The sequence below is a fragment of the Luteibacter sp. 22Crub2.1 genome (assembly GCF_900167995.1).
GTDB classification, from domain to species: Bacteria; Pseudomonadota; Gammaproteobacteria; order Xanthomonadales; family Rhodanobacteraceae; genus Luteibacter; species Luteibacter mycovicinus.
The window spans coordinates 1-115,343 of sequence record NZ_FUYT01000015.1 but is presented as its reverse complement, the minus strand read 5'-3'; the positions used below and the strand labels follow the sequence as shown (position 1 = coordinate 115,343).

Genomic DNA, 115,343 nt, shown 5'->3' with positions numbered 1-115,343 from the left:
GGCAACGAGTCGCTGTTCCGCGGCGACATGAAGCCCGAGCAGATCATGGCGTACCTCGACCGGGTCCGTGCCGCGGTGCACCAACCGGTTTCCGTGGCCGAGCCGTTCCACGTCTGGATCCAGAACCCGGAGCTGGCCAACCACGTCGACTTCATCACGGTCCACCTCTTCCCCTACTGGAACGGCATCGAGACCCGTGCCGGCGTCGCCGACTCCATCGGCACCCGCAACGAGGACGGCAGCAACAACACCGACGGCAGCTACCAGGCCCTGCAGAAGACCTTCCCCGGCAAGCACATCGTCATCGGCGAGATCGGCTGGCCGTCCAACGGCGATCGCAACAAGTACGCTTACCCCAGCGTCTCCAACGAGGCGATCTTCCTCCGGGAATTCTTCAACGTGGCCAAGCGCAAGGGCATCGACGACTACTACGTCCTCGAAGCCATCGATCAGCCGTGGAAGGAAAACCTGGGCGAAGGCCGCACCGGCGCCTACTGGGGCATGTTCAACGCCGACCGCCAGCTGAAGTTCCCCTTCACCGGCCCGGTCACCGAGGACGTGGGCTGGCCCTGGAAGGCGCTCGCCGCTTCGGTCATCGCGTTCTTCCCGATGCTGTGGTTCGGCCTGCGCTTCAGCCGCTTCAAGCTGATGGGGCGCCTGTTCTTCATGGCGCTGATCCAGCTGGCCTGCGGCCTGATCGTCTGGTCGGCGACCCTGCCCTTCAATTTCTACCTCAGCCCGTTCGACTGGGCGATGCTGATCCTGCTGTTCCCCGCGCAGATCGCCATCCTCGGCATCCTGCTGATCAACGGCTTCGAGTTCACCGAGGTCCTCTGGGCCCGCAGCTGGATCCGCCATGCGGGCATGCTGCCCAAGGACCCGGTCGAGCGTCAGCCCTTCGTTTCCATCCACCTGGCCTGCCACAACGAGCCGCCGGAGATGGTCCAGATGACGCTGGACTCGCTGGCCGCGCTGGACTACGAGAACTACGAAGTCCTGGTGCTGGACAACAACACCAAGGACCCGGCGGTCTGGGAGCCGGTCAAGGCGTACTGCGAGCAGCTGGGCCCGAAGTTCCGCTTCTTCCACCTCGAACCGTGGCCCGGCTACAAGGCCGGCGCGCTGAACTTCGGCCTGACCGCGACCGACGAGCGCGCCGATGTGGTGGCCGTCATCGACGCCGATTACGTGGTGCGTGAAGACTGGCTTGCCTCCCTCACGGGTTACTTCCACGATTCGAAGGTCGCCGTGGTGCAGTGCCCGCAGGCCCACCGCGACTTCGAGAAGAACCGCTTCCGTCGCATGACCGCCTGGGAATTCGACGGCTTCTTCCGCATCGGCATGCACCACCGCAACGAGCGCAACGCGATCATCCAGCATGGCACCATGACCATGGTCCGTCGCTCGGCGCTGGAAGGCACCGGTGGCTGGTCCGAATGGACCATCTGCGAAGACGCCGAACTCGGCCTGCGCCTGATGCATTCGGGTTACGAGCTGGTCTACGTCGACGAGCTGATGGGCAAGGGCCTCACCCCGGCGGACTTCAAGGCGTACAAGAGCCAGCGCTACCGCTGGGCGTTTGGCGCCATGCAGATCCTCAAGGGCCGCTGGAACTGGATGACCCGCAAGGGTCCGCTCTCCGCCGGTCAGCGTTTCCACTTCCTCACCGGCTGGTTCAGCTGGTTCGCCGACGCGCTGCATTTCATCTTCACGATGATGGGCCTGCTCTGGACCGCGGGCATGATCTACGCGCCGGAGTACTTCAACCTGCCAATGCAGCTGTTCATGATCCCCGTGATCGGCTTCTTCTTCGCCAAGGCCATCTTCGGTGTGGTGCTGTACCGGGCACGTGTCCCGTGCGGCTGGTACGACACCATCATGGCATCGGTGGCCAGCATGGGCTTGTCGCACGCCATCGCGCGCGGCATCCTGCATGGCCTGACGCGCGAGAAGACGGCATTCGTGGTGACGGCCAAGAGCCGGCGCATGGGTGGCAGCAGCTTCGCCGCCTTCGCACCGGTGCGCGAAGAAGGCCTCATGGCCATCGCCCTGCTCTGCGCCGTGATCGGCATGGCCATGCATTACGGCACCGCCTATACGGAGAGCGAGCTGTGGATGTTCATCCTGGCCGCGCAGTCGATTCCGTACGTGTCCGCTCTGGTCGGCGCGTGGATCGCGCATACCTCGGGTGACGAGGCCGGTTGATTCAGCCTCGTTCACGTTTGTGTATCGACCTTACACGCCCGTCGCGGTAAGTTACGCCAAGACCTGACGTCAGGGGACGCTGGATGCGACCCCGCCTGGCTGCCGTCCTCGCGACGGCGTTTGTGAATCACGATCGGAACAGGACGCTCATGCGCCTTACCAGACGCCATGGACTGCTGCTTCTGCCGTGGTTCCTCCTGCCCACGCTCGCGCATGCCGGCATCGTCCTCCGTGTCGACGGTGTCGACGAGAACCTGAAGAACGCCGTGGTCGCCGGCGTCGACCTTTCCCAGTACGCCAAACGCGACGTCACCGCCGCTCAGGTTCGCCGCCTTTACGAGAAGGCGCCCGACCAGGTGCAGACCGCGCTTCGCCCCTACGGCTACTACGAGGCGACGGCGACGGGCGACCTCAACCAGGTCGGCAACGACTGGCAGGTGACGCTGCATGTGGTCCCCGGTACGCCGGTGAAGATCACGAAGGTGAATGTCACGGTCGATGACGACGCGAAGAAGGTGCCGACGATCCGTCGCGCCGTCCGCGGTGTCGAAAACCTCAAAGACCAGCCCATGAACGACGGCGCCTACGACGGCGCGCGCGACGCGGTCAGCGGCGCGCTGACCGCCACGGGTTACCTGGACGCCAGGCTCGTCACGCACAGCGTGGAAGTGAACCGGGCCGAGCACAGCGCCACGGTTAACCTGAAGTGGGAAGCCGGCCAGCGTTACCGGTACGGCCACGTCGTCTTCAAGAACTCGCAGTTCCGCGACGGTTTCCTCGATCGCTACGTGCCCTTCAAGAGCGGCGACTACTTCTCGCAGAGCCAGCTGCTGGAACTGCAGCAGGCGTTGAACGGCGCCGACTATTTCGCCGTCGTCAACGTCATCCCCGATACGGACAACGCGAAGGAAGGCACGATCGACATCGACGTCGAACTGGCGCCGGCCAAGCGGACCATCTACACCGGCGGTCCGTTCTTCGGCACGGATACGGGCCCGGGCCTGCGCGGCGGTATCGAGAAGCGCTGGATCAACGATCGCGGTCACAAGTGGAAGAATGAGCTGGTCGTCGCCACGCGCCTGAAGACGATCTCCACGCTGTACCAGATCCCGATGCCCGGCCCCAACCAGCGCAGCTTCAACTTCGGCGCGAATTACCGCGACGCCAACACCGTGACCTCGCAGTCGCGCACGTTGCAGCTGGTCGCCAATGAAACCCGTTTATGGCACGGCTGGACGCGCACGCTCGGCGTCAGCGCATTGTCCGGCACCTTCACCGTCGGCAAGCGTGGCGATGAAGCCGACAGCGCCGCGGGCCTCGAACACGGTCGCAGCACCCTGCTCTACCCCGAGGTGACGCTGAGCAGGAAGAAGGGCGACAACCCGACCTTCGTGCGCAGCGGCTGGTCGATCACCGTCACCGGACGCAGCACCGTGGGCGGTCTGCTCTCCGACGCCAGCTTCTCGCAGGTGATCGGCGACGTGAAATGGATTCAGTCGTTCTGGGGCCGCAACCGCCTGATCCTGCGCGGCACCGCCGGCAAGATCTGGACCGACAACTTCAGCGACCTGCCGCCGCAGCTGCGCTTCTTCGCCGGTGGCGATCGCTCCGTGCGCGGTTACGACTTCGAGAGCATCGGTCCGCGAAACAGCTACGGTCGCGTGATCGGTGGCGAAGGCCTGCTGGTCGGCAGTACCGAGGTCGAGCACTACTTCACCCGCAACTGGGGCATGGCCGCCTTCGTCGACGCCGGCAACGCGTTCACGGGCACCGATTACAGCCCGCGCATCGGCGCCGGCCTGGGCGTCCGCTGGCTGTCACCGGTCGGCATGATCCGCGCGGATATCGGCGTGCCGGTCGGCGACAAGAACGAACACGGCATCCACCTTCACGTCGTCATCGGGCCCGACCTGTGAGCAGCACCGGCATGAAATGGTTTCTCCGTATCGGTATCGCGCTCGGTGCGCTGTTGCTCGTCGTCGTGCTGGCCGTGTGGTGGCTGGTCGGCACGGCATCCGGCCTGCGCTTTGCGCTGGCCCGTGCACAGGGTTTCACCGACAATGCCCTGACCGTCGACAAAGCCGAAGGTCGTCTCGCCGGCCCGCTCGATCTCGCTGGCGTCCGCTACCGCGACGGCAAGGGCATGGACGTGCGCGTCGCGTCGGCGCACCTCGACTTCTCGTTCGGCGCACTGCTGCGCAAGACGGCGCACGTGTACACGCTCACCGCCGACGGGATCGACGTGGCGCTAGGCCCCAGCGAGCCCGACACGCAGCCGTCCGAGCCGTTCTCGCTCAAGCCGCCGCTGGACATCGTGCTGGACAAGGTCAAGGTCGGGCACGTCCGCGTGACCCGGCAGGGCCAGCCGTTGTTCGAATCCAACTCGCTGGATCTCGCTGGCTCCTGGACCGCGAAAGGCATTGCACTGAAGACGCTCGCGCTGCGCGCGCCCGATGGTCAGGCCGACCTCGGTGGCACGCTGGCGGTGGGCAAGAACTATCAGGGTGACGGCAAGGCCAGCTTCCGCTGGAAAGTCGGCGATATCGATTACGCGGGCAATGTCGAAGCGCATAGCGACGGCGACAAGGCCCACACCATCGTCAAGCTCACGCTCCCGCTCGTCGCGCAGGTCGATGCGAATCTGACGCAGAGCGGCGACTTCCCGTGGACGGCGTCCATCGACGCGCCCCGCTTCGATCCCAAGCCGCTGATCGGCGACAGCAGCCTGACCTCGCTCGGCCTGGCCGTGAAAGGCAGCGGCGACCGCTACGGCGCCAACCTCACCGGCGATCTCGACCTCAACGATTGCCGGGTGCACCTCGCGCCGCTGAAGGCCACGTTCGACCACGAGTACAAGCGCCTGACGCTGGACGAGCTCACGGTCGGCTCGCCGCAGGTCAAGGGGACGCTCACGGCAAAGGGCACCGTGGAGATTGCCGCCACGCCGTTGTCGGCGGATCTCGCGCTCAACTGGAAGGACGTGCTGGTCCCGGCCAGCGTCGCCGGCCAGGATCTCGCCAGCACCGGCCAGCTCGGCTTCAAGGGCAGCGCCGAGGCGTACCACGCCGCGGGCGATATCGACATCGGCCCGCCCGGTCACGTCGGCAAGTTCACGCTCGATGTCGATGGCAAGCCCGACCTCATCACGATGCACACCGTGCAGCTCAGGCAGGCCAACGGCAGCCTCGGCGCCAGCGGCACGCTGACGCTGCAGCCCGCGCTCGCGTGGAAACTCGACGTCAAGGGCGACCGCTTCGATCCCGGCCAGTTGCTTGCCGAATGGCCGGGTGCGCTGAATATCGACATGTCGACCGAAGGTCGTCTGGTCGACAACCAGCCGCTGGGCACGCTCACGCTGCGCAAGCTCGACGGCACCCTGCGCCAGCGTCCGCTGCGCGGCAACGGCGAGCTCACGCTGAAACCCAACGAAGTCGTCAACGGCACGCTCGACGTTGCCTCCGGCGGCAGCACGATTCGTCTGGATGCCAGGGGCGACACGTCGAACGACGCGACGCTGAAGCTCGCCATCGCCTCGCTCGGGGACTGGCTGCCTGACGCGGGTGGACGCGTGCAGGGTGACATTTCGGCGAAGGGCAATGTGCCGAAGCTTGCGGTGAAAGCGAACGTGCGCGGCAGCGCCATCGTCTACGCGGGGCAGAAGATCGACGCGCTAACCGTCGATGCCGATGTGCCCGACGTGAGCGCGCCGGGCGGCAAGCTCGCCGTTGTCGGTACCGGCGTCAATGCGGGTGGATTGCTGTTCGAGCGCCTTGCCGTCAACGCCAACGGCACGCAAGAGAAGCACCAGCTCAGCATCGACGCGAAGGGTCGCCCGCTCACCGCCGACCTGCAGCTGTCGGGCGGCCTGCGCGACGGTGCCTGGAACGGCACGCTGTCCACGCTCAATATCGACTACCAGAATCTGCCGCGCTGGCGCCTGCAGAACGCGAGCCAGCTCGCGTACAAGGACGGCGCGATGAGCATGAGCGACCTGTGCTTCACGGCCGGCGATCCCCTGCTCTGCGTGGCCGCCAGACAGGATAAGGGTGGCAACCTCGACGCCAGCTACCGCCTACGTCAGGTGCCGCTCGCCTTGCTCATGACCGCGGCCGAGGCGTCGGATAGCCCGATGCGTGCCGACGGCATCATCGAAGGTGACGGCAGCATTCGTCGCACCGCCGCCGGCGCCCTGTCAGGTCAGGCGAATGTTCACTCCGCGCACGGCACTGTCGCTTATGCCGACCACGCCGACCAGCCTCTGCTGGTATACGACAACCTGACGGCCAATGCGCAGCTTGCGCCCGATAATCAGCGTTTGACGCTCAGCGCCAACCTCAATGACGGCGGTACGCTGGCCGGCAACGTATCGCTCACCGGCGCGCAGCAGGCGCTCGGCGGCAACGTTGCGCTGCATCTGAAGAACCTTGGCCTCATCGAGCTGTTCACGACGGAACTCGCCGAAGTGAAGGGCGGCCTCGATGCGAACTTCAACCTCGGCGGCACCGTTGCCAATCCTGCCGTCACCGGCCAGGCCGTGGTCGATAGCTTCGCGGCGGAAGTACCGAGCGCCGGCCTCAAGCTGAAGGACGGCCGCTTCAGCGTAAACACCACCGATGCGAAGAACTTCGCTGTCGACGGTACGGTGCGCTCCGGCGACGGCACGCTCGGCATCAAAGGCACCGCGCTGATCGGTACCGGCGCGACAATGCGCATCGGCGTGGAAGGCTCCAAATTCACCGCCGTCGACATCCCCGCGGCGAAGGCGATCATTTCGCCCAACCTGACGATCGTGCAGGATGCGAAGGGCATGAACGTCACCGGCAAGGTCGGTATCGATCTGGCGGACGTCAACGTCGAGCGACTGCCCGGTTCCGGCGCGACCAAGGCGTCGGCCGACGTCGTGGTCGTCGATGACAAACAGCAGGAGGCCGCCGCTGAAGCGACGCCGATCAGCGCGGATATCCGCGTCGATCTGGGGCAGAAGGTTCACCTGGTCGGTTTCGGCATCGATGGTCGTATCACCGGTCAGCTCGATGTACGTGAGCGTCCCGGTCGTGCGACGACGGGTCAGGGCCAGATCGGCGTCGACGGTACCTATAAGGCCTACGGTCAGGACCTGAGGATCGAACAGGGTCAGCTGTTGTTCGCCAGCACGCCCATCGACAATCCCGGCCTCAATATCCGCGCGGCGCGTACGCTCAACCCGAACGCCACGATCGACGACGGGCAGAAGGTCGGCCTGTACGTCTCCGGCACCGCGCAGCGTCCCATCCTTACCGTGTTCTCGAATCCCGTGATGGAACAGTCCGACGCTCTCTCCTACCTCGTCACCGGCAAGCCGCTGTCGCAGGTGAAAGGTGGCGAAGGGAACATGGTGGGTGCCGCCGCACAGGCGCTGGGCTCGGCCGCTGGCGACCTGCTGGCGAAGAGTGTCGGCTCGAAGATCGGCGTCGACGACATCGGCGTATCGAACAACGATGCGCTGGGTGGCACCTCGGCATTCACCGTGGGCAAGTACCTCTCACCCCGGCTCTACCTCAGCTACGGCGTGGGCCTGTTCGACCCGGGTCAGGTCATCACCCTGCGCTACCTCTTCAGCCACAAGTGGAACTTCGAAGCGCAGAACGCGACAGACTTCAGCCGCGCCAGCCTCAACTACCGCCTCGAACGCTGACCGATGGTGCCGCGTCCCCCAGGCCGCGGCACCCAAAGGTAGGAGCCAGCCTGCTGGCGAACCCTCAACGCCGCTAAAGCCGACGAGGCGATGCCTCACACGTGGTTCCCACCCCCATCACGATCCACATGATTCCCTCGTCCCGATAGATACAGATATCGGAGACGAGTCATGACATCCCGCAAAGCCGAAGAGATCCAGCACGAAGGCGCTTCCGGTGGCTGGGGCTCCGTCTCCGGTATGGCCAAGGTGCTCCTGCGAGAAAAGCCAACGCCGGCCTCCCTCGACACCCTGCTTCACCAGAACAAACCCCACGGCTTCATGTGTACATCGTGCGCCTGGGGCAAGCCAAAACATCCGCACAAATTCGAATTCTGCGAGAACGGCGCCAAGTCGACCCTGTGGGAGCTGACATCGGATCGCTGCACGCCCGACTTCTTCGCCGCACATACGGTTACGGAGTTGCTCGACTGGCAGGACTACGACCTCGAGATGCAGGGTCGCCTGACCGAGCCCATGCGCTACGACGCCGCGACGGATAAATACCTCGCCTGCACCTGGGACGAAGCTTTCGCAGGCATCGGAGCGACACTCAGGACGCTGGACCCGAAGTCCGTTATTTTCTACGCCTCCGGCAAGTCCGCACTCGAACAGTCCTACCTCTACGGACTTACCGCGCGCTTCTACGGCAACAACAACCTGCCCGACAGCTCGAACATGTGTCACGAAACGACCTCGGTCGGCCTGAAGCAGGTCATCGGGTCGCCGGTCGGGACCTGCGTACTCGAAGACTTCGAGACGTGCGACGTGATCCTCTACTTCGGCCAGAACCCGGGCACCAACAGTCCGCGCTTTCTCCATCCGCTGCAGGAAGCCGTTAAGCGGGGCTGCAAGATCCTCACGTTCAATCCCGTACGCGAACAAGGCTTGGTTCGCTTCATCAATCCGCAGAACCCGATGCAGATGCTGAGCGGCCACGCCACCGAACTTTCGCACATGTATCTGCAGGTGCGCCCGGGCGGCGACATCGCGGCAATGATGGGCATGTGCAAGCATGCGTTCGCCCTCGATGCGGCCCGTCGCGAAGGTGGCGAAGACGGTGTTTTCGACCGTGACTTCATCGCCCAGCACACCAGCGAGTTCGACGACTTCGCCACGAAGGTACATGCGACCGCGTGGCACGATATCGAACGCGAATCCGGTCTTACGCGTGCGGACCTCGAAGCCGCCGCGGACGTCTACGCCACCGCGAAGAACGTCATTGCCGTCTACGGCATGGGACTGACGCAGCATGTCCACGGAACTCAGTCCATCGGCATGCTGGTGAACATGCTGCTGCTTGGCGGTCATATCGGCCGCGACGGGGCGGGCGCATGCCCGGTGCGTGGTCATTCCAACGTTCAGGGCCAGCGTACGGTCGGCATCTCGGAGAAGCCGGAGCTGGTACCGCTCGATGTACTCGCCAGGCAGTTCGACTTCGAGCCGCCGCGCGACAAGGGCATGGGTACGGTGGAAACCTGCGAAGGCATTCTCGCCGGCACGGTGAAAGGATTCATCAGCCTTGGAGGCAATTTCGTCCGAGCCATCCCCGACCAGGAGATCGTGGAGGCCGCGTGGTCCGCGCAGGCGATCACGGTCTATATCGCGACCAAGCTCAATCGCAGCCATCTCGTGCATGGCAAGGCCTCCTATCTCCTGCCCTGCCTCGCGCGTTCCGAGGACGACGTGCAGGCGTCGGGAAGCCAGTCCGTATCGATGGAGGACAGCTTCAGCCACATCCATGGCTCGATCGGCAAGCGGAAACCGGCCAGTGAGCACCTGCGATCCGAGGTAGCCATCGTCGCCGGCATCGCCAAGGCGACGCTGCCTCCCAACCCGACATGGCGCTGGGATGAGTGGACCGCTGACTACGGCAAGATCCGCGATCTGATCGAAGCGACATACCCGGACCAGTTCAAGGATTACAACGCGCGCATGTTCGACGCCGGCGGCTTCTATCGCGGGAATCCGGCGCGTGAACGTGACTGGAAAACAGAGACCGGCAAGGCAAGGTTCACCACGCCGACCGTTCTCTCGGCCGTCGGCGTCGGTGACGCGCCTGGCCGGTACCACCTGATCACGATGCGGTCCAACGATCAGTTCAACACGACGATCTACGGACATAGTGACCGGTTGCGTGGGCTCGAGGGCTCGCGATCCGTGTTGCTGATGAACCCGCAGGATATCGAGCGCGATGGGCTCCACGTGGGCGACGTGGTGTCGCTGGTTGGCGATGCTGGCGATGGCGCCGAACGGTTGGTGGGAGGCCTCACCGTTACGGCGTTCAATCTGCCTTCGGGCTGCGTCGGCGGATACTACCCGGAAATGAACCCGCTTATGCCCTTGTGGTACCACGACGTGGATTCGAAGACGCCCGCGGCCAAGGGTGTGCCGGTGCGAATCTCCGCCGGAAAAGAACCCACATGATCGGAGGACGTGATCGCATTCAATAGCTGTCATGTCGGGAAAAATGTGACGCCGGTCTCGCCCCGAATTCCGCAGATGCAGCATTGTGCCCATTCACAATCAGCTGCCAGGGAAAGGTATGAAGACCGTCTTCGGGATTCTGTGTCTGTTTGTCATGACGATGGCCTCCGCTCAAGCCGAGGAAATATGGTTTGCGCTGGATCCTGGCTACCCTATGCCACCGGATCTCGTGCACTATTCGAGTGCTGAAGACGCGTGCCGTGCGGGTTACGCGAAAGACGTCGACTACCTGTCGCAGTTCGACAACGATTACATGCTGGCGTATCGGCCGCCCGTTTGGAATCCGCTCACATTGCCGTACGTGACGTACGATTGCGTCGAAAGCTGGACCGGCACCATCGATGGCTCCTCATGGTCGGTCTCTGACTTTCGCCATATCATTAGTGTCCAGGGTGAGATGTGCCGACCCGGGCTAGTGTTCGATCCCTATGCGGGGAAGTGCGGACCGCTCAGCGATTACGCGCAGCGTAGACAGAACGGCGATCCCAATAACGATCCGGGCAACCATCCAGACAACTGTGCCGGTAACCCGATCAATATCGCCATTGGCAACAAGTTCGAGCGGCAGATCGATTTCGCGGATGCCGACGGCGAGCTTCGTTTCGAACGTTTCTACAATGGCGCAGAAGGCCGCTGGCGGCACAGTTACGGCGCGTCTCTCATTGTCACGAACGGCTCGGCCATCCTGACCTTCGAGGACGGTCGCGCGTCGATCTTTACCGTGACGGCGAACGTTGCAACGGCCGAGTCCAATGAGCGTGGCAGTCTGGCGAAATCAGGCGCCAACTGGGTCTATTCGTCACCCACAAATGAAACCATGACCTTCAACAGTGATGGTCAGCTGACGGCCTGGAAGCTTGCGTCTGGGCTTACCCAGAAGCTCACCTACGATTTCGACGAAAACTACAACAACCTCGTCACCGTCACGGATTCGCGCGGCCATGTCCTGTCCTTTACGGAAGACTTCAGCTCGCACCTTGTCAAGCTGACGGCGGGCGCACTGACCGCAACTTACGTTTACAGCGATGGCGGCACGCTGACGTCGGTCACGCGGGCGCTCGGCGGCAAGTCGGTGTCACGGTCCTATGTATATGACGATCCGAACAACCCACTCCTTCTGACCGGCCTTATCGACGAGAAGGGCGTCAGGGCTGCGACCTGGACCTACGATACCCAGGGACGAGCCACGTCCAGCCAGCATAGCGGCGGTGCGGACAAAACGACTGTCTCCTACGCCGACGACGGCACGACGACGGTGACCAATGCACTGGGCCACGTCGTCACGTACAAATATGCGCTCGTGGCTGGCACGAAGCAGATGATGTCGGTATCGGGTGCCCCTGCCCCCGGCTGCCCGATCAGCAACTCGTCCTTCACCTATGACGCCCGCGGACAGATCGCGACGCAGACCGACGCACTCGGCCACATCACCGCCTTTGTCTACGACACGCAAGGCCGCATCATTTCCAAAACCGAAGCCAAGGGCACCGCCCAGCAGCGCGTCACGACCACCACCTGGGACGGCACCAGCTTCCGGCCCAAGACGGTGACCACCGCCGACCGGGTCACGACCTACACCTACGACATCCAGGGCCGCCTGCTCTCCACCCAGACGCATTCGATCAAGGAGTGATGCACATGACCAAGGGACTGCGCTGGACCCCGCTCGCCCTCGCCCTCTGCGCGGCCATGAGCCACGCCGCCACCGCCGATCGCACATCGACCGTGACGTACAACACCAGCGGCCTCGTCGCGACGGTCGACGGTCCGCGAACGGATGTGTCGGACATCACCCGTTACGCCTACGACGCACAGGGTCGCCTGGCCACCGTGACCGATGCCCTAGGGCACGTCACGACGTATGACACCTACGACCCTTATGGAAACCCCGGACGCATCGTCGACGCCAACGGCGTGGTCACGTCACTGACCTACACCCCGGAAGGCTGGCTCGCCACCACCACACGCGATGCGACGGGCACGCCCGCGACGACCACCGTCACCTACGACGCCGTCGGTAACGTGGTCCAGACCAAGGACGCGGATGGCGTGGTCCTCAAGTACACCTTCGACGATGCCAGCCGCCTGACGACCATCACCGATGGTGCGGGCAACCGGATCCAGTACACGCTCGACGCCGCCGGCAACCGGACGAAGGAGCAGACCTTCAACGCCGCCGGCACGCTCAAGCGCTCGATGACGCGCACGTTCAACAGCCTGGGCCAGCTGCTCACCGTGGTCGACGGGCTCAACCGCGCCATCCTGGCCTTCAACACCACCGACGGGTACGACGCCGAGGGCCACCCGGTCCATAGCGCAGACGTCAAGGGTGTGCAGCGCAAGCAGGGTTACGATGCGCTCAACCGCCTGGTCAGTACGATCGACGATTACAACGGCACCAGCGCGGGCACGGCCAACACACAGTCGGTGTCCTCATACGATGCCAGCGACAACCTTGAAGCGGTCAGCGATCCCTCCGGCCTCAACACCATCTACGACCACAACGGGCTGGGCGACCTCACTGGCATCCATAGCCCGGACACGGGCACGACCACGTTTACCGTGGACGCCGCCGGCAACCCGCTGACCAGGACCGATGCGCGCGGCATCGTCACGACGTACGCCTACGATGCCCTCAATCGCCCCTTGTCGGCCTCATATACCGATACCACGCTCAATGCGGCCTATCACTACGACGAGGCCAATACGGTCACCGGCTGCGCCGCGTCCGCGCCGATCGGGCACCTGACACGCGTCGTCGAGCAGGCGGTTACGACGATCTACTGCTACGACAAGCGTGGCAACGTCATCCAGAAGAAGCAGACCCAGGGCACCGTCACCGATACGCTGGGTTACAGCTACACGGCGGCGGACCGCGTGCTGACCGAGACACGGCCCGGCGGTGCGATCGTCCGCTACGGCTACGACACCCTTGGTCAGGTCAGTGGCGTCTGGGTGACGCCGACCGGCGGGCCCGAGCAGGTCGTGGCCAGTGGCGTGACCTGGTTGCCGTTTGGGCCGATCCTGACCTACACGCTGGGTAACGGGCAGACCGTGTCGCGCACCTATGACGCCAATTATCGCGTCACCGCGGTCGTGTCCCCGGCACTCGAGCTGCGCTTCACGCTCGACTACATGGGCAATATCAAAGCAGTCACGGAGACCGGCGGAGCATCGGCGACCTATCTATACGATCCGCTCTACCGGCTGACCTCGGTGAACGACGGGACGGGTAAAGCGATCGAGACTTACACCTATAACCCAACCGGCGACCGGCTGAGCAAGACGGCACCGGGAGCGTACACCGGCGCGTACACGTATCAGGCCGGGACGCACTGGCTGACCGCGACCGGGACCGCATCGCGGACTTACGATGCCAACGGCAATACAACGGGCAACGCGGCCGCCGGCACAGTCTGGGGCTATGGCTACAACGGCCGAAACCGAATGACCGTGGTGCAGCAGGGTGGAAGCACCATCGGCACCTATGTGTACAACGCCAATAACGAGCGCGTTGCGAAGACGGCGAGCAAGGTCACCACGCGATTTGTTTATGACGAGGCGAGCCAGCTCGTATCGGAAGCTTCGGGGACGACGCGGCGTGAGTATGTGGCGATTGGTGGTTTGCCCGTTGCCGTGTTGGATGGCGGGACGGTGCCGACGATTGGGTTTGTTACCGCGGATGGCCTGGGGTCGCCACGGGCGGTGACATCGGCGGGCGGTGCGGTCATCTGGAACTGGCCTTATTCCTTGAATCCGTTCGGGGAGAACAGGGCGGTCTCGGCATCGGGGTATGTCCTTAATCTGCGGTTCCCGGGGCAGTATGCCGACGGGGAAGCTGGACTCAAGTACAACCTGAACCGGAGCTTCGATGCCGCGTCCAGCAGGTACCTCCAAAGTGATCCGATTGGATTATTCGGAGGACCATCTACCTACAGCTATGCAGGCAACAGTCCCTTGTCTGGGTCAGATGCTTCTGGGCTAGCATGCCCACCTCAACTGAAAGCGCAGGGCATGTGCATTGACGCATCGAATTATGACGACGAGAGCAGCGACCACGTGACCGTTCAGGGAACGGTGGAAACAGACGAGGTCGCCGCTACGAACGCATGGAGGCTAGATTCGTCCGGCCCAGAAGAGGCATATGGCGCAATTTCGCCTACGGATGTGTTTTCAGTACGACCAGGCAGCGGCATCAAAACGTCCAAGGGCTACGTAGGAAGCTTTAGCGTCCCTGTGAACACGGTAGCCGTCTGTCACTCACATCCCCACACCGCTGGGTTTAGTCCGACACCGGGCTTCGGAGATGACCGTCAAATCCGTGACTCATCCCGTCCAAACTATATTGTACGTAACGGGACAATTGGCGTAGTCGAGAAGGTCGACGGGCAGTACCAATACCGCGTTATATCCGGCTCGCTTTCTCGGCCTGAGCGCGACGCAACGCGCAAGCAGCTGAACTCGTTTCAAAGGAATTAGCATGAAAGATGGAAATGCGCAAACCATCGGCTTTGTCGGCAACAATCTTGTCTGGATATCCATAGTAAGCGTCTTCGCCATACTCGTTGCCGGCTGTGCGGCAGATCGAAAGAGCACTGCACCAGAAGCGATCTTCTTAAATGCCGACACCTTGGCAGGAAAGCGGGTGACGGTCACGGGCTATCTTCGATATGAGTTCGAGAATCGATCCATCTATCCGAGGGAGGCATCCGTTCGCAAAGCGGAGAGGGATGCATGCCTACCGATCCTAGTCGAGCGTGGCAACGACGCAATGGACAAGGATTTAGCGTCATTCAATGGGTCCGTAGTTACAGTCACAGGGACGGTTGTCTCCTTGGTCGAGCCTGGCATGTCCGTTGTTGGGCCATGCAAAGACGTCGGTCTTGCGATCGAATCGATACACAAAAACTAAGATTACGTCGCCACAGCTTCGCATTCGCATGTAAGCCAACGCGGGACGCAAACAGCACATCGCCAATGCGATTGCTGCGAAAGAAAAAAAGAAGCAGACCCAGGGCACGGCCACCGATGTGCTGGGTTAAAGCTACACGGCGGCGGACCGCGTACTCACCGAGACCCGGCCCGGTGGCGATCGTCCGCTACGACTACGACACCCTAGGTCGGGTCAGTGGCGTCTGGGTGACGCCGACAGGCGGGGCCGAGCAGGTCGTGACCAGAGGCGTGACCTGGTTGCCGTTCGGGCCGATCCTGACCGACACGCTAGCAATGGGCAGACCGTGTCACGCACCTACGACACCACTTATCGCGTCACCGCGGTCGTGTCCCCGGCACTCGAGTTGCGCTTCACGCTCGACTACATGGGCAACATCAAGGCGGTCACGGAGACCGGTGGTGCGTCGGCGACCTATCTGTACGATCCGCTCTACCGGCTGACCTCGGTGAACGATGCCACCGGCAAGGCGATCGAGACCTACACCTATAACCCAACCGGCGACCGGTTGAGCAAGACGGCGCCCGGAGCGTATACCGGCGCATACAAGTATCAGGCGGGGACCCACTGGCTGACAGCGACCGGGACCGCATCGCGGACTTACGATGCCAACGGGAATACGACGGGAAACGCCGCCGGCACAGTCTGGGGCTATGGCTACAACGGCCGAAACCGAATGACCGTGGTGCAGCAGGGTGGAAGCACCGTCGGGACCTATGTGTACAACGCCAATAACGAGCGCATTGCGACGACCGCGAACAAGGTCACCACGCGATTTGTTTATGACGAGGCGAGCCAGCTGGTGTCGGAAGCCTCGGGGACGACGCGGCGCGACTATGTGGCCATCGGTGGGCTGCCGGTTGCTGTGGTGGATGGCGGGACAGCGACGACGATTGGGTTTGTGACCGCGGATGGCCTGGGGTCACCTCGTGCGGTCACGTCGACGGCCGGTGCGGTAATTTGGAACTGGCCGTATTCGCTGAATCCGTTTGGCGAGAACAGGGCTGTCTCGGCGTCGGGGTATGTGCCCAATCTACGGTTACCAGGGCAATATGCCGATGGTGAGGCGGGTTTAAAATACAACATGCACCGGTCATTCGACGCGGCGACGGGCCGTTATCTTCAGAGCGACCCAATGGGCCTGCAGGCAGGCACCAATACCTATCTATATGCCCTGGCAAACCCGCTCCTACATTGGGATGCCTCGGGACTGTGTCCAGGGGAAGCCTGTGATCCTTCCGGTTCCGCGCCCACACCTCAGCAATACGAGCAACTTGGCCGAGCTTCCCATGATGCGATCTACACCTACAACCCGCATAGCCCGGGATCTTTGGGAACACCCGGGGGCGCGGCTTACAACTTCGCGACCTTGTATCACTTCAAGCGCGGCGACAGACTGGACGCACAGGTGCAGTACGGTGGCTCTACCGCCTATGCAAACTACGTGTATGGGGTATACCTAGGTGCCGCCGGCTGGAGTCTGTCGGAAACACTCAGTTCGGCGAACGCGTATGGTCGACCCCGGTCAAAATATGGTCCGGATATTGAGATGAGCACGGACTATCCAGACATACCGACGTCCAATGTGAATAACATCACCCGCGGCTACTGGAATCAACAAGAAGGCAATTTATGCCACGCTCGCTAAACCTTGCAATCCGATATCAGATTTTCCCGACTAGGACAACTTTAGCCTGCACGCTGATGGCAGCTGCCCTGTGCGCTGGTTGCGGGAAAGACTCAGCGGTAGTTTGGACGGCCAAGTCCGTTGCGCCCAGCGGAGATAAAATCGCCGTTGCCGAAACTACCCAATACGGAGGCCCGGGCACGGCCGGGGTATTCACGACGGTGGACATTGTCCGGCCCGACTCGGAGGGCGAGCCGGTTCATATTCTGGTACTCGAAAATCCATCTGCCGCAAACATTTCAGCCATAGAACTGACCTTCACGTGGAAAGATGACAACCACCTGGACATCTCATACCCAGCAGACGCAAAACTCAATTTCAGGGCCGATCTTTACGGAAACGTCGAAATAACCTCGCGTCCACGTTAGCAAATGATAACGAGCTATTTAAAGTGGAGCGCACAGCATCTTATCGACACTCTGCAGCCTGTCTTCGCATAACACTGCTCAAACTGACCTGCCCCCCTAGCGTTAGATAGGCCATGACCCTATGCGGCATGATCGTCCGCTACGGCTACGACACCCTCGGCGAGGTCACTGGCGTCTGGGTGACGCCGACCGGCGGGGCCGAGCAGGTCGTGGCCAGTGGCGTGACCTGGCTGCCGTTCGGGCCGATCCTGACGTACACGCTGGGCAACGGGCAGACCGTGTCACGTACTTACGACGCGAGCTATAACGTCACTGCAGTGTTGTCCCCAGCGTTGGAACTGCGCTTCACGCTCGACTACATGGGCAACATCAAGGCGGTCACGGAGACCAGCGGTGCCTCGGCGACCTATCTGTACGATCCGCTCTACCGGCTGACCTCGGTGAACGATGCGACGGGTAAGGCGATCGAGACCTACACCTATAACCCCACCGGTGACCGGTTGAGCAAGACGGCTCCCGGAGCGTATACCGGCGCATACAAGTATCAGGCGGCGACCCACTGGCTGACAGCGACCGGGACCGCATCGAGGACCTACGATGCGAACGGGAATACGACGGGTAACGCTGCAGCCGGGACCGTCTGGGGTTATGGCTATAACGGCCGTAACCGGATGACCGTGGTGCAGCAGGGTGGAAGCACCGTGGGCACCTATGTGTACAACGCCAATAATGAGCGCGTTGCCAAGACCGCGAGCAAGGTCACCACGCGATTTGTTTATGACGACGCGAGCCAGCTGGTGTCGGAAGCCTCAGGGACGACGCGTCGCGACTATGTGGCCATCGGTGGTTTGCCCGTTGCCGTGTTGGATGGCGGGATGGTGCCGACGATTGGGTTTGTTACCGCGGATGGGCTGGGGTCGCCACGGGCGGTGACATCGGCGGGCGGTGCGATCATCTGGAACTGGCCGTATTCGTTGAATCCATTCGGAGAGAACAGGGCACTTTCAGCGTCGGGCTATGTGCTTAATCTTCGGCTGCCAGGACAATATGCCGATGGCGAGGCAGGATTGAAATACAACATCAACCGCAGCTTCGATGCCGCGTCCGGCCGGTACTTGCAGAGCGATCCGATCGGACTCCAGGGTGGGCCCACGACCTACGCATACGTGGACGGCAGGCCATTAGAAGACATTGACCCAAATGGGCTTTCTACTGCGACATTCAACAAGTCGACGCATACCGTCACCATTCGAGATCGAGACGGCAATATCGTCAGCGAACAGCCTGCAGCCAATAACGCTCAGCGCGGAAGCCGAGGCGCATGGGCAGACGGAACTTATAACTACTCATACAGTACTCGTCACCCGGACGACGCTCCCAACAGCTCATATGGAACAAACGGCAACGCCGTGTTCAACGTTCCGGGATGTACCGGCTGCGGCTTGCATTCGGGAAGAGCACAAAGCACTGATCGGGCAGGCCGCACAGGTGTAAACTTCGCTACAAACGGATGCATCCGCACCACAGATGCCGCTACAGGAGCCATACGCCTTCTGGAGCGCTCCGGCGACCCCCTGACTACACTGACAGTCGAGCATTAACATGCGCATCAGAGGTTATCTATCTTTGGCGGCTGCTTCTGTCGCAGCCGCCGGAAACGTCGCAGCAGGTGAGCCTATTTCCACATGCACGCCTGCTGAATCAGTACATGTCGAGTCTAGCGTCGCGCGCCTTCGTGACTGGCAAGGCGTCTATCACGCGTATCGAATCAACAAGTCGTGTAACGGAGAAAACGTCGTTGAAGTGTGGGGAGCATATAGCCAGGTTATATCGAATCTCCTCGCCAAGGACTGGAAGAATATAGATCAACTGTCGCGGCTAACCAGGAAAGATGCCGCATTCGAAACCTTCGTTCTCACGCATTTGTCTGACGAGACGATCCCAGAAGACGTCTTGGCGAAAATCCGCCTGCACGCCTCCAGGGAATGCAACGCCGGTCAGGAAGCTTTGTGCGCGAAACTGTCAAAGGCGACCGAATAGTCCCCTCTTACCGCCACGGCCGAAGAACCCAAAAATACGCTGATCTCGCAGACCACGATTGCCATGCGTATGCCGGCGCTTAGCGCGCAAAACACCGCCCCAAATGCAACCGATGCAACAACTCGGCCTAAGTCAGCGAAATCCCACATGTCTCCGCAATGTCTTTCGGGGAAGCCCCCTGCCGGGCCAGTCGCTGCGCGAGTGCCAGCGACCGGTCACTCGTGCTACCCGGCTCGGACGATGCGAGCAATATCAGTGGGACGACTGTCGCCGTGACGGGTGGCGCCGGGCTATTCAGCGGCACTGTCAGCGGTGCAATTAGTCGACCAACATACGCAAGCTACAATGTCGGGGCGGGTGTTGGGCTTCTAATCGCCGGATCGCTGACCACGACGAGAACGGCACACTTCGGTGTTCGAGATGCCGTGAATTTCTTCAGGAACATTGGCAGCACCACGAGCAGTGCGACCTGTAGCAAAAGCATCGGTCCCTTGGGGATAGATCCGGGAATGACTTATCCCGGCATGTGGTAAATGTTGGAGGATTGTCTTGATATTCCTGTGTTTGTTCGTGTTGGCCCTTGCTACGCATGCAGGCTGCTGGCTGCTGACCGTAGTGTCGGCGTTCGGAGTCATGCGAAACTTCAAAGTGTCGTCAGACCGGTTCTCAAAACGGACGTTATGGAACCCCCTCAATGCCTTAACCGCGCCGTCTCTTCTAACCGAGACGGGACTGAAGTGGCGTCGCCGGGTGTTCATGGGGTTTGGGGGAATGCTGATTTCCTTGGCTGTGGGAGGGTTATCAGCGTTATGCCTGCAGGCCTTAGCCTCTCACGGTTGACCGACCGCGTTTCTTGTAAGTCGACGGCTACCTCGGTCAAATGCGGTGTGGGCATTCGAAATGCGTCCTATCGTGCGGTCGAAGTTATGAAGCCCGTCTCGAACTCGGGCCAGAAATGGTAACGCGAAACGTGCGAACCAGAATCCTGGGCATGGTTACCGCCTTAATTGTTGCCGGCGTGGTTCTGTTTGGACGCGACCGAATCGCTACGCTTTTCGCCGGAACCACCGAAGCACACCTGCCGATCTCCTCGTTATTGAGCGATCTGCAGGCTATACCGTTGCATCCTGGCGACCGGATGGACGGTGGCATCCGCTCATTTGATAAGACGGTCATTGTTGGCGCGACCATGCACGTCTCGACGGACTCGCCAATGGCCAGTGTCATAGCTTATTACGTCGAAACCCTCCCAAGGTTAGGATGGGTACGATCCGACGATGATCGACGACCGGATGAAGTCAAGTTCTGCAAAAGCGGCACGAGCCTTCTGGTACAGGCCTCGAACGATAAAGACCATCCCATTTATTACATTGGCGTCGTCTGGACAAGCTATCGAGGCAGTCAGTCTTACTGCCCAAGGACAGCGACGTAATGACCTAGCACTACCTGCACAGGTCAGGCCGCTAAATCAGCGCCCCGAGTGCAACCGATGCAGCAACTCAGCCTCAGTCAACGAAATCCCACACGTCTCCGCAATGTCCTTCGGCGAAGCCCCCTGCCGCGCAAGGCGCTGCGCGAGTGCCAGCGACCGGTCACTCGTGCTACCCGGCTCGGAAGCAATCGTCACCGTCGGCGCACGACGCACCTGCTCTTCAATATCGCCAAGGCGGTTCTCGAGGCGACGAAGCATCGTGTTGAGTGCCGTCGGATCGATGGCAGGTTCGGCGAGCGGTGCGGGCGTCTGCTCGGGTTCGGCGACGGGCGCGGGTGCCGGTTTCGCGGGCGCGTTACCGAGGCGGCGGAACACCAGCAGCAGGCCGACCAGGTTCAGGGCGGCGAGTGCGATGAGGATGTATCCGACGATCGGGTTCATGCGGGGTGGCTTCCGGGGTTAGCGGGGACACGGTAACTCAGTGGGGGGGAATTCTGAAGATGCAGGTTGGTGCGGTGGTGCGAGGCCTGTCGCCAGCGGGGCTGGCTCCTACACAGAGCGGGGGCGGTAACCTCTGCCGCCGCTGTCAGGCGCGGCAGAGGCGGGGGACGTCGACGAGGGCGATGAAGCCGTCGTCGCGGGTGATGACGCCGGTGACGGGGTCGTCTCGGCGGTTCGCGCGGCCGGGCGGTGGCGGGTCGACTTCGTCGGCGTCGAACTGAAGCATCTCTCCGATCACGTCGATGAGCATGCCAACCGCCGTTCCGCTGTCTTCGAAGACGATGACGCGGCGCGCGTCTTCCGCGCCCGGTTCGAGTGCGCCGTCGAGGCCGAAGCGGCGACGGCCGTCCAGCACGGGTACGATCTGACCGCGCAGGTTGACGATGCCGAGAACGTCTTCAGGACCACCCGGTACCGGCGTGATGTCACCCGGACGGATGACTTCGCGCACGCTGTTCAGCGCCACGGCGTAACGCTGCCCCTTGAGTGAAAAGCCCAGCCAGGCGCCCTGCGCGTTGTGTTGCGAGTCGGTCACGGACCCAGCTCCTTTTCCAGCCATTCGATCAGCGCCGTGGTGTTGACCACGCCGCACTTGGGTTCTTGCGACATGCCGGCCAGCCAGGGCCGCGTGGTCGCGCCGGTGCGCCACTGGATGGCGTCGGCATCGAGTTCCACCGGCTCGTCGACGACGATGCAGGCGATCGCCCAGCCGCGATGGCCGAGCAGAACGACCGATGACGACAGCGCTCCCGCCATATCCGGCGAGATGATCGCCGCCAGATCCGCGACCCGCGCTTCACCGCTGGGATGACGCCAGCGCCCGAGGCATACCGGGTTCGGTACATTGGGCGGCGACAAAGGCGGTATCGGCAGGACGTGACTCACGTCGGCCATCGGCACGGCCAGCTTGACGCCGGCGGCAACGCAAAGCAGGTAACGGTTGTCGACGGCCGGCGCAGCGGACTCGGACGGCGCGTTGCGCCAGGTCTCGATGGCCACCACTTTGACTTCGTTCGGGGTCACCACGGCCGGCACCGCCGCAGGCGTCAGCAGCTCGGCAAGATAGTCGGCGACGATCTGCTCGGCGTCCTGCATGGCGCGCATCACGCGGCGGCATCCGTCGCGGGCGCGGTGGCCGACGCAACGGTGGAAGCGGCATCAACCGCGGGAGGCGCCAGCAATTCATCGAGCAACTGGCGATACGCCAGACCGCCGCGACGTGCGGCCGGCCACGAGGCGAGCGGCACACCGGCCGCACTGGCTTCGCGGATCTGCGTATCGGTAGGAATGACAGCCTGACTGACGCTGTCGCCGTATTGCTCGCGCAACTGATCCAGGCAGACGCGCGAGGCGTGCGTCCGCGAATCGAACATCGTCGGCACAATCGTGCGTGGCAGCGGACGACCGCGCGAGCGCTCGATCATCGACAGGCTGCGCAGCATGCGCTCAAGACCGGCCAGCGCCAATGCTTCGGTCTGTGTCGGCACCAGCAGACGATCGCTCGCCGCCAGTGCGTTGACCATCAGCACGCCGAGCGTGGGCGGGCAATCGAGCAGCACATGGTCGAAGTCGGGCGCGAGTTCGGCGAGCGCCTGGGTAAGCACCAGCCCCATACCCGGACGCGTACCCAGCTGACGGTCCAGCGTGATCATCGCGGGCGACGCAGGCAGCACGCTCAACCGGTCCCACTGCGTGGCGTGCACCAGCGTGCGCACCGGCAGCGGGGCCGCACTGTTACCGATGCCGAACAGATCGTAGACGCTGCCATGCGCCCCGCCTTCGACGCCGATGTAACCGGACAGCGAGGCATGCGGATCCATGTCGATGAGCAGCGTGCGCTTGCCGGACGCGGCGAGCAGACTGCCCAGCGCGACCGTGGTCGTGGTTTTTCCGACGCCGCCCTTCTGGTTGGAGACCGCCCAGGTGATCATCGGCGATTTCCCCCGGCCGGCGCGGCCGCGGCATCGCTGTAGAAACGCGACGGGGCCGCCTTGTCGCTCATCACGACAATCAGCACGCGGCGGTTCCGGTTGCGTCCGTCGTCGGTATCGTTCGCCACGATCGGACGAAACTCGCCCCAGCCGACGATACCCACGCGATGCGGATCCACACCCGTCGTCGTCAGCAGACGCGCCACGGTAGCGGCGCGTGCCGCGGACAGCTCCCAGTTGGACGGGAACGTCGGCGTGGCGATCGGCGTGTTATCTGTATAGCCCTCGATACGCATCGGGTTCGGAAACGGCGCGAGGATGCCGGCCAGCTTGCGCAGCACGTCATCGGCCGGCGCCTGCAGTCTGGCGACACCGACCGGGAACAGCATGTCGGTCTTGACCTCGATCTCGAGCCAGTCCGGCGTCTGCCGCACGTTGACCAGACTCTTGTCGATCAGCGGCTTCATCGCCCGCTTCACTTCGTCGGAAATCTGGCTGAGGCTGGCGTCCTCGGTCTTGCCGACCGTGGTGTTCGCCGCCGTCGCGGCATTCGTGCTGGCCGCTTCCTGACGCTCGGCGGCGGCGCCTTCGTGACCGGGCAACGGCAGGTTGCGCGGCGGAACGGGCACGTCGATGCGGGCGATGGGCGCGGCGGCCGGCGCACGCGACTGATTCGGCAGCGGCACCTGCGCGGCGGGCGTAGCCTCGCGGATCGGCTCGATCACCTTGCCCGTGCCGTTGAAGGCTTCATTGATGGACTGCGCCATCACCTTGAACTTGGTTTCGTTGACGGCCGATACCGCGTACATCACCACGAACAACGCGAGCAGCAACGTGATCAGGTCGCCATAGGGGATCGCCCAGCGCTCGTGATTGATGTGCTCTTCGTGGTGGCGGCGCTTCACGAGAGGAACCCCTGAAGCTTGCTCTCGATGTGCCGCGGGTTATCGCCCTGGGCGATCGAGACGAGGCCTTCGACGAGGATCTCGCGCATCTGCGACCGCTGACGGGCCAGACCTTTCAGGCGTGACGCCATGGGCAGCGCCAGCAGATTGGCCAGGCCGATACCGTAAATGGTGGCGACGAAGGCGGCCGCGATGCCGTGGCCGAGCTTGCTGGGCTCGGCCAGGTTCTGCATGACCGACATGAGGCCCATGACGGCACCGATGATGCCCATCGTCGGCGAGTACGCACCGGCGTTTTCGTAGACCTTGGCGGCTTCGATGTCGTTGTGCTCGCGTGCGAGCACTTCCACTTCGAGCACGGAGCGCATGGCGTCCGGCTCGGTGCCATCCACCAAAAGCTGAAGCCCCTTACGGATGAAGGGGTCCGATTCGCGCTCGATGGCGGGTTCCAGCCCGAGCAGGCCGGTGCGCCGGGATATCTCGCTCCAGCCGACGATGCGGCTGACGAGGTTTTCCGATTCGATATCCGGCGGGCGATACACCCACGGCAGCATGCTCCACGCACGCTTGAGTACCGGCCCCGGCGTCTGCACCAGCAGCGCGGCCAGGGTGCCGAGAAAGACGATGACGAACGCCGCCGGGTTCCACAGGGCATCGAGACTCGAGCCTTTGAGGATGGTCCCCACGATGATGACCACGAAGGCCAGGATCGTGCCGACGACGCTCACGATATCCATGTCAGACAGCCATCCTCAATGAAGGCAGCACCTGCCCACTGTCATCGGCCAGACCGGCAAGGTCGAGCACGAGGGAGATACGCCCGTCACCGGTGATGGTCGCCCCGGCGACACCGGGAACGTCCTTGAGGAACGGGCCCAGCGGCTTGGCCATGACGTCTTCGCGGCCGAGCACTTCGTCGACCAGGCAACCCAGCGTCTGGTGACCGATCTGCACGACGACGACATGGCCGCCCTTCCCGCTCACCCCGGCCCAGTGACCGAGGTCGGCGAGCGGCAAGGCGCGCTGACGGTGCGACGCGACGATGCGGCCGTCGAGCTCCTGGATCTGACCGGGAACGAGCTCGAACACTTCGGTGACATTGGACAGCGGGAGCGAAAGCAGACGATGACCGACGCGAACCATCAGCACGCGCATGATCGCCAGCGTCAGCGGCACCGACAGGCGTACCGTGCTGCCATGACCGACACGCGAGTCGATGGACAGCGTGCCGCCCAGTTCGACGATCTTGGTCTTGACCACGTCCATGCCGACGCCGCGGCCGGAAATGTCGGACACCGTGCTGGCGGTCGAGAAGCCCGGGCGGAAGACGATTTCGTAGCATTCGCGCTCGTCCAGACGCGCGGCCTGCTCCGCGTCCATCAGGCCCTTTTCGACGGCCTTGCGGCGCAGGACCTCGGGATCCATGCCCTTGCCGTCGTCGGTGACGGTAATGACGATGCGGTCGCCGTACTGGCCAGCGGCGAGGCGCACCGTGCCCAGACGCGACTTACCTTCGGCCGCGCGCACGTCAGGCATCTCGATGCCGTGATCCACCGCGTTACGCAGCAAATGCACGAGCGGATCGGCGAGCGCCTCGACCACGGTGCGATCGATATCGGTTTCTTCGCCTTCCGTGACGAGCTCGATCTCTTTACCGAGCTGGCGGGCGAGGTCACGAATGATGCGTGGGAAACGGGAGAACAGTTTGCCGACGGGCTGCATGCGCATGCGCAGCACGGCGTTCTGCAAGTCTTCCGCGACGCGCTCCAGCTCGCCGATGGCACGTTCCATCGGATCGTTGCCGCCGCGCGGTGCGAGGCTGGTGAGGCGGTTGCGTACGAGCACGAGCTCGCCCGCGGCGTCGACCAGGCTGTCGAGACGATGCGTGTCGACGCGAACCGTCGTGTCGGCGGCGGACGCGGCGCGCTTTTCGCCAGCCGCGGCGGGCGCGGCCTTCGCTGCGGGAGCAGCCACTGCCGGCGGTGCGGGTGCAGCGACCGGAACCACGGCGAGCGCAGGCGTGGATGCGACAACAGGCGCCGCACCACCGACCGCACCCGGCGCTGCCGTGCCGTGAAGGGAATCCAGCAAGGCTTCGAATTCGTCGTCGCTGATCGCGTCGTTGTTCGACGGCAACGGTGCTGCGGCAGCGACCACGGGTGCGGGCGTCGGTGCCGATGCGGAAACAGCTGCGCTGTCCGCGCCTGGCGCACCCGTGCCGTACAACGAATCGAGCAGCGCTTCGAACTCGTCATCGTTGATCGTCGCGGACGAGGCCGGTGCCGGCGCGCGGTCGGTGCGCGCGGCGTCGAGCATCGCCTCGAATTCATCTTCGATCGGGTCGTACGCTTTCGGCGCGGAAGGTGCCGCGACCGGCGAAGAGATCGGTACCGCCAAGGCAACGGGAGCCGCGGATACGGCACGACCGGGAATCAGCAGCCGGTCGAGCAGCGAACGCGGCGCGGGCTCGATCGGCACGCCGCCATCGGCGGCGCGCATCATGTCGTTGAGCAGGTCGAGCGACTCGAGCAGCGCATCCATGAAGGCGGCGTTGAGCACGATAGTGCCGTTACGCGCTTCGTTCAGAAGATCTTCGCCACGGTGGCACAGCTCCACCATGGGATTGAGCCCAAGGAAGCCCGCACCGCCCTTCACGGTGTGGAACGCACGGAAGACCGCGTTCAGCAGCTCCGTGTCGTTCGGCGACGCTTCGAGATCCACGAGCTGCTCGCCCAGGCTCTCGAGCAGTTCGCGCGCTTCGATCAGGAAGACGTTGAGCAGCTCGTTGTCCAGCTCCACGCTCATAGCGGGCTCAGAATCCGAATTCGCTGAGGAGGCGATCCACTTCGTCCTGGCTGACCTTGTCCGCGGCCGGGGCATTGCCGCCCGCGAGCGAGCCGGTCAGACGGACCAGCTCGACCAGCGACGACTCGACCTTGGCCATGAACGCCTCGACCTGCGCCACGCGCTGACCGGAAAGATCCTGCCACGACTGGGCTTCGACCATTTCGCCCAGGCCGATGTCGCAGCTCTGCGCGAAATCGCCCACGCGCACGGCAAGCGCCGTGGCATTGGTGCCGAACGCCGGGTCGGCATGATCGAGCACCAGCACTTCGTCGGCCTGCTTCGCCAGCGCCTGGGCCTGTGGACGCAGCTTTTCGCTGAAGTCCAGAGTGCGGTGCGCCGCGGTCGAGCTCATCTCGAGCACGTCACGCAGATGCTTGCGCGCATCGCTCATGTTGCCCGGCACGCCGTCGGTCGAAATGTCCGAAGCGAGGCGGCGCACGGATTCGTGCAGGTCGCGCGCAAGGTGGCCCAGCGCCAGGAACAGGTGCTGCTCGCGGCTGCGGATCAGGTTGTCGAGTGCCTTTTCGAAGGCGGCGCCGTCGTCGGCCTCGAGCAGCTCGCGCAGTTCGGGGACGACCTCTTGGCCGGGGGAGAGCATCGTATTCATCGTTATTCCCTTAGCCCGCAGCCGCGGCGAGTCGTTCGAAGATCTTGTCGAGCTTTTCCTTCAGCGTGACCGCCGTGAAAGGCTTGACGACGTAGCCGTTAACACCGCTCTGCGCGGCGGCGATGATCTGATCGCGGTTGTTTTCCGCGGTCACCATCAGCACCGGCAACGACTTCAGACCGGCATCGGCGCGGATGGCGCGAAGCAGGTCGATGCCCGTCATGTTGGGCATGTTCCAGTCGGTGACGACAAGGTCGATCGGCTGCGAGCGCAGCAACGCGAGGGCCGCGTTACCGTCTTCGGCTTCCTGAATGAGCGTGTTGGTGAAACCCAACTCGACCAGGAGATTCCTGACGATGCGCCGCATGGTGGAAAAGTCGTCCACCACGAGGATCTTCATGTTCTTGTCCAAAACTGCTCTCCGCCACGTGCTTTTTCTTTACCGGCGACGGCACCGCGATGCCGTCACTGCTTGTCTTTCCAACCCGTCATGCGTGCACGCAGGCGAATCAGGGCCTGGCCATGGATCTGGCACACGCGCGACTCGCTCACACCCAGTACCACACCGATTTCTTTCAGGTTGAGCTCTTCATCGTAGTACAGCGACATCACCAGCTTCTCGCGTTCCGGCAGGCCGTCGATCGATTGCGCCAGCGCGTCGCGCAGGCCGTTCTTCTCGAAGTTGCCCTCCGGGCCCGAGGCGTCGGGGTCCGCGACGTCGATCGCCGCGCCTTCGTCGCCTTCCGGCGCCGTGAGGCTCAGCAACCGCGCGCTCGCCGCGTCGGCCAGAATCTGGTTGTACTCCATGGCGTCGATACCCAGCCGCTTCATCACTTCCGCGTCTTCGGCGTCGCCACCCGTTTCGTTCTCGATCTGCCTCGTTACTTCAGCCACCTCGCGCAACTTCCGGTGGACGGAGCGCGGGGTCCAGTCCGTCTTGCGCAGTTCGTCCAGCATGGCGCCACGAATGCGGATGCCCGCATAGGTCTCGAAGCTGGCCGCGCGAGTCGGCGAGTAATTTCTTGCGGCCTCGAGCAGTCCGATCATTCCGGCCTGCATGAGGTCATTCGCGTCCACGCTTGGCGGCAGGCGGCCCATCAGGTGATAGGCGATCCGGCGCACCAGGGGTGCATGCGTTTTAACCAGTTGATCCGCTGGAACTCTAGTGATTTCAAGGTATTCGCTAGCGACACTCACAGCGGCAGCCCTCCCCCCATGTGGTTCCGTTCGGCGAAAAAGCCGATGCGACCCTGCACCCGGGGTTCGGGTTCACCCCATGTATCGACCGACCGGGCCAGATTCTTGAATCCCACCGCCGAGCGGCTGCTCGGCCAGGCGTCGACCACGGCCGCCTGACGGCGGATGGCCTGACGCAGGTACTCGTCGTGCGGAACCATGCCCATGAAATCCAGGGACACGTCCAGGAAGCGGTTGGTCACGCGGGCCAGCTTCTCGAACAGCTGACGGCCTTCCTGCGCATGGCGGACCATGTTGGCGACGATGCGGAAGCGGTTCACGTCGAACTCGCGGCTCATCACCTTTATCAGCGCGTAGGCGTCGGTCAGCGAGGCCGGCTCGTCGCAGACCACGACCACCACTTCGTCGGAGGCTGCCGCGAACATCGACACGCTGTCGGAGATGCCGGCGGCGGTGTCGACGATCAGATATTCGGGGGCGACCGGGTATTCGTCGAAGGCGCGGATCACGGCGGCGTGCTCGATATTCGGCAGCTGCGCCATGCGGCGCGCGCCCGAGGTCGCCGGGATCACCTTCAGGCCGTGGTTGGCGTGGAGGATCAGGTCCTCGATGCGGCACTCGCCTTCGAGCATGTGGCCCAGATGGCGCGTGGGCTGCAGGCCCAGCAGCACGTCGATGTTCGCCATGGCCAGATCCGCGTCCAGCAGGACCACGTCACGGCCGCCCATCGCGAGCGCCATGCCGAGGTTGACCGCCACCGTGGTCTTGCCCACGCCGCCCTTGCCGCCCGCCACCGCGATGCTGCGCGTGGGACGACGGTCGGCGAGCCAGTTGAGCCCAGCAGCCTGGGTGGAATCGACGTGTGTGTTCATGAAGGAATTCACTGCCGTGAAGGGGTGTGCGGATGCGGATGCCGTGGTCACGTTACTTCAGTTCCCGGTGTCAGGCGATGGCTGGCGCGGTGGAGAAGCCGAAACGGTCGGCGAGAATCGCGTCGTCCGGTTCGTCGGTGCGCTGCTTGACAAGTTGAGCGGCCAGGCAGACGAGTTTGCGCGCATCCGCGGAGGCGATGTCTTCCGGCACGCGCTGACCATCCGTGGTGTAGTCGAGCGGCAGACCGTGACGGATGACGGCCGACAGGGCACCGCCGATCAGTGGGGCCTCGTCGAGCTTGGTCAGGATCGCGGTCTGCGGCGCCAGCGGCGCGTAGGCACGGATCGCGTTGTCGATGGCCTGCGCCTGCGCGTTCGCGGCAAGCACGAGGCAGACACGCACCTCGGTCATCGCGCGCAGGGTGTCGAACTGCTGCTGCAGCTTCGGATCGTTACCGGCCAGGCCGGCGGTATCGATCAGCACGGTGTGCTTGCCACGCAGCTGCAGCAGCACGTTGCGCAGGCTCTGTGCGTCATGGGCGTTGTAAACGCGCACGCCGAGCAGGCGGCCGTAATGTTCCAGCTGAGCGCCCGCGCCGATGCGGTACTGGTCGGCACTGATCAGCGCGACGTTCGAGGCGCCGTGGCGGAGCACCGCACGCGCCGCAAGCTTGGCGATGGTGGTGGTCTTGCCAACGCCCGTCGTCCCGACCAGAGCGGTGACGGCGCTACCGGCGGTATCGGCGTTGCGGCCGCTGGTACGGATGTTGCGCGAGAGGATGCCCAGCGGCAGGTAGCGGGCCTGCTCGGCGGTCATGCCCGGCGGCAGCTCGGCGCAGAGCGCGCGGGCCACGTCGCCGTCGATGCCCAGGCGGGTCATCTCGCGGAGCACGCGGGCGCGCAGCGGCTGGTCGCGGTCCATCTGATTCCAGGCGAGCGTGGACAGCTGCACTTCCAGCATCTCACGCAGGCTGTTGATCTCGGCACGCACGCCATTGACGGCGGCGTCGCTGTTCGCGGTGTGGTTCGGGGCGACCGTCGCGGCGCGCACCACATCGGCGACGCTGGCGGCGAGCGCGGCGCTCGACTGACGCTGCGGCGCATTCGGATTCACGACCTGCGGCGCGGCGGGCGCCGGAGCACCGCGCGTCACACGTTCGACAGCGGCGGCGGTCGCGGCCTTGGCCTGATCGATGCGGGCGGCGAAGTCGTTCTCGCGGCGCACGCGGATCGGGGCTTCCTCGCGCTCGCGCGGCGGAAGATCGACACCGAAGCCGGCTTCACGCACCAGCGCTTCGTCGTAATCCAGCGCCGCGATGATCTCGATGCCGTCGTCCAGCCGACGGGTCGACAGGATCACGGCATCCGGGCCCTGCTCGTCGCGCACCTGGCGCATGGCCTGGCGCATGTCGGGGGCTACGAAGCGTTTGATTTTCATGCGTTCGATCCTGTGTCCATGTTCATTCCCCACTTACCTGCCGAGCGCCGTCACCAGCTTGACGCGTCGGTTATCCGGAACTTCGTTGTAAGCGAGTACATGCAGGTTTTGGGCCACATGACGCGTGAAGCGCGAAAGCCATGGACGAAGCGCGGGAGAGACCAGCAATACCGCCGGTTCGCCGGCCGCTTCCTGACGCCGTGCGGCCTCGGCGACGTTCTGCTGAAGACGATCGGCCAGACCCGGCTCCACGGCCGCGCCAGTCGGACCGCCACCCTGCAGCGACTGCAGCAGGATCTGCTCGAGTTCCGGCGCCAAAGTAATGACGGGCACTTCCGAACCCAGGCCGGCGATCTCCTGCACGATCTGACGACCGAGCGTGACGCGTACGGCGGCGGCGAGCACGCCGGGATCCTGACTCTGACCCGCGTGCTCCGCCAGCGACTCGACGATGCCGCGGAAGTTGCGGATGGGCACGCGCTCGGCGAGCAGGTTCTGCAGCACCTTGACCACCGCACCCAGCGACAGCCGCTTGGGCACGAGATCTTCGACCAGCTTCGGCGTCTGCTGGGCCAGACGGTCGAGCAACTGCTGCACGTCCTGGTGGCCGATGAGTTCGTGGGCGTGGTTCTGCAGAATGTGCGACAGGTGCGTGGCGATGACGGTGGCCGGGTCGACCACGGTGTAGCCCAGCGTCTGCGCGTGCTCGCGCATCCCCGGCTCGATCCACACGGCATCGAGGCCGAAGGCGGGATCGCGCGTGGCGATGCCATTGATCGTCCCGTGCACTCGGCCCGGATCGATCGCCAGCATGCGCTCGGTATGGATTTCGGCCTCGCCCATCGGTACGCCCATCAGCGAAATGCGATAGCCGTGCGGTGCAAGATCGAGGTTGTCGCGAATGTGGACGGACGGGACGAGAAAGCCGAGCTCCTGCGACAGCTTGCGACGCACGGATTTGATCCGCGCCATGAGCTCGCCGCCCTGCGCCTTGTCCACCAGCGGAATCAGGCGATAGCCGACTTCCAGGCCGATGGTGTCGACCTGCGCCACGTCTTCCCACGAGAGTTCGAGACGCTCGGCCGGCGGCGCGGACTCCAGCGCCAGATCGGTACCCGGGGCGCCCGGCGCGCCGGTGGCGCCACCCTCGGCGACGAGGTTCTTGCGCTGCTGCAGCTTCCACGCGGCAAAGCCGGCGCCACCGGCCAGCAGAAGGAACGGAATGTTCGGCATCCCGGGGATCAGACCCATCGTGCCGAGCACGGCGGCGGCCACGCCCAGCGCCTTGGGCTGACCGAACAGCTGGCCCATCACGTGCTTGCCCATCTCCTGCGACTTGGACACGCGGGTGACGATGACCGCCGTGGCGATCGAGAGCATCAGGCCGGGGACCTGGGCGACGAGGCCGTCACCAATGGTCAGCAGCGTGTAGGTACGCGCGGCTTCGCCGGCCGACAGGCCATGCTGGAACATGCCGATGAAGAAGCCACCCAGCATGTTGATGGCGAGGATGAGCATGCCCGCCGTGGCATCGCCGCGGACGAACTTGGACGCACCGTCCATCGAGCCGTAGAAGTCGGCTTCCTCACGCACTTCCTGGCGGCGCTCGCGCGCCTGTTCCTGGGTCAGCAGACCGGCGTTGAGATCGGCGTCGATCGCCATCTGCTTGCCGGGCATGGCGTCGAGGGTGAAGCGGGCGGTCACTTCGGACACGCGAGTGGCGCCCTTGGTGACGACCACGAAGTTGATGATGGTGAGGATGGCGAAGACGACGAAACCGACGGCGAAGTTGCCGCCGATGACGAACTCGGCGAAGGCCTCGATGACCTTGCCCGCGGCGCCCGGGCCGTTATGACCGTGCAGCAGCACCACGCGGGTGGAAGCGATGTTCAGCGCCAGGCGCAGCAACGTGGCGAACAGCACCACCGTCGGGAACGAGGCCAGCTCCAGCGGGCGCATCACGTACATGGTGGCGAGCAGGATCACCAGCGACAACGCGATGTTGAAGGTGAACAGCAGGTCCAGCATGAAGGGCGGCAGCGGCAGCATCATCATGCCGAGCATGATCAGCATGGCGACCGGCGCCGCCACGCCTCGGCGGCCGATCTGCCGGAACGTACCCATCAGGTTGGTGGAAGCGGCCATTCGTCAGTTATCCATGCGGTAGGGGCCGAGCAGGTCCGGGTCGATCTCCTGCTTCGGTAGCTCCGGCGGGAGATCGCCCATGGCGATCGCCTGCTTCAGCCGGAACACGTAGGCCAGAATCTGGGCCACCGCGACATACAGCGCCGACGGGATTTCGCGTCCGATTTCCGTAGTTGCATACAAGGCTCGTGCCAACGGAGGCGCTTCCACCACAGGAATCTTCGCCCCACCCGCCACATCGCGGATCTGCTGGGCCAGGACGTCGACACCCTTGGCCACCACGCGGGGCGCTCCCATGCGGTTTTCGTCGTATTTCAGGGCCACGGCGAAGTGCGTCGGGTTGGTCACGATGACGTCCGCGGTGGGCACATCTTCCATCATCCGGCGGCGTGCCATCTGGTGCTGCATCTGCCGGACTTTTGACTTCAGCTCGGGACTGCCCTCGCTTTCCTTGTGCTCGTCCTTCACCTCCTGCTTGGTCATCTTCATCTTCTTGGTGAAGCTGTACTTCTGCCAGGGCGCGTCGACCAGGGCCACGGCGCCCAGCGCCACCGCGAAGATCAGCGAGGCGTGGCCGAAAATCCCGAAGGCTCGGGCGATGCCTTCGGCCACCGGACCCGTGCCGCCCATGTACATCTCGGTCGTGCTTTTTCGCAGGAACCAGACCAGCGTGCCGCCGATCAGGATGAGCTTGAGCACCGACTTGCCCAGCTCGACCAGGCCGTTGAGGGACACCAGCCGGCCGAAGCCCTTGATCGGGTCCAGACGGTCGAACTTCGGAATGAGCGCCTCGAAGGAAAAATTCAGGCCGCCCATGAGGGTCGGCGCGGCCACCGACGCAATCATCGTCGCGATGAACACGGGCGCCAGCATCCAGAAACCTTCCATCACGGCGGTCATCAGCGCGTGGTAGAGGCCATTGGCGGCGAACAGGTCATCGCGCCCGTAACGCAGGCCGACATGCATGATGTTGGCCGCGTGCATGGACATCTGGTCGCGCGAGGCGATCAGGGTGGCGACGCCCGCCAGCACCACCACGGCGGTCGACAAATCGCGCGAGCGCGGCAGATCGCCCTTCTCGCGGGCTTCGCGAAGGCGTTTGTCACTGGGTGATTCGGTTTTGTCCTCGTTGTCGGCGCCCTCGGCCATGGCCGGTTACCTCCCGATCAACTGGCGCATGGTGTCCCACGCGGCCGTCTGCAACGAGTCGAACGCACCGGGAAGGGCGCGCAGCGAGAGCCATACGGCGAGGACGCCGAGGCAGATCGTGATCGGAAAGCCGACCGCGAAGAGATTCATCGATGGCGCCGAGCGGCTGATGGCGCCGAAACCGAGGTTGACCACCAGCACCGCGGTCAGGGCCGGCAGGGCGACGCGCACGGCGCCGGAGAACAGATGCGACGCGAAGCTCAGGACGCCCCACAGGCCATCGGCGCCGATGCCACCGTCGCCCACGGGCATGCTGCGAAAGCTGTCGGCCAGCAGCGAAATGAGCTGGAGATGGCCGTTCATCACCAGGAACATCAGGGTGACGAGCATCGTGTAGAACTGGCTGATGACCGGCGTGGTGCCGCCGACACCCGGGTTCACCGTCTCGGCGAAACCCAGGCTCATGGCCTGTGAAAGGAACTGGCCGCCAAACGCCACGGCCTCGAAAACCAGCTTGAGGATGAAGCCCAGCGCCGCGCCGATCAGCACCTGCTGCGACATCACGGCCACGCCCGCGGCCGACAGCGGCCGGATATCCAGCGGCGCCAGCGGGGCCAGCACCATGGTCAGCAGCACGGTCAGACCGAGGCGGATACGCATCGGGATCATCGTCGAGCCAAGTACCGGCGCGACCAGCATGAGCCCGGAGATGCGGGCCAGCGCCCACATGGCGCCGCCGACCCACCCCTCGAGCTGGCCCAGGTCGATCGGCATCAGCGCACCGCCTGAGGCAGGCTCTCGATGAGCGTGCGGGTGAACTGCACCAGCGTACGCAGCATCCACGGGCCGGTGATGATCATCACCAGCGCCATGCAGATCAGCTTCGGGATGAAACTCAGGGTCTGCTCGTTGATCTGGGTCGCGGCCTGGATCATGCCCACCAGCAAGCCCACCGCCAGGGCGGTGAGCAACAGCGGGGCACCGATCAGCATGGCGACGTGCAGCGCCTGCTGGCCGAACGCGATGACCGATTCCGGCGTCACTGGAAGAAGCTCCCCGCCAGCGTGCCGAGCAGCAGTGTCCAGCCGTCGACCAGCACGAACAGCATGATCTTGAACGGCAGCGAGATGATCATCGGCGAGACCATCATCATGCCCATCGACATCAGGACGGAGGCCACGACGAGGTCGATGATCAGGAACGGGATGAACAGCAGGAAGCCCATCTGGAAGGCGGTTTTGAGCTCGCTGGTGACGAAGGCGGGCAGCGCCACGCGATACGGCACGGCGTCCTTGTCGGCGTACGGCTGCTCGCCGGCCAGCCTGGTGAACAGCTGCAGGTCGGGCTCACGCGTCTGCTCGAGCATGAAGTGACGGAACGGTGCGGCCGCCAGCGGCAGCGCGTCCTGCACGGTCATCTGACCGTCCATGTACGGCTTGATCCCGGCGTCATACGCCTTGTTGATCACCGGCGTCATCACGAACAGGGTGAGGAACAGCGACAGCCCCAGGATCACCTGGTTGGGTGGCGTGCTGTTGGTACCCAGCGCCTGGCGCAGGAAACCCAGGACGATGATGATCCGCGTAAACGAGGTCATCATCAGCAGGATCGCCGGCAGCGCGGTGAGCGCCGTCATCAGCGCCAGCATCTGGATCGACAGCGACCAGGTCTGGCCGCCATTGGCGCCCGGCTGCACGTTCAGCAGCTGAATGCCCGGCGGATCCGCCGCGAACGAAGCCAGCGGCAACATCAGCAGCACAAAAAACGCCACCCATGTGCAGCACCTCCTGTAGGAGCCCGCCCCGCGGGCGACGCGAGCCCCCCTCACGACCGCTTCCACTGAGCAAGCACGTCCCGAAACCCACGCATCGCAGGGGCCGCGGGCACGGAAGGATCGTCCGACACCGGCGTCTCCAGCACATGCAACGTACGCAGCCCGCCCGCAGGCGACGCACCCACCAGGATCTGCGTGCCGCCAACCTCCAGCAACATCACTTTTTCCTTGATGCCCACCGGCATCGATTCGATGACGCGGATCTTCCGGCCACCCGGACTCACCCGTGCCTGGGCACGACGAGCCATCCAGCCGACGAAGAAAATGAGCGCCACGACGCCGAGCAGGCTGATCAGGACGCGGACCAGTTCCGCGCCCGAATCGACCGCCGGAGCGGCGACCGGAGCCGCCATCAGGGCGCAGGGAAGGGAGCCACCGGCGAAGGCGGCGACAGTACGGCGCATGGGAATCACCGCAGCTTGCGGACGCGCTCGGCCGGGCTGATCACGTCGGTCAGCCGGATACCGAACTTCTCGTTGATGACCACGACTTCGCCGTGGGCGACCAGCGTACCGTTGACGAAGACGTCCAGCGGCTCACCGGCGGCGCGGTCGAGCTCGACGACGGAGCCCTGGTTGAGCTGCAGCAGGTTGCGGATGCTGATCCTGGTCCGGCCCACTTCCATGGCCATGGTGACCGGCACATCGAGAATGACGTCGAGGTTGACCTCGCTGCCGAGCCCCATGGTCCGGGCCAGGGCGGCATCGGTGCCTTCGATATTGTCGAGCGTGGATTCGTTCATGTCCGTTCCAGAGTGTCGTTACCGGGTTACGGGAGCTATGAAGCAATCCGCGTGCCACGCTGTCGAAACGCTGGAGACTGTAAATTTAGCGTGTTTTTTCAGTGCTTTGAACGACGCTTTCCGGTCACGTCTCGCGCCCGGAAAGTGACGCTCGGCGGAAACCTGACGCTCGACGGCAGTTAGTCACCGAGCCGGTCCATTGACGGCACTTCACGCCAGTACGGGCATCGGCTCCGTCGTGGTCACCGGCATCGCCCTGCCCTCGCCGCGCTTGCGCATCAGCGAATCGAACTGCACCGCCTTGTTGCCGCCGGAGTTGGCCATGCGGCCCCGGAAAATAGGCACGTCTTCGGCAAAGACCGTTGCCGTTTCGGGCAGGCTGATCGGGATGATGTCGCCCTTGCGCAGGTGCAGGAAGTCGCCGATGGTCAGGCGCGCTTCGGCCAGCATCGAGGTGATCTCCACTTCCGCATCGAGAATTTCCTCGTGCAGGTTCTGGATCCAGCGCTCATCGCGCTCGGCCCGGTCGCTCTGCACACCGGCATCGAGCAGTTCACGGATCGGCTCAACCATGGAATACGGCAGCGTGAGATGGACTTCACCGCCGCCGCCGTCGAGCTCGATATGGAAGCGCGACACCACCACCGTCTCGGTCGGGCTGACGATGTTGGCGAACTGCGGGTTGATCTCGGAATTGAGGAACTCGAACTGCATCTTGAGGACCGGCGCCCATGCTTCCGCCATGGCCGAAAAGGCCTCCGCCAGCACGATCTGGATCACGCGGTTCTCGGTCGGCGTGAAGTCGCGGCCCTCGATACGCGCGTGGTAGCGGCCGTCACCACCGAAGAAGTTGTCGATCACCGTGAACACCAGGCGCGGCTCGAACACCATCAGCGCGGTACCGCGCAGCGGCTTGATGCGAATGAGGTTGAGATTGCTCGGCACCGCCAGCGAGTGAACGTATTCGTTGAACTTGGTCATCTTCACGCCAAGCACCGACACTTCGCAGGACTTGCGCAGCACGTTGAACAGGTTGGCGCGGAAATACCGGGCGAAACGGTCGTTGACCATCTCCAGCGTAGGCAGACGCCCGCGCACGATACGGTCCTGCTGGGTGAAATCGTATTCGTGAACACCGCCCGGTGGCGGCAGCTCGACCTCGGTTTCGACGGCACCGCCTTCCACACCCGCGAGCAGGGCGTCGATTTCTTCCTGGGTGAGAATGTCGCTCATGGCTGCGGGTGTCCCGTCACTGCATGATGAAGCTGGTGAAATAGACCGCGTCCACCCCGGGGCGACCGATCTTTTCCTTCAGCACGCGCTGAATCTCGGCGAGCGCGGCGGCCTGCAGCTTCTGCTTGCCCTTGACGTCGGACAGGGACTTCACGTCCTGCGCGGAGAACAGCATCAGCAAGGCATTGCGGATCTCGGGATCGGCTTCCTTCGCCGCGGCGATCGCCTCCGGGTCGTGGGACATGACGTTCACACCGACCTGAAGGAAACGCAGCGCCGCCTCGTCCTGGAAATTGACCACGAAGGCCGGATCCAGCTGCAGATAAACCGCGGGTTTGGCCTTGGCCGCCGCGGCGGCATCGGCCGCACTCGTCTTGCCGTGGCCGCCCTTCATCAGAAACCAGCCGCCCGCACCGCCCGCCGCCAGCACGATGACCGCGCCGATGATCAGCAACTTGCCCTTGCCTTTCTTCTTTACGGGAGCGCCTTCGGGCGCGTCCATCTGTGCTGCGGCCATGCGTGAAAAACCTCTGTGATGCGAATGCGATGTCGTCGTTGCCCGATGGGCTCATGGGTATTGTTGCAAGCGACGTGCCATGTGCGTACATGTAGCGCGATGCGCATCCCGCCTCGCGTCGTGCCGTCGTCGCCCCGAATACGCGCTGTCGCCGCGACGATGAATTGACGCGCGCCAATTCGTCGTCACCCAATCGATCGTCAGGCCACTTCGTCGACGAGACCGCGGGATACGCGCGAGGTCGCCAGTGTGACCGTCGCGCCCTGTGCATCGTCCGCGCCACCCTGCCCCGCGCCGCCGTTGCCGGTATGCCCGTCATCCTGCCCGTTCTGGCGCTGACCCACGTCGGTCTGGCCGAGCGACAGGCCGTGATGCGCCAGCATCGTGTCGAGCTGCGAGAGCGTCTGCTGGACGGCATGCACCGCTGCCGGGTGCTGCGCCATGATCGCGACATTGACCTTGCCGCCGTCGACATTCACGCGGACGTCCATGCTGCCCAGCTCTTCGGGGTGCAACTTGATCCGCGCTTCCTTGACGTCACCACCGCCCATCCAGGCGATCTGCTCGCCCAGTTCCTGGGCGAACTGCGGCGAGGTGGCGGCCTGTGTGGCCTGTACCTGCAAGGCCGCGCCGTCCACCGGTGCCAGACCGGGCGTGTGGGTCAGCGGCATCGGGCTGGTCGTCGGATCGGAAGGCGACGCCGCGTCCTCCTTTCCCGTGCCCACGGTCACCGTGCGCGCGGCCAGAAGCGCAGCCAGCGGGGATCCGGCGGCCGTCGACGCGGTCGCATCGGCAAGGGCACCGGCGCCCTCGGTCGACGCCAGCATCGCACCCTTGCCGTCGCCACCGGTCACGGCGGCAGCGGCAGCGTTCGGCAGACCCATGGCCAACGCGCCAGCGCTGAGATCGCCCGTCTTCCCGGCGGCGCCCTTCAGGGCACCCAGCGTCTTCGACGCCAGTTCGGTCACCTTGGGCGGTACGCCGATCAGGGCGAGCATCGTGCTGGCAATGGACGTGTCGTTGTTGTCGGACGTGTCGTCCTTCTTCGCGTCATCCTGATTGGCGGTCTTATCCGCTTTCGTGCTCGTAACCTTGCCGTCATCGGCTTTGGCAGACGTCGTGCTCTTGTCGTCGCGATCGTCGGCGCTGTCGTCCTTCGCCTTGTGCGTGTCGGACGGTGCGTTGCCGCGGCTGCTGGCATGGGCGTCAGCCGCATGCGGCCTGACCGTGCCGCCGGCGCCGGCGTGCGCCTGGGCATGCGCGCTGTCGAGCACCGCGTCGAAGCGCTTCGACGGGGTCGTGTCGTCGTTCGCCCTGGCCGTCGCGTTCGACGCGGACGTGGGTGCCTGGCTGACCGGGCGGGCGAGGTTGAGGGCGACAGTAGCGTTATTCATGCGGTGCTTCCGGTGAGATCATGCCGAACCCCTCGGGTTACGGCGGTACTGCGAGCGCTCGTCGGCCTGTTCCTGCTCCCGACGATCCTGTGACTTACGTTCCTGGTCGCGATACCTGGTGGTCACCGACTCGAGCGCCTTGGCACGGCCGCGGGCCTCCGCCCACGACTGGCGCGCTCGTTCGAGCCCCTGCTCACGACGCTGGACTTCGCTCATCTGCTGCACGATGGCCATGTCGATCTTCTGCAGGAACTGCTGCCGGTTGAGCAACGCGCTGACGCCGATGCCATCGGGCATCGCCGCGTACTCGTTGCGATAGCGACGTAGCTCGGCCAGCTGCTGTTCGCTCTCGGCAAGCGTCCGCTGGTGCGTGGCGAGCGCACGCGTCGCGTCCTCCGCCTTCTCGGCGGCGATATCGACAACGGGTTGCAGGCGGTCGGCACGCGAGGCCATCAGTTAGTCCTCGCGACATCGACGAGGCCGGCTTCCGCATCGGCCAGATCCACCGGCACATCGGTTTCCTGCTGCAGGAAGGCCGAAAGACGCGGATACAAGGCAATCGCTTCGTCCGTACGCGGATCGCTGCCCTTCTGGTACGCCCCCACCGCGATGAGGTCGCGCTGCTGGCGATACGCCGAATACACCTGGCGGAAGCGCTGGGCGGAACGCATGTGATCCTTGCTGACGACCGCCGGCATGACGCGGCTGATCGACGCTTCGATGTCGATCGCCGGGTAATGACCGGCTTCCGCCATGTCGCGCGACAAGACGATATGACCGTCGAGAATGGCGCGCGCGGAGTCGGCGATCGGATCGTGGCGGTAATCGTCGCCTTCGGTGAGCACGGTGTAGAACGCCGTGATCGAGCCGCGACCTTCCGCGTCGTTGCCCGCGCGCTCCACCAGCGCCGGCAACATCGCGAATACGGACGGCGGATAACCTTTGGTGGCCGGCGGTTCGCCGATCGCGAGCGCGATCTCGCGCTGCGCCTGGGCATAACGGGTGAGCGAATCCATCAGCAGCAGCACGCGTTTGCCCTGGTCCCGAAAATGCTCCGCCACGGCGGTCGCGACCTGAGCGCCACGCAGGCGACTGAGCGGCGGCGCGTCCGCGGGGGCGGCGACGACCACCGCGCGACGGCGGCCTTCCTCGCCCAGCGTATGGTCGACAAATTCCTTTACTTCGCGGCCTCGTTCGCCGATCAGGCCGACCACGACGACGTCGGCGTCGGTGAAACGGGTCATCATGCCCATCAGCGTCGACTTGCCGACGCCGGAACCGGCGAACAGGCCGATACGCTGGCCGCGACCGACGGTCAACAACGAATTGATCGCACGCACGCCGACATCGAGCGGCGTATCGATCGGCTGGCGCAGCATCGGGTTGATCGGGTCGCGGCGCAGCGGTACCCGGTCGCGCGCCAGCAACGGACCCTGACCGTCGAGCGGGACGCCGTCGGGGCCGATGACACGGCCGAGCAGCGAATCACCGACGGGAATGCCCGACACGGCAGCCACCGGCGTGACGCGCGCATTGGGCAGCACACCGTGCATTTCACCGGTGGGCATCAGCAGAAGCCGGCCATCGGAAAAACCGACCACTTCCGTTTCGAGCTGTTTGCCGTTCGCCGAGGTCACCATGCAGCGGGCACCGACGGGCGCTTCGCAGCCGACGGCCTCGAGCGTAAGCCCGACGACGCGACGAAGCTTACCTTCGGCCTGCATCGGGGCAACGCCTTCGGCGCTCGCGCGCTGCGCCGCGAGCGATTGGCGCCAGTGCGCGACGCGTCCGGCGGTATGCGATTCGGCGTTCATGCCCGTTCGTCCAGCGCATCGGCTTCCGCCTCTTCGACACGGCCTTCCAGCACGCTGTCGATCACCGCGGCCAGTCGCGTCCGGAGGCGCGCGTCCACGCGCGAGTGCTCGCTCTCCAGGCGCACGTCACCGCGCTCGAGTGCGGCGTCGTCGACGATCGAACCCTCGTGATCGACCGACGACCGGTGCTCACGCACGATCGCCGCATCCGCCGGGTTGAGGTGAATCTTCAGCTGACGGCTGCCAGCCGGCAGCACGTCGACGGCCTGACGAACCACGTCGACGATCTTTTCGGGGCGCGTCGCGATCTCATATCCCAGCACGCGCTCGGCGATGACGGTGGCGAGCACGGCGAGATCACCGGCGACGTCGGCGTCGAGATCCGCGAACGGGCGCTCCACGGCGGCGAACAAGGCGTCGAGACGCGCGACCTGTGCATCCAGTTCGCGCTTCGCCATCGCACGACCTTCGCTCAGGCCGGCATGAAAACCCTCTTCGCGAGCCTGGCGCTCGATCGCTTCGATCTCGGCCACGGTCGGCCGGTGCGGACCATCGTCCTCCTGCTCGACGACCTCGCGCGGATCGGGACCACCCACGACGGGCAGCTCCCAGCGTTCGAACTGGTCGACGCGCTCGCGGGCGAGGATCGAGGTAAGGCTCATCAGACGAACTCTTCCCCGCCACCGGCGAGATTGATCTGGCCCGCGTCAGCCAGGCGGCGCGCGGTAGCCAGCACTTCCTTCTGTGCCGCATCCACCTCGGAGAGACGGACCGGACCCTTGACCTCGAGGTCGTCGCGCAGCATGTCGGCCGCACGCTTGGACATGTTGGCGAAGATCTTCTCGCGAATGGCCACCTCGGCACCCTTGAGGGCCGTGATGAGGCGCGCCGAAGGCACTTCGCGCAGCAGCGTCTGCATGCTGCGATCGTCGAGGTCGGCGAGGTCGTCGAAGACGAACATCAGTTCTTCGATGCGCTCACCCAGGCCCGAATCGATGCCGCGGATCGACGCCATGAGTTCGGCCTCACGCGAGGTTTCCATCGCGTTGAGGATATCCGCGGCCGCCTTGAGGCCACCGACGGTCGCCGACTTCAGTTTGTTGGAATTGCCGGAGAACTGGCGTTCCATGATTTCGTCGAGTTCGTTGAGCGCGTGCGGCTGCACACCGTCGAGTGTGGCGATACGCATCACCACGTCGCTGCGCGTACGGCCTGGCAGGTAGCCGATGACTTCGGCGGCCTGATCGGACTCGAGATGCGCCATCACCAGCGCGATGATCTGCGGATGTTCCTGCCCGATCATCTCGGCGATGGCACGGCTTTCCATCCACTTCAGCGATTCGAGACCCTTGCTGCTGCGACCGAGCAGGATGCGGTCGATGAGACCGCCGGCCTTGTTCTCACCCAGTGCGTTGACGAGGATGCGGCGGATGTATTCCTCGGTGCCCACGCCGATCGACGTATGCTGACCGACGTCTTCCTGAAGCTTGGTGAGCACCAGCTCGACCTGCTCCTTGCTGACGTTCTTCAGCGCGGCCATCGCCGAGCCCACGGCCTGCACGTCGCGTGCGCCGAGGTGTTTGAGGATGGACGCGGCGTCTTCTTCACCCAGGGTGAGAAGCAGGATCGCCGCCTTTTGTGCGCCCGTCAGGGCTTCTTTCGACTCAGCTGCCATCGTCGGATACCCAGCTCTTCACGACCTGCGCGATCTGCTTCGGATTTTCGGCGGCCATACGCTTGGCAAGACCCACCTTCTGTTCGTAAGCCAGCAGCGCGGGCGAGCCCAGCTGCGGCGAGGACGTGCTGACGCGATCCGGCGACATGTCGTCGTCATCCACCATGACCGACACCGAAGGCATCGGACCGGCGAGCGCGACGTTGTTCATGGCGATCGGCGCGGGCTTCAGCAGCCCCTTGAGAATCGGGCGCAGGACGAAGAAGCCGACGATCAGCGCGATCATCACGCCCAGCCCCTGCTTGATCAGGTCGAGCATGCCGGGACGCTCGTAGAACGGCATGCCCTGCGGCTCTTCCTCGGCGACGGCGGCACGGAACGGCTCGTTGATGACGCTGACGCTGTCACCCCGGTCCGCGCTGAAGCCCACCGCGTTCTTGGTCAGTTCGGTCAGGCGGGTCAGCTCTTCCGGCGTGAACGACACGCTCTTCATCTTTCCGTCTTTGTCCGGCACCTGCTTGTTGTCCACGACCACGGCCACCGACAGACGCGCCACCTTGCCGGCGGGGTCCGTGACATGGCTGACGGTGCGGTCGAGTTCGTAATTGCGCGTCGCGTTCTGCGACTGCTGCGTCGGCGTGGCGGCGGTCTGCGTGCTGGCGTTCTGGCCGGCGGCGGGCTTGCCGTTACCGGCGGCCGGGTTGGCCGCCGTCGGGTTACCACCGGTGTTCGGCGGCTGGTTGCTCAGCGCACCGGGCACACCGGCGTTGCCGTTCGGCTCGGTACGCGTGTCGCTGCTGGTCTGTTCGCTGCGCAGCGCCGGGTTCTCGTGGTTGAACACCTCGCTGGCCTTCTCCGTCTGCGAGAAGTCCAGGTCGGCGAAGACCTGGGCACGCACCTTACCCGCACCGACGAGCGGCGTGAGCAGGTCTTCGACGCGCTGCGTGTAGGTGGCTTCGATGCGATTGGACAGGCGAAGGCGGCTGTCGCCGATCGCGGAGGCGCTGTCCGGGTCGCTGACGGTGAGCAGGTTGCCGGTCTGATCGATCACCGACACCTGGCGCGTATCGAGGTCCGGCACGCTGGCAGCCACGAGATGAACGATGGCGGCCACCTGGCCCTGATCCAGCTGGCGACCGGGATAAAGCGACACGACCACCGACGCCGAAGCCGGCTTGTTGTCGCGCACGAAGGCGGAGGGCTTCGGCAGCGCGAGGTGCACGCGCGCGCCACGTACCGACTGCAGGCCCGCGATGGTGTTGGAGAGATCCGTTTCGAGCAGCGACTGGTAGCGCGAGCGCTCAGCCATATCGCTCATGCCGAACGGCGAATCGGCCTGCGGCAGCGCGGCGGCGGCACTGCCCTGCGGAAGACCCTGGCCCGCCAGCTTGAGGCGCACGCCGGCGACGTCGGCGGCCGGGACGAAGATGGAACTGCCGTCCGTGCTGAGCGTGTAAGGGGTATTGCCGGCCTGCAGCGCCTGCGTGACCGCGGCGGCGTCCTTCTGCTCGAGGCCGCCGTAAAGCAGACCGTAGTTCGGTGCGCGCGACCACATGACCGCGGCGATACCGATCGCCACCGCACCCGCGATACCGGCAAGCATGAAGAGCTGACGGGCGGCCGGCGTCTGCGACAGGGACTTCAAAGAGTCCATGCGCGAGGCCGTGCTGCTATCCGTGGTGGCGACGCCGTTATCTGCCATGGGGAAACTCGAATCCTGTGAGGTTGCTCATGCCGGATCGGATCAACGCGATCAGATCGACATGTTCATGATTTCTTTGTACGCATCGACCATCTTGTTGCGCACTTCGGTCATGGCACGGAAGGAGAGATCCGCCTTCTGGCCCTGAATCATCACTTGCGCCAGATCGATACCCGGGTCCCCGCGCTCGAATGCCGACGCCATCTGCGATGCCTTGGCCTGCGACTGCGCGACACCGTCGATCGACTGTTTGAGCACGTCACCGAAGGAACCTTTCGCCGCCTGCCCCGTTTCGCCGACACCCCGGATCGCGGGCATCTCGGTCTGCGCGCTGATGCGGCGCATCTGGAGCAGCAGGCTGTTCACATCGATCGTGGTCATGACGGTTTTCCAACGCGTTATCGGCTTACCGACACCCGATGCACGAGGTGTGCCAAACCGACGCGACTCAACCGGCCTGCACGGTTTCCGACAGGCCGTACTTGCGCAGCTTCTCGACCAGCGTGGTGCGCTGGACGCGCAGCAGCTTGGCCGCATGGGCAACGACACCGTTGGCCGAGTTCAGCGCCTGACGGATCAGACCGATCTCGATACCCGCCAGGTGGTCCTTCAGGTCGAGGCCACCGAGCGGCAGCACCGCCGGATCGCTGTCGCCGGAGAAACCGAAGGTCTCGACCACCGGCTCCGGCTCGGCTTCCATCATCGCGATGAGTGCCGCACCCGATACTTCCTCGATCGGCAGTGCGCCCCGGTACTTTTCCGGCAGGTCGGCCGCGCGGACCTCGCCCTGCGGCATGAGGATGGCCATACGCTCGACCAGGTTGGACAGCTCACGCACGTTGCCCGGCCACGGGTGACGGCACAGGGCGGTCATGGCGCTCGGCGCGAAGCGCACCGAGGTCAGACCACGCTGCAGCAGGCGCTGGTTGAACTCGGCGATCAGGGCCGGCAGGTCTTCGAGGCGCTGGCGCAGGGCCGGCATTTCCAGCGGGAACACGCTCAGGCGATAGAACAGGTCCTCCCGGAAACCGCCGCGCTCGATGGCACCTTCGAGGTCGCGATGGGTCGCGGCGATGATGCGCACGTCGCAGCGCTGCGGGCGGTTACCGCCGACGCGCTCGAAAACGCGCTCCTGCAGGACGCGCAACAGCTTCACCTGCATCGGCAGGCTCATGTCGCCGATTTCATCGAGGAACAGCGTGCCGCCCTCGGCCATTTCGAAACGACCCTTGCGGGTGCTGATCGCGCCGGTGAACGCGCCCTTCTCGTGACCGAACAGTTCGCTTTCGAGCAGTTCCGCCGGAATGGCGCCGCAGTTGATCGCGACGAACGGCTTGTCGCGACGCGGCGAGCAGTCGTGAATGGTGCGGGCGACCAGCTCTTTACCGCTGCCGGACTCACCCAGCACGAGGACGCTCGAATCGAACGGCGCCACCTGGCGGATCAGCGCGTTGACGCGCTGCATCGGACCGGACTGGCCGACGAAGCGCAGGTGGTTCTGGACCGGCTGCATGCGCGACTGCAGGGTGCGCAGGGCTTCAGACAGACGCTCGTAGCGGAGCGGCATGTCGATCAGCTCGACGTTGAGGCTCTGCGCGTCGTCGCCGGCGATCAGCGCGCTGGCGACCGGGGAATCGGCCGAGACCAGGAGCGGCAGGTTGCGGCCGTGGCGACCCAGGGCAGCCAGATAGCCTTCGAGTTCGGCTTCGTCTTCCACCGTACCGACATAAGCGGCGCGCCAGCCTTCGGCGGCGTCCGCAGCCTGCATGCGGTGAGCGAGCACGGGACGGTAACCCAGGAAAGCCAGCGCGGAAGCGACGGTTTCAGCGCGCGATGCGTCGGATTCGACGACGAGAAAGTTGGAAGACTTCATCCTGAGATACCTCACGTTGCGTGTGATCGAAGGCCCGTGAGCGGGTTCGCGATGGAATCCCGTCGCCTTCGTTGCAAGGTATCAATCAAGGAGCGTGCCAACGCCGGAATTCTGGCGCCACAAGGCCGAGATTCACGTAAGTACGGGGCTTTCGAAGGTGTGAGGAAAACCTTTTCGGCAAGTGATGACGACGTGAGGGCGCCCCTTGGTGTCAGCCCTGACAACACGCGTCACGAATGTGACGCAGGACGCCACGCGACGTTCCTACGTCACGTGACGTAAAAGGTCACTTCACTCTCCCCATCCGTCCTGAGGCCGTGCGTGGGCTCGTGCTTCGGCCACCTGGCGGCGGTGCTGGCGGAACACCAGTCGCTCGATACCGTCGCGGACGGACTCCGTCAGGCCCTCGAAGGCGATGAAGCCCTTGCCGTCCGTGGGACCGGCGAGGCGAACGCCCGGCAGCTCCAGCGGGAGGGCCCGGCACACGTCGAAATGCAGCTTCAGCATGACCGGGGTGCCCACGGCGGGCAGGCCGTCCCATGGCAAGGCGGCGCCCGCGGCGTTCACGCGGACCGGAATGCGGGGAGGCAGGACGGACTGGGGCAGGAGGAGCCGGTTGACGATCTCCATCAGGACGTTGAGCTTGGCGTCCAGACGGGCCACTTCCTGGGTCAGGGGGCTGTCGTCCTCGCCAGTGTCGCTGCGCCGGTCCATGAGGGCGGACACGGCGACCAGGACATTGGTGTTGCGGTCGTTGATCAAGGCCAGCGCGGCCGGATCGGGACGCTCGGTGATCTCACAGGTGGCGTGAAACCGGGAATCCCAGGCTACGCGATCGGAGAATGCCTTCCACGCTTCGTCAGTCATCCGTCCGTCCCCGCCAAAGGATGTGTCGATCAGAACGAATTATACGCGGCGACGGCGCGGCGAACCCGACGGGACGTGTCCCACTGCGCCGCGGTCTCGTCGCGAGCCGCCGAGACGAGGTCCTTGATCAGGCCATCCAGCAACATGATGGACTTCAGCGACTCGAGCGTTTCGGGGGCCGGACGCATGCTCCCCTGCCGCAGGACAGGCTCGCGCTGGGCTTCGAGTTCGGTGAGCTCATCCCAGCGACCTTCGCTGGCGGCCGCATGCATGGACTCGGTCAGGTCGAGGACGCGCGGGAGGTCGCACCAGAGGGTGTCGTTCATGCGCCTGCTCCGGCGAGCTGACGAGCCTCGACCGGGATGGCCACCCAGCTGTCGCGGATCTGCCCGAGCAGGCGCGCGACTTCTTCGAGGGCTTCGGCGTCGTTATGCAGATTGGCGTGTACGAGACGGCGGCTCATATAGTCGTACAGGGCGTCCAGCTGGGAAACCAGCGGCGTGGCCACGTCGTGATTGAGGCCCGACTGGAGACCGCCGACGATTTCGATCGTCTTCGAGATGGCCTCGCCCTTGCCCGCGACGTTGCCCGTAGCCATGCACGCCAGCGCCAGGCGAATGCGTTCCAGACCGCCATCCATGAGCATGGTGATGAGACCGTGCGAGTCGGCCTGCTCGAGGCCGCCACCGGTGCGGACCTGCTGGTAGGCGCCAGCGCCGCGGGAGTATCCAAGTGCCATGTGGGTTTCCTGTCCTGCGATCAGGACGATTTGGTCAGCGCGTCGAACTGCTGCGTGAGGTAGCTGCTGGTGCTGCTGAGTTTGGTCATCATGGTGTCGAGCGCCGTGTACTGCGTGGTCAGGCGCTTCGTGTAGTCGGTCATGGTCGAGTCCCAGGCGGTCTGCTGATCGGCCAGGTCCTTGAGCTTGGCATTCAGATTGGTGGTGCGCTGGGTCAGGATGCCGCTGGACGAGGTCCAGCCGGTGACCAGCTTGTCGAGTTTCGGCGCGATACCGTTGGTGCCGCTCAGCAGGTCCTTCACGCCACTCGGGTTCGAGCTCAGCGCGGAGCTCAGCTTCGTGGTGTCGAACTTCAGCGTGCCGTCGACCTGGAAAGACACACCCAGGTCGCTGAGCGAGCGCGGGCTGGCGGTGGCGCCAGTCAGTTGCGAACCCAGCAGCTGGGAGACCTGACTCTTGATCGAATTGACCGTGGCATCGCCGATCAGGGCGCCGACCTGCTGGTTGGTCGCGTCGTACTTGGTCAGCGTGCTGTAGGTCGAAACGAAGGAGTTATAGGCGGTGACCAGCGACTGCATCGCCGTGCTGACCGAGCTGGTGTCGTTGCTGATGGTGATGCTGCTCGAGCCGGTCTTGGCAAGCGACAGTGTCACGCCGTCGATCGCCGTCGAGGTCGTATTGGTGGGGCTGCTGGCCGCCGTGCCGTCGACCGTGAACAAGGCGTCCTGCGCCTTGATGGTCGGGGTATCCGTCGCGGGATCGAAATCCAGCTGCGCCAGGCCGCCGTCGCCGCCACTGGAGGTGACCGTGAACGCGTTGGCCGCACCGGTGGTCTGCGAGGTCAGCACCAGATGCGCGCCGTCGGTACCGGTGACGATGCTGGCGGTGACGCCGGGATTGGACTTGGAGTTGTTGATCGCGTCGCGCACGTCCTGCAGCGTGTTCGCCGGCGAGGCGATATCGACGCTCATGGACTTGTCACCCACCGCGATGCTCAGGGTGCCCGTGCCGACCTCGGTCGTCCTGGCGCTGGCGAACGCGCCCGACGTGGTCTTCTGCGAGGTAGCGAGCTGGGTAACGGCGATGTTGTAGACGTTGGCCTTGGCCGTGGAATCCGTCGTCGCCGAGAGGACGGTGGAGTCGCCGATCGAGGTCTTCAGCGTGGAGAACGCGGTACCGTCGGTCAGGGACTTGATGGCGGCCTGCAAGCTCGTCAGGGACGAGGTGAAATTGCCGATCGCCGAAATCTGGGTGCTGGTGCTGGTCTGAGCCGTCGAGATCTGACTGTCCTTCGCCGCACGCTTGTTGTTCACAAGGTTCGTAACGATGGACGCGACGTCGATGGAGCTGGATCCGAGCGTAACGGTGCTGCTACTGGTGGCCATGAGACTCTCCGTGAAGACGCCTCACTGCCCGGGGCGCCAATTTGTCGACGGCTGACCCCCAGTGGGAGCCAGCCGTGGACAACTAAGCAATTACCCTGCCAACCCGGGGATGCCCCGGGATGGCGGTGTCACCATTACTGGAGGAGCTTGGTAACGATCTGCTGGCTCTGGTTGGCCTGGGCGAGGACCGAGACGCCGGCCTGCTGCAGGATCTGAGCCGAGGACATGTTCGCCGTTTCCTGAGCGAAGTCGGCGTCGGTGATGGCCGACTTCGACGAGGTCAGGTTCTGCGAGATGTTCTGCAGGTTGGAGATGGTCGACTCGAAGCGGTTCTGCACCGCGCCGAGGGTGGAGCGCAGATCGGAAACCGACTGCAGGGCGGCATCGATGCGGTTGATCGTCTTGTTCGCATCGTCGACCGTCTTGACGCTGGAATCGGCCAGGGTCGAGGTCGTGCTGACGGCCTGCGTCGTGATGCCGAGCGTACCGGCCTGCGTACCGCTGACGGTGTAACCCGTGGCCGAGGAGATCGTCAGGCTCTTGCCATCCGAGCTCACGTAGGCGCTGATGCCCGAACCCGACTTCGAGTTGACGGCGTCGGCGAGGCCCTGAGCATCCTTGTACGTGCCGGCGAGCGAGAAGTTGGTGCCGTCGGCGAGCTGGATGCTGGCGCCAGCCGCACCCGCAGCGATGGTCAGGGACTTGGCATCGCCCGCCTTCACGGCGTCCGTACCGGCAACAGCCGTGCCGGTGCCGAAGATGGCGGCGCCAGCGCCCGTCGGGGCCGGAGCCGCACCCGCACCGGCGGTGCCGGCGGTGAAGACGACCTTGCCGCCCGCGGCGGACACGGCGACCGACGTATCGCCGGCGCTCGTGAGCTGGGCCTGGATCGCCGCAGCCGTCGCGCTGCCATCGGTGTCACCCGACAGATCGGTGTTCAGCGTGATGTTGGTGTTGCCGACCTTGAAGGTCTTGGCAGCGGCACCCGTGTAGTTGGCACCGGTGAAAGCGTCGGACGTGAAGGTGCCCTTGGTGGCGGCGGCATCGGCGGCGACGGTGAAGTTGGACGAGACGTCGACCGTCTGCGAAGCCAGCTGACCGACCTGATTGGACTTCATGCCCTTGTCGAGGCCGACGGTGATCACTTCACCGACGTTGGCACCGACCTGGAAGCTGAGGTTCTGGGCGGAACCGTCCAGGACCTTCATGCCGTTGAAGTTGGTCTGCGTGGCGATACGCGTGACTTCCGACAGACGCTGCTGGACTTCGGCGTCGAGTGCCGCGCGGTCCGAAGACGAGTTGGAAGCGTTGGTCGACTGAACGGCCAGTTCGCGGATGCGCTGCAGGTTGTTCGTGACTTCGTCGAGGGCCGATTCGGTGGTCTGCGACAGCGAGATACCGTCATTGGCGTTCTGCACGGCGCGGTTCAGGCCGTTGATCTGCGTCGTGAAGCGGGTCGAGATCGCGAGGCCGGCGGCGTCGTCCTTCGCGCTGTTGATGCGGTTACCCGACGACAGGCGCTCGATCGCGGACGAGAGCTTCGTCTGCGAGGTGCTCAGGTTACGCTGAGCATTCAGCGACATGATGTTGGTGTTGATGGTCAGTGCCATGGGATTGATCCTTTTTAAGCGGAACCGAAATGCCGGAGGTTGTGCGGCGTAGTCCGGCGGGGTTCCGTGAAGGAAGCCTTCCGCCTCAGAGAGGTTTACGGCACGCCGGGAGGAAACTTGAGAACTTTTTCTACCTGTCAACAACTTTCTTGATCGAAACCGTGTAGGCGGTGACGCCCAGGCTCCGTCAGTCAATTTATCGGCAGGGTCGGCTCCGGGTTTAGGGTCAATTTCACAACGCCAGATACGTCGATTCGGCAGCGGAAGTTCGCGCCCCGGCGGACTCGCGGGGGCGCCTGAGCCTGTGCCGCCTGGCCGTGGAATTACTCCAGCAATTTGAGGATGAGCTGTTGAGACGAATTGGCCTGTGCGAGCACCGAGACACCCGATTGCTGAAGGATCATGGCCATCGTCTTCTTTGCGGTCTCCTCCGCGATGTCGGAATCCATGATGGTGCTGCGCGACTCCGTCATGTTCTGCCGGATGCTGTCGAGGTTGCGAATGGTGGACTCCAGGCGATTCTGCACGGCACCCAGCGTGGACCGGGTCGAGCTGACCGATTCCAGTGACGCGTCGACGCGCGCCACCAGGGCGTATGCCGCATCTCGCGTAAGCACCGAGCCATCGGCCAGGGATGTCGTGGTGTCCATGGCGTAATCACTGGAAAATCCGAGCTTGCCTGCCAGAGCCCCCGACACGCTGACGGCCGACCGCGAATCGAAACGTAACGATCCGTTTTCACCGACAAAGGCGGAGAGACCGCTTCGTCCGTTGGCATTGATGGCATCGGCGACGCTTTGCGTGTCCCGGAACGATCCGATGATGTCGACGCGCTCGCCGCTGCCATTGGTAAATGAAAGATCGCCTTTAGCCAGGCTGAGGCGGTCGCCCCCTACCCTCACGATGTCGAGTTTGTCGCCGTTGGCGGCAACCCTGAAGTCACGACCGAGCTTGCCTTCGAGAAAGCCACGCGCAGTGTCGACGGCGTCGCCTTTATAGAGCGACCAGTCGACCCTGACGCCATCGTAGTCCACCGTACCCAGGCTCTTCCCGTTGGCATTGCTCCAGTCCTTCGCAGGATCCTGCGTGAACGCGTAAGGCTTGGAGACGAACGCCGATGCGATATCCACCGAGCCACTCGCTACCTGACCGACCTGATCCGCACGCATACCCAGCCCAAGGCCCACCTGAATCACTTCGCCCACGTTGGCGCCGACCTGGAAGGTGAAGCGCGAGCCGCTTCCGTCCAGTACTTTCATGCCATTGAAATTGGTTTGTGTGGCGATGCGGGTGATTTCTTCGAGGCGTTCGACCACCTCGTTGTTGAGGGCGCGCCGGTCCACACCGGAGTTCGAGCCGTTGGCCGACTGCAACGCCAGTTCGCGGATGCGCTGCAGGTTGGCCGTTACCTCGTCGAGCGCCGCCTCACTGGTCTGCGACAGCGAGATGCCGTCGCTGGCGTTCCGACGGGCTTGTGCGAGACCGTTGATCTGCGTGGTGAAGCGTGTCGCGATAGCGAGACCGGCGGCGTCGTCCTTTGCGCTGTTGATGCGTTTGCCCGAGGTGATGCGCTGCATGGCCTCGGCCAGCCTGCTCTGGGTCATGCCGAGGTGTCGCTGTGCGTTGAGCGACGCCATGTTGGTACTGATAGTGAGAGCCATGAGAATGTCCTTCTCTCGTGGCGGGCACGCCGCTTACGCGACGGCGTCGCGTGCCCGCTAAAAGGGAATTCGCCGTAAGAGGTGATCGGCGATTTGCAGGCGGGCTAGTGACGGCGGTGGATGAGTTTGATGTAGGGCCCGGAGGAAGATGAGTCCGGATTTCGCGCACTAAAAAGGCGGCCTTGCGGCCGCCTTGAAATGTCGCAAATGCGAACGTCGAGGCGCGTTCTATTTCAGGTAATTGAACAGCGACAGATTCTGCATCTTCACGTAGGCCTGCTGTGCGGCATCTAGCGCCGTCTGCTGCTGGGTGTATTTACTGGCTGCACTCGCGTAGTCCAGCTCGGTCAGATCCGACAAGGTGCTGTCATAAGAAAGCTTGACGTCGGAACCGATGTCCGACTGCTGGTCGAGCGTGTTCATGCGTGCGCCGATCTTGGTACGCGTGTTCAGCAGGCTGGTGGCCGCCTGGTCGAGATTCTGCAGCTGGGCGTTGACCTGATTGTTCATCGCCGCGCCGCCGCCGGGCGCTTCGAACGCACTGATGATGCCGGCGATGGTCGAGAACACGTCCTGCGACGACGACGGACCTACACTGAACGAATCGCCCGCCGCAGGGGTACCGGTGACATTGAGCTGCGCGCCCTTGAAGCTGATCGTGCCGCTGGTACCGGTATACGTGCCGGTCGACAGAGGCGTGCCCGTGGGATCGGCCGCGTCATGAATCTCGTAGGTGGTCGCCGAGGTGAAGTTGACGGTGTAATTACCGCCGTCCCACTGCGTGGCATCCGTGACCGAGGTTGCGCCGACAACGGCGCTTCCCGTGTTCGTTGCACCCGCGGTCGTCACGAACGTGCCATTGCCGCCGCGGATCGACATGAAGACGTCATCGCCACTGTCGCCCGTCGCAACCTGGAGGCCGGCGGCCGCTGCGACCATCCGCTGGGTCTGGTCGCCACCGTAGCTCACCGACAGGCCGTCGATCGTGAACGGCTGCGTGGTGGTACGGCTACCGGCGAAGATGTATTCGCCCTGGCCGTCCTTGCTGTTGCCGAGCGCGACAAGCTGATTCAGCGTCTGTCGCAGCTCGGTGGCGATGGACTGGCGGGATTCGTCGGTCTGCGTGCCGTTCACGCCTTCCAGCGTGATGGACCGGATCCGGTCGAGGATATTGCCGGCCGAGGTGAGTGCGGTTTCTTCCGTCGACAGTCGCGTCGTCGCCGAGTTGATGTTGCGCGTGTACTGATCGTTCTGGGCGCTGGCCGAGCTGACGTCGACGGCGCGCGCGGCGGCCGCCGGATTATCGGACGGCGTCTGGATGGCCTTGCCGTTGCCCAGGGCAAGCTGGGTCTGCGACAGCTGATACTGGCGATCCAGCATCTGGTTGACCGCTTGCTGTGCACCCCATGAAGTCGAAATACGCATGAGTTATCCGTGTACCGCGCTCAGGAGGGACTGAAAGATGGTGTTCGCCGTGGTGATGACCTGGGCGGATGCCGAGTAGGCCTGCTGAAAACGCAACAGATTGGCCGCTTCTTCATCCATGTTCACACCGGACAGGCTTTGCTGCGCCGCCGTGGCCTGGTCGAGGATGCTCTGCTGCGCATCGAGTGCCGTGTTGGCCTGCGCGCCCGCCGTACCCACTTGCGCGATCAGCTGGCTGTACGACTTGCCCACCGTGGTCACACCGTTGTCGAGCACGCCCTTGCTGGCCACGTTGGCCAGCGCCAGCGCATTTCCGTTGTCACCGCTGGCGGTGCCGGCGGGTTTCACGGTGAATGTGTCGTTAGCGGCCGGCACGCCGGAAAGCTTTAATGTCCAGCCATTGCCGGTGATCGTGTCGCCATCGGCGTAGGTATTCGGACCCACCCCATTGATCGTGTAGGTCGTCGGGGACGTGAAGACGATGCTGGCCGGCGTATTGAAAGCGGGATCGGCCACGTTGGTGACGGTAAGGCCGCCCAGCGTGGCCTTACCCGTGTTCGCCGAGCCTTTCGTGGCCGCCAGCGGACCCGACGCGGCGATCTTGTTGGTATCGCTGATCGCAACGCTCATGGACGATGCCGCGTTGCGCGTCGCCTGGATCTGGAACGAGTCGCCCGCCACCGCGCCCGCGCTCACCACCATGGACAGACCGCCGACCTTGAATGGGTCCGTGGCGGTGCCCGTACCGGTCATCGGTACGGTGACACCGGCCGTGGTCGTCGCGCTCCAGTTCGTGCCATCGAAGCGCATGACGTAGTCGGATGCATCGAGCCTGGAGACGTCGGACACCGTGGCCGCGATCGAACCCGTGCCTTTGTTGGCCGTGCTGTTGAACACGGCGGGGTTGGCGATAGTGAAGAAGTTGCCGCCCGCGTCGCCGTTGAGGTCGATACCCTGTGCGTGCTGCTGATTGAACGCGTCCGTCATCGCGATCGCGGCGCGACCCAGCTGGTTGCGTGCCGGATCGAGCACGTTGGTGCGGAAATCGAACGTCGCGCCGAGCGAACCCGATCCCAGCTGGCTGCTGATGACCGAGCCACCGGGGCCGGTCACTTCGAGCCGGGACGAATCGTACTGATTGGGGGCCGTCGAAAGCTTCGCCGAATCGGTGCCATTGACCAGCGAAAGGCCATTGCCTACCGTGACGGTGACCATGTGATTGTCGTTCTGGGTGACGTTGACGCCGACCAGCTGCGAGAGCTGCGAGATCGCCTGATCGCGCGAGTCGAGCAGGTCGTTCGGCACTGCCCCGCCCGCGTAACCCTGCTGGATCTGTCCGTTGAGGTCGGAGATCGTCTTGGTCAGCGCATTGATCGAATCGACCGCGGTGCTGATCTGCGTGTTGGTGGACTGGTCCAGCTGCTGAAACTGCGATGACAGCGACTTGAAGGTCGACACCAGCGTACTGGCCTTGCCCAGCAGGGCCTGACGACTGGCGGTATCCACGGGAGCGTTGGCCACGTCGCTGACCGCCCCGAAGAAACCGTCGAGCGCCGTCTGCAGATTGGCCGACCCGCTCACGATGTTATTCACCGACGCCGTCAGCGTGGCGTACTGCGACGCGCGCGATTGTCCCGAGTTGGCCGACCACATCGACTGCGTGAGGAACTGACTGTACGCCCGCTGCACGCTGACCGCATCGGCGCCCTGACCGACGTAGTAACCGCCGTTGTATTCAGGCGTGCGCGCATTGAACGTCGTCGTCTGCCGCGTATACCCCGCGGTGTTGACGTTGCTGATGTTGTGTCCGACGGTGGACAGACCCACTTGCGAGGCAAGCAGACCCGAGACACCTGTGGAGAGCAGATCGGCCATCGTTACGTTCCTTCTGTCCTTTCGTCAGCCCGTGGATTACAGGTCGGCCGCGACGCGTTCGAGCGCGGCCAGGGCCTGTTTCATCACCGGACCATTGGCGATGTCGGCCAGCTTCTGTGCGTAGCTGGGATCGGTGGCGTAACCACCGTTGACCAGCGCCTTGGCGAAACCCTTCACGTCATCACCGCGACCCACCGCATCCGCGTAGCGTGGGCTACTCGCGACCATGTCGGCGTAGTCCTTGAACGAGTCGGACGGTGAGTCGTAAGCGCGGAAGCTGTCCTTCTTGCGCACGGCGACCCCGTTTTCGTATTCGAGAGTCGGTACGTTGACGCGCTTGCCGTCCCAGCTGCTGCCGGCCTTGATGCCGAACATGTTGAAACTGGTGGTGCTGCCCTGCGCCGGCATGTGCTTGCCCCAGCCGGTCTCCAGTGCCGCCTGAGCGAGCAATGCGCGCACCGAGACGCCAAGCTTCTTCGCTGCTTCGATCGCGTGCGGCGCCAGCTTCTGGACGAACTCCTCCGGGGAGGAGATCGACAGCTTGCCGACCGCGCTCGCCACGGCATTGGCGCCGTCGCCGACGGCCTGCCCGGCGCGACCGAGCATGCGCTCGAGCGAATCCATCAGCCCGCTGTCCTGGTCAGACTTGGACGAGACCGCATCCACCGTACTCGCATCGCCCGTGACGCCGGCGAAGAGGCCGTTGCCGGACGAGGCGCCCTGCGCGGACGATGCGCCGCCAAGCTGGCGGATGAGCATATCGGCGATGCCGATACCCTTCCCCTGCGACAGCGTCACGGAGAGCTGTTTGTCGAACATGTCGCGGTAGGCGTTCGACGCCTGCGAACCCATGATGTCGTCACCCATGGCGGCGCTGGCGTCACGCATGGACTTCAGCATCATCTGCGTGAAGATCGATTCGAACTGCTTGGCGACGGCGGGAAGGGCGGACGCCTGGTCCTTTTGCGCGGCCGAACGCAGGCCGGCGAACCCGGACATGTCCGTGTAGGTGCCAAGCTTCTGGTTGTCGACCGCGGTCACCATGTCAGATCACCACCAGTTCGGCGCGCAGGGCACCCGACTGCTTCAGTGCCTGCAGGATGGAGATCAGGTCGCTCGGAGAGGCGCCCACCTGGTTCACGGCGCGCACGATGGCGTCGAGGCTGGTGCCCGGACCGAACTTGAACATGTGGCCGCCCTCTTCGCTCACGGCGACCTGGCTGCTCGGCACGACGGCCGTCTGGCCGCGGCTGAACGCGCCCGGCTGACTCACCTGCGGCTGCTCGCTGATCGTGACCTGGATCGCGCCGTGTGCCACCGCGGCGGCGCCGACCTTGACGTCGGAACCGATCACCACGGTGCCGGTGCGCGAGTTGACGATGATGCGTGCCGGGGCATCGCCCGGCGTGACATCCAGTGCCTGGATGGTCGACAGCCAGGCCACACGCTGGGACGGGTCGAGCGGCGCGCGGACCGCCACCGAGCCGGAATCCAGGGCGTTGGCTGTGCCGGCGCCGAAGTTCTGGTTGACGGCCTGCGCGATACGGTTGGCCGTCGTGAAATCGGCGGTGTTGAGGTTGAGCATCAGGTCGCCGCCCTTGTCGAACGACGTCGCGACGCTGCGCTCGATACTCGCGCCGCCAGGGATGCGGCCGCTCGAGGAAATATTCACCTGCACGCTCGAACCGCTCTTACCCTGCGCGCTGACACCACCGACGATGACGCTGCCCTGGGCGATGGCGTAGACCTGCCCGTCCGCACCCTTGAGCGGCGACATCAGCAACTCGCCACCGCGAATGCTCTTGGCATTGGCGATCGAGGCGACCGTCACGTCGATGCGCTGACCCGGCTTCGCGAACGGCGGAATCTCGGCGGTGATCGTGACCGCGGCCGCGTTCTTCAGCTGTGGACGCACGTTGGCCGGCACGTTGACGCCGAACTGCTGAAGCATGTTCTCCAGGCTCTGCGTGGTGAACGGTGCCTGGCTGGTCTGGTCACCGCTGCCGTCGAGACCGACGACGAGGCCGTAACCGATCAGCTGGTTGCTGCGGACACCGCCCACCTGCGCGAGGTCGCGGATGCGATCCGCGTGCGCCGGAAGGACGGCGGCGATCGCGAAGACGGCCACGGCGGCGTTAAAAAGAGTGCGAAAACGAAGCGAGACGTTCATCAGAACGGCATCCACTTGGAATCGAAGAAGCGCGAGAGCCAGCCACGCGTGTTCGAATCCGCGAGCGTACCCTTGCCCACGTACTCGATGCGCGCGTCGGCGACGCGGCTCGAGGCGACGATGTTGTCGTTACCGATATCCTGCGGACGGACGATGCCCGAGATGCGGACCAGCTCGTCGCCCTGGTTGATCGTCAGCCATTTTTCGCCACGCACCACCAGCGCACCGTTGGACAGCCGCTGCGCGACGGTGACGGTGATCTCGCCGGAAAGCTGATTGCTCTGCTGGCTCGAACCGTCGCCGTCGAAAGCGTTGTTGCTGGCCAGCGAGCTGTCGGCGGTCTTTCCGCCGATGCGCAGGCCCTGACCGAGCACCGTGGGCGAGGTGATGGTGTTGCCGTTCTTCTTGCTGGTGCTGGTCGCCGCTTTTTTGCTGGCCTGGGTCGACTCGACCAGGGTGATCGTCAAAATGTCGCCGACGCGATGCGCGCGCGGGTCCGCGAAGAGCTCCAGCGACTGCTGGTCGGCGTAGAGCGACCCGGTGGCACGCGCCTGCTGCGTCGGTTCTTCCGGCAGCGTGGCGGTATACATCGGCCTGGGCGTAGGCGGCACCATCGCGCAACCGTTGAGGAGCGCGAGCGGCAGCACAGCGAGAACAGCACGGACGTAAATGCGATTCATGACGTGTCTCAGGTCTTGTTGGTGATGGTCTGGAGCATCTGATCGGACGCCGTGATCGCCTTCGAATTCATCTCGTAGGCGCGCTGCGTTTCGATCATGTTGACCATTTCCTCGACCACGTTGACGTTCGACGTTTCGAGGCTGTTCTGGTTGAGGGTGCCGAGACCGTTGAGGCCGGCGGTGCCCGTCTGCGGAGCGCCGCTCGAGGCGGTCTCCAGGTAAAGGTTGTCGCCCTTCGGCTGGAGGCCGGCGGGATTGACGAAGTCGGCCAGCTGGATCGTGCCGACGTTCTGCGCGGCGGCCGAACCCTGCACCGTGACGCTGACGGTGCCGTCGGTACCGATGGTGACCGTCGACGCGTTGGCGGGAATGGTGATCGACGGTTCCAGCGGGTAGCCGTCGTTGGTGACCATCTGGCCATCCTGGTCACGCTTGAGCGAGCCGTCACGCGTGTAGCCGACGGTGCCGTCCGGCATGGTCACCTGGAGGAAGCCGCGACCGTCGATGCGCACATCGAGCGGATTGTCGGTCTGCTGCACGCCGCCCTGCTCGAACATCTTCTGCGTGCCGACCACGCGGACGCCGGTACCCATCATGAAGCCGGTGGGCGACTGCGTCTGCTCGGTGGTCTGGGCGCCCGCCTGCCCACGGTTCTGGTAGGACAGGTCCTCGAACTCGGCGCGGGCGCGTTTGAAGCCCGTGGTGTTCGTGTTGGCCAGGTTGTTCGAGACGACGTCCATGCGCGTCTGCTGCGCATCGAGGCCGGTCTTGGCGATCCAGAGGGACGTGAACATCGTTGACTCCTGCGCGTTGGCGCTTTACGAGCCCGCGACGGTTTTGCGTCGCGCGGCGGTGGTTATCCCACCTGTAGCAATTTCGATGCCGACTGGGCGTTTTCGTCCGCGGCTTTGATCGAGCGGACCTGCATTTCGAATTCGCGGGACAGCGAAATCATCTTCACGAGCACGTCGGAAGGGTTGACGTTGCTGGATTCCAGGGTGCCGTTGACCACCTTCACGTCCGCGTCGGCCGGCGCCTGGGAGCCGTCTTTCATGTGCATCAGACCGTCGCTGGCATACGTCAGCTGGTCGTTGCCGGGGTTGACCAGCTTGATCCGGTCGGTGGTGGCCACGGTGGCCGGACTTTCACCCAGCGGAACGGTGGAAATCGTGCCGTCCTCGCCGATCTTCACACTGGTCGACTGTGGGATCGTGATCGGACCGCCGCCGCCCAGCACGGCATTGCCGCGCATGTCCGTCAACAAACCGTCGGCGTCGACACGCAGGTTACCGGCACGCGTGTAACCCTCGGTGCCGTCGGGAGTCTGCACCGCGATCCAGCCGTCACCCTGCACGGAGATATCGAGGTCGTTGCCGGTATGCATCTGCTGACCGGACGTCGTGTCCCAGCCGGTCCCCTGCGCGACACCGTTGATACGCGTCTGCAGGCCGTCGCCCTGAACCGGCATGCTCTGGAACGCCGACAGCTCGGCCTTGAAGCCGGCCGTGTTGGCGTTGGCGAGGTTGTGTGCCACTTCGGCCTGCGCCCGCATGATCTGCGCGGCGCCGGTCATGGCGACATATACGGAACGGTCCATGGCTTCGGTCCTTAGCGGCCGGTCGCGGGCGCGGCCCGAGCCGCACCCGCGTCACGCTTAGTTGCGGATGTTGATGATCGTCTGGGTCAGCGTGTTGTCGGTCGAGATGACCTGCGCGTTGGCCTGGTAGTTGCGCTGCGCCTTGATCATGTTGACCAGCTGGGCGGTGAGGTCGGCCGTGTTGGACGCCTCCAGCGAGCCGGCCTGCACCGTGCCGACCTCACCCGAGCCCGCCACGCCACGGATCGGCTGACCCGAATCCGTCGAGGCCACCCAGTTGGTGTCGTTCTGCTGGCGAAGACCCTGGTTGTTGGCGAACGTCGCGATGGCTAGCTGCCCCAGCGGCGTCGACACACCGTTGGTGTAGACCGCCGATACCGTGCCGTCCGTCGAGACGTCGATCTTGGAGAACTTGCCGGCGGCAAAGCCGTCATTGGTCACGGCCGAGGTGGTGTACGAGTCGCCGAACTGGGTCACCTTGGTCATGTCGACCGTGAGGTTGATCGGCGCGGCGCCGGGGTTGGGCGACGCGGCACCGAAGTTGAGCTTGCCGTTGGCCGGCGTGGTGAGCGAGCCACCCGAGCTGAACACCATCTGCTGAGCGGTACCCACCTGGGTGCCGTCCACCGTCATGTACGCGTTCCACGTATTGGGATTGGTCGCATCCTTTGCGTAGTAGACGTTGGTGGTGTGCGTGGCACCCAGCGAGTCGTACGACTGGAAGGTCGACACGTAGTTGTAGCTCTGGTCGTTGGTCGGATCGAAGGCGACCGTCTTGGCCGTGTCCGACGAGGACAGGTTGGCGGTCAGGCCGATCGTGCCGCTGGCCTTGGCCGCGCTGGTGCCCGTGCTGATCTTCAGGTCCTTCAGGGCGCTGATGTCGAAGCCGCCGGTCGCGGTCGGCGGGTACACCTGCAGGTTCTGACCGGTCGCGTTGACGATGTTGCCGTTGTCGTCGGGGTGAAAGTTGCCGGCGCGCGAGTACGAATAGCCCGAAGAATCACGCAAGGTGAAGAAGCCCGCGCCGCTGAGGGCGAAGTCGTAGGAATTGCCGGTCTGGGTGACGTTGCCGTCGCCGAACTGCTGCGCGATGTTGGTCAGGCGGACGCCGCTGCCCGCCGCCGTGGCGGACAGGTTTTCACCGGCCACGGAATACACCTGCGAGAACTCGGCGCGCGAGCCCTTGAAGCCGACCGTGTTGACGTTGGCGATGTTGTTGGCGGTGACTTCCAGGTCGGAAGACGCCGCGTTGATGCCGCTGAGGGCGATATCGAAAGGCATGGGTGTGTTTCCTCGCTGGAATTACATGATTTGCGCGATCTGGCTCAGCAGGGCGCCGCCGTAGCCGGCCACCTGCACATAGGTTCCGTCCGTGCCCGAGGCACCGACGCCTTCCACCTTTCCGCGAACGAACGTGTCGATCGCGTTGCCGCCGGAAGTAGCGGTCATCTGGTAGACACCGTCGGTCAGCTGCGTGCCGTCGTCGGATTTACCGTCCCAGGAAAACTTGGTGAGGCCCGCATCGGGCTGGCCCAGGGAAATCGTGCGGACGACGTTGCCGGAGGCGTCCTTGATCTGAACGTTGACGTAGGTGCCGGAGGTACCGACGTTGACGGCCCCATCCATCTCGCTGTTGGTCAGCTGTCCCGCGGTGGACGGCACGAGCACCTCCTGCCCGACCAGACTGGCGGCACGGACGAACTGATCGCCGGTGAGGTTGGTCGCCAGCGTGTCGAACGAGCTCTGCAGCTCCTGCGTCGCGGCCACCTGAGAAAACTGCGCCATCTGCGCCACCATCTGGGTGGAATCCATCGGCTTGGTCGGGTCCTGGTTGGTCATCTGGGTGACCATGAGTTTCAGGAAATCCGACTGGCTGAGGGTCTGTTCCTTCAGCTGGCTGCTGGAAGACGTCGAGGACGTGGAACTGGTAGTGCTGACGGAAGCGACCATGGGAGTGCCTTATTTGCCGAGGTCCAGCGTCTTCTGCATGAGCTGCTTGGCGCTGTTCATGACTTCGACGTTGTTCTGATAGGAGCGCGACGCGGAGATCATGTTGACCAGCTCGTCGACCGGATTGACGTTGCTCGAATACACGTAGCCATTCGTGTCGGCGAGCGGATTGGCCGGCTCGTAACGCGACTGGATCGGTGCCTGGCTCTCGGTCACGCCGAGCGCGCGGACACCGCCGTTTTCCATCTGGCCGTCCACCTGCTGCTGCACGGCCGCGAAGGTCGGCTGCCTGGCGCGGTAGGCCGTGGCCTCACTGCTGGACAGGCTGTCCGCGTTGGCCATGTTGCTGGCGGTGGTGTTCAGTCGCGCGGACTGCGCGGCCATGCCGGAACCGGCGACGTCGAAGATCTTCAGGAGACTCATGAGGCGGTCCCGGTGATGGCGAGGCGCATGGTGTGGATCTGCGCGTTGATGAAGCTGAGCGATGCCTGGTAATGGATCGCGTTGGCGGCGAACTGCGACTGCTCGACCTGGGTATCGACGGTGTTGCCGTCCATGGTCGGCTGGGTCTCGGCGCGATAGGCCAGCTTGTTGGCCTGGTCGAGGGCCACGGCGGGGTTGCCGCCGATGTGACCGGCTTCGGTCGACGCCATCTGCAACGTGTGGCCATCGGTGGCCCCGGTCGCGGCGGTCATCGCTTTCTTGAAATCGAGGTCGCGGGCGAGGAAGCCCGGGGTGTCGGCGTTGGCGAGGTTGGATGAAATGACCTCGGCACGGCGCTGCCACAGGCCAAGGGCCTGGGCGTGTACGCCGAACAGCTTGTCGGATGAATCGATCATGGGCTCGTCCCCTCTCGTGACCTTGGCCCGAGGGGTTGAGCAAGAGCCGTGCCACGGCTGGGGACTAACGGCGAAACGGCGCCGGAGCGCCGTTTGCAAGGTCTTGCGATGGTCCCCAAGCCGCCAGCGACGGAATTCCGACGCGCCTGCCGGGGTGCCGCGTCAGGGCGACGTCAGGCCGGGAGCAGCTCGAGCACGGCCGTGGCAAGCACGTCGGGCTGGAACTTGGCGATGAACCGGTCGGCGCCTACGCGCTCGACCATCGCCTCGTTGAACACACCGCTCAGCGAGCTGTGCAGGAGGACCTTGTGATGACGCAGGCCGGCCTCTTCACGGATGGCACGCGTCAACGCGTAACCGTCCATCAGCGGCATCTCGATATCGGACACGACCAGGGCGACGCGGTCGGCGACCGGACCCGCCGCGAGTTCGCGGAGCTTTTCCAGGCCTTCCTTGCCGTCTTTGGCCACGACACATTCCAGGTCCATCTTGCGGAACAGGTCGACGATCTGCGTGCGGGCGACCAGCGAGTCGTCCACCACGAGGACACGGCGACTGCCCGCGTGCTGGATATGGGCGGCCTGCTGCACGCGGTCGGACAGCTCGACCGCCCGGGGATCCACATGGGCCAGCACCTGCTCGACGTCGACCACGGCGAGCAGGTCGCCGTCGAGACGCGTCACGGCGTTGACCCGCGCCCCATAGCCGAGGGCCGGCGGCGGCGCGGCCATATTGGTGCCGTCGACGTGGACGATCCGATCCACGTCGGACACCAGGAAACCCTGCACGGAGCGGTTGAACTCGGTCACGATGAGGTGCGCGCTGTCCACGGTGGCCAGCGGCGGGTAGCCCATGGCGGCGGCCAGGTCGATCACGGGGATGGTGCTGCCCCGGTAGTCGAAGCTGCCCGACACCAGCGCGTGCATGCTGGGCATACGCTCCAGACGCGGCCGGCGGAGCACCTCACGTACCTTGAAGACATTGATGCCGAACGCCTGGCGGTCGCCGAGACGGAACAGCAGCATGGCCACGCGGTTGTGTCCCGCCAGGCGGGTGAAGGTTTCCACGGTGTCGAGCAACGGGCGGGCCATGTCGTGCCTGGGCATCTGCATAAGGTGTCGCGGAACGTATCGGCGCGGTCACCCATACCTTGAGGTACCCGACTGGCACACGGATTGCTTGGCTCAAGAACGACGGCTCCTGGACGATTACTAGGGGCGACCATCCGAACAAGCGAAAGCGAAATCATGACCCTCCTCTGGAGCCAGCACGTCCGCCTTCTCGCCAGCGCCGCCGCCACCGGTGACGCCGCACGAGTCCGCGCCCTCTCCGCGCAGTATCCGGCGGCCGCCAGCGCCCTGGGCGCACTGCTCAAGCCTGCGGAGGCGCCGCGCACCGCGCCGGCGACGACCATCCAGGCCATCGAGCAGCAGGGCATGGTCCTGACCAATGCGCAGGCGCTCGGCGTCAGCCTGCAGGAGCTGGTCGGCAACCTCGAAGGCGCGCGCGATACCGCCGGTCGATTGACGGAAGCCAGCGCCAGGATCTCGACGGCGATCGACCATGCCCACGGCAGCGTCACCGGCATGGCGGAATCGGGCAGTCAGGGCCAGGCGACCGCGGGCGACCTCGACGGCCAGTTGCGCCTCCTGCGCAGCGCCCTCTCGGGTATGAGCCGCAACCACGCTCAGTTCTCCGAATATTTCACGGCGATCCGCAAGCTCACCGCGGCCGTGCAGGACATCGCCCATCAGACCAACCTCGTCGCGCTCAACGCCGCGATCGAAGCCGCGCGCGCCGGCGAAGCCGGTCGCGGTTTCGCCGTCGTCGCCGACGAAGTGAAGCAGCTGGCCGAGAAGACCACCCAGGCCACTGCGGAAATCGACCAGGTCACGCAGACGGTCGGTGAATTCTCGGGCCAGCTCGACGACGCCGTGCAGAACAGCCTGCGTCGCCTCGACCAGACCCAGACCGGCATCGCCGGTATGCAGGCATCGCTGGGTCGCGTGGATGACGCCGTGCGCGGCGCCCGCGGCAGCCTCGACGCGGCACGCGAAGGCATGACCGCGCTGGCCGGTCGGATCACCGCGATCCAGACCACGCAGACCTCGCTCGGCCGCATCGGCAATGAATCGCGCCGCCAGGCCGATGCCGCCGCGCGCGCCGCCGTGCTCGCTCACCGCCTCAGCCTGGCGCGCCTGGAGACCGAGGGCGCGCTCGACGCGGCCAGCCTCAGCCAGATGATCCGCGAAGCTTGCCAGGGCCTGCGCTACGCCGTCGAACTGGCGTCGCGCGATCCGGCCAGCCTCGATCGCCGCTGGCTCGACACGACGCCACTCATGCGCTGCATCGACCAGTTCCGCGAACGCCGCCCCGATGCGGCGGCCGACGGCATCCGCGCGGCGGGCGAGCGTTTCACCGCGCTGGCCTCGACGTATGCCATCACCCTCGGGGAAGGCCGTCACGCCGACGCCAGCCACATGGTCCCGGGGCTCAACAAGGAACTCGACGCCGTCACGCAGGGCCTTTCGGCGTCCCTCGCGGAGCGCGCTGCGTGATTCACCGGTTCGTCGCTGGCGGACTCGCCCTCGCGGCCCTGCTCGGCTGCCCGCTTCCGGCGGCAGCCACGCAGTCCGTCGACGGGGTGCGCGATGCCGCGGTGAACTGGTTGCGGGCGAACCGCGCCCCGCCGGGCTCCCGCATGGTGCTCGAGGCCGTGCCGCTCGACAGCCGCCTGAAGCTGGCCGACTGTGCCGCGCCACTCGACGCGTCGCTGCCGGGTAACCGGGCTTTGGGCGCACGCGTCAGCGTGACGGTCCATTGCCCCGTGCCGGGGGGCTGGACGGTGCGGGTACCGGTCAAGGTCCAGCTCTTCGCGCCCGTGCTGGTCACCAGCCGGCCGCTGACTCGCGGCGACGGCCTCGGCCCCGCGGATGTCCACACGGAAGAACGTGACGTCGCCACCCTCGCCTACGGCTACATCGCCGCCCTGGACCAGGTCGGAGGCCGAGCGCTGGCCCGGCCGCTCAACGCCGGTACCGTACTCACCCCGGGCATGCTCGCCGGGCGACAGGCCGTGCGCATCGGCGATGCCGTGAGCATGGAAGCCAGCGTCGACGGCGTGGTCATCCGTGCGGACGGGGTGGCCATGGGCGCCGGTGACATGGGATCACGCCTCAAGGTCCGCAATGCGTCGTCCGGGAAGGTGCTGGACGCCGTGGTACGCGGGCCGGGGGTCGTCGCGGTGCTTCCGTGAACGAAATACCAACCGCGTCACATTTCTGGCGCCGCGCCAGTTAAAGTTCCCCGATGGACCGCCGATAAGGATTCTGAAGGACATCAGATCCGAGGAAAGATCATGACCACGACCATCAAGCCCGGTATTCCGAACCAGCAGCCGCCGGTGCAGCTTCGCACCCAGAACGCGGCCGCCGGCTCGACCGCCTCGACGCAGACCGCCAGCCCGGTCCGCGCCAGCGACGACAGCGTCAATATCACCGACTCGGCCAAGGCGCTCGACGCCGCCAGCCGCGCCGACGATCCCGGCCGCGCCGCGAAGCTCGAGAAGCTGCGTACGGACATCGAGTCCGGTACCTACAAGCCGGACTCGCAGGCGATCGCCAGCAAATTTCTTTCGATGGAAAGCCAGATCGGAGGCGCAGGCAGCGCATGACCGCGGCATCCGCCTCCGACTTCGACGCGGCGCTCGGCGCCGTCATGGGCGACCTCGCCCGTGACGTCGATGCGCTGCACGCCAGCCTGATCGACGAGCGCATGGCGCTCGATCAGGCGAACATGCCCGCACTGGAAGTCGCAGGCCGGACCAAGAGCAGACTGCTCGACCGCATCGAGAAACTCGATGTCGAGCGCCGTCAGCTCAGCGATGCCGCGGGCGTCGACAGCCTGCAGGACGAACGCTGGTCGCCGACCATCGAGCGCCTGCTCGAATGCCGTCGGCTCAACGACGTCAACGGGCGCATCGTGGCGCAGCGCATGAATCATGTGCGTCACGCGCTCTCGCTCCTTTCGGGCGATGCGCCGGGCGGCTCCACTTACGGACCGAACGGCGTTTCAAAAGTAAGACTCCGTTCCGGGACGCTTGCACAGGTCTGACGCAACGGAACACGCGATACTGCAGGCTCACCCAGACGGCGTAAGAGAAAGCAATGGCAGCATCCCCCCAGCCGACAGCGGTGAACGACGACGGCATCCTCCCCATCGTCCGCGTCCCCATCCTCGACAAGAAACAGTCGCTGTTCGCTTACGAACTGATTTTTCCGCGGCCGGTCGGTACCGATATCGAAGCGGCCGCCGTGGCGCATACGCAGGCCACGCTCAGCGCGATCGCGGATGGCAGCCTCAAGCGCCTCGTGCGCGACAACCGTGCCTTCCTGCACATGTCGCGCGAGCTGCTGCTCGAACACGCCGACATCCTGCGTCACAACGCACGCCTGGGCGCGAGCATCAGCGCCGACGTGGGCAGCGACGAACAACTGCTGATCAAGCTGCGTGAGCTCAAGAGCCACGGCTGCCTGTTCATGCTCGAAGACTTCAACCTGCCCGCCGATCCGGAACACCGCGCCGGCGTCGACGCCTTGCTGCGCATCGTCCAGTTCGCCAAGGTCGCCGTCGATCATCGCCATCCGGTCGCCGCCCGCGCGCACATGGACTACGTCCAGGCGTTCGGGGTCAAAGTCATTGTCACCGGCATCGATACCCACGAAACCTTCGTGGATTACGCCGATCAGGACGTCGACGGCTTCCAGGGTAAATACCTGCTCCGCCCCGAGCGCGTCGACATGCCGCGACTCACTCCCAGCAAGCTCGGCGTGCTGCGCCTCATGGGCGCGCTGCAGGATCCGGAAAACGGTCCCGTCGAACTCGGCAAGATCGTCCGCGACGACGCCATCCTCAGCTACAAGCTGCTGGGTTGCGTGAATTCCGCTTATTTCGCCCTGCCCCGCCAGCTGAAGTCGGTGGAACAGGCCGCGGTGTTCTTCGGCGTCAACCGCATGCGCAACTGGATCTTCACCATGGCCGTGTCGGGCATGGACGAGCGCCCGCCGGAACTCCTGCGTCTCGCGCTGGTTCGTGCGCACATGTGCGAGAAGCTTGCGCGCAGCATCAAGCCGGAGCTGCAGGAAATGGCGTTCACCGCCGGCCTGTTCTCGCTACTGGACACGCTGATGAACGTGTCGATGGCGTACGTGCTCGAGCATCTGCCGCTGGCTATCGAAATCCGCGAAGCGCTGCTCGACGGAACCGGTCCGTTCGCCAGCATCCTGGATCAGGTGCGCCACTGGGAACAGGGCGAAGTGGAAAGCGATAACGCGCTGCGCGACCAGCACATGGCGACCATGGCCACGATGTACGTCGAAGCCACGAGCTGGGCCGATCACGTCTACGCCTTCGCCGATGGGTCCGCCGCGGCCTGAGCCAGCCCGCCCTCAGACCAGCGAGGGCGCGATCACGTGAATCACCACGTATTGCCAGATGAGCATCGCCGCCATCGCGGCGATCACCAGCAAGGTCAGCCCGGCGCCGAAAAGACGCCCGGGCGATGTCCCGGGTGTCTTCGACAGCCCGATCGCATGCAGCACGCGCGCGATCACCAGCACGATGCCGAACACGTGTAGCAGCATCGGCAACGTCTGGTTGAGTTCCAGTATCAGCAGCAGGATCAACGCGATCGGCACGTACTCCGTCGCGTTACCGTGTGCCCGCGCGGCGCAGGCCACGGCACGGTTGCCGCCGTCGCCCAGTCCGATGCTCGTACGACGACGTAAGAGCATCACGCGCGCGCCGAGGAAGATCATCAGCAGCGCGACCAGGGCCGCATATAGTCCAGTAATACGCATGGCGCGATTTCCCGCTTCAGTTCGATGCCGATGAGGTTCGTTGCTGCACGCGCCAGATGGCCAGGCCTGCCCCCAGCACAGCGACGAGCAACCATACGCTTGCCGCCATCGCGTCGCCAGCCATCCACATCACCCCGGCGACCGCCGCGATGATGACCGCGCCGGTGCCGGCGGCGAAGAGAACGTCGCGTCGCAGGCGGCTGGTCCATGCGAGCAAAAGCGCACCCAGCGAAGCGGCAAGGAACGCCGCGATGCGCACCGGCAACACCGCGCCCGGAGGTTCGGGGAGCGCGGGCATGACGTCCAGCAAGCTACGGTCGCCTACCTGCACATCGAAACCGGCGTCGCCCTCGCGCGCGGGCGTGCCCGGCACCAGCGTGTCGCCCTCGATCCGGGCCAGTACGGTCATCGCCTGCAACGGCACGGCCTGCCATGTGATGCGGAGGTCGCCCAGGCGCGGATTGGACGGCTTCGCACTGGTCACCAGCGCGTCGCCGACACGCTGGAAGGTCGCCGCGAAATTGGACGGCAACGCTTTTTCGTCCGGCGTGACGTCGACCTGCCCCGGGAACGCGCGCAGGATGGGTGCGGACAGCTTGAAGTTACCTAGCTTGACCTCGCCGGCCTCGAACTGCCGTCCCTGGATCGGGAACGCACCCGGGTTCACGTGGCCCGCGGGCCTGGCGAAATTCGTCGCATCGATCGGCCGGTCGACCCAGTCCACTTCGTAGTGCGTGTTGCCGCCCACGGTGATCTCGCGCCACTGGTACATCTCGACATGGCGAATGAGGACGGGCGAGTCGGCGCGGACGTTGAACTCGCGGTCACGCGGCGCATCCATGATCTTCGGCATGCCACTGACGCGGGTCAGCGCACCGAACTGGCCCGCCGCGGGCCGGCCTTCGGCGCCGAGATCGAGCACAGGTGAGCCGCCGTGACGCGCAAGGGCGGCGCCGTAATCCATCACACGGCGCTCGTTCCAGGCGATCAGGCCGAGCCCGACCAGAAGCATGACCGCACCGGACAGACGCGTTCCCCAGGCCATCCCGGTGTGTTTCACTTTTTGCTTCGACCTCATCCTGCCCCCGTAACGCAACTTACTGCACCTTGCCGAGACCGGACGGACGACGCGGATCGCTGGCGGCGTCAAGCTTACCGGTACGGTGATCCCAGGTGACGACGTTCATGAAACCCCACGGCGAGCGATTCTTCAACACGTGGCCCATGTCGGTCAGCGCCCTGGCCGTGGCATCGTCGAAGACGCCGGCTTCCACGTCGACGCGGTCCGGCAGGTACTGGTGGTGGTAACGCTTCTGCGCGGTGATTTCCGAGGCGCTCTTGCCATCGATGAAGGCGAGGATGCCCTCGAGCACCTGCGTGATGATGGTCGAACCACCCGGCGAACCGAGCACCGCCGTGCGATCCGCACCGAACACGAAGCTTGGCGACATCGATGAAAGCATGCGCTTGCCGGGCTCCGGCGCATTGGCCAGCGCCCCACGCAGGCCAAACGCATTCGGCTGTCCCGGTACCAGAGCGAAGTCATCCATCTCGTCGTTGAGCACGACGCCGGTACCCTTCGCCACGAAGGCCGAACCGAACTCGAGGTTCACCGTCAGGGTGGACGCCACCATGTTGCCGTCCGCGTCGATCACCGAGAAATGCGTGGTGTGCATGCCCGGCTCGGACGCCATCGAGGTGGGCAGCAGATCCGACGGGGTGGCCTTGTCGGGCGAGATCGTCGCGCGCAGGCCGTCCGCGTAGTACTTCGACAGAAGCATGTCGAGCGGCATCTTCACGAAGTCCGGGTCACCCAGGTATTCGTTGTGATCGCGGAACGCCCGACGCATGGCCTCGATGGTGAGATGCGTCGAATGAGCCAGGTCCGCCTTGCTCAGGTCGAAGCCGGAGAGGATGTTCAGCACCTCGGCGATCGCCACGCCTCCCGACGACGGCGGCGGCGCGGTCACGATGCGGTAGCCCTTGTAGTCGACGCTGAGCGGCTCGCGCTCCTTGACCTTGTAGGCATCCAGATCGGCGGCGGTCCAGTTGCCGCCGGCGGCACGCGATGCCGACACCATCAGCTTCGCGGTCTCGCCTTTGTAAAAGCCGTCGTGCCCCCTGGCGGCGATGCGTTCCAGCGTCTTCGCCAGGTCGGGCTGGCGCAGCGTCCAGCCGGGAGACGGGACCTTGCCGCCGGGCAGGAAGATGGCCGACGAGGCGGGATAGCGCGCCAGCACGTCCTTGCGATCCTCGATGGTACCCAGGAACCGCGAATCGGGCTGAAAGCCCTCTTTCGCGATGCGGATGGCAGGCGCCAGCGATACCGACAAAGGCAGTTTGCCGTAATGCTCCGCCATCCAGACGATACCGGCGGGCTCGCCGGGAATGCCGGACGAGAGCGGGCCGTTGGTCGACGTGTCGCGGTTGGGCTTGCCGTCCTTGCCGACGTAGACCTTCATGTCGACGGCCTTCGGCGCGGTTTCGCGCGCGTCGATGAAGACATCGCGGTTGTCCGATGCACGATGCAGCAGGGCCATGAAGCCACCGCCGATGCCTGAACTCTGCTGCTCGACCACGGCGAGCGTGGACGACACGGCCACCGCGGCGTCGAAGGCGTTACCGCCCTTGCCCAGGACCTCGAAGCCCGCGTTGGTCGCCATGAAATTGGCACTGGCGATGGCGGCGTGTCCGGGGCCACCGGGAGCGGCCGGGACGTTCTGCGCGTTGAGCGCGCCGGCACTGAAGACAACGACAAGGCTCGCGGCGAGCACGCGCCACGACGGGGCATGGACCATGAAATTTCTCCGGGTGGGAATATCGCTACCCGCGAGATTAACCCATGGACGCGCGCGGGGCGCTTACGAGGCCGCGCGGGCCATCAGATGCTCGTACTTCAGCATCAGCTGATCGTGCGTTTCCACGCGGTCGGGATCGTGCGGGATGCACTCCACCGGGCAGACCTCCACGCACTGCGGGTTGTCGAAATGGCCGACACACTCGGTGCAGAGGGCGGGATCGATCACGTAGTACTGCTCGCCGAGCGAAATGGCCTTGTTCGGGCACACCGGTTCGCAGACGTCGCAGTTGACGCAGGTGTCGAGGATGATCAGGGACATGCGCGCATTTTAGCGCGTTTACGAGAAGGGCGCCCCGAGGCGCCCTTCGTTTACGCGATTGGCGTCCGAAACGATTACATCGCGACGAAGCGGACCGTGGCGCCGGTCGGCGTCAGGGCGTCGGTGACGCGCTGCTGATCGGCCTGGTCGCCGATGAACAGGATGATCACGCCCTTGAACGAACCCGCGTTGGCGCTCTTGAAGGCTTCGACGATGAGGTCGGCGGTCTTGGCCGACTCCGGGCCACCGAAGACGAGCATGTTGCCCGGCGTGACGCCGCGGGCGACGGTGCCCTGCACGTTCTCGAGCTGACGCGCGCGACCGTCCTGGCCGTTCTGGTCGTCACCGGCCGGAACGAAGTACGGGAACGGACGGTCAGCCGTCATGCCCTGCATGTTCTTCCGCACGATCTGGCCGAAATACTGGCTCCAGGCCTTGGTGTCGGTCGGGTTGGACGGCTTGGCGACGGCAGCTTCCTGAGTCGTGGCGGCCTGATCGGCATCTTCGGACTTGTTGCAGGCCGAGAGGGCCAGGGCGGCGGTCAGGGCCACGGACGCGGCGAGGACGAACTTACGCATGATGATCACCTTTGATTTCAAGAGTTGCGCCAGCGTTGGCGCATGGCCTGCTGCACCGCCGGATGCACGAAGCCGGAGATATCGCCACCCAGGCGACCGATTTCACGCACGAGCGAGGAAGAGATAAAGCTGTATTGCTCCGCCGGGGTCAGGAACAGCGTCTCGGCCTGAGGAATCAGGTGACGGTTCATGCTGGCGAGCTGGAATTCGTATTCGAAGTCCGACACGGCGCGCAGGCCGCGAAGGATCACGCCCGCGCCGATTTCCGTCACGAAGTGGGCGAGCAGGCAGTCGAAACCGCGCACCTCCACGTTCGGCAGGTCGGCCAGCGCCAGACGGGCCAGCGCGATGCGCTCGCCCAGGCTGAAACCGGGGCCCTTGTTACGACTCTCCGCCACCGCGACCACGATCCGGTCGAACAGCGGCGCGGCACGCGACACGAGGTCGGCGTGACCGTTCGTGATGGGATCGAACGTGCCCGGATAAACGGCAAGTCGGGGATTGGCCGGCGGATGAGTCATGGACACTGGGGTCAGGGAAAACGCGGGCTAGCTTAACGGATCGGCCGGGGCGCGGCGATAGAGGGTGTACGTCACCTCTCCCGCCTGACCCTGCCGGTGCGCGAGCCAGGTCGGGGGCAAGGTGAAGACCGCGCCACGCGGCGACTCCACATAGATCCAGGCCGTCGGCGTCAGCCAGCCCCCGCTTTCGAGCTGCGCGGCGATCCCGGCCCAGGCATCCAGCGCGAACGGCGGATCGAGGAAAACCAGATCGAACGGCTTGCCGGAGCCCTTCAGCCAGCGAGCCGCGTCGTCGCCGACGACCTCTCCGTCGGTCTTCAGCCGCGACAGGTTCGCTTTGAGCGCCGCCGCCAGCCGGGGCTCCCGCTCGACGAAGGTGACGCTGCCCGCGCCGCGCGACAGGGCCTCGATGCCGAGGGCACCGGTGCCGGCGAAGGCGTCGAGGCAGCGGGAGCCCGCCACCACCGGCTGCAGCCAGTTGAACAGGGTTTCCCGCACGCGCTCGGCCGTGGGGCGCAGCCCCGGCAGATCGGGCACGTCGAGCCGGGAGTTGCGCAGGTTTCCGCCGATGACGCGGATGCGGCCGGAGGCGGTCATCGCTCAGCGGCCAGTGTGGGCGGGAGTGCTAGCATTCGCCTATTGTCTTTGAATCCCTCCCGCAATGCTCAAGTTCTGGAAGAAGAAGCCCGCCGAACCGGCGACGACCGAGGCCCCGGCAACGGACGAGCGCGTCGATCGCGCCGCCGACCCAGCCGCCACCGACCTGGGCAGCCTGGTCGCCGAGGCACTGGCGGAAACGGCAGCCCCCGAGCCCGAGGCTCCCGAGGTCGAGCCCGAGGCGGAAGACACCCTCGTGGCCGAGGCCGCGCATGAGGCCACACCCGCGCCCGAGGCGTCCGCAAAGCGCAGCTGGCGCGATCGCCTGTCCGGCAGCGGTTTCGCCAGGAGCCTGGGCGCGCTGTTTGTCCGCCACCCCAAGCTCGACGACGATCTGCTCGACGAGCTGGAAACCGCCCTGATCACCGCCGATGTCGGCGTCGAAGCCAGCACCCAGCTGGTCGAGGGCCTGCGCAAACGCATGCACAAGCGCGAGTTCGCCGACGCCGGCGCGATGCTCAAGGTGCTGCGCGACGAACTGGTCGCGCTGCTCAAGCCGGTGGAAAAGCCGCTCGACGTCTCGACGCACAGCCCGTTCGTCATCCTCACCGTCGGCATCAACGGTGTGGGCAAGACCACGACCATCGGCAAGCTCGCGCGCCGCTACGTCGACGAAGGCCGCGGCGTAATGCTCGCGGCGGGCGACACCTTCCGCGCCGCCGCCGTCGAACAGCTGAAAACCTGGGGCGAGCGCAACAAGGTTCCGGTCGTCTCGCAGGGCCAGGATGCCGACTCCGCCAGCGTCATCTTCGATGCCCTGCAGGCGGCGCGCTCGCGCGGCACGCAGGTGCTTATCGCCGACACCGCCGGTCGTCTGCACACGCAGGGCGGGCTGATGGATGAACTGGGCAAGATCGTCCGCGTCATGAAGAAGCTCGACGCCGCCGCGCCACATGAAGTCCTCATGGTGATCGACGGCACCACCGGTCAGAACGCCATCAGCCAGCTCCGCCAGTTCCGCGATACGGCGGGTGTCACCGGACTCGTGGTGACCAAGCTCGACGGCACGGCCAAGGGCGGCGTGATGTTCGCGCTCGCCCGCGAGTTCAGCCTGCCGATCCGCTACGTCGGATTAGGCGAAACCGCGACCGATCTGCGCGTGTTCGACGCCGCCGCTTTCGTGGACGGCCTGCTCCCTGCCAACCTTGGCGGCTGAGTGACGCGCATGCCTGACAGGTCGCTGCCGTGAACCGGCGACTACGCATCGGATTGCTCGCCGTCGGCGGGCTGCTCATGGGCATCCTCGTCGCGGCACTGGTCGCCACATATGTGGTTCTGCAGCCGGAACGATTCACGGCGATGCTGCAATCGCGTGCCGAGGAGGCGGGTCTCGACCTCGGGCTGGCCAGCCCGGCCAGTCCGACGCTCTGGCCCAAGCCGGCGCTCGAGCTCGAGGGACTGACCTTGCGCGCCCGTGGCTCGGGCACACCTCTGATCGTCGCTTCGCGCGGCAAGCTGGTGCTGCCGTGGCGCACGTTGCTCGGTCAGGACACCACGGTGTCGCGACTCGAAGTGGAAGGCGCGCGCATCGACATGGACGCCGTGTCCGCGTATATCGACACGCTCCCCTCGCGACCGTCGACCGCGGGCGCGATCCTGCCGGGTATCGACGCGGGGTTCCGCGTCACCCGTGGCACGCTGACCCGGGGCAACCGTCTTCTCCTGTCCAACGTGGACATCGATGCGGGCCGCCTGGCCGATGGCCGTGTGTTCGACCTCAGACTCGCGGCATCGTCCAGCGAAAAGCCGTACTCGATGACGCTTCGCACGCGCCCGGTCCTTTCGCGTGGCGTGCTCACGCTCAACGATCTCACGCTCGATCTCGCCAGCCAGGATCGCTTCGCCGCGAGCCTGCGCGGCGAAGCCACCTGGCGCGGCGGTGCGGACGTCGGTGCCTCACTGGCCGGGCGCATGACACGGCACGATGCGTCGCCTTTCGACGTGGTCCTCAACGTCACACCCGCGAATCAGCAGGATCCCCTGTTCGTCGCGCTGAAGCTCGACGGTCCGACCGACCATGCCGACCTGCGTGTGCCACCGCTGGCCGTGGCCGAATGGTGGAGCGGCATCAACGCGGGCGGCGCACCGACGCTTCCGCCACTGCTTGGCAGCGTCGACGCGGCGGCCATCGACACCGACAGCGTGCACATCAAGGGCTTGCATATCCGCGCGACGCCGGACGTCACGCCGGTAATCGCGCCAGCGTCAGCGAGCACCGCTGCGCGCCCGGCCACCGGGCTCATGCCGTGAATCCGTTCGCCCGTGAACTGCTGCGCTGGTACGACCACCACGGACGCAAGGACCTGCCCTGGCAGCATCCGCGCGATGCCTACCGCGTGTGGCTGTCCGAGATCATGCTGCAGCAGACCCAGGTGGTCACCGTCATCGGTTACTTCCAGCGGTTCGTCGAGCGGCTGCCTACGCTGGCCTCGCTTGCCGAAGCCGACGAGGACACCGTCCTCGCACTCTGGTCGGGGCTCGGCTACTACCGGCGAGCACGGTTTCTGCACCGTGCCGCGCAGCTGTGCGTCGAACGTCACGCCGGTGAGCTGCCGCGCGATCTCGATGCGCTGATCGCCCTGCCCGGCATCGGCCGCTCCACCGCCGGCGCGATCCTGGCGCAGGCCTATGGGCTGCGCTTCCCCATCCTCGATGGCAACGTCAAGCGCGTGCTGACCCGCTATCACGGCGTCGCCGGGCACCCGGGCGAAAGCGCGGTCGAGAAGCGCCTGTGGATTCATGCGGATGAGCACACACCGGCGACCCGTACCGCCGACTACACGCAGGCGATCATGGATCTCGGCGCCACCGTCTGTGTGCGCAGCAAGCCGGCCTGCATGCTGTGCCCGCAGGCGGCCACCTGCGTCGCGCATCGTGACGGACTGACCGCCGTACTGCCCACCGCCAAGCCGGGCAAAAAGGTACCCACGCGCGCTCTCGCGATGCTGTTGTTGCGCGACGCGCAGGGCCGGGTGCTGCTGGAGAAGCGTGGCCCGCAGGGCGTGTGGTCCGGCCTGTGGAGTCTGCCCGAGGCACCCGATGCCGACGCCGCACCGACGGTCGCGCTCCGCCTGGCACGCGTCGGCTCGGCCGATCCCCTGCCCGCCTTTACCCACGTCTTCAGCCACTACCGGCTGGACGTTTCACCCATCCTGTTCGACCATGCGACCCCGCTGACCGCCGTGGCAGACCGCGACGACCAGCGCTGGTGCGCCCGCGACGAGCTCACCGCTCTCGGCCTGCCGGCACCCGTCCGCACGCTGCTCGACAACCTCCCGGAGATATCCCCATGACGCGCATGGTTCACTGCGTAAAGCTCGGCCGCGACGCCGAAGGCCTCGACTTCGCCCCCTGGCCCGGCGACCTGGGCAAACGCGTCTACGACAGCGTCTCGAAAGAAGCGTGGGCCCAGTGGCTGTCCCACCAGACCATGCTGATCAACGAGATGCGCCTGTCTCCCCTCGACCCGAAGACGCGCACGTTCCTCAGCGGCGAAATGGAGAAGTATTTCTTCGGCGGCGATGTGGTTCAGCCCGCCGGTTACGTCCCGCCTGAACAAGAGGCTTGACGCCGGAGCCCGCACCCGATTTAATACGCGGCTCCACTCGCCGCAACGATCGTTGCAGGCACCTGTGGCTCGGTAGCTCAGTTGGTAGAGCAGGGGATTGAAAATCCCCGTGTCGGCGGTTCGATTCCGTCCCGAGCCACCATTTATTCAGTGACTTAGGCCACCTTCCGGGTGGCCTTTTTCGTTGGTGTCCGGCCGCTAAGCTAGACTGGGTGCCCCACATAAGGAAGCGTGCTGATGACATCACCCTTGCGGCTGTTGAGCGCAGCCCTGGCGCTGTTAGTTCCCGTTATGGCGCTCGGCGCAACGCCGCCTGCCGCCCCTGCCGAAGTCACGGCCGCTGCTCCGCCCGGGACCACCCTTCTTGCATTTTCGTCAAGTGGCGAACAGCCGAACGCGGACGCGGTGGCGGTGTTTCAAACTGCGCCCGACAAAGACAATGTACGCCACCGTACCCTTGTAATTTTCGGCAAGAAAGACGACAAGTTTGTGCCTGATGTTTCCAACGACAAGGTTATCGCCTGCTCGCTGTGCAGCCAGTTCCATGACGACCAGTTTTATCCCGATGGCGTCAAGGTTACGCCTGGACACATCCATATCGACCAGTCCGACGCGGGCGAAAAGCCGTCGGAGACAGCGCTGGATTTTGTACGAAAAAAGGACGGCTGGCATGTGACCAAAGCGACACGTCGAACGGTCGTGGCCGGTTACGGAGCGGACACATTCGCTGACCTCCCGTTACCCCCATCCGGACTTGCCAAGGACATGGATGCAAAGTGGTCCGTTCCGGTTTTTTACAACACGGTCCTGTTCAACCGGCGCAACGGAAAGTTCATGTTCATGCACCAAAACAACACGCCGGACGCTGTCTGGGCAGCCGCAAAAGGGGACTGCAACAAGGAAGACTGCGACGTCCTAGTGCAACAGCAGGACGGTTGCATTTCCCTCGTGCGGGATTCAACGGGCCGCCCGTTCGCAGCGGGAACCCCGAATCCCAAGGACAAGAAAGCTGCTCTGTCCAAGGCCATGGACGCTTGCAGTGCAGCGGGAGGGACAATGTGCAAGGAGGCCAACACCGACTGTAGTACCGGAATTTTTTGAAGCTGCTTTGTCGGCGCCAAGGACCTTTGAAAGGACTGGATATGGACGTTATTTCAGACAAGAAGGTGGACAGGCTCGTCGCCGCGTATGGCATGACGCGCATCTACGAGCTCGATGACAAATCGCGGGTGACCGCTCTGGACGGCATAGCAGCCTAGCGACAACTCTCCCGCTTTCAGTAGCAGTCCGATCCTGACTGCGGAATTACTGTAATTGTTTTGCGTAGGCGGCGTGCTTCAGACCGCCCACTGCTTTTTTGGTCGTTCCTCGTCGTATTCACGACGCCAACTTCGATCTCTGTGCGTGCATGCAGAAGGCCGGGAAACCCGTGCTCCTTGAGGCATTAGTCGCGAATCATTCCGTTCAAAGGTTCGGTGTAAGAGTTCTGGTTAGATGTGCCAGGTTCGGTAAGCCTAAGCTGCACGCCATGGTCGTGAGCCAAAGCGACCATGACCCTACCGCAGAACGCCTTTCCGTTATCGCTGCGAAGCACCCTTGGTAGGCTGCGCGTGACGGCCATGCGATCTATGACGCGCGTTACGCCGATGCCCGAGAGGGCTCGCTCGATTTCCATGGCGACAGCCTCATGTTTCGCGTCATCGACGATCGTCAGGCATTTGATGGCGCGGCCCCCCGGCGGCGCCATCAAGCACGAAATCAATCGACCAGGCCTCGACCGCGGCCGCCGGGCGAAGCAGTGGCTGCCTTTCGGCCGGTAGACCTTTCCTTCATTTGCGCCGCCGCACCTGGAGGCTGGCCTCTTGATGCAAGCGCTCGGCCCGCTTGCAATTCACCGCGTGCCAGGCCTGGCCTGGCGAAGCTTCAGATAGATCATGCCCACCCCATACGTTTATGGCGATTCGCCAGCGTGCAGATCATCTCGCGGAGTTCGACGTTACGGTCGGGGCGCGGCTCGTAGCGGTAGGCGCGCCGCTACTTAGTGCCGGGTGGGGGACATTGTGTCAACCACATTCGAGTAGTCGCGCTCACCCTCCTTCTGTAAGAGCGTCGAGCCAATGACGCAGGCGTCGGCGAAACCCTCATGCAACGCGTTCAAGCAGCCGCTATCATGCCCTCAGCCGAAGGGCGCTCCTGCAACTCATCTCAAGGATTCGAGGATGCCGAGCCAATGAGTTTCTTGCCGAATCGATGTCTCGCAGTTCTGACGGCCGCGGCGCTATCCAGCGCAGCCGCATTAGCGAGTCCCGCCGTCCTTTCGGTTGTACAGCCCACGCAAAGCGGCATCCGTGCGTACAGAGCAACGGCGCCCACGCCCGCCTCCACGACACCCGCCACGCCTCCAGAAGGACCTAGGGTGACTGCTGCTACCCCTCAGCAGTCGGCGGCTGCCGCCCATGCCACCCAACTGCTGATCAGCTTCCTCAGCAGCCTGAATTCAACTGCGGAAATCACGCCTGAGCGGGTCGGGAAACAGTTTGACGGAAAGCTGATTCAGGATGATGATTCGCTCGCTTATCGGAGCTCAGACCTCGGCAACGGATGGATCTACGGCGTAAAAGTCATTCCGCCGAAGAAGGCCTTCAAGCCCGGTTTCGGTTTTTGGTTCTACAACCCCGACCGCTCTGCCGACCCGTCAACCGTCTGTAGTCTCACGATGGCCGCCCTGCGACAAGGCCTGGTGGCCCATGGCTTCGTCGAGAAGTCGTCACCATCGGAGATCGGCGGCATCGATTGGGTGAATTTCGTCAGGAACGACGTCTGGCTCACCGTTACCCGCCGTGATGTAGTGCAGGGCACGGGTGAGAGCTTGTGCGTTATGAGCCTGCAGACCGACGACAGCTTTTAACGGAACAGGCTTCCCTTTGCTACGCCAACGTCGGCCTCGAAGCGGCCGTGAGCCGCTTTGCTCTGAACCACCGGGCGTCACGTGAGCGGCAGAGAACCAGTGACGGCGCCGCCCTCTCACACGCCTTCGCCAGCCAACAAAAACAAAAAAAGCCGCCCGTGGGAGCGGACGGCGATCCGAGGATTTGCAGCGGGTCCTTCCCTGGACCGTTTGTCTGGTTACGCGATCACTGAAGTGGCGCTGATCAGAAGTCGTATGTCGCCGTGAGGCGGGCATAGCGCGGCGTCTGGTAGTACTGACCCAGGTCGTAGTTGTTGTTGACCGTGGTCGGTGCCGACTCGTACGTGGAGAAGCTGTTCAGCGGCTTGCGCTCGTTGATCACGTTGAACACGCTCAGACCGAACGCCATCTTGCCGTCGAAGTAGCCCGGACGATAGGTAACGGCCAGATCGACCTGGCGGTACCACGGGTTGCGCTTCTCGCCCGGATGCGACGGCTGACCGTTGCAGTTGTGATAAGCCGAGCCGTAGCCGATCGGATCCGGGTCTTCTTCACCGTCTTCATAACCGAGGCACGACTTCGGCGCACCGGAGGCGAGACGGAGGTTGCCCGAGACCAGCCATTCCGGCGTCAGCTGATACGCGCCGTAAGCCTTGATCTGATGGGTACGGTCATTCGACAGCAGACCATTGGCGTAACGCATCAGCTCAGCCGAATCCCAGTCTTCCGTCTTCGAGATATCGGTCTGCCCGATGTCGGACTTGGTCTGGCCTTCGGTGTTGCCGTAGCTGCGCGAGAACGTGTAGTCCAGGCGCCCCTGCCACTTACCGTCGAACGGGTGCTCGAGGTACATGTCGAGCGCGTAGTAGGCACGCTTGGCGCCGGTCGAGAAGCCCCAGTCGTCCTTGCTCATCTTGACTTCGGTGCGACCCGAACCGTCGACGTTGGCGAGGCTGAAGGTGTTGGATGAGCCCGGGTTGAAGATCACGCAGCCAGGAATGACCACGGAGTTTGGATCGCCACCCTGCGCGGTGATCTTGTCTGCCAGCAGGCCGGTGTCGCAGACATCGTCGATGGCGGTACGCAGCCTGCGCAACGTCACCTTGGCACCGGTGACCCAGCCGTCACCCAGGGTCTTGTCGAAGCCGATGATGCCTTCGTCCTGATACTGCGATTTCAGGTCACGCGCGCTGACCGCGATCGGGTCGACCGCCTGACCGTACTCGCCGTCCGACGACACGGCGCCCGGCGAGATCTCGGTCAGACCCGTGGGACGACCGAGCTGATCGATGCCGGTGTAGGTGTAGTAGATGTCGGTATACGTCGAGGGCGAGGCACCGCGCACGGCCACGTTGTTCGGCAGCGCGAGGTAGTAGCGGCCGAAGTTCGCGTACAGCTTCAGCGACGAGTCGCCGTAGACGTCCCAGCTGGCGCCCAGACGCGGCGCCCACTGCGCCGCATTGTTGACGTACGGACGGTTCTTGTCGTTGAAGTTCTTGAAGCGATCGTTGCGTACGCCGAGGCTCAGCAGCCAGCGGTCGGTCACCTGCCAGCGGTCTTCCAGGTACTGAGCCCTCTGGTCCACGGACATGCTGGTGACGGTGCTGAACACGCGCTGGGTGACGTAGTAACCGTCACCACCCGGAGCGCCGACGCCGAGCGACGTGCTGATCGGGATGTTCTCGTTACCCGCCGCCACTTTGCGATAGCGCAGGTAGTAACCCGGACCGCTGGTCGACGAGCCTTCATTGCTCGCGTCGTAGCTCATGTTGTCGATACCGCCGGCGAGGTGGTGATCGCCGACCTGCCACTCGAGGTCGAGGCGAAGGCCATGCGTCTTGCTGCCGGCGTTCGGATCCTGCGCGGTCGACGACGAATTGAGGTTGGTGATCGGCGTGCCGCCGTTCAGAGCCGGGTTCTGCAGGTACGGGCTGTCGATATACGGCTGCTGTGCGAGGCCCGGTGTCGGGTTCTGCAGATAGTCGTCGGTCCAGCCCTTGCCGTAGGTCGCGGTCAGGGTGATGTCGTCGGTGATGTAGCTGGTGTACTTGGCGATGGCGTACTTCGTGGTGATCTTGCTGGTGTCGGCGTCGGAACCGAGCGGGCCACCCACGGTGCGCGTGTCGTAGTCGTAGCCGTAATACTTGCCGCGCTGCTCGTCGGTGGAATGGATACCCGTCAACTCAAGGATGTTCGAGTCGTTGATGTTCCAGTCGAGCTTGGCGTAGTACTTCGGCAGGTTGTACGTGTAGTGGTTGTTGGCCACCGGGTTGGCTTCGACCGACGCCGTGCTCGTGCCTTCGGACTTCTCGGCCTCCGCGGCGACGAAGAAGAACAGCTTGTCCTTGATCAGCGGACCACCGACGTACGCGCTGTACGTGGTCGTCCACTTGGTGTTGTCCTGACGATTGCGGTAGATCGAGCCCGGAAGGGTGTCGTCGGCGTAGCCGTAACCGGCCGGGAGGGCCTTGTTCGAGTAATAGATGCTGCCCGGCGTCGACGAGGCGAACTTCGGCTCCCACAGCACCTGTGCACCGAAGTGCCAGTCGTTGGTACCGCGCTTGCCGACCTGGCTGATGACGCCGCCATCCGAGCGACCGTACTTGGCGCTGTAACCGCCCGTATAGACTTCCTGCTGATCGATCGCGCCGTACGGCAGACCGACGCCGCCAAGGTTGCGGTACGGGTCGGACGAGTTGTAGCCGTTGATGTAGTAGGCGTTCTCGGAGGCACCGGAGCCGCCGAACGACACGGTGCGGTAGCGACCGTTACCCAGGTTGCTCGAGCCCGGGACGGCACCCGGCGCCAGCAGGGCGATCGCCTCGGCATTGCGTCCCAGCGGAAGACGCGCCAGCGTCTGCGCGGTGACGACGGTGCGCGAATCGACCGCGGTGGTGTCGATGGGTGGCAGGCTGTTGGCCGTCACCGTCACCGAGTCCAGTGCCTGAGCGCTGGCTGCGGTGGCCGGGGCCTGGAACGACACATCGGTGGCGCCACCGACCTTCAGCGCAACATCTTTGCGCGAATCGACGACGGCGCCATCGCGCTTGAGGCTGACGGTGTACGACCCGAGGGGAAGGTTGCCGATGCGATACCGGCCCTGTGCGTCGACCGGCACTTCGCGTGTAAAACCCGTGCTGCCGGTGACCGATACGGTTTCGCCTGCGGCCGCGGGTACCTGACCGAAGATGTCACCGGTCGTGGACTGTGCAAACGCCGGTGCGGTCGCACCCACGCCAAGGGCGAGCGCTAGCGCCAGCGCGGACGGCCGAAGGCCTCCGCGACGGCGGATGATCTGGTGCTGCATTGGTGTCTCCCCGAAAAAACGACCCTTAGCAAGGGCCATTAAAAAGTTGCGCTTCGCGCGAACCCGCAAATAAAGAAACCTGGTACGTCCCGCCAGTCGCGCATGCTCCCCCGAGCCGACGCGACTTCAAGCTTTCCCATCGCGAGTCCGTGCGACGCGTTCACCTCGCCGCCGATGAGATGACGGTGTTTCATACATGAGGCACGTATGAACTTAGGGACTGGCAGCAGCCCTGTCAAACAAAAATTTGAGATTTTTCGTAAGAAATATTCCTAGACAGGTATTTCTCCGAAAGCGGGACCCGGTCAAGGACTTGGCAAGCGAAACCTGCCTCCCCGCCTCTGGTCCCCACCTGTCTCAGATGTTGACGTCAGCGCCCTGCTCGCTGGCACAGCGCTTCAGGCTGTCTTCGAGCGCGCGCCTCTCGTCGATCCGCGCCTCCGGTACGGTTTCCTTCGCCAGCACGCGCCGCAGGTACAGCACGCGCGTGTCGACCGACGCCCGGAGTGCATCACGGGCGTCGTGGCCGCACGGAGTACGCGCCTTCCACGACGCAAGCTGGTCGATATGCGGTTTCATCGCCTCGAGGCGAGCGGGCTGTGCGTCGACGGAGGCGCGTTCGAGATCGTCGACGCGCGCGGTCCAGTCCGCGGCCATGCCGCGAAGATCGCTGACATCGGCGCTGAGGGCGGCCGCATCGGATTTGCGGGCCCGGTGCGATTCACTGATCGCCAGGATCGCTGTCGTCGCCGACGCCACAAACGCCACCAGAATGACGATGAGTGCCGTGCGGCGCCCGTTCGCCTTCGAAGGCTCCGTCTGGGGATCGAGCTCGGTCATGTCGGTTTCCGGATGGCTGTCGATGGCAACGCCGTAGTTTGCCCCATTGCCGGCACCGCTGCGTCACGACGCAATGTCGCGCCTCGACCCTGTGACCCGGTCACGGCAATGACGTGTTTACGTGGCTATAGTCGGGTGCTCATTCCGAACCGAAGGACCCCGCCCGCCATGCCTCGTTTCCGTCAACTCGCGCTGATTGCCGGCCTCGCTGCCATCCTTGCCACACCCGCCATGGCGGAAGACCTCAAGGTCATGTCCTTCAACGTGCGCACCATGACCGGCAACGATGGCCTCAATGGATGGACGCATCGCCGCGACCTCTTCGCCGACACCATCCGTCAGCTGCATCCCGACGTGATTGGCACCCAGGAGCTGTATAAGGCGCAAGGCGACGACACGATCGAACGCCTGCCGGAGTACACGTGGTTCGGCCGCGATCGCTATGGCGATCATCGCGACGAGCACATGGGCATCTTCTATCGAAAGGATCGCCTGAAGATCGTCGAGTCGGGCGACTTCTGGCTTTCCGACACTCCGGACAAGGTGGCCAGCATCACGTGGGGCAATATCTTCCCGCGCATGGTCAACTGGGCGCTTTTCGAGCGGACCTCCGATCACAAGCGGTTCTATCTGCTCGACACGCACTTCCCTTACCGCGATCAGGATGAAGATGCGCGTTCGCGCAGCGCACATGAGATCGCCGCGTGGATCGCGAAGCTCCCGGCGAATGTCCCCGTCATTCTCACCGGCGACTTCAACACGGGCCCGGACAGCGAAACGCATAAGGCGCTGACCGCCACGTTCAAGGACGCATGGATCGCCGCGCCGAAGCACGAGGGTCCGGCCGAGACCTTCCACGACTTCACCGGCAAGGCGACCAAGCGGATCGACTGGATCCTTTATCGCGGTGTCGAGGCGAACTCGGTACGGACGATTACGGTGTCGAAGGACGGCCGTTATCCCTCGGATCACTTCCCGGTGCAGGCCGACTTCACCCTCTGACGTGGAACACCGGCCTGCGCCGCCTCTTTCCCGATGATGCGACGACGGTGGTAGCGAACGCGTCGGCGGAAACCGTCGACACTTCGAAGCGCCACCGTCTTCGCGGACGAGCGCGGTGCCCGAAAGACGCGGCCTGCCAGCTGGATGCCCCAGCGGTCGAACGTGCGATCAAACACCATCGCGGCGGCGATGACGACCGCGAAGGTCGCCGGGACGGTGAGCATCGCTGCGGTGACCGGATCGAGGGCCAGCCGCCCTGCCATGACGGTGAAAAACCAGGCCGAGAAGCTCAGCAGAATCGGCAGGTGGACAAGGTAGAACGCATAAGAGATGCGCCCCATGAACTGCGCGGGCCGACTCTGCAATACACGGTCGAAGCTGCCGCACCGGACGACGTATAGCAACAGAATCCCGCCGACGACGTTGAAGAATGCTTTGCGCTCGTTGTCCGCAAGCGGCAGCACGTGCGTCCAGTCGTACCAGGGCGAGACGTCGAAGCCACCGCAGATAATCGCTCCCCCGACAGCCAGGGCCAGCAGCGGTTTCGACGACGTGAGGCGTGCTTCGCCAACATGGCTGCCGGCAAGGAACGCCGTGTAGTACGGCCAGTCATGGGGAAAGAACCACGCGAGCAACGCCACCGCGAACGCGAAGTTGAGCGGCGCCGCACGCCCTGGCAGCGTCAATGAGCGATAGGCGAAGACGAACATCGAGCCGAGCAGCTCGATCTTCATCGTCCAGAGGGTCGGATTGAAACGCGACCATCCACCGAGAATCGTGCCGTACGTACCATCGCGCAGCGCCTCGATGAAGTCCGGCGGCTTCTTCCAGAAATCGGCCAGCCAGGTCGAACCGGACAAATGGCCCGCCTCGACCGCGTGACTCCACCCCATCGCCATGACGAACCAGGCGAACATCACCGACCCGAAGATCGGTACGCCGAGGCGCAGGTAGCGACGCGACGCGCGCAACCGGAACGAGCCCGTATCGCCGGTCTCGATGAACGACTTGGTCAGCACATACCCGCTGAGCACGAAGAAGATGCATACCGCGAACTGGCCGTTCCAAAGCACCGAAAGCGGCTGGAAGGCGATCACCTGATCGACCACGCCACGCATGGCGTCCGGCGTGGTGGTATCCGGGTAGATCCAGGCGAATCCGCCCGGCAGGAAAGCCAGGAAGAGATGGCACAAGAGCACGTTTACCGCGGCGAGACCGCGCAGGCCGTCGGCTGAGATGTCTTTACGCATCGAGCTTCCCGCTGCAAAAGGTCATAAAAACAAGCCCCGGTTGGCCGTACGGTGAACGCAGATTCTTCCGTTCGGGCTGGCTTTGGGAAGATGACGGTCGCGTGAGGACTTGCGGAGCAAGCCGACGCCCGGCAAGAATCGGCCATCGATGCCGGGGGATACACCATGCGCCGCCTGATAGCCGCCGTGACTTTCACGTTTGCCGCGCTCTGTGCCTTTGCCGACTCGTCGGCCTCACAGACCCCGCCAGCTTCGTATTTCGACAACACCGGACGCGACGACGTGCTCTCGGGCGGTCAGAAGTCGATCGTCATCGATACGCCCAAAGGCAAGTTCAAGGTCTGGACCAAGCGCGTCGGCAACAACCCGACGATCAAGGTTCTGCTCCTGCACGGCGGGCCGGGCGCCACGCACGAGTATTTCGAGGCGTTCGACAGCTACTTCCCCGGCGCCGGCATCGAGTATTACTACTACGACCAGCTGGGTTCGGCCTTCAGCGACAAACCCACCGATGAATCACTGTGGGAAATTCCCCGTTTCGTCGACGAAGTGGAGCAGGTCCGCCGGGCGCTTCACCTGGACAAGGATAATTTCTACCTCCTAGGCCATTCCTGGGGCGGCGTGCTCGCGATCGAGTACGCGCTGAAGTACCCGCAGCACCTCAAGGGCCTGATCATCTCCAACATGGTCGACAGCATCCCCGCGTACAACGAGTACGCGAACAAGGTGCTCATGCCCGCCATGGACCAGAAGAAGCTCGCCGAGGTCAAGCGCATGGAGGCGGAGAAGAAAACCGCCGACCCTGCCTACATGGCACTGCTGATGCCGATGCACTATGAGCAGCACGTGCTGCGCATGCCGGCCGACCAGTGGCCCGAGCCCGTGGAGCGCGCGTTCGGCCACATCAACGAGCAGATCTACGTCTCGATGCAGGGCCCCAGCGAACTCGGTGCCAGTGGCAAGCTGCTGCACTGGGACCGCAGCAAGGACCTGAAGAACATCAGGGTGCCCACGCTGGTCATCGGCGCCCGTTACGACACGATGGACCCCAGGTACATGGAAGCCATGGCGAAGAAGATGCCGGACGCGCGCTTCCTGCTCTGTTCCAGGGGCGCCCATCTGGCGATGTACGACGACCAGACCACGTACTTCACGGGACTGATCGGATTCCTGAAGGACGTGGACGCGGGTAAACCGCTGCGCTGAGGCCTTGGTCCTTCGGCAGTCTTCGCTCCTGAGACGGCTTTCTGGCAACATCACCCGGTTAACGACGCGCTGATGCGCGCCAGCCGGACAGCCAAACCCATGAATCTGCAAGCCAATTACGAACAGATCCCGCTCAAGGACTACGCCGAGCGGGCCTATCTCGACTATTCCATGTATGTGGTGCTGGATCGCGCCCTGCCCTTCGTGGGCGACGGCCTGAAGCCGGTCCAGCGCCGTATCATCTACGCCATGAGCGAACTGGCGCTGGGCGCCACCGCCAAGCCGAAGAAGTCGGCCCGTACCATCGGCGACGTCATCGGCAAGTTCCATCCCCATGGCGACTCGGCGTGCTACGAGGCGATGGTCCTCATGGCCCAGCCGTTCTCGTATCGATACCCGCTGGTCGACGGCCACGGCAACTTCGGCTCGCCGGACGATCCGAAGAGCTTCGCCGCCATGCGGTACACGGAGTCGCGCCTGACGCCGATCGCCGAGGTCCTGCTCTCCGAGCTCGGCCACGGCACGGTCGACTGGGTACCGAACTTCGACGGCACCATGAACGAGCCGTCGTGGCTCCCGGCTCGCGTCCCGCACGTGCTGCTCAACGGCTCCATGGGCATCGCGGTCGGCATGGCCACCGATATCCCTCCGCACAACCTGCGCGAAGTGGCCAGCGCCTGTATCCGCCTGCTCGACGACCCCGACGCGACGATTGCCGACCTGTGCGAGCACGTACAGGGTCCCGACTACCCGACCGACGCCGAGATCATCACGCCACGCCGTGAACTCGCCGCCATGTACCAGAACGGTACCGGCTCGGTGCGCGCGCGTGCCGTCTACGTGCGTGACGAGGGCAACATCGTCATCACGGCGCTGCCGCACCAGGTGTCGCCTTCCAAGATCCTCGAGCAGATCGCCGCGCAGATGCGCGCGAAGAAACTGCCGATGATCGAAGACCTGCGCGACGAGTCCGATCACGAGAACCCGATCCGCCTCGTCCTCGTGCCGCGCTCCAACCGTGTCGACGTCGAAGAAATGATGCAGCACCTCTTCGCCACGACGGATCTGGAGAAGAGCTTCCGCGTCAACATGAACATGATCGGCCTCGACGGCCGGCCGCAGGTGAAGGATCTGAAAATGATCCTGAGCGAGTGGCTGCGTTTCCGTACCGATACGGTCACGCGCCGGCTCACTCATCGTCTGGGCCGCGTCGAGCGTCGCCTGCACCTGCTCGAAGCGCTGCGCATTGCTTATCTCAACATCGACGAAGTCATCCGTATCGTCCGTACCGAGGACGAGCCGAAGCCGGTGCTCATGGAGCGCTTCCGTCTCGATGACGAACAGGCCGACTACATCCTCGAAACCAAGCTGCGCCAGCTGGCCCGCCTGGAAGAATTCAAACTCAACGAAGAGCGCGACAAGCTCGAAGAAGAGCGCGCGCGCATCAACGTGCTGCTGAAGTCGCCGGCCAAGCTGAAGAGCCTGATCAAGGAAGAGCTGCGCGGCGACGCCGAGAAGTTCGGCGATGAGCGCCGCTCGCCCCTGATCGAACGCAGCGTGGCTCAGGCCCTGGACGAGAGCGCGCTGGTCGCCTCCGAGCCGGTCACCGTCGTCCTGTCGCAGAAGGGCTGGGTACGTGCCGGCAAGGGCCACGAGATCGATGGCGAAGCGTTGTCCTACCGCGACGGCGACAGCCTGCTGGCGATCTCGCGTGCGCGCACCACGCAGCAGGTCGCCTTCATCGACTCGACCGGTCGCGCTTACGCCACGGCGGCACATACGCTGCCTTCCGCACGCGGAAACGGCGAGCCGCTGACCGGCCGTTTCAGTCCACCTGCCGGCGCCCGCTTCGACGCGGTGGTCACCGCCGACAACGACACCCGCATCGTCCTTGCCACGGACTTCGGGTACGGCTTCGTGACGCGTTTCGAGGCGCTCACGGGTCGGCAGAAGGCGGGCAAGCAGATCATCAGCCTGAGCGATGGCGCGCGCGTGCTCGCCCCGGCGATCACCGCGGACCCGTCGCGCGACCGTATCGTGGTCGTCACCGGCGAAGGCCACCTGCTCATGTTCTCGGTGGCCGAGCTGCCGGAACTGGACAAGGGCAAGGGCAACAAGCTGATCGAGATTCCGAAGACCAAGCTGGCCTCGGGCGAGGAACGCGTCGTTGGCGTGGCCGTTGTCACCGAAGGCAAGGGCGAGGTCACGCTGTACGCGGGACAGCGCAAGCTGACGCTGAAGTGGGCCGATCTGGTCGAGTACGGCGGCAGCCGTGCCACTCGCGGCGGCGTACTGCCGCGCGGGCTGCGTCGCGTGGAGCGGATCGAAACCACCGGTTGATCGCGTGGTTTCGTGAACCCGGCGGGCCGCGGTCGAATGCGGCCCTGCCGGGGCCATCGCCATCAGGGCCGGCAATACGGCTCTAGAGCCGGGTGACGCTCCAGGACACCATCCGCCCGTCCTTGTACGGCATCACCCCGTGAAACGGCCGCGGGTCGTCATCGAAGACCAGCGGCAGGAAGTGCCGGTCGCCTTCCCACATCGGCAGGGCGTCCAGCCCATCCACCGGCACCCACTCGAGCGCACCCTCAGGGTTGGACTCCATCGGCGTGCCGCTATAGCGGTCGATGATGAAGATGAAACCCAGCCAGTCCTCGCCGTGCTTGCCGAAGCCCGGCCAGTTCAGCGTGCCGCGCAGACGCATTTCCAGGCATTCGATGCCCGCCTCCTCGAGGATTTCGCGGCGCATGCAGGCCGCGATATCTTCGCCAGGTTCCATCTTGCCGCCGAGGCCGTTGTACTTGCCCAGGTGATGATCGTCCTTGCGGGCATTGCGATGGATCATGAGCACACGCTGGCCGTCTGGCGAGAGCACGTAGCCGAGCGTGGCGACGATGGGCGTATAGGGCATGGCGATGACGCTACCGGGGAAAAACCCGGGAGTTTACGCCCTCCGGACGCGAAGACGCCGTCTGGCCCCTTGCGCCGCCCGTCCGACCCGGCGACCATCGGCGCATGCCCCACCCGTCTCTCCCCCGCATGACCCCCGCTTTCCTCCTCCGCGCCATGGTCGCCGCCGCCGTCACCGCGTCAGCCATGGGCTGTGCGCCGGCCGCCGATGCCGTCGACAGCCGCGAGGTGGTGTTCGACAGCCAGTCGTACTTCGCCGTCACCGTCGACACCCGGCAGGAAGACATCGAACTGCACTGGCGCAACCCCGACACCGCCCAGCCCTTCGGCAGCATCGAAGCCCTGAAGACCTGGACCACGAGCAAGGGCCGGCCGCTGTCGTTCGCTGCCAACGCGGGCATCTACGATCGCGACTACAAGCCGCTCGGCCTCTACGTCGAAGACGGCAAGGCGCTGGTTCCGCTCAACCTCGCGCATGGCAATCCGCGCTCCGGCAACTTCTCGCTGCTGCCCAACGGTGTTTTCGCCGTGTATGACGACGGAACTGTCGAGGTACGCACGACGGAAGCCTTTAGGGCCGCCGCGCGCAAACCGCGCTGGGCGACGCAGTCGGGACCGATGCTGGTGATCGACGGCGAGGTCAACACGCAGTTCGACAACGGATCGGACAGCATGAAGTGGCGTAGCGGCGTCTGCGCGAAGTCATCGCATGAGGCCGTCTTCGTCGTCAGCCGGGCGCCCGTGAACTTCCACAGCTTCGCCCGGCTGTTCCGCGACGAACTGGGCTGCCGGGACGCGCTGTTTCTCGATGGAACCATCTCGCAGGCGTTCACGCCGGATGACGGCTACGCCGGCGCGCCCGCCTTCATGACCAAGCCCTACGCGGGCATGGTCGCGGTGTTCCCCAAGGGCCGATAACCCTAGCGATAAGGCAGACTGACGGTCATGCCGTCCGACCACCCGACACGCGCCTTCGCACGGTAGGTCGGGTCGTAAGACAGCTGATACGAGGTGCAGGCCGGCCCGTTGGCGCAGGTGTTCAGTCCGGCCTCGTACACCACGTGGTACGGGAGCTTGCGCCCTTCGTTGCCGGCCAGAGGAATCTCCCAGACGATCTCGTGCCGGGGGTTGAGTGTCGAGGCCAGAGCCGTGACGTCGGCCAGGCTTCCATGGTATCGGCGCGCCAGGATCCACTGGAACAGCGCCGGTACGTCGGGCGTCCACCACGTGCTGCGATACGACTCGTTGACGGCGCTGCTCCGCACGCGCACCAGAGGCAGATCGATGCCCGCCGACGTGGATTCGGTCCGCATCAGGTTGAAGCCGAAGGTCATCGAGATTCCCTGCTTGCCCTCCGAATCCATCGAGCGCGAGAATTTCACCTCCCCGCCGAAGGCCCAGCTTTCGCCGAATGACACGTTGACGCTGCCACCGGACGAGTCCTGCGGAAAGAGCTTGCGGAGTACCGGAGCCACCGGGCAGTCGTCCGGCCGGAAGGCGCGTGGCGCGTCACACCGGAAGACATGGGTATCGCCGGTCGCCGGAAACGTCGAGTTCAGCGGCCACGCGGTCACGACATCGCGGTGTTCGATGCTGCCCCAGCCCGAATGGATCGCCACGTCCATCAGGTACCGGAGTTCGTTCCGGGACGGGTCGAGGAAGGCGTGAAACCCGTCGCGCCGGGTGAACCCGGTTCCGGCGCCGTCGCCCAGCGTCTTGGCCCACAGCAGGTAGCTTGCCGTGCCGCCCTGCGTCTGATCCTCACGACGAATCAGCGCCCATTCGGTCGCCAGCGTCAGACGGGGCACGTCGGACGGGGCGAACGGCTCGATGGTGAACTGCGGTGCCTCGGCACGGTGCAGCGACAACGTCCCGTACTGGCACCATCGACGGACCTCCCGGCGGAAATCGTGACGCTCCTCCGAGCTGGGCAAGCGCCCGTCGAAAAGGACGCGCAGCATTTCGCGACTGAAGCTGCGGCAGACTGACGAAGGCGATGCGGCGAGCACGCGGAAGTCGACATGTCGCCCTTCGCGCGGGGCGGCAGCGAGCGGGGCGGCAGCGCGCGGGGTTCGACGGGCGGCAGGCAGGGGATCGTCCCACGGCCAGCGCGAGAGTGCGGCCTTGCGCGCCGCATCGTCCTCACTGTTCAGACCGAAGATGCCCAGCCCCGTCGCGGCGTCGAGGAGGATCGTGTTCGTTTCCGGCCATACGCGGACGAACGATGGCCGCATGAGCGCCAGGACGTCCGGAGACCCGGCCAGCGCGATCCGACCGCCCTCGCCGATGAGCCTGTCCAGGTGACCTCGCACGACGTCCGGCGCATCGGTCGCGTCGACGGTCAGGATCGTTACGGACGGGACGCTGACCTCATCGACCGAGAGGGCGAATCCGGGGAGTGGCGCCAGGGCGCATAGCAGCGCGGATGCCACGAAGCAGTGCCTCATGCTGTTCTTCCTTGAACGATCGGGTGGCGAATGCTCGCACCCGAAGGGCGCACACGCTGCCCGCGACCGACACATCCGGGTGTCGGCGAGAGGCCTCAGCTTACGAAAGCATACGTGCGCAAATGGCCTCGTAGAGGTCCGGCAAACGCTCCAGGTCCGTCACCGACACGCACTCGTCGACCTTGTGGATCGTCGCGTTCACCGGGCCGAGCTCGATCACCTCCGCACCCATCGGCGCGACGAACCGGCCGTCGCTGGTACCGCCGCCCGTGCTCTGCTCGGGATCGATGCCGCACACATCGCGACAGACGCCGACGACGACCTCGCGCAAGCGCCCGCCCGGCGTGGCCAGAAACGGATGCCCCGAGAGCTGCCAGTCGATGGAGAAGTCGACGCCATGGGCGCGCAGGATCGTTTCCGCCCGCTCGCGCAGGCCGTCAGCGGTACTCGCCGTGGAAAAACGAAAGTTGACGAGGGCCACCAGCTCGCCGGGGATGACGTTGTTCGCCCCCGTACCCGCGTTGATGTTGGAGACCTGGAACGAGGTCGGCGGAAAGTCGGCGTTGCCTTCATCCCAGCGTTCCGCCGCCAGCGCGGCGAGTGCGGGTGCGAAAACGTGGATCGGATTGTTCGCCTTCTCGGGATAGGCCACGTGACCTTGCACGCCACGCACCGTAAGCGTCCCCGACAACGAACCCCGGCGACCGACGCGGATGAGATCGCCCAGGCGCTCTTTCGCCGAAGGCTCGCCCACGACGCACGCATCGATCCGCTGCCCGGTTCTTCCGAAGTGCTCCACCACCTCACGGACGCCGTGCAAGGCCACGCCTTCCTCGTCGCTGGTCAGCAGCAAGCCGACCGTGCCGGCATGCGCCGGATGCGTCGACACGAACCGCTCGAGCGCGACCACCATCGCCGCTACCGAGCCCTTCATGTCCGCGGCGCCACGACCGTAGAGAACGCCGTCGCGTTCCGTCGGCTCGAACGGCGGCGATGCCCATGCGCCTTCCGGACCGGTCGGCACGACGTCGGTGTGGCCGAGAAAGGCCAGCACCGGGCCGCCGTCGCCATGCGTCGCCCAGAGATTGTCGACATCGCCAAAACGCAGATGCTCGATGCGAAAGCCCACCGCCGCCAGACGCCCGGCGATCAGCGGCAGACAGCCGGCATCGTCCGGCGTGACCGAACGGCGGCGGATGAGGTCACAGGTCAGGTCGAGGACGGCGGACATTTATTTTCCGAAGCGCTTTTTGAAGGCGTTGTCGGTGAAGCCGACGCTGACCTCGTCGCCGTCGACCACCACGGGACGCTTGATCAACGCGGGATATTCCTTCAGCAGCAGCGTCCACTCCGGGTCGCTGCGCGGATCCTTGCGCTGCGGCAACAACGTGCGCCACGTGGTGGACGCCTTGTTGATCAGCTTGTCCCAGCCACCGAGCTTCTCCGACCACGCTTTCAGCGTCGACGCAGGCACCGGGTTCGCCCGGTAGTCCGCGAACTCGTGTTCCACCTCGAACCGGCCAAGCCAGTTGCGCGCTTTCTTGCACGTATCGCAGTTCGGCAAACCGTAAACGATGATCGCCATGACTCAGTCGCCGCTGCGCAGGAGTTCGTTGATGCCGGTCTTCGAACGGGTCTTTTCATCGACCTGCTTGACGATGATCGCCGCATACAGGCTATGGCTCCCGTCCTTCGACGGCAGACTGCCGGAGACGACGACGCTGCCCGCCGGCACGCGGCCGTAGGAAATCTCGCCCGTGGCGCGGTTGTAGATACGCGTCGACTGGCCGAGGAACACGCCCATGCCGATCACCGAGCCCTTCTCGACCACGACACCCTCGACGACTTCGGAGCGGGCACCGATGAAGCAGTTGTCTTCGATGATGGTCGGATTGGCCTGCAGTGGCTCGAGCACGCCACCGATGCCGACGCCGCCGGACAGGTGTACACCCGCCCCAATCTGCGCGCACGATCCGACCGTCGCCCACGTATCGACCATGGTGCCGGCACCGACGAAGGCGCCGATGTTGGTGTAGCTGGGCATGAGCACGACGTCTTTCGCGATGTGCGCGCCGCGACGGACCAGCGCACCGGGCACCACGCGCGCACCGAGCCGTCCGTATTCGGTGGCATCGCCATCGGTGAAACGCAACGGCACCTTGTCGAACGCGCTGGACGGACCGCCGTCGACGACGACGTTGCCGTTCATCCGGAAATACAGCAGCACGGCTTTTTTCAGCCACTGGTTGACCTTCCAGCCGCCGTTGCCGTCGGGCTCGGCGACGCGGTGCTCACCCGATTCGAGCAGATCGAGCACCTGGTTCACGGTGTCGCGGAGGCCACCCTCGATTTCGTTCTGGGTGAGGTCGGCGCGACGCTCGAAGGCGTCATCGATTACGGATTCAAGCGTCTGCATCTGCATTTACGACAGTCCTGGGGGTTTCGAAACCGATATGGCGAAGCAGGCAGGCGCGCAGGATCTCCCGGTGCTCGGAAGACAACGGCGCATTGCCGCGATCGGTAAGTTGGAAGAAATCTTCGACGCGCTCACCGAAGGTCGCGATCCGCGCATCATGCACGCGCACCTCGGCTTCGGCCAGCGCCTGCGCCACGGCGGCGAGCAGGCCGGGGCGATCGGTGCATACCAGCGCGAGCTGGGTGCGCTCGCCCGCATCGACGAACTCGATGCGTGGCGTCATCTGGAAATGGCGAAGGTGGCGGGAGATGCTCCGCTTGGGCGGCCCCTGCCCGGCAGCTTGCTCGAGCGCGTGACGCAGGCGCGCGCGCAACTCTTCCGCGCGCTGCAGCGATGCCGGCGCCTGCGAGTCCGACTCCAGCAACAGGAAGGTATCCAGCGCCATGCCCGTGTTCGACACGAGCACGCGCGCCTCGACGACCGAGAAGCGGAGACGATCGAGGACCGCGGTGACGGTGGCGAACAGGCCGTCCCTGTCGCTGGTGTAGATGAACAGCTCGGTGCTGCCGCGGACGGAGAACGGATGCACCTCGACCAGCGGCGTGGCTCCGCGCGATCGCAGGATGGCCGAGGTCTGCCAGGCGATCTGCTCCGGGCGGTGTCGCAGGAAACTGCTATCCGGGAATTCGGACCAGATCCGCGCGACCTCGTCGGCGGCGACATGTTCGCCCACCAGAATGCCCAGCGCACGCTCGCGGCACTCACGCACGCGCATGCCCGAGTGCGACGGCGGTGTGAGATCGCTGCGCAAGGCGAAACGGGTCGCCGTGTACAGGTCGGCCAGCAGGCGATCCTTCCAGGCATTCCACAGTTTCGGGCTGGTGCCGATGATGTCGGCGATGGTCAGCAGGTAAAGATGATCGAGATGCTCCCAGTCGCCGACCGTTCCCGCGAAGCGATGCACGACATCGGGATCGGTAATGTCCTGACGCTGCGCCGTCGTGCTCATCAGCAGGTGATGGCGCACCAGCCAGGCGACGAGATCGATGTCGTCGCCCGGAAGCCCGAGGCGTGCGCAGAAGGCGCGGGCGTCTTCCTCGCCGAGAACGGAGTGGTCGCCGCCGCGCCCCTTGGCGATGTCGTGGAACAAGGCCGCCAGCAACATGAGTTCAGGCTTGTCGATGTGCGGCCAGATCTCGCACGCGATCGGGAAGTCGCGGCGCGCCGCCGGATCCGCGAAGCGCGCAACGTTGCGCAGGACGCGAAGCGTGTGTTCGTCGACCGTGTACACGTGGAACAGGTCGTATTGCATGCGCCCGACCACCTTGCCGAACGCGGGAAGAATCGCCGCGAGCAGGCCATGGCGATTCATCCGCCATAGCGCCTCGACGGCCGGCGCCCCGCGCTTCAGCAGAGTGAGGAACGCTTCGAGCACCCTCGGATCATCGGCAAGCAGTTCGCCATGCGACGATACCGCGTGCTGGATACGCCGCATCGTTTCGGCGGTGAAGCCCGTGATGCCCGGCTCGTCGAGCCGCGCGATGAAAATCTCCACCAGTGCCGCCGGGCGGCGCACGAACAGCTCGGGATCGCGCACGGTGATGCGTGAACCGTAGCGCAGGTAGTCGGTGCCCACGCTCTCGGGCTCGCTCTGCGGATCCAGCATTTCCTCGAAACGTTCGACCAGCTGCGTGCCCGAGCGCTCGATCTGCGTGGCGGCGCGGTAATAGCCCTGCATGAACTGCTCGACGCCGAGGTTCTTCGCGTGCTCGTCCTCGAAGCCAAGCCGGGAAGCCAGCGCCCGCTGGTAATCGAACAGCAGGCGTTCTTCGGCACGCCCTGCCTCCAGATGCAGCGCATAGCGATAACGACGCAGGGTTTCCTCGGCACGGGTCAGCCGGGCAGCCTCCACGGGTTCCAGCAGGCCCTCGGCGACCATGGCATCGAAGTCCGGGGCGTCGGCCAGCCGACGGCCCAGCCAGCGCAAGGAGTCGAGCGTGCGCAGACCACCCGGCCCGTCCTTGAGGTTGGGCTCGAGATTCTGGGCGGTATCGTCGTAGCGGGCATGACGCGCGTCGCGCTCCGCCAGGCGCGCGGCCAGGTAGGCGCGCGGTGGCCATAGGGCGGGATCGTCGAGGATGCCGCGGAGCTCCTGGCCCAGGATCGGCCAGCCGGCCAGACGCTTCGCGTCGAGCAGGCTGGTGAAGACGCTGGCGTCCTGCGCGGCCAGTTCGCGGCATTGCGCGACCGTCCGCACGGCGTGGCCCGGCTTCAGGCCGATATCCCACAGGCAGCTGAAGAAGTTTTCCAGCGCGCGGTAGAGGGCCGGGGAGCTCTCGCCGACCAGAGCCAGAAGGTCGACGTCCGAGGCGGGAAACAGCATGCCCCGACCGAACCCGCCCACCGCGAACAGCGCGGCGGCGGCGATATCGCCCAGGCAGGCGCCCCATGCGTGGACGACCACGCGCTCCACGATCTCGGCCCGGCGACGGGCCAGCGCGGAAGCATCCTCACCGTCGTTGAAGGCGACGGTGAGCGCACGATCGACGTCGCCCATCAACTGACGGAGGGCGCGCCGCGCGTCGGGCGACACGCCCGAGCGGGGGACCACGGCGGGCAGGCGTGGAAGCGGTGGAAGCGTCACGTCGAAGCCCTCGGTGGAGTAAAACGAAAAACGTGTGTCAGGCGGCGTCCGGCCAGGGCGTCAGGATCTCGAAACCGTCGTCGGTCACGGCGATCGTGTGCTCCCACTGCGCGGACAGCGAATGATCCTTCGTGACCACGGTCCAGCCGTCCGGCAGCGACTTGGTCTGCGGTTTGCCGGCGTTGATCATCGGTTCGATGGTGAAGGTCATGCCCGGCTTCAGTTCCAGCCCGGTGCCGTTGCGGCCGTAATGCAGCACCTGCGGCTCGTCGTGATAGACCTTGCCGATGCCGTGGCCGCAGTACTCGCGGACCACCGAGAAACCGGCGGCCTCGGCGTGCTTCTGGATGGCCGCACCGACGTCGCCCAGCGTGGCGCCCGGCCTGACCGCCTCGATGCCCTTCATCATGGCCTCGAAGGTGGTATCGACCAGCCGTCTGGCCAGCACGCTGGGCGTGCCGACGAAATACATGCGGCTGGTATCGCCGTGCCAGCCATCCTTGATGACCGTGACGTCGATATTGACGATGTCGCCGTCCTTGAGGACCTTGGTTTCGGTCGGAATACCGTGGCAGATCACATGGTTGACCGAGGTGCAGACCGTTTTCGGGAAGCCCCGGTAGCCGACGTTGGCGGGGATCGCCTTCTGGACGTTCACGATGTGATCGTGGGCCAGGCGATCGAGGTGCTCGGTGGTGACACCCGGTTTCACGTGCGGCACCAGCATGGCCAGAACCTCGGCGGCCAGACGGCCCGCCTCGCGCATGCTCTGGATCTCTTCAGGGGTCTTCGGTACGACTGCCATGGCGGTTCTCTCTGTTCCTTTGCCCGCGGGTTTAGGGCCTGCCAGGAAAATGGCGGCGTCCCCGATGGAATTCCACCCCGATCTTGCGGCTGGGCGGTTCCGAAGGCTACAATTAGCGAGTTTTGCTGTCCGGCGAAGCCACTTATCCGTGGCCACGGCGGCGATACGAAGCGCGATTGTAACCGCATGGAGCCATTCTTGGCCCGGCCAAACCGTCGCATTTAACGCCACACACGCATCGGCACCGCCTTCGGGGTGCCTGGTCCGAGAGGACCGGGTCGAAGCCGGGGATGCGTGGAGGTCCCAACCCCCATAGAACCGCTCGATGCGGTTCGCCCAGGAGTAATTCCATGGCACAAGTCACCATGCGCGAGATGCTGGAAGCCGGCGTCCATTTCGGCCACCAGACCCGTTACTGGAACCCCAAGATGGCTCCGTACATCTTCGGCGCCCGCGGCAAGATCCACATCATCAACCTCGAGAAGACCCTTCCGCTCTTCACCGACGCGATGAACTTCCTCTCGGGCCTGGCCCAGAAGGGCGGCACCATCCTATTCGTCGGCACCAAGCGTTCGGCTCGTGAGTCGCTCGCCGAAGAAGCTTCGCGCGCCGGCCAGCCGTTCGTCACCGCCCGCTGGCTCGGCGGCATGCTGACCAACTTCCGCACGGTCAAGCAGTCGGTCGCCCGCCTGAAGGAACTCGAAGCCGCCGAAACCGACGGTTCGTTCGAGAAGCTGGTCAAGCACGAAGTGCTCGCCCGTCGCCGTGAGCGCGAGAAGCTGCAGAACTCGCTGGGCGGCATCAAGGACATGAACCGTCTGCCGGACGCCCTGTTCATCGTCGACATCGGTCACGAAGACATCGCCGTCCAGGAAGCCCGCAAGCTCGGCATCCCGGTCGTCGCCGTCGTCGATACCAACTACGACCCGGCCCTCGTCGACTACGCCATCCCGGGTAACGACGACGCCATCCGCGCCATCCAGCTCTACGCCCGCGCCGCTGCCGACTCCATCCTGGAAGGCAAGGCCGCCGCTCCGAACGCCGCCCGTGGCGACGCGAACGAGTTCGTCGAGATGGACGAGGAAGGCAACCCGGTCGCCAAGGACGAGGCCGCTCGCGGCGATCGTCGCGGCGCCCCGGCCAAGAAGGGTGCTCCGCGTCGCGAAGGCGGCCGTGACGGTGGTCGTGGCCGCGCGTAAGCGCCCCACCCCGTCCAGCTCTTCCGTTTCATCCGGCGCCGCGGCATGTCCGCCGCGGCGCCCATCAAAACTTTGAGGAACTACCATGGCTGAGATTTCCGCCAAGCTCGTCAATGAACTGCGTCAGCGTTCCGGCGTCGGCATGATGGAGTGCAAGAAGGCGCTCGTCGAAAACAATGGCGACATCGAAGTGGCGATGGAGTGGCTGCGCAAGAACGGCATGGCCAAGGCTGACAAGAAGGCTGACCGCGTCGCTGCCGAAGGCCTCGTCGCCATCGCGCAGAAGCCCGGCGTCGCCGCCCTGATCGAAGTCAACAGCGAAACCGACTTCTCCTCGCGCAACGAGCAGTTCATCCAGTTCACCAAGGACGTCGCCAACGCCGCCCTCGAGTCGGGCATCAACGACATCACGGCCCTCAAGGCCGCGAAGCTCGGCGACACCACGGTCGAGGAAGGCGCCAAGGCACTGACGCTCACCATCGGTGAGAAGTTCGACGTCCGTCGCATGGCCAAGATCGAGAGCACCGACACCATCGGCGCCTACTCGCACAGCGGCCGCATCGGCGTGCTGGTCAACCTGAAGGGCGGCTCGGAAGAGCTGGCCAAGGGTATCGCCATGCACGTTGCCGCGATGAACCCGAAGTTCGTCAAGGTCGAAGACGTCCCGGCCGATTTCCTCGAGAAGGAAAAGGAAATCGAGCTGTCCAAGATGACCGACAAGGACAAGGCCAAGCCGGCCGACATCCTCGACAAGATCGTCTCGGGCAAGGTCAACAAGATCCTCGCCGAAGTGACCCTCGTCGGTCAGCCGTACGTGCTGGACGGTGACGTCACGGTCGCTGAAGCCCTCAAGAAGGCCGGTGCCGAGATCATCTCGGTCCAGCGCCTGGCCGTTGGCGAAGGCATCGAGAAGGTCGTCGACGACTTCGCCGCCGAAGTCATGAAGCAGGCCGGTCTGGCGTAAGCCTCACCTCCTGGCACGACCTGAAAGAGCCGCGAGCGATCGCGGCTCTTTTTTTGTTTCCACAACCCTGAACGAACTCAGGAATGAAAACGCGAAACCCGGAAAACGTGACCTTGGCGCAGGAATTCACATAGCTGTAACAACCGACCACGCGTTAAACTACGGCCGTTTTGCCCCACACAAACTGGAGATCCCCGAATGAGCAATCCGCTGAAACACCGCCGCATCCTGCTCAAACTCTCCGGTGAAGCCCTGATGGGAACCGAGGACTACGGTATCGATCCCAAGGTGATCGGCCGCCTCGCCAAGGAGATCCTCGAAGTACGCGACGCCGGCGTACAGATCGGCGTCGTCATCGGCGGCGGCAACATCTTCCGCGGCGCCGGCCTGGCTGCCTCGGGCATGGATCGCGTCACCGGCGATCACATGGGCATGCTGGCCACTGTGATGAATGCACTCGCCATGCAGGACGCCATCGAGAAGCTGGGTGGCGAAGCCCGCACGATGAGCGCCATCAAGATCAACGAAGTCTGCGAAGACTTCATCCGTCGTCGCGCCATTCGCCACCTCGAGAAGGGCCGCGTCGCCCTGTTCGCCGCGGGTATCGGCAACCCGTTCTTTACGACGGACTCCGCGGCCGCCCTGCGCGCTGTCGAAGTCGGTGCGGACCTGTTGCTCAAGGCGACCAAGGTCGACGGCATCTACTCGGCCGATCCGAAGCGCGACCCGACCGCCGAGCGCTATGACCACCTGACCTACAACCAGGTGATCGAGCGCCGTCTCGAGGTCATGGACACCGCCGCCATCGCGCTGTGCCGCGAGAACAAGCTGCCCCTCCGCATCTACGACATGACCCAGCCGGGCAGCCTCATGCGCATCATGCAGGGCGAGCCCGTAGGCACGCTCGTCAACGCCGGCTGAATCCGCCGCTATCCGGCGCCCTGAGGGGCGCCGACGATCCTTGGCGCGCTGCGGCACGGCCGCACGCGCCCTCACTGCTATACTCGTCTGCTGACCAGTTCGACCGGAAACCAGCCCATGATCAACGACATCAAGAAAGATGCTGAGACCCGCATGGGCAAGAGCATCGACTCCCTCAAGCACGACCTCAAGACGATCCGGACCGGCCGCGCCAACGCGTCGATCCTCGACAACATCGTCGTCCCCTATTACGGCTCGCCCACTCCCCTCTCGCAGGTCGCCAACGTGAGCACGCCCGACGCGCGCTCGCTGTCGGTCAAGCCGTTCGACAAGAGCATGATCGGCCCGATCGAGAAGGCCATCATGGCTTCCGACCTCGGCATCACGCCGACGACGATGGGCATGGACATCCGCCTCAACTTCCCGCCGCCGACCGAGGAGCGCCGTAAGGAGCTCGCCAAGAGCGTCGCGAAGGAAGGCGAAGCCGCCAAGATCGCCATCCGCAACGTGCGCCGCGACGCCGTGCAGCATGTCGGCAAGCTGCTCAAGGACAAGGAAATCACGGAAGACGACCAGAAGCGTGCGGACGACGACATCCAGAAGCTGACGGACAAGTTCGTCAAGGAAGTCGACGACGTCGTCAAGGAAAAGGAAAAGGAGCTGATGGCGCTCTGACGCGCCATCGGACCGCATCCATGACCGCGAGGCCCGACGAAGGCAGGGTTCCCCGCCATCTCGCCATCGTGATGGATGGCAACGGGCGCTGGGCCAAACAGCGCCTTCGCCCGCGCACGTTCGGCCACCACGCCGGGCAGAAAGCCGTGCGCAAGGCCGTCGAGTTCTGCCTCCAGCGCGGCATCGCCTCGCTCACCCTGTTCGCCTTCTCCAGCGAAAACTGGAATCGCCCCGCCACCGAGGTGTCGGCGCTGATGGAGCTCTTCCTGAAGGCGATCGACAAGGAAGTGGACGAGCTGCATGGCCACGGGGTCCGCATCAGCTTCGTCGGCGACCTGGACGGTTTCGCGCCGGAACTCCGCCAGCGGATGCTCGACGCCATGGAGCGGACTGGCGGCAACCAGGCGCTCAACCTGAACATCGCCGTCAACTACGGCGGCCGCTGGGATATCGCCAACGCCGCGCGACTGGCCGCCGAAGCGGCAAGCCATGGCGAGTTCGCCCCCGGCGACATCGATGAGACACGCCTCGCCACGTACACCTGTCTCGCCGATCAGCCGCCGCTGGATCTGTTCATCCGCACCGGCGGCGAACGTCGCGTCAGCAATTTCCTGCTCTGGCAGATCGCCTACGCCGAGCTCTATTTCACAGACACCCTGTGGCCCGACGTCGACCAGGCCTGCCTCGCCGAGGCTCTCGACGACTATGCCCGCCGGGAGCGCCGATATGGCCGCACCGGCGAACAGGTCGCCCAAGGCTGACGCCGGACCGCCATGCTGAAACAACGCATCACCACCGCCCTGATCCTGCTTCCACTGGTTCTTGCGCTGATCCTCCTGCCGCCCACCGTGTACTTCGCCGCGGTGATCGCGCTGGTGTTCGTCGGTGCCGCGTGGGAGTGGAGCCTTCTGGCGGGCTGCCGCACCGCCGTCGGCCGTGGCATCGTCGTGGCGGGTGCCGCCGCGCTGCTGCTCGCCGTTCTGCTCATCGCCACGCCGGGCCTGCTCACCGTACTGACTCTCATGGGCGTGGCCTGGTGGATCGGCTGCTGCTTCTGGTTGCGACACTTCACCTTCGCCGCGGCGCCCAACGCCGAGAACCGCCTGCTGAAGATCGGCACGGGCGTCCTGGTCATCGTGCCGACCTTCGCCGCCGCCATGGCCCTGCACGGCAGCGACCGTGGCCACTGGTGGACCCTGCTTTCCCTCATGATCGTCTGGGCCGCCGACACCGGCGCCTATTTCAGCGGCCGCCAGTTCGGCCGCCGCAAGCTCGCTCCACGTATCAGCCCGGGGAAGACCTGGGCGGGCGTCTATGGCGCCGTGCTCGGTGGCGCCCTGGTCGCCGTGCTCGGCGGCTGGATGCTTGGCGTGAGTGACGCCGCCCACCTGATCGGGCTGGGCGTGCTGGGCGTGCTGACCGTCGCGATCGCCGTCGTCGGGGATCTTTTCGAGAGCCTCATGAAGCGCCACGCCGAGGTCAAGGATTCGGGCAACCTCTTCCCGGGCCACGGCGGACTGCTGGACCGCCTCGACAGCGTCTTCGCCGCCCTGCCGATCTTCGTGGCGGGCAAGATGCTGCTGGGCCTGTAGGCCATGGCTATCCGCAACGTCGCCGTCCTCGGTGCCACGGGCTCGATCGGGGGCAGCACGCTCGACGTCATCGCACGGCACCCGGATCGCTTCCGCGCCACCGTCCTCGTCGCCAACCGGGGCACCGAAGCGCTGGCCGCCCTCTGCGCACGCTTCCGTCCCGACCTCGCCATCGTCGCGGACCCTTCGATGGAAGCGGACCTCGCCCGTCGCCTCGCGGCGCTTGGCGTCCGCTGCGACGTCGCATCCGGCGCCGACGCGGTCAGCGCGGCGGCCGCGGGGCCGCTCTGCGACACGGTCGTGGCCGCCATCGTCGGTGCCGCGGGACTCGACTCGACGCTGGCCGCCGCACGTGCGGGCAAACGCCTGCTCCTGGCCAACAAGGAATCGATCGTCATGGGCGGCGCCCTGCTGCTCGAAGCGCTGCGCGCCGGTGGCGGCGATCTGATTCCGGTCGACTCCGAGCACAACGCCATTTTCCAGTGCCTGCCCGGCGGCCGGCCTGAACTGGCACGCGCCGGCGTGCGCCGGCTGGTGCTCACCGCCTCGGGCGGCCCGTTCCGCGGCCGCACCCGGGCGGAACTGGGCGGCATCACGCCCGATGAAGCCTGTGCGCACCCCAAGTGGTCGATGGGCCGGAAGATCTCGGTCGACTCCGCCACCCTGATGAACAAGGGCCTGGAGGTGATCGAGGCGCATCATCTGTTCGGCGCACCCGCGGACGCCATCGACGTGGTGGTGCATCCGCAGAGCCTGGTTCACTCGATGGTCGACTACGTCGACGGGTCGATGCTCGCCCAGCTGGGCAACCCCGACATGCGCACGGCCATCGCCTGCGCCCTCGCCTATCCGGAGCGGATCGAGGCCGGCGTCGCACCGCTCGATCTCGCCGCCCATGCCCGTCTCGACTTCGAAAAACCCGACACGGACACCTTCCGCTGCCTGGCCCTGGCCTTCGACGCCCTCCGGGCCGGAGGCGACGCCACCGCCATCCTCAATGCCGCCAACGAGGTCGCGGTAGACGCGTTCCTGGCCGGAACGCTGCCCTTCCTCGGTATTTCCGAGGTGGTCGAACGCGTTCTTGAGGAACTGCCGGCCAAACCCGTGGTCGATGTCCAGACGCTTGTGGAGCGTGATGGGGAAGCTCGCCGGGCGGCACGGGGCGTGCTCCACCGCGCTTACTGCTAAACTCGCTCCACTCCAACGTTTTTTATCTTCGAGACCCTCTTTTCCTGATGAGCCCCTTCCTCGGTTCCGTGTTCTGGCTGCTGGTCACGCTTGGCGTGCTGGTGACCTTCCACGAATTCGGCCACTACTGGGTCGCACGCCGCTGTGGCGTTCGCGTGCTCCGCTTTTCCGTGGGCTTCGGCCGGCCGCTGTGGCGTCGCGTCGCGAAAGACGGCACCGAATACCAGGTTGCCGCCATTCCGCTCGGCGGCTACGTCAAGATGCTCGATGCCCGCGAGGGTGACGTCGATCCGGCCTGGCGCGACCAGGAGTTCACGGGCAAGTCCGTGTGGAAACGCATCGCCATCGTCGCCGCCGGTCCGGCATTCAATCTGATTTTCACCATCGCCGCCTTCTGGGCGATGTATATGATCGGCAAGCCCGACTTCGCTCCCATCGTGGCCGCCGAGAAGGGCAGCATCGCCGAACAGGCCGGCATTCGCCCCGGCGATCGCCTTCTCGCCGTCAACGGCGAGGCCGTCGGCACCTGGAGCGACGCGCTGAACGGCGTGGTCAACGGCCTGCTCGGCAACGAACCACTGCCTGTCCACGTGAAGGGCACCGACGGCTCGCAGCGCGACGTCGTCCTGCCGATCCAGAAACTCGCCGACAGCGACGACATCGGCAAGCGCCTGACCCAGCTTGGCCTCGGCCTGCAGGCGCCGCCCGTGGTCGGCCAGGTGGTTCCGGGCGATCCGGCCTCCGCCGCCGGCATTCATAGCGGCGACCGCATCGTCAGCGTCAACGGCAAGCCGGTCGCCGACTTCTCCGACTTCACCACGCTGGTCCCCGAGCAGGCCGCCATCTCGCCGAAGCTGGCCATCGGTATCGTGCGCGACGGCCAGGCGAAGACGTTCGACGTCACCGCACGCATGCGCTCCGAACAGGGCCAGCCCAGCCGCTGGCTGATCGGCGTCAGCAGCCAGGCCATGGAAGCCGCCACGCTCCGCTACGGCCCCGTACGGGCTTTCAGCGAGTCGCTCCGGGCAACCTGGGCGGGCACCACCTCCACCTTCAACCTGATCGGCAAGATGTTGTCGGGTCAGGCGTCCACCAAGAACCTGTCCGGCGTCATCGGCATCGCGCAGGTCGCCAACGATTCCGCCAACCGCGGCCTGGGCTGGTTCCTCAGCTTCCTGGCCCTGGTCTCGCTGAGTCTTGCGATCTTGAACCTCCTGCCCATCCCGGTCTTGGACGGTGGACACCTGCTGTATTACCTTATCGAGTTGGTCAAAGGCAGCCCGGTCAGCGAGCGCACCATGATCGCTGGCCAGTACGTAGGCATCGCCCTGTTGTTCACCATGATGGGGCTGGCGTTCTTCAACGACATCCAGCGACTGCTTGTTTCTTGACACATCCGTATCACCCAGGCCCCGGACGCTCCCGCGCCCGTAGCCGAACGACGCCGGGCACGAGTCCGGCGCGTGCTCCTCTTCGGTCACCGGCCTCGTCCGCCGGCGACTGGAATTAACCCAACGGAATCGACGATGAAGCGTATCGCCGCCCTGATCTTGCTCGCCTCCCTGTCCGCCAATGCGCTTGCCGCTTTCGAGCCGTTCGTCGTTTCCGACATTCGTATCGATGGCCTTACGCGTATCGCGCAAGGCACGGTGCTGAGCTACCTGCCGATCGAAAAGGGTGAAACCCTTAGCGACGACAAGGCCCAGGCCGCCATCCGCGCCCTGTACCAGACCAAATTCTTCAGCGACGTCGAACTCGACCGCCAGGGCGACATCCTGGTGATCAAGGTCGTCGAACGCCCGGCTATCGCCAAGCTCACGCTGCGCGGTAACAAGGACATCAAGGAAGACGACCTGCGCAAGGGTCTGAAGGAGATCGGCCTGGCCGAAGGCGAGACCTTCGACCGCCTGTCGCTCGACCGTGTCCAGCAGGAACTCATCCGTCAGTACTACAACCGCGGCAAGTACAACGTGTCGGTCGATCCGCACGTGACCCAGCTCGACCGCAACCGCGTGGCGATCGACATCGAAATCCGCGAAGGCAAGGCGGCGAAGATCAAGGAGATCAACGTCGTCGGCAACAAGGCCTTCACCGATAAGGCCATCCGCGAAGGTTTCGAGTCCAACACCAGCAACTGGCTGTCCTGGTACTCCAAGGACGACCAGTACTCGCGCGAAAAGCTCTCCGGCGATCTGGAGAAGCTCAGCAACTACTACATGAATCGCGGTTACGCCGACTTCGGTATCGATTCGACCCAGGTCGCGATCAGCCCCGACAAGCGCGCGATGTACGTCGATGCGTCGGTGAAGGAAGGCGAGGTCTATACCGTCTCCGACGTGAAGCTCCTCGGCGAACTGATCCTTCCGGAAGAAACCCTGCGCAAGCTGGTCTTCATCAAGAAGGGCGACACCTTCAACCGCGGCGCGATCGAAGCCAGCGATGACGCCATCAAGGGCATCCTCGCGAACATCGGTTACGCGTTCGCCAAGGTCACCCCGATTCCCAAGCTCGACAAGGACAAGCGCACCGCCGACCTCACGCTCTTCATCGAGCCGGGCAAGCGCGTGTACGTCCGCCGCGTGGTCTTCCAGGGCAACACCCGCACGGAAGACGAGGTCCTGCGTCGTGAAATGCGTCAGCTCGAAGGCGCGTGGTATTCGCAGGGCGCCATCGATCGTTCGAAGACCCGTCTGCAGCGCCTCGGCTACTTCAAGACCGTCGACATCGACAAGGCACTCGTGCCGGGCACCGTCGATCAGGTCGATCTGACCGCCAAGGTCGAGGAGCAGTCCGCCGGCTCGCTGATGTTCGGCGTCGGTTACTCGCAGTACTCGGGCATCATCCTCTCGGCCTCCGTGTCGCAGAACAACTTCCTGGGCACCGGCGACCGCTTCTCGATCGGCGCGGAAACCAGCACGTACTACAAGCGCGTCAACGCCAGCTACACCAATCCGTACCTCACGGATTCCGGCATCCAGCTCGGCTACAACCTCGGTTACAGCAAGCTGGATTACGGCGATACCGATCTGGCGAACTACACGTACAGCACCAAGTCGTTCGAAACGACCCTGTCGTTCCCGATCACCGACTTCGACTCCGTGTCGACGAGCCTGGGTGTCAGTTCCAACCTGATCAACACGTCGTATTACACGCCGGAAGCGCTGGTCGGCTACCAGAACGCGCTGGGCAACAAGACGATCCATTCGTGGACGTCCAGCCTCGGCTACACGCATGACACGCGTAACAGCTACTGGGCTCCGACCCGCGGCGGCCAGCTGACGGCCTCGGTGTCCGGCGCGCTGCCGGGTTCGACCGTGCAGTACTACAAGCTGTTCGGCGAAGCCAACCACTACTGGCCGATCGGTAAGGGCTTCGTGCTCTACCTCGACGGTCAGGTCGGTTACGGCAAGACCTACGGCACGACCTACAGCAACACGTCGTACCAGATGAATGCCGACGGCACCATCGCGAAGGATGCCAGCGGCAACCCGATCGTCGAGTACCAGAAGGGCGACAAGGTGGCGTTCCCGTTCTGGGAGAACTACTACGCCGGCGGTGTGCGTGACGTCCGCGGCTTCCAGGACAACACCCTGGGTCCCCGCCTGTGCGACGGCGGGAGCACCTCCTCCACGCCGGACAGCAAGGGCAAGTGCACGGGCGGCTATTACAGCTACGGCCAGCCGGTCGGTGGCGCGTTCAAGGTGCTCGGCACGGCGCAGATGTTCCTGCCGCTGCCGTTCCTCAAGGACGTGAACACCGCCCGCGTCTCCTGGTTCGTCGACGTCGGTAACGTCTACAAGGACTACGGCTCGTTCGACGCCAGCGAGCTGCGCGCCTCGACCGGTCTGTCCCTGCAGTGGCAGGCGCCGATCGGCCCGCTGATCATCAACTTCGCCGTGCCGTTCCGTAAGAAGGACGCCGACAACCGCTTCGTCGAACGCATCCAGTTCACGTTCGGCAACACGTTCTAAGCGACACCGCAGGACCGCGCCCCGCGCGCGAAAAGCCAACGAAGCGGCATCGCCGTTTCGTACGATAATAAGAGGGGTGGCCGGTGCAAACCCGGCCACCCCTTTTCTTTGGGAGCCCCCCGTGAGCGGAAATCCGCAGTACACCCTGGCCGAGCTGGCCGAGCGCTTCGGCCTCGAGGCCCACGGCGATCCGACCACGACGGTCGACGGCGTCGGCACGCTGGCCGCGGCTACGGCCAGCCAGTTCACCTTCCTGTCCAACCCGAAATACACCTCGCAGCTGGCCGAATCGCAGGCCGGCATCGTCGTGCTCGGCGCGGATCAGCTGCCACTGCGCAACGGTGCCGCGCTCGTCGCGAAAGACCCCTACGTGGCCTATGCGAAGATCGCCGCCCTCTTCGAAAAACACCCGGCGTCACCGCGCGGCATTCACCCCAGCGCGGTGGTGGCACCGTCCGCCCGCGTTCACCCCACCGCATCGGTGGGTCCGTGCTGCGTGGTCGAGGACAACGCCGTCATCGAGGAGAACGCGATCCTGGGCCCGCATTGCACGATCGGGCCGGGCTGCGTGGTCGGCGCGGGTTCGCGCCTCGTCGCCCGGGTCACCCTGGTGATCCGCGTGACCCTGGGCAGGCGCGTCCTGATCCACCCGGGCGCGGTGATCGGCTCCGACGGCTTCGGCCTGGCCTTCGACCGCGACCACTGGATCAAGCTTCCCCAGCTCGGCGGGGTCCGGATCGGGGACGACTGCGAGATCGGCAGCAACACCACGATCGATCGCGGCGCGCTGGAAGATACGGTGCTGGAGGAGGATGTCCGCCTCGACAACCAGATCCAGATCGCCCATAACGTGCATATCGGTGCCCACACGGCCATGGCCGGGTGCTCGGCGGTCGCCGGCAGCGCGAAGATCGGCCGTTACTGCCTGATCGGCGGTAACGCGGGGGTGCTGGGCCACCTCGAACTGGCCGACCGGGTTACCATCACGGCGAAGAGCCTGGTCACGTCATCGATCAGGGAAGCCGGCGAGTACTCCTCCGGCACCCCGCTGCAGGAAAACCGCCAATGGCGGCGGAACGCGGCGCGCATGAAACATCTCGACGAATACGTGCGCCGCATCGCGGCGCTGGAAAAGGAAAAAGGGCAATGACCGAATCGAAAGCCGCCGTGACGCTCCCCGTCGACGTGGAGCAGATCCAGCGACTCCTGCCGCATCGCTATCCGTTTCTGCTGGTCGATCGCGTCATCGAGATCGAGCCGGGCAAGTCGATCGTGGCGATCAAGAACGTCTCGATCAACGAGCCGTTCTTTCAGGGTCATTTCCCGGGTCATCCGGTCATGCCCGGCGTCCTGATCGTCGAGGCCCTGGCACAGACCGCCGGCCTGCTGACGCAGATCACCAGCCAGATGGATGGCCAGAGCGGCAGCCCGTTGTTCTACCTGGTCAAGGTGGACAACGCGCGCTTCTCCGCCGTGGTCGCCCCGGGCGACCAGCTGCGTATGGAAGTCTCGCTGAAGCGCCTCATCCGCGGCATGGGCCTGTTCGAAGCCAGGGCCCTCGTCGATGGCAAGGTCGTCGCCTGCTGCGAGCTGATGTGCGCAGCGAGGAACGACAAATGATTCATCCCTCCGCGCAGATCGATCCGTCGGCGCGCATCGCGGATAACGTCAGCATCGGTGCGTTCAGCGTGATCGGTGCGGACGTCGTCGTCGGCGAGGGAACCACCATCGGTCCTCACGTGGTGATCGAAGGCCCCACCGTCATCGGTCGCGACAACCGCATCTCGCAGTTCGCCTCCATCGGCGGCGCACCGCAGGACAAGAAGTGGCAGGGTGAGCGCACCGAGGTCATCATCGGCGACCGCAACCTCATCCGCGAATTCGTCACGATCAACCGCGGTACCGGCGACGGTGGCGGCATCACGCGCATCGGTAACGACAACTGGCTGCTCGCCTACGTGCACATCGCGCACGATTGCCAGGTCGGCAATCACGTGGTGTTTTCCAACTATTCGGCGCTGGCCGGACATGCGGAAATCGGCGACTGGACCATCATGTCGGGCTATTCGGGCGTGCACCAGTTCTGCAAGGTGGGCGCGCACGCGTTCATCGGGATGGGCTGCCTCGTAGGCTCGGACGTTCCGCCGTTCGTCATGATGGCCAACGAGACCCGTGGCCGTCCGCGCGGCATCAACAGCGAAGGCCTCAAGCGTCGTGGCTTCGACACGGCCCGCATCGCCGCCATCAAGCGCGCCTACCGCACGCTGTACATGGCCGGCCTGCCTCTGGCCGAAGCGCGTGAGCAGTTGCTCTCGCAAGCCGAGAACAGCGAAGACGTCCGCCAGATGCTCGAGTTCCTGGATCGCAGCGAGCGCTCGCTCGCCCGGTAATGCCCGTCGGCGCCAGGGGGCGCCGACACTTCGCCAGGCCGGCACGCCGGTCGAGGGAGACCCGTACACCATGCAGCACACCCCCTCCTCCACCGACGCCCCGGTCATCGCGCTCATCGCGGGCGAAGACTCCGGCGACCAGCTCGGTGCCGAGCTCATCGAGGCGCTTCGTACGCGCTATCCCGGTGCCCGCTTCGTCGGCATCGGCGGCCGGCGCATGCTCGCCCAGGGTTTCGAGTCCTGGTACGACATCCGCGAACTCTCCGTCATGGGCTTTGCCGAGGTAGTGAAACACCTGCCCCGCCTGCTCGGCCTTCGCAAGGCGCTGCTCGGTAAACTCCTTTCCCTGCGTCCCGCTGTCGTCGTCGGCATCGACGCGCCGGACTTCAATCTTGGGGTGGAGCGCAAGCTCAAGGCGGCCGGTCTGCGCACCGTGCATTACGTCAGCCCTTCGGTCTGGGCCTGGCGCGAAAAGCGTGCCGAGAAAATCGGTCGCTCCGCCGACCGCGTGCTCTGCCTGTTCCCCATGGAGCCGCCGATCTATGCGAAGCATGGCATCGACGCGCGCTTCGTGGGCCATCCGCTGGCCGATCGCTTCCCGATGGTTTCCGACCGTGCCGCTGCCCGCGAGACGCTGGGTCTGCCACACGACGCCCCGGTGCTTGCCGTGCTTCCGGGAAGTCGCCCCAGCGAGATCGAACGCGTCGGCGCGATCTTCATCGCGGCCGCGCGCCGTGTCGCCGAAGCCATGCCAGCTGTGCGGATCGTCGTGCCGTCGGCCAACGAGCGCGTCCACGCGCAGCTGCAAGCCCTGCTCGCGAACTTCCCGGGTACCCCACCGATACTCACCGATGGCCAGGCACACGACGTCATGCTGGCCGCGGACGCGGTCCTGCTGGCCTCCGGCACGGCCACGCTCGAAGCGATGCTGGCAAAACGCCCGATGGTGGTCGGCTACCGCGTCTCGCCCACCAGCTACCGGATCGCCGTCGCGCTGCGCATGCTGAAAACGGACGTCTACAGCCTGCCCAACATTCTTGCGCGAGCCTGTGGCCTCGGCAAACGCCTGCTGGTCCCCGAGTTCATGCAGGATGAGTGCACCCCCGACAACCTGTCCCGCGCGACGCTGGAGCTCCTCGGCGACAGCGAACGCCGCGGCGCCATCGTCGCCGCGTTCGAGTTCCTGCACCAGGAACTGCGCGGCGGCCTCGAAGGCCGCGCCGCCGATCATGCGGCGGACGCCATTGCCGACCTGATCGCGGTACCGGACTTGCCGACGGCCAGCGCCGGACACTAGGCTTCGCATCATGCCCCGCAAGCGCAACGTCAGCTCCCAGCTCGCCCGCGACCTCGTCGTTGCGGGCGTGGACGAGGCCGGCCGCGGTCCGCTGGCCGGGCCGGTCGTCGTATCCGCCGTCATCCTGGATCCGGCCCGCCCGATCCGTGGCCTCAACGACTCCAAGCAGCTGAACGAGGACGTCCGCGAGAAGCTCTACGGGCGCATCATCGAACGCGCGATCGCCTGGTCCGTGATCTTCGTCGAGCGCGAGGAAATCGACCGGATCAACATTTTCCAGGCGACGATGGTCGGCATGACGCGTTCCCTGATGGGCTTGTCGCACACTCCCCACATCGCGCTGATCGACGGCAACCGCCTGCCGCGCACCCTGCCCTGCGAAGGCCGCGCGGTCATCGGCGGCGACGCCACCGAGCCGGCCATCAGCGCCGCCTCGATCCTGGCCAAGGTCAGCCGCGACCGGCACATGCATGCGCTGGATGCGATGCATCCTGGCTATGGCTTTGCGAAGCACAAGGGTTACGGCGTACCCGAGCATCTCGATGCGCTTTCCCGTCTGGGGCCGTGCGATGCCCATCGCCGCAGTTTTGCGCCGGTGAAGCGGTGGTTCGAGCCTGAGGTCCAGCCGATCGCCGATTTGTTCGCCGTTGCTGGGTAGGCTGTCGGGCGGCTCGGCTTCGCCATCGCGTTTGGCTTTGTCGCGGCGTGCGGTGTGTTCGGGAAGAGCCGGCGGGTGCCACCCTCGCGTCCACGCCTGCGGCGACCCCTCAATGAAAGGCCGCTACCGCGGCCGTGTATCAATGGCCTTCGGCCGGGTCGGGCTCCAACTGGGGGTTTTCGAGTCGGCTGTCCCTGCCTCCCCGAAAACGGCCGGTCATCCCTGACCGGCCCCACTCTCGCGGCCTCTTCCAGTCGGAGCCCTCGCCTGCGGCTACCGGACGCGAGGGTGGCACCCGCCGGCTCTTTGGGGGACTGAGGCATCGTGCGGCCGAGCCGCGGCTCGCTTCGTGGCTGGGACCGCTCGCCTGCCTGTTTCGGATGGCCTCGTTCGCC

At 64.8% G+C, this 115,343-nt stretch carries 104 protein-coding genes, 1 tRNA gene and 1 pseudogene (1 of these 106 running past the window's edge); 41 read left to right on the top strand and 65 right to left on the bottom strand.

Annotation, left to right across the window (positions count from 1 at the left end; genetic code table 11):
- From B5X73_RS16255 to B5X73_RS20705, 11 genes are all read left to right on the top strand, one after another.
- Nucleotides 1-2,205, top strand: the 3' portion of a protein-coding gene (locus B5X73_RS16255) for a glycosyltransferase (RefSeq protein ID WP_239709174.1). 438 nt of this gene lie to the left of the window's left edge; the window shows 2,205 of its 2,643 coding nt (coding positions 439-2,643); its start codon lies beyond the left edge, outside the window; it ends in the stop codon at nt 2,203-2,205.
- A gap of 149 nt (nt 2,206-2,354) precedes the next feature.
- Nucleotides 2,355-4,121: an autotransporter assembly complex protein TamA gene (locus B5X73_RS16250; RefSeq protein WP_079522583.1), complete on the top strand. Its 1,767-nt coding sequence runs from the start codon at nt 2,355-2,357 to the stop codon at nt 4,119-4,121.
- 11 nt (nt 4,122-4,132) lie between these two features.
- The gene (locus tag B5X73_RS16245) at nt 4,133-7,879 is read left to right on the top strand and encodes a translocation/assembly module TamB domain-containing protein (protein WP_079522582.1); all 3,747 of its coding nucleotides are present in this window, start codon (nt 4,133-4,135) and stop codon (nt 7,877-7,879) included.
- A 171-nt stretch (nt 7,880-8,050) separates the two neighbouring features.
- Entirely contained in the window at nt 8,051-10,345 is a 2,295-nt protein-coding gene (locus B5X73_RS16240) for an FdhF/YdeP family oxidoreductase (protein ID WP_079522557.1), read from the top strand.
- 118 nt (nt 10,346-10,463) lie between these two features.
- Nucleotides 10,464-12,038, top strand: coding sequence for a DUF6531 domain-containing protein (locus B5X73_RS16235; RefSeq protein ID WP_079522556.1), 1,575 nt, complete (start codon nt 10,464-10,466; stop codon nt 12,036-12,038).
- Between the two features lie 5 nt (nt 12,039-12,043).
- Nucleotides 12,044-14,884 (top strand): RHS repeat-associated core domain-containing protein, encoded by a 2,841-nt coding sequence (locus tag B5X73_RS16230; RefSeq protein ID WP_176167870.1) that lies wholly within the window; start codon nt 12,044-12,046, stop codon nt 14,882-14,884.
- A gap of 1 nt (nt 14,885) precedes the next feature.
- Nucleotides 14,886-15,317, top strand: coding sequence for a hypothetical protein (locus B5X73_RS16225; protein ID WP_079522554.1), 432 nt, complete (start codon nt 14,886-14,888; stop codon nt 15,315-15,317).
- Nucleotides 15,318-15,642: 325 nt separating this feature from the next.
- Complete coding sequence (locus tag B5X73_RS16220) at nt 15,643-17,004, top strand: RHS repeat-associated core domain-containing protein (protein WP_079522553.1); 1,362 nt, start codon at nt 15,643-15,645, stop codon at nt 17,002-17,004.
- 535 nt (nt 17,005-17,539) lie between these two features.
- Nucleotides 17,540-19,012 carry an RHS repeat-associated core domain-containing protein gene (locus B5X73_RS16215; RefSeq protein WP_176167869.1) on the top strand — a complete coding sequence of 491 codons (1,473 nt, stop codon included), beginning with the start codon at nt 17,540-17,542 and terminating at the stop codon, nt 19,010-19,012.
- 1 nt (nt 19,013) lies between these two features.
- Nucleotides 19,014-19,451 carry a hypothetical protein gene (locus tag B5X73_RS20710; protein WP_139382810.1) on the top strand — a complete coding sequence of 146 codons (438 nt, stop codon included), beginning with the start codon at nt 19,014-19,016 and terminating at the stop codon, nt 19,449-19,451.
- A 991-nt stretch (nt 19,452-20,442) separates the two neighbouring features.
- Nucleotides 20,443-20,883 (top strand): hypothetical protein, encoded by a 441-nt coding sequence (locus B5X73_RS20705; protein ID WP_139382809.1) that lies wholly within the window; start codon nt 20,443-20,445, stop codon nt 20,881-20,883.
- Between the two features lie 36 nt (nt 20,884-20,919).
- Here the strand turns inward: B5X73_RS20705 and B5X73_RS16205 are convergent, their stop codons facing one another.
- The 47 genes from B5X73_RS16205 to B5X73_RS15975 all read right to left on the bottom strand — a co-directional run bounded on the left by B5X73_RS16205 (nt 20,920) and on the right by B5X73_RS15975 (nt 65,148).
- Entirely contained in the window at nt 20,920-21,324 is a 405-nt protein-coding gene (locus B5X73_RS16205) for a DUF2802 domain-containing protein (RefSeq protein ID WP_043695293.1), read from the bottom strand.
- Nucleotides 21,325-21,469: 145 nt separating this feature from the next.
- On the bottom strand, nt 21,470-21,919 hold the full coding sequence (locus tag B5X73_RS16200) for a chemotaxis protein CheW (protein WP_239709099.1): 450 nt from the start codon (nt 21,917-21,919) through the stop codon (nt 21,470-21,472).
- Nucleotides 21,916-22,488: a hypothetical protein gene (locus B5X73_RS16195; protein ID WP_079522550.1), complete on the bottom strand. Its 573-nt coding sequence runs from the start codon at nt 22,486-22,488 to the stop codon at nt 21,916-21,918. Before B5X73_RS16195 ends, B5X73_RS16200 begins: the two co-directional genes overlap by 4 nt.
- On the bottom strand, nt 22,488-23,315 hold the full coding sequence (locus tag B5X73_RS16190) for a ParA family protein (protein ID WP_079522549.1): 828 nt from the start codon (nt 23,313-23,315) through the stop codon (nt 22,488-22,490). Before B5X73_RS16190 ends, B5X73_RS16195 begins: the two co-directional genes overlap by 1 nt.
- Entirely contained in the window at nt 23,312-24,220 is a 909-nt protein-coding gene (motD, locus tag B5X73_RS16185) for a flagellar motor protein MotD (protein ID WP_079522548.1), read from the bottom strand. The genes B5X73_RS16190 and motD overlap by 4 nt, the downstream gene beginning before the upstream one ends.
- Nucleotides 24,217-24,957, bottom strand: coding sequence for a flagellar motor protein (locus tag B5X73_RS16180; RefSeq protein ID WP_036111245.1), 741 nt, complete (start codon nt 24,955-24,957; stop codon nt 24,217-24,219). The genes motD and B5X73_RS16180 overlap by 4 nt, the downstream gene beginning before the upstream one ends.
- A gap of 1 nt (nt 24,958) precedes the next feature.
- Nucleotides 24,959-27,025 (bottom strand): chemotaxis protein CheA, encoded by a 2,067-nt coding sequence (locus B5X73_RS16175; RefSeq protein WP_079522547.1) that lies wholly within the window; start codon nt 27,023-27,025, stop codon nt 24,959-24,961.
- Nucleotides 27,026-27,032: 7 nt separating this feature from the next.
- Entirely contained in the window at nt 27,033-27,674 is a 642-nt protein-coding gene (locus B5X73_RS16170; protein WP_176167868.1) for a protein phosphatase CheZ, read from the bottom strand.
- A 10-nt stretch (nt 27,675-27,684) separates the two neighbouring features.
- Complete coding sequence (cheY, locus tag B5X73_RS16165) at nt 27,685-28,086, bottom strand: chemotaxis response regulator CheY (protein ID WP_036111237.1); 402 nt, start codon at nt 28,084-28,086, stop codon at nt 27,685-27,687.
- 53 nt (nt 28,087-28,139) lie between these two features.
- On the bottom strand, nt 28,140-28,871 hold the full coding sequence (locus B5X73_RS16160; RefSeq protein WP_036111235.1) for an RNA polymerase sigma factor FliA: 732 nt from the start codon (nt 28,869-28,871) through the stop codon (nt 28,140-28,142).
- Entirely contained in the window at nt 28,868-29,743 is an 876-nt protein-coding gene (locus tag B5X73_RS16155; RefSeq protein WP_036111233.1) for a MinD/ParA family ATP-binding protein, read from the bottom strand. Before B5X73_RS16155 ends, B5X73_RS16160 begins: the two co-directional genes overlap by 4 nt.
- 70 nt (nt 29,744-29,813) lie before the next feature.
- Nucleotides 29,814-31,181, bottom strand: coding sequence for a flagellar biosynthesis GTPase FlhF (gene flhF / locus B5X73_RS16150; protein WP_079522545.1), 1,368 nt, complete (start codon nt 31,179-31,181; stop codon nt 29,814-29,816).
- 33 nt (nt 31,182-31,214) lie between these two features.
- A complete protein-coding gene (gene flhA, locus B5X73_RS16145) occupies nt 31,215-33,326 on the bottom strand; it encodes a flagellar biosynthesis protein FlhA (RefSeq protein ID WP_079522544.1) in 2,112 nt (703 codons plus the stop codon).
- Between the two features lie 3 nt (nt 33,327-33,329).
- Entirely contained in the window at nt 33,330-34,475 is a 1,146-nt protein-coding gene (gene flhB / locus B5X73_RS16140) for a flagellar biosynthesis protein FlhB (RefSeq protein ID WP_079522543.1), read from the bottom strand.
- Nucleotides 34,476-34,481: 6 nt separating this feature from the next.
- On the bottom strand, nt 34,482-35,249 hold the full coding sequence (gene fliR / locus B5X73_RS16135; protein ID WP_079522542.1) for a flagellar biosynthetic protein FliR: 768 nt from the start codon (nt 35,247-35,249) through the stop codon (nt 34,482-34,484).
- On the bottom strand, nt 35,249-35,518 hold the full coding sequence (gene fliQ, locus B5X73_RS16130; RefSeq protein ID WP_036111221.1) for a flagellar biosynthesis protein FliQ: 270 nt from the start codon (nt 35,516-35,518) through the stop codon (nt 35,249-35,251). The genes fliR and fliQ overlap by 1 nt, the downstream gene beginning before the upstream one ends.
- A complete protein-coding gene (gene fliP / locus B5X73_RS16125) occupies nt 35,515-36,225 on the bottom strand; it encodes a flagellar type III secretion system pore protein FliP (RefSeq protein WP_079522581.1) in 711 nt (236 codons plus the stop codon). The genes fliQ and fliP overlap by 4 nt, the downstream gene beginning before the upstream one ends.
- 74 nt (nt 36,226-36,299) lie before the next feature.
- On the bottom strand, nt 36,300-36,713 hold the full coding sequence (gene fliO / locus B5X73_RS16120) for a flagellar biosynthetic protein FliO (RefSeq protein ID WP_239709101.1): 414 nt from the start codon (nt 36,711-36,713) through the stop codon (nt 36,300-36,302).
- Between the two features lie 5 nt (nt 36,714-36,718).
- Nucleotides 36,719-37,051 (bottom strand): flagellar motor switch protein FliN, encoded by a 333-nt coding sequence (gene fliN, locus B5X73_RS16115; protein WP_051943380.1) that lies wholly within the window; start codon nt 37,049-37,051, stop codon nt 36,719-36,721.
- Nucleotides 37,052-37,261: 210 nt separating this feature from the next.
- Complete coding sequence (gene fliM / locus B5X73_RS16110) at nt 37,262-38,284, bottom strand: flagellar motor switch protein FliM (protein ID WP_079522541.1); 1,023 nt, start codon at nt 38,282-38,284, stop codon at nt 37,262-37,264.
- Between the two features lie 16 nt (nt 38,285-38,300).
- The gene (locus tag B5X73_RS16105; protein ID WP_079522540.1) at nt 38,301-38,801 is read right to left on the bottom strand and encodes a flagellar basal body-associated FliL family protein; all 501 of its coding nucleotides are present in this window, start codon (nt 38,799-38,801) and stop codon (nt 38,301-38,303) included.
- Nucleotides 38,802-39,001: 200 nt separating this feature from the next.
- Nucleotides 39,002-40,195, bottom strand: coding sequence for a flagellar hook-length control protein FliK (locus B5X73_RS16100; protein ID WP_079522539.1), 1,194 nt, complete (start codon nt 40,193-40,195; stop codon nt 39,002-39,004).
- A gap of 18 nt (nt 40,196-40,213) precedes the next feature.
- Nucleotides 40,214-40,648: a flagellar export protein FliJ gene (gene fliJ / locus B5X73_RS16095; RefSeq protein WP_036111212.1), complete on the bottom strand. Its 435-nt coding sequence runs from the start codon at nt 40,646-40,648 to the stop codon at nt 40,214-40,216.
- On the bottom strand, nt 40,648-42,009 hold the full coding sequence (fliI, locus tag B5X73_RS16090) for a flagellar protein export ATPase FliI (RefSeq protein WP_079522538.1): 1,362 nt from the start codon (nt 42,007-42,009) through the stop codon (nt 40,648-40,650). Before fliI ends, fliJ begins: the two co-directional genes overlap by 1 nt.
- Nucleotides 42,006-42,671 carry a FliH/SctL family protein gene (locus tag B5X73_RS16085; protein ID WP_079522537.1) on the bottom strand — a complete coding sequence of 222 codons (666 nt, stop codon included), beginning with the start codon at nt 42,669-42,671 and terminating at the stop codon, nt 42,006-42,008. The genes fliI and B5X73_RS16085 overlap by 4 nt, the downstream gene beginning before the upstream one ends.
- The gene (gene fliG, locus B5X73_RS16080) at nt 42,671-43,660 is read right to left on the bottom strand and encodes a flagellar motor switch protein FliG (protein WP_239709175.1); all 990 of its coding nucleotides are present in this window, start codon (nt 43,658-43,660) and stop codon (nt 42,671-42,673) included. The genes B5X73_RS16085 and fliG overlap by 1 nt, the downstream gene beginning before the upstream one ends.
- A 13-nt stretch (nt 43,661-43,673) precedes the next feature.
- Nucleotides 43,674-45,386 (bottom strand): flagellar basal-body MS-ring/collar protein FliF, encoded by a 1,713-nt coding sequence (gene fliF / locus B5X73_RS16075; protein WP_036111204.1) that lies wholly within the window; start codon nt 45,384-45,386, stop codon nt 43,674-43,676.
- 51 nt (nt 45,387-45,437) lie between these two features.
- Nucleotides 45,438-45,767, bottom strand: coding sequence for a flagellar hook-basal body complex protein FliE (fliE, locus tag B5X73_RS16070; RefSeq protein WP_036111201.1), 330 nt, complete (start codon nt 45,765-45,767; stop codon nt 45,438-45,440).
- A 67-nt stretch (nt 45,768-45,834) separates the two neighbouring features.
- Nucleotides 45,835-47,259: a sigma-54 dependent transcriptional regulator gene (locus B5X73_RS16065; RefSeq protein ID WP_079522536.1), complete on the bottom strand. Its 1,425-nt coding sequence runs from the start codon at nt 47,257-47,259 to the stop codon at nt 45,835-45,837.
- A 291-nt stretch (nt 47,260-47,550) separates the two neighbouring features.
- On the bottom strand, nt 47,551-48,126 hold the full coding sequence (locus B5X73_RS16060) for a PilZ domain-containing protein (protein ID WP_079522535.1): 576 nt from the start codon (nt 48,124-48,126) through the stop codon (nt 47,551-47,553).
- Between the two features lie 29 nt (nt 48,127-48,155).
- Nucleotides 48,156-48,452: a flagellar protein FliT gene (locus B5X73_RS16055; RefSeq protein ID WP_051943373.1), complete on the bottom strand. Its 297-nt coding sequence runs from the start codon at nt 48,450-48,452 to the stop codon at nt 48,156-48,158.
- Entirely contained in the window at nt 48,449-48,865 is a 417-nt protein-coding gene (gene fliS, locus B5X73_RS16050) for a flagellar export chaperone FliS (protein ID WP_036111193.1), read from the bottom strand. The genes B5X73_RS16055 and fliS overlap by 4 nt, the downstream gene beginning before the upstream one ends.
- Before the next feature lie 20 nt (nt 48,866-48,885).
- Entirely contained in the window at nt 48,886-50,250 is a 1,365-nt protein-coding gene (fliD, locus tag B5X73_RS16045) for a flagellar filament capping protein FliD (protein WP_079522534.1), read from the bottom strand.
- Nucleotides 50,251-50,384: 134 nt separating this feature from the next.
- Nucleotides 50,385-51,860: a flagellin N-terminal helical domain-containing protein gene (locus tag B5X73_RS16040; RefSeq protein ID WP_079522533.1), complete on the bottom strand. Its 1,476-nt coding sequence runs from the start codon at nt 51,858-51,860 to the stop codon at nt 50,385-50,387.
- Nucleotides 51,861-52,183: 323 nt separating this feature from the next.
- A complete protein-coding gene (locus B5X73_RS16035) occupies nt 52,184-53,521 on the bottom strand; it encodes a flagellin N-terminal helical domain-containing protein (RefSeq protein ID WP_079522532.1) in 1,338 nt (445 codons plus the stop codon).
- Nucleotides 53,522-53,749: 228 nt separating this feature from the next.
- Nucleotides 53,750-54,946, bottom strand: coding sequence for a flagellar hook-associated protein FlgL (flgL, locus tag B5X73_RS16030; protein WP_079522531.1), 1,197 nt, complete (start codon nt 54,944-54,946; stop codon nt 53,750-53,752).
- A gap of 3 nt (nt 54,947-54,949) precedes the next feature.
- On the bottom strand, nt 54,950-56,821 hold the full coding sequence (flgK, locus tag B5X73_RS16025) for a flagellar hook-associated protein FlgK (RefSeq protein WP_036111180.1): 1,872 nt from the start codon (nt 56,819-56,821) through the stop codon (nt 54,950-54,952).
- A 36-nt stretch (nt 56,822-56,857) separates the two neighbouring features.
- A complete protein-coding gene (flgJ, locus tag B5X73_RS16020) occupies nt 56,858-57,865 on the bottom strand; it encodes a flagellar assembly peptidoglycan hydrolase FlgJ (protein ID WP_090350645.1) in 1,008 nt (335 codons plus the stop codon).
- Between the two features lies 1 nt (nt 57,866).
- A complete protein-coding gene (locus B5X73_RS16015; protein WP_079522530.1) occupies nt 57,867-58,991 on the bottom strand; it encodes a flagellar basal body P-ring protein FlgI in 1,125 nt (374 codons plus the stop codon).
- Nucleotides 58,991-59,671 (bottom strand): flagellar basal body L-ring protein FlgH, encoded by a 681-nt coding sequence (gene flgH, locus B5X73_RS16010; RefSeq protein WP_079522529.1) that lies wholly within the window; start codon nt 59,669-59,671, stop codon nt 58,991-58,993. Before flgH ends, B5X73_RS16015 begins: the two co-directional genes overlap by 1 nt.
- A gap of 8 nt (nt 59,672-59,679) precedes the next feature.
- Entirely contained in the window at nt 59,680-60,465 is a 786-nt protein-coding gene (flgG, locus tag B5X73_RS16005; RefSeq protein ID WP_036111173.1) for a flagellar basal-body rod protein FlgG, read from the bottom strand.
- Nucleotides 60,466-60,527: 62 nt separating this feature from the next.
- On the bottom strand, nt 60,528-61,268 hold the full coding sequence (gene flgF, locus B5X73_RS16000; RefSeq protein ID WP_036111172.1) for a flagellar basal-body rod protein FlgF: 741 nt from the start codon (nt 61,266-61,268) through the stop codon (nt 60,528-60,530).
- 57 nt (nt 61,269-61,325) lie between these two features.
- The gene (gene flgE, locus B5X73_RS15995; RefSeq protein ID WP_036111170.1) at nt 61,326-62,549 is read right to left on the bottom strand and encodes a flagellar hook protein FlgE; all 1,224 of its coding nucleotides are present in this window, start codon (nt 62,547-62,549) and stop codon (nt 61,326-61,328) included.
- Between the two features lie 21 nt (nt 62,550-62,570).
- Nucleotides 62,571-63,218 carry a flagellar hook assembly protein FlgD gene (locus tag B5X73_RS15990; protein WP_036111168.1) on the bottom strand — a complete coding sequence of 216 codons (648 nt, stop codon included), beginning with the start codon at nt 63,216-63,218 and terminating at the stop codon, nt 62,571-62,573.
- Between the two features lie 9 nt (nt 63,219-63,227).
- The gene (gene flgC / locus B5X73_RS15985; RefSeq protein ID WP_036111164.1) at nt 63,228-63,641 is read right to left on the bottom strand and encodes a flagellar basal body rod protein FlgC; all 414 of its coding nucleotides are present in this window, start codon (nt 63,639-63,641) and stop codon (nt 63,228-63,230) included.
- Complete coding sequence (flgB, locus tag B5X73_RS15980; RefSeq protein ID WP_079522528.1) at nt 63,638-64,057, bottom strand: flagellar basal body rod protein FlgB; 420 nt, start codon at nt 64,055-64,057, stop codon at nt 63,638-63,640. Before flgB ends, flgC begins: the two co-directional genes overlap by 4 nt.
- Before the next feature lie 173 nt (nt 64,058-64,230).
- Nucleotides 64,231-65,148, bottom strand: a complete 918-nt coding sequence (locus B5X73_RS15975; protein ID WP_079522580.1) for a chemotaxis protein — start codon at nt 65,146-65,148, stop codon at nt 64,231-64,233.
- 156 nt (nt 65,149-65,304) lie between these two features.
- On the opposite strand from B5X73_RS15975, the gene B5X73_RS15970 reads away from it, so the two are divergent.
- The 5 genes from B5X73_RS15970 to B5X73_RS15950 all read left to right on the top strand — a co-directional run bounded on the left by B5X73_RS15970 (nt 65,305) and on the right by B5X73_RS15950 (nt 69,492).
- Nucleotides 65,305-66,615 carry a methyl-accepting chemotaxis protein gene (locus B5X73_RS15970; protein WP_079522527.1) on the top strand — a complete coding sequence of 437 codons (1,311 nt, stop codon included), beginning with the start codon at nt 65,305-65,307 and terminating at the stop codon, nt 66,613-66,615.
- The gene (gene flgA, locus B5X73_RS15965; RefSeq protein WP_254857317.1) at nt 66,612-67,313 is read left to right on the top strand and encodes a flagellar basal body P-ring formation chaperone FlgA; all 702 of its coding nucleotides are present in this window, start codon (nt 66,612-66,614) and stop codon (nt 67,311-67,313) included. Before B5X73_RS15970 ends, flgA begins: the two co-directional genes overlap by 4 nt.
- A gap of 102 nt (nt 67,314-67,415) precedes the next feature.
- Complete coding sequence (flgM, locus tag B5X73_RS15960; protein WP_079522526.1) at nt 67,416-67,730, top strand: flagellar biosynthesis anti-sigma factor FlgM; 315 nt, start codon at nt 67,416-67,418, stop codon at nt 67,728-67,730.
- Complete coding sequence (locus B5X73_RS15955) at nt 67,727-68,170, top strand: flagella synthesis protein FlgN (protein WP_036111154.1); 444 nt, start codon at nt 67,727-67,729, stop codon at nt 68,168-68,170. The genes flgM and B5X73_RS15955 overlap by 4 nt, the downstream gene beginning before the upstream one ends.
- A gap of 53 nt (nt 68,171-68,223) precedes the next feature.
- The gene (locus B5X73_RS15950; protein ID WP_079522525.1) at nt 68,224-69,492 is read left to right on the top strand and encodes an EAL and HDOD domain-containing protein; all 1,269 of its coding nucleotides are present in this window, start codon (nt 68,224-68,226) and stop codon (nt 69,490-69,492) included.
- Nucleotides 69,493-69,504: 12 nt separating this feature from the next.
- Here the strand turns inward: B5X73_RS15950 and B5X73_RS15945 are convergent, their stop codons facing one another.
- The 7 genes from B5X73_RS15945 to rsmD form a co-directional block, all read right to left on the bottom strand.
- Entirely contained in the window at nt 69,505-69,915 is a 411-nt protein-coding gene (locus B5X73_RS15945) for an MAPEG family protein (RefSeq protein WP_036111149.1), read from the bottom strand.
- Between the two features lie 16 nt (nt 69,916-69,931).
- Nucleotides 69,932-70,975, bottom strand: coding sequence for a TMEM43 family protein (locus B5X73_RS15940; RefSeq protein WP_254857316.1), 1,044 nt, complete (start codon nt 70,973-70,975; stop codon nt 69,932-69,934).
- A 37-nt stretch (nt 70,976-71,012) separates the two neighbouring features.
- Nucleotides 71,013-72,713, bottom strand: a complete 1,701-nt coding sequence (ggt, locus tag B5X73_RS15935) for a gamma-glutamyltransferase (protein ID WP_079522523.1) — start codon at nt 72,711-72,713, stop codon at nt 71,013-71,015.
- 63 nt (nt 72,714-72,776) lie between these two features.
- On the bottom strand, nt 72,777-73,034 hold the full coding sequence (locus B5X73_RS15930) for a YfhL family 4Fe-4S dicluster ferredoxin (protein WP_036111140.1): 258 nt from the start codon (nt 73,032-73,034) through the stop codon (nt 72,777-72,779).
- Nucleotides 73,035-73,108: 74 nt separating this feature from the next.
- Nucleotides 73,109-73,612: a hypothetical protein gene (locus B5X73_RS15925; protein WP_036111138.1), complete on the bottom strand. Its 504-nt coding sequence runs from the start codon at nt 73,610-73,612 to the stop codon at nt 73,109-73,111.
- Between the two features lie 17 nt (nt 73,613-73,629).
- A complete protein-coding gene (gene coaD, locus B5X73_RS15920; protein WP_036111135.1) occupies nt 73,630-74,133 on the bottom strand; it encodes a pantetheine-phosphate adenylyltransferase in 504 nt (167 codons plus the stop codon).
- A 27-nt stretch (nt 74,134-74,160) separates the two neighbouring features.
- Nucleotides 74,161-74,730 (bottom strand): 16S rRNA (guanine(966)-N(2))-methyltransferase RsmD, encoded by a 570-nt coding sequence (gene rsmD, locus B5X73_RS15915; RefSeq protein WP_079522522.1) that lies wholly within the window; start codon nt 74,728-74,730, stop codon nt 74,161-74,163.
- 64 nt (nt 74,731-74,794) lie between these two features.
- Between rsmD and ftsY the strand changes: the two genes are divergently transcribed.
- The 6 genes from ftsY to B5X73_RS15890 all read left to right on the top strand — a co-directional run bounded on the left by ftsY (nt 74,795) and on the right by B5X73_RS15890 (nt 79,459).
- Nucleotides 74,795-75,946, top strand: a complete 1,152-nt coding sequence (gene ftsY / locus B5X73_RS15910) for a signal recognition particle-docking protein FtsY (protein ID WP_079522521.1) — start codon at nt 74,795-74,797, stop codon at nt 75,944-75,946.
- 29 nt (nt 75,947-75,975) lie between these two features.
- Complete coding sequence (locus B5X73_RS21380; RefSeq protein WP_254857315.1) at nt 75,976-77,040, top strand: AsmA family protein; 1,065 nt, start codon at nt 75,976-75,978, stop codon at nt 77,038-77,040.
- Entirely contained in the window at nt 77,037-78,083 is a 1,047-nt protein-coding gene (gene mutY / locus B5X73_RS15905) for an A/G-specific adenine glycosylase (protein WP_254857314.1), read from the top strand. The genes B5X73_RS21380 and mutY overlap by 4 nt, the downstream gene beginning before the upstream one ends.
- A complete protein-coding gene (locus tag B5X73_RS15900) occupies nt 78,080-78,358 on the top strand; it encodes an oxidative damage protection protein (protein ID WP_036111120.1) in 279 nt (92 codons plus the stop codon). The genes mutY and B5X73_RS15900 overlap by 4 nt, the downstream gene beginning before the upstream one ends.
- A gap of 66 nt (nt 78,359-78,424) precedes the next feature.
- Nucleotides 78,425-78,500 (top strand) — tRNA-Phe (locus tag B5X73_RS15895).
- Nucleotides 78,501-78,595: 95 nt separating this feature from the next.
- A complete protein-coding gene (locus tag B5X73_RS15890; protein ID WP_079522519.1) occupies nt 78,596-79,459 on the top strand; it encodes a DUF4189 domain-containing protein in 864 nt (287 codons plus the stop codon).
- Nucleotides 79,460-79,663: 204 nt separating this feature from the next.
- Here the strand turns inward: B5X73_RS15890 and B5X73_RS21375 are convergent.
- Nucleotides 79,664-80,386 (bottom strand): annotated as a pseudogene (locus B5X73_RS21375) (integrase core domain-containing protein); the annotation flags it as partial.
- Nucleotides 80,387-80,774: 388 nt separating this feature from the next.
- Between B5X73_RS21375 and B5X73_RS15880 the strand changes: the two are divergent.
- A complete protein-coding gene (locus B5X73_RS15880) occupies nt 80,775-81,266 on the top strand; it encodes a hypothetical protein (RefSeq protein WP_079522517.1) in 492 nt (163 codons plus the stop codon).
- Between the two features lie 244 nt (nt 81,267-81,510).
- Here the strand turns inward: B5X73_RS15880 and B5X73_RS15875 are convergent, their stop codons facing one another.
- A complete protein-coding gene (locus B5X73_RS15875; RefSeq protein ID WP_079522516.1) occupies nt 81,511-84,573 on the bottom strand; it encodes a TonB-dependent receptor in 3,063 nt (1,020 codons plus the stop codon).
- Nucleotides 84,574-84,930: 357 nt separating this feature from the next.
- Nucleotides 84,931-85,413 carry a hypothetical protein gene (locus B5X73_RS15870; protein ID WP_079522515.1) on the bottom strand — a complete coding sequence of 161 codons (483 nt, stop codon included), beginning with the start codon at nt 85,411-85,413 and terminating at the stop codon, nt 84,931-84,933.
- A 168-nt stretch (nt 85,414-85,581) separates the two neighbouring features.
- On the opposite strand from B5X73_RS15870, the gene B5X73_RS15865 reads away from it, so the two are divergent.
- Nucleotides 85,582-86,415 carry an endonuclease/exonuclease/phosphatase family protein gene (locus B5X73_RS15865; protein ID WP_079522514.1) on the top strand — a complete coding sequence of 278 codons (834 nt, stop codon included), beginning with the start codon at nt 85,582-85,584 and terminating at the stop codon, nt 86,413-86,415.
- On the opposite strand, the gene B5X73_RS15860 is transcribed toward B5X73_RS15865, so the two are convergent.
- Nucleotides 86,382-87,665: an acyltransferase family protein gene (locus B5X73_RS15860; RefSeq protein ID WP_079522513.1), complete on the bottom strand. Its 1,284-nt coding sequence runs from the start codon at nt 87,663-87,665 to the stop codon at nt 86,382-86,384. The genes B5X73_RS15865 and B5X73_RS15860 overlap by 34 nt on opposite strands.
- A 165-nt stretch (nt 87,666-87,830) precedes the next feature.
- Here B5X73_RS15860 and B5X73_RS15855 point away from each other — a divergent pair, with 165 nt between their 5' ends.
- Together B5X73_RS15855 and parC are read left to right on the top strand one after the other, a co-directional pair.
- On the top strand, nt 87,831-88,871 hold the full coding sequence (locus tag B5X73_RS15855; protein WP_079522512.1) for a proline iminopeptidase-family hydrolase: 1,041 nt from the start codon (nt 87,831-87,833) through the stop codon (nt 88,869-88,871).
- A 99-nt stretch (nt 88,872-88,970) separates the two neighbouring features.
- Nucleotides 88,971-91,211 (top strand): DNA topoisomerase IV subunit A, encoded by a 2,241-nt coding sequence (parC, locus tag B5X73_RS15850; RefSeq protein WP_079522511.1) that lies wholly within the window; start codon nt 88,971-88,973, stop codon nt 91,209-91,211.
- Nucleotides 91,212-91,293: 82 nt separating this feature from the next.
- Here the strand turns inward: parC and B5X73_RS15845 are convergent, their stop codons facing one another.
- Complete coding sequence (locus B5X73_RS15845; protein WP_079522510.1) at nt 91,294-91,782, bottom strand: NUDIX hydrolase; 489 nt, start codon at nt 91,780-91,782, stop codon at nt 91,294-91,296.
- 128 nt (nt 91,783-91,910) lie between these two features.
- On the opposite strand from B5X73_RS15845, the gene B5X73_RS15840 reads away from it, so the two are divergent.
- Nucleotides 91,911-92,699, top strand: coding sequence for a phosphodiester glycosidase family protein (locus B5X73_RS15840; RefSeq protein WP_343124645.1), 789 nt, complete (start codon nt 91,911-91,913; stop codon nt 92,697-92,699).
- Between the two features lie 2 nt (nt 92,700-92,701).
- Here B5X73_RS15840 and B5X73_RS15835 read toward each other — a convergent pair whose 3' ends face one another.
- The 6 genes from B5X73_RS15835 to map form a co-directional block, all read right to left on the bottom strand.
- A complete protein-coding gene (locus B5X73_RS15835) occupies nt 92,702-94,228 on the bottom strand; it encodes a hypothetical protein (protein WP_079522508.1) in 1,527 nt (508 codons plus the stop codon).
- 100 nt (nt 94,229-94,328) lie between these two features.
- The gene (gene dapE, locus B5X73_RS15830; protein WP_079522507.1) at nt 94,329-95,459 is read right to left on the bottom strand and encodes a succinyl-diaminopimelate desuccinylase; all 1,131 of its coding nucleotides are present in this window, start codon (nt 95,457-95,459) and stop codon (nt 94,329-94,331) included.
- Nucleotides 95,460-95,813 carry a Spx/MgsR family RNA polymerase-binding regulatory protein gene (locus B5X73_RS15825; RefSeq protein WP_079522506.1) on the bottom strand — a complete coding sequence of 118 codons (354 nt, stop codon included), beginning with the start codon at nt 95,811-95,813 and terminating at the stop codon, nt 95,460-95,462. It lies immediately after the preceding gene.
- A gap of 3 nt (nt 95,814-95,816) precedes the next feature.
- Nucleotides 95,817-96,644, bottom strand: coding sequence for a 2,3,4,5-tetrahydropyridine-2,6-dicarboxylate N-succinyltransferase (gene dapD, locus B5X73_RS15820; RefSeq protein WP_079522578.1), 828 nt, complete (start codon nt 96,642-96,644; stop codon nt 95,817-95,819).
- Nucleotides 96,631-99,201: a [protein-PII] uridylyltransferase gene (glnD, locus tag B5X73_RS15815; RefSeq protein WP_079522577.1), complete on the bottom strand. Its 2,571-nt coding sequence runs from the start codon at nt 99,199-99,201 to the stop codon at nt 96,631-96,633. The genes dapD and glnD overlap by 14 nt, the downstream gene beginning before the upstream one ends.
- Nucleotides 99,202-99,325: 124 nt before the next feature.
- Nucleotides 99,326-100,093: a type I methionyl aminopeptidase gene (gene map / locus B5X73_RS15810; RefSeq protein ID WP_036111076.1), complete on the bottom strand. Its 768-nt coding sequence runs from the start codon at nt 100,091-100,093 to the stop codon at nt 99,326-99,328.
- A gap of 350 nt (nt 100,094-100,443) precedes the next feature.
- Between map and rpsB the strand changes: the two genes are divergently transcribed.
- The 14 genes from rpsB to rnhB all read left to right on the top strand — a co-directional run bounded on the left by rpsB (nt 100,444) and on the right by rnhB (nt 114,948).
- Complete coding sequence (gene rpsB, locus B5X73_RS15805) at nt 100,444-101,292, top strand: 30S ribosomal protein S2 (protein WP_036111073.1); 849 nt, start codon at nt 100,444-100,446, stop codon at nt 101,290-101,292.
- An 85-nt stretch (nt 101,293-101,377) separates the two neighbouring features.
- Nucleotides 101,378-102,256, top strand: a complete 879-nt coding sequence (gene tsf / locus B5X73_RS15800; RefSeq protein ID WP_079522505.1) for a translation elongation factor Ts — start codon at nt 101,378-101,380, stop codon at nt 102,254-102,256.
- Between the two features lie 198 nt (nt 102,257-102,454).
- Nucleotides 102,455-103,177: a UMP kinase gene (gene pyrH, locus B5X73_RS15795; protein ID WP_036111068.1), complete on the top strand. Its 723-nt coding sequence runs from the start codon at nt 102,455-102,457 to the stop codon at nt 103,175-103,177.
- Between the two features lie 117 nt (nt 103,178-103,294).
- A complete protein-coding gene (frr, locus tag B5X73_RS15790; protein WP_036111065.1) occupies nt 103,295-103,852 on the top strand; it encodes a ribosome recycling factor in 558 nt (185 codons plus the stop codon).
- A 20-nt stretch (nt 103,853-103,872) separates the two neighbouring features.
- Nucleotides 103,873-104,613: a polyprenyl diphosphate synthase gene (uppS, locus tag B5X73_RS15785; RefSeq protein ID WP_079522504.1), complete on the top strand. Its 741-nt coding sequence runs from the start codon at nt 103,873-103,875 to the stop codon at nt 104,611-104,613.
- Nucleotides 104,614-104,625: 12 nt separating this feature from the next.
- A complete protein-coding gene (locus B5X73_RS15780) occupies nt 104,626-105,444 on the top strand; it encodes a phosphatidate cytidylyltransferase (protein ID WP_079522503.1) in 819 nt (272 codons plus the stop codon).
- Nucleotides 105,445-105,453: 9 nt separating this feature from the next.
- Nucleotides 105,454-106,632 carry a 1-deoxy-D-xylulose-5-phosphate reductoisomerase gene (locus tag B5X73_RS15775; RefSeq protein ID WP_079522576.1) on the top strand — a complete coding sequence of 393 codons (1,179 nt, stop codon included), beginning with the start codon at nt 105,454-105,456 and terminating at the stop codon, nt 106,630-106,632.
- Between the two features lie 47 nt (nt 106,633-106,679).
- Complete coding sequence (rseP, locus tag B5X73_RS15770) at nt 106,680-108,023, top strand: RIP metalloprotease RseP (RefSeq protein WP_043695397.1); 1,344 nt, start codon at nt 106,680-106,682, stop codon at nt 108,021-108,023.
- A gap of 135 nt (nt 108,024-108,158) precedes the next feature.
- Nucleotides 108,159-110,603: an outer membrane protein assembly factor BamA gene (gene bamA, locus B5X73_RS15765; protein WP_036111052.1), complete on the top strand. Its 2,445-nt coding sequence runs from the start codon at nt 108,159-108,161 to the stop codon at nt 110,601-110,603.
- 121 nt (nt 110,604-110,724) lie between these two features.
- The gene (gene lpxD / locus B5X73_RS15760; RefSeq protein WP_036111050.1) at nt 110,725-111,753 is read left to right on the top strand and encodes a UDP-3-O-(3-hydroxymyristoyl)glucosamine N-acyltransferase; all 1,029 of its coding nucleotides are present in this window, start codon (nt 110,725-110,727) and stop codon (nt 111,751-111,753) included.
- Complete coding sequence (fabZ, locus tag B5X73_RS15755; protein WP_036111046.1) at nt 111,750-112,223, top strand: 3-hydroxyacyl-ACP dehydratase FabZ; 474 nt, start codon at nt 111,750-111,752, stop codon at nt 112,221-112,223. Before lpxD ends, fabZ begins: the two co-directional genes overlap by 4 nt.
- The gene (lpxA, locus tag B5X73_RS15750) at nt 112,220-112,993 is read left to right on the top strand and encodes an acyl-ACP--UDP-N-acetylglucosamine O-acyltransferase (RefSeq protein WP_036111044.1); all 774 of its coding nucleotides are present in this window, start codon (nt 112,220-112,222) and stop codon (nt 112,991-112,993) included. The genes fabZ and lpxA overlap by 4 nt, the downstream gene beginning before the upstream one ends.
- A 70-nt stretch (nt 112,994-113,063) precedes the next feature.
- Nucleotides 113,064-114,290: a lipid-A-disaccharide synthase gene (gene lpxB, locus B5X73_RS15745; protein WP_043695400.1), complete on the top strand. Its 1,227-nt coding sequence runs from the start codon at nt 113,064-113,066 to the stop codon at nt 114,288-114,290.
- A gap of 10 nt (nt 114,291-114,300) precedes the next feature.
- On the top strand, nt 114,301-114,948 hold the full coding sequence (gene rnhB, locus B5X73_RS15740) for a ribonuclease HII (RefSeq protein ID WP_051943363.1): 648 nt from the start codon (nt 114,301-114,303) through the stop codon (nt 114,946-114,948).
- The last annotated feature ends 395 nt before the right edge of the window (nt 114,949-115,343 follow it).

Excerpts from the sequence above, each read along its gene's own strand:
- B5X73_RS16250 (WP_079522583.1), top strand. The coding sequence starts at position 2,355 with ATGCGCCTTACCAGACGCCATGGACTGCTGCTTCTGCCGTGGTTCCTC.
- B5X73_RS16245 (WP_079522582.1), top strand. The coding sequence starts at position 4,133 with ATGAAATGGTTTCTCCGTATCGGTATCGCGCTCGGTGCGCTGTTGCTC.
- B5X73_RS16240 (WP_079522557.1), top strand. The coding sequence starts at position 8,051 with ATGACATCCCGCAAAGCCGAAGAGATCCAGCACGAAGGCGCTTCCGGT.
- B5X73_RS16235 (WP_079522556.1), top strand. The coding sequence starts at position 10,464 with ATGAAGACCGTCTTCGGGATTCTGTGTCTGTTTGTCATGACGATGGCC.
- B5X73_RS16230 (WP_176167870.1), top strand. The coding sequence starts at position 12,044 with ATGACCAAGGGACTGCGCTGGACCCCGCTCGCCCTCGCCCTCTGCGCG.
- B5X73_RS16225 (WP_079522554.1), top strand. The coding sequence starts at position 14,886 with ATGAAAGATGGAAATGCGCAAACCATCGGCTTTGTCGGCAACAATCTT.
- B5X73_RS16215 (WP_176167869.1), top strand. The coding sequence starts at position 17,540 with ATGATCGTCCGCTACGGCTACGACACCCTCGGCGAGGTCACTGGCGTC.
- B5X73_RS20710 (WP_139382810.1), top strand. The coding sequence starts at position 19,014 with ATGCGCATCAGAGGTTATCTATCTTTGGCGGCTGCTTCTGTCGCAGCC.
- B5X73_RS20705 (WP_139382809.1), top strand. The coding sequence starts at position 20,443 with ATGGTTACCGCCTTAATTGTTGCCGGCGTGGTTCTGTTTGGACGCGAC.
- B5X73_RS16205 (WP_043695293.1), bottom strand. The coding sequence starts at position 21,324 with ATGAACCCGATCGTCGGATACATCCTCATCGCACTCGCCGCCCTGAAC.
- B5X73_RS16195 (WP_079522550.1), bottom strand. The coding sequence starts at position 22,488 with ATGCGCGCCATGCAGGACGCCGAGCAGATCGTCGCCGACTATCTTGCC.
- B5X73_RS16190 (WP_079522549.1), bottom strand. The coding sequence starts at position 23,315 with ATGATCACCTGGGCGGTCTCCAACCAGAAGGGCGGCGTCGGAAAAACC.
- B5X73_RS16180 (WP_036111245.1), bottom strand. The coding sequence starts at position 24,957 with ATGGATATCGTGAGCGTCGTCGGCACGATCCTGGCCTTCGTGGTCATC.
- B5X73_RS16175 (WP_079522547.1), bottom strand. The coding sequence starts at position 27,025 with ATGAGCGTGGAGCTGGACAACGAGCTGCTCAACGTCTTCCTGATCGAA.
- B5X73_RS16170 (WP_176167868.1), bottom strand. The coding sequence starts at position 27,674 with ATGAATACGATGCTCTCCCCCGGCCAAGAGGTCGTCCCCGAACTGCGC.
- B5X73_RS16155 (WP_036111233.1), bottom strand. The coding sequence starts at position 29,743 with ATGAACACACACGTCGATTCCACCCAGGCTGCTGGGCTCAACTGGCTC.
- flhF (WP_079522545.1), bottom strand. The coding sequence starts at position 31,181 with ATGAAAATCAAACGCTTCGTAGCCCCCGACATGCGCCAGGCCATGCGC.
- flhA (WP_079522544.1), bottom strand. The coding sequence starts at position 33,326 with ATGGCCGCTTCCACCAACCTGATGGGTACGTTCCGGCAGATCGGCCGC.
- flhB (WP_079522543.1), bottom strand. The coding sequence starts at position 34,475 with ATGGCCGAGGGCGCCGACAACGAGGACAAAACCGAATCACCCAGTGAC.
- fliR (WP_079522542.1), bottom strand. The coding sequence starts at position 35,249 with ATGCCGATCGACCTGGGCCAGCTCGAGGGGTGGGTCGGCGGCGCCATG.
- fliP (WP_079522581.1), bottom strand. The coding sequence starts at position 36,225 with ATGTTGCCGCTGGCTTCGTTCGCGGCGGATCCGCCGGGCATTCAGCTG.
- fliO (WP_239709101.1), bottom strand. The coding sequence starts at position 36,713 with ATGCGCCGTACTGTCGCCGCCTTCGCCGGTGGCTCCCTTCCCTGCGCC.
- fliN (WP_051943380.1), bottom strand. The coding sequence starts at position 37,051 with ATGAACGAATCCACGCTCGACAATATCGAAGGCACCGATGCCGCCCTG.
- fliM (WP_079522541.1), bottom strand. The coding sequence starts at position 38,284 with ATGAGCGACATTCTCACCCAGGAAGAAATCGACGCCCTGCTCGCGGGT.
- B5X73_RS16105 (WP_079522540.1), bottom strand. The coding sequence starts at position 38,801 with ATGGCCGCAGCACAGATGGACGCGCCCGAAGGCGCTCCCGTAAAGAAG.
- B5X73_RS16100 (WP_079522539.1), bottom strand. The coding sequence starts at position 40,195 with ATGAATAACGCTACTGTCGCCCTCAACCTCGCCCGCCCGGTCAGCCAG.
- fliJ (WP_036111212.1), bottom strand. The coding sequence starts at position 40,648 with ATGGCCTCGCGTGCCGACCGCCTGCAACCCGTTGTCGATATCGCCGCC.
- fliI (WP_079522538.1), bottom strand. The coding sequence starts at position 42,009 with ATGAACGCCGAATCGCATACCGCCGGACGCGTCGCGCACTGGCGCCAA.
- B5X73_RS16085 (WP_079522537.1), bottom strand. The coding sequence starts at position 42,671 with ATGAGCCTTACCTCGATCCTCGCCCGCGAGCGCGTCGACCAGTTCGAA.
- fliF (WP_036111204.1), bottom strand. The coding sequence starts at position 45,386 with ATGGCAGATAACGGCGTCGCCACCACGGATAGCAGCACGGCCTCGCGC.
- fliE (WP_036111201.1), bottom strand. The coding sequence starts at position 45,767 with ATGACCACGATCGATGTGAACAGCCTGCTGCTCCAGATGCGCCGCATC.
- B5X73_RS16065 (WP_079522536.1), bottom strand. The coding sequence starts at position 47,259 with ATGAAGTCTTCCAACTTTCTCGTCGTCGAATCCGACGCATCGCGCGCT.
- B5X73_RS16060 (WP_079522535.1), bottom strand. The coding sequence starts at position 48,126 with ATGACTGACGAAGCGTGGAAGGCATTCTCCGATCGCGTAGCCTGGGAT.
- B5X73_RS16055 (WP_051943373.1), bottom strand. The coding sequence starts at position 48,452 with ATGAACGACACCCTCTGGTGCGACCTCCCGCGCGTCCTCGACCTGACC.
- fliS (WP_036111193.1), bottom strand. The coding sequence starts at position 48,865 with ATGGCACTTGGATACTCCCGCGGCGCTGGCGCCTACCAGCAGGTCCGC.
- fliD (WP_079522534.1), bottom strand. The coding sequence starts at position 50,250 with ATGGCCACCAGTAGCAGCACCGTTACGCTCGGATCCAGCTCCATCGAC.
- B5X73_RS16040 (WP_079522533.1), bottom strand. The coding sequence starts at position 51,860 with ATGGCACTGACCATCAACACCAACATCATGTCGCTGAATGCTCAGCGT.
- B5X73_RS16035 (WP_079522532.1), bottom strand. The coding sequence starts at position 53,521 with ATGGCTCTCACTATCAGTACCAACATGGCGTCGCTCAACGCACAGCGA.
- flgL (WP_079522531.1), bottom strand. The coding sequence starts at position 54,946 with ATGCGTATTTCGACTTCATGGGGTGCACAGCAAGCGGTCAACCAGATG.
- flgK (WP_036111180.1), bottom strand. The coding sequence starts at position 56,821 with ATGGCCGATCTGCTCTCCACAGGTGTCTCGGGTCTGCTTGCCTCGCAA.
- flgJ (WP_090350645.1), bottom strand. The coding sequence starts at position 57,865 with ATGGTGACCGCGGTCGACAACCAGAAGCTTGGCACCTACACGGACATG.
- B5X73_RS16015 (WP_079522530.1), bottom strand. The coding sequence starts at position 58,991 with ATGAACGTCTCGCTTCGTTTTCGCACTCTTTTTAACGCCGCCGTGGCC.
- flgH (WP_079522529.1), bottom strand. The coding sequence starts at position 59,671 with ATGAATCGCATTTACGTCCGTGCTGTTCTCGCTGTGCTGCCGCTCGCG.
- flgG (WP_036111173.1), bottom strand. The coding sequence starts at position 60,465 with ATGTTCACGTCCCTCTGGATCGCCAAGACCGGCCTCGATGCGCAGCAG.
- flgF (WP_036111172.1), bottom strand. The coding sequence starts at position 61,268 with ATGGACCGTTCCGTATATGTCGCCATGACCGGCGCCGCGCAGATCATG.
- flgE (WP_036111170.1), bottom strand. The coding sequence starts at position 62,549 with ATGCCTTTCGATATCGCCCTCAGCGGCATCAACGCGGCGTCTTCCGAC.
- B5X73_RS15990 (WP_036111168.1), bottom strand. The coding sequence starts at position 63,218 with ATGGTCGCTTCCGTCAGCACTACCAGTTCCACGTCCTCGACGTCTTCC.
- flgC (WP_036111164.1), bottom strand. The coding sequence starts at position 63,641 with ATGAGTCTCCTGAAGATCTTCGACGTCGCCGGTTCCGGCATGGCCGCG.
- flgB (WP_079522528.1), bottom strand. The coding sequence starts at position 64,057 with ATGATCGATTCATCCGACAAGCTGTTCGGCGTACACGCCCAGGCCCTT.
- B5X73_RS15975 (WP_079522580.1), bottom strand. The coding sequence starts at position 65,148 with ATGGCCCGCCCGTTGCTCGACACCGTGGAAACCTTCACCCGCCTGGCG.
- B5X73_RS15970 (WP_079522527.1), top strand. The coding sequence starts at position 65,305 with ATGACCCTCCTCTGGAGCCAGCACGTCCGCCTTCTCGCCAGCGCCGCC.
- flgM (WP_079522526.1), top strand. The coding sequence starts at position 67,416 with ATGACCACGACCATCAAGCCCGGTATTCCGAACCAGCAGCCGCCGGTG.
- B5X73_RS15955 (WP_036111154.1), top strand. The coding sequence starts at position 67,727 with ATGACCGCGGCATCCGCCTCCGACTTCGACGCGGCGCTCGGCGCCGTC.
- B5X73_RS15950 (WP_079522525.1), top strand. The coding sequence starts at position 68,224 with ATGGCAGCATCCCCCCAGCCGACAGCGGTGAACGACGACGGCATCCTC.
- B5X73_RS15945 (WP_036111149.1), bottom strand. The coding sequence starts at position 69,915 with ATGCGTATTACTGGACTATATGCGGCCCTGGTCGCGCTGCTGATGATC.
- ggt (WP_079522523.1), bottom strand. The coding sequence starts at position 72,713 with ATGGTCCATGCCCCGTCGTGGCGCGTGCTCGCCGCGAGCCTTGTCGTT.
- B5X73_RS15930 (WP_036111140.1), bottom strand. The coding sequence starts at position 73,034 with ATGTCCCTGATCATCCTCGACACCTGCGTCAACTGCGACGTCTGCGAA.
- B5X73_RS15925 (WP_036111138.1), bottom strand. The coding sequence starts at position 73,612 with ATGCGTAAGTTCGTCCTCGCCGCGTCCGTGGCCCTGACCGCCGCCCTG.
- coaD (WP_036111135.1), bottom strand. The coding sequence starts at position 74,133 with ATGACTCATCCGCCGGCCAATCCCCGACTTGCCGTTTATCCGGGCACG.
- rsmD (WP_079522522.1), bottom strand. The coding sequence starts at position 74,730 with ATGACCGCCTCCGGCCGCATCCGCGTCATCGGCGGAAACCTGCGCAAC.
- ftsY (WP_079522521.1), top strand. The coding sequence starts at position 74,795 with ATGCTCAAGTTCTGGAAGAAGAAGCCCGCCGAACCGGCGACGACCGAG.
- B5X73_RS15900 (WP_036111120.1), top strand. The coding sequence starts at position 78,080 with ATGACGCGCATGGTTCACTGCGTAAAGCTCGGCCGCGACGCCGAAGGC.
- B5X73_RS15890 (WP_079522519.1), top strand. The coding sequence starts at position 78,596 with ATGACATCACCCTTGCGGCTGTTGAGCGCAGCCCTGGCGCTGTTAGTT.
- B5X73_RS15875 (WP_079522516.1), bottom strand. The coding sequence starts at position 84,573 with ATGCAGCACCAGATCATCCGCCGTCGCGGAGGCCTTCGGCCGTCCGCG.
- B5X73_RS15870 (WP_079522515.1), bottom strand. The coding sequence starts at position 85,413 with ATGACCGAGCTCGATCCCCAGACGGAGCCTTCGAAGGCGAACGGGCGC.
- B5X73_RS15865 (WP_079522514.1), top strand. The coding sequence starts at position 85,582 with ATGCCTCGTTTCCGTCAACTCGCGCTGATTGCCGGCCTCGCTGCCATC.
- B5X73_RS15860 (WP_079522513.1), bottom strand. The coding sequence starts at position 87,665 with ATGCGTAAAGACATCTCAGCCGACGGCCTGCGCGGTCTCGCCGCGGTA.
- B5X73_RS15855 (WP_079522512.1), top strand. The coding sequence starts at position 87,831 with ATGCGCCGCCTGATAGCCGCCGTGACTTTCACGTTTGCCGCGCTCTGT.
- parC (WP_079522511.1), top strand. The coding sequence starts at position 88,971 with ATGAATCTGCAAGCCAATTACGAACAGATCCCGCTCAAGGACTACGCC.
- B5X73_RS15845 (WP_079522510.1), bottom strand. The coding sequence starts at position 91,782 with ATGCCCTATACGCCCATCGTCGCCACGCTCGGCTACGTGCTCTCGCCA.
- B5X73_RS15840 (WP_343124645.1), top strand. The coding sequence starts at position 91,911 with ATGACCCCCGCTTTCCTCCTCCGCGCCATGGTCGCCGCCGCCGTCACC.
- B5X73_RS15835 (WP_079522508.1), bottom strand. The coding sequence starts at position 94,228 with ATGAGGCACTGCTTCGTGGCATCCGCGCTGCTATGCGCCCTGGCGCCA.
- dapE (WP_079522507.1), bottom strand. The coding sequence starts at position 95,459 with ATGTCCGCCGTCCTCGACCTGACCTGTGACCTCATCCGCCGCCGTTCG.
- B5X73_RS15825 (WP_079522506.1), bottom strand. The coding sequence starts at position 95,813 with ATGGCGATCATCGTTTACGGTTTGCCGAACTGCGATACGTGCAAGAAA.
- dapD (WP_079522578.1), bottom strand. The coding sequence starts at position 96,644 with ATGCAGACGCTTGAATCCGTAATCGATGACGCCTTCGAGCGTCGCGCC.
- glnD (WP_079522577.1), bottom strand. The coding sequence starts at position 99,201 with ATGGGCGACGTCGATCGTGCGCTCACCGTCGCCTTCAACGACGGTGAG.
- map (WP_036111076.1), bottom strand. The coding sequence starts at position 100,093 with ATGGCAGTCGTACCGAAGACCCCTGAAGAGATCCAGAGCATGCGCGAG.
- rpsB (WP_036111073.1), top strand. The coding sequence starts at position 100,444 with ATGGCACAAGTCACCATGCGCGAGATGCTGGAAGCCGGCGTCCATTTC.
- tsf (WP_079522505.1), top strand. The coding sequence starts at position 101,378 with ATGGCTGAGATTTCCGCCAAGCTCGTCAATGAACTGCGTCAGCGTTCC.
- pyrH (WP_036111068.1), top strand. The coding sequence starts at position 102,455 with ATGAGCAATCCGCTGAAACACCGCCGCATCCTGCTCAAACTCTCCGGT.
- frr (WP_036111065.1), top strand. The coding sequence starts at position 103,295 with ATGATCAACGACATCAAGAAAGATGCTGAGACCCGCATGGGCAAGAGC.
- uppS (WP_079522504.1), top strand. The coding sequence starts at position 103,873 with ATGACCGCGAGGCCCGACGAAGGCAGGGTTCCCCGCCATCTCGCCATC.
- B5X73_RS15780 (WP_079522503.1), top strand. The coding sequence starts at position 104,626 with ATGCTGAAACAACGCATCACCACCGCCCTGATCCTGCTTCCACTGGTT.
- rseP (WP_043695397.1), top strand. The coding sequence starts at position 106,680 with ATGAGCCCCTTCCTCGGTTCCGTGTTCTGGCTGCTGGTCACGCTTGGC.
- bamA (WP_036111052.1), top strand. The coding sequence starts at position 108,159 with ATGAAGCGTATCGCCGCCCTGATCTTGCTCGCCTCCCTGTCCGCCAAT.
- fabZ (WP_036111046.1), top strand. The coding sequence starts at position 111,750 with ATGACCGAATCGAAAGCCGCCGTGACGCTCCCCGTCGACGTGGAGCAG.
- lpxA (WP_036111044.1), top strand. The coding sequence starts at position 112,220 with ATGATTCATCCCTCCGCGCAGATCGATCCGTCGGCGCGCATCGCGGAT.
- lpxB (WP_043695400.1), top strand. The coding sequence starts at position 113,064 with ATGCAGCACACCCCCTCCTCCACCGACGCCCCGGTCATCGCGCTCATC.
- rnhB (WP_051943363.1), top strand. The coding sequence starts at position 114,301 with ATGCCCCGCAAGCGCAACGTCAGCTCCCAGCTCGCCCGCGACCTCGTC.